Raw genomic sequence first — 101,403 nt, 5'->3', positions numbered from 1 at the left:
TAAGAAGTAAGAAGTAAGAAGTAAGAAGTAAGAAGTAAGAAGTAAGAAGTAAGAAGTAAGAAGTAAGAAGTAAGAAGTAAGAAGTAAGAAGTAAGAAGTAAGAAGTAAGAAGTAAGAAGTAAGAAGTAAGAAGTGTTGTCGCTCCGAGCTGAATGTCCAGAGATATTCAATCAGTTGACCCAAGTAATCAAGGTAAGGCCAGCTATCACGCCAGCCTTACATTTTACTATTTCTAGTAGATGCACTCGGGTTACGGGCACCAAAATACGGTCAAATTAATATCAGGGTGATTTAATACAGCGCGCAGTGGTACTTCATACTCTGAGCCGGGTTGTTTTGCCGCTTCATACACCGCCTTTTTTTCATCACCAGAGATCAATAAAACAGCCGCCTTAGAGTTAGCTATTCCCGCCAAAGACAAACTCATGCGCTCGGTGATCTCACCTGTCACTTCGCTTTGATGAGCATTAATTGCGCATACGGTGTTTGTGGTCGTTAACGCGTGCTCTAGGCCCTTTGCATTTGGAAATAAACTGGCGGTATGACCATCCGGCCCCATTCCCAAAATAGTAACATCGAACGGTTTTTTCAACGCTGCATAAGCTGACTCACATAAATCAGCGCCCTCTTCAGCTGACACTGCCGCATTCTTCATTGTTACAAATCGAGCATTTGCCGCTTTGTCTTGCAGCAATGTCGACTTAATAAATGCTTCGTTAGATTTTTCGTGATCTGGTTCGACCCAACGTTCATCAACCATAGCAACCGTAATTTTGTCCCATCCTAGTTCAACACCAGAAAGGTAACGATACGCAGGAGCCGGTGATGAACCACCAGACACTAGCAACACCGCTTCACCGTCTTGCTCAATACCTTGACTGAGCCCAGTTTGAAGTAGCTCTGCAAGCGCCGCTGTCATCTCGTCTTTGGAGCTGAAATTTCTTTCTGTTAACTGTGCCATTACGCTTGCTCTCCCGCGTTGAACCAAACATGTTTGTTTTCTTCTAGCAGTTCATCGGCGTCTTCAGGACCCCAAGAGCCAGCACGATAAAGTGACGGAGCCCCTTTACTCTGCCAACGCTCAATGATTGGATCAACCCACTGCCACGCTTGACGCACTTCGTCACGGTGAATAAATAAAGCAGGGTTATTTGCAGCAGCGTCTAGCATTAAGCGCTTATATGCGTCTGAATGATAGCCATTGTTATACTTTTCACTCAATGAGATATTTAGCGTCACTGGCTCTAGTTGCATTTCAAGGTTATCTAGACGCTTAGACATTAGCGTTAACTGAATACTTTCTTCAGGCTGTAATCTTATCACCAAACGGTTTGGCTGAATTGGACCCGCCGCATCACCATAAACATTGTGAGAAACAGGCTTGTACTCAACCACAATTTCAGCACAACGCTTCTTCATACGCTTACCTGTTCTTAAATAGAAAGGCACGCCAGACCACCGCCAGTTATCAATGTGCGCACGAATAGCAACAAATGTTTCTGTTTTACTTGACCCTTCACCCAGCTCTTCTAGGTAGCCAGGTACCAGCTTGCCTTCAAGGTCGCCTGGCACATATTGGCCACGCACAACATTATTATCTACATCTGTGTCAATTAGCGGCCTAAGCGCTTCTAATACTTTAAGCTTTTCAGTGCGAATGCTGTTGGCATTAAGTTTATGTGGTGACTCCATCGCAACCAAGCAAAGTAGTTGCAATAAGTGATTTTGCACCATATCACGAAGCGCACCTGCTTTGTCGTAAAAGCCTGCACGGCTTTCAAGACCGACTGTTTCAGAGATACTGATCTGAATATTATCTATGGCTTTAGCATCCCATAAATTCTCGAACAGTGCGTTTGAGAATCTAAGTGCCATCAGGTTTTGAACCGTTTCTTTACCTAGATAATGATCGATACGGAATACTTGCTCTTCCGAGAAGAACTCACCGATTTTGGCATTAATTTCTTCTGCAGATTTACCGCAATAACCAATAGGCTTTTCAACAACTACACGTGATTGCTCAGTGATCAGCCCTTTAATTGACAATAGCTCACAACAACGGCCATAAACCGCTGGAGGAAGTGACAAGTAGAATACACGAGATTTATCTTCCCCATCAGCCAACATATTCTTTAGCGTATCCCAATGTTCGTCTTCTTCAGTAACGTTGACTACCACAGGCACTAAAAACTGTTCAAATGCGGACCAATCTTTCTTGTTGTATTCGCCTTTGCCAAGGTGAGTTTGCAATGCGATATGTGCCGTTTCGATAAATTCTTGTTGTTTGTTTTGTTCACGAACGGTCGGTAAGATGCGAGTGCCTTCAGGTAAGTTACCTTCTTGATATGCACGATACAAGGCAGGTAGGAGTTTGCGAAGTGCTAAATCGCCTCCCCCACCAAAAATTACGATGTCAAAAGGATTAAGCATAATTCACTCTCATTAGGTTAGGCGTGCACTACAAGCACGCAGTGTTTATTCGATTTGGAGCCACTCCAAAGCCTACCAAACTCATTGTGTAACGGGTGATGATTTCGATTGCAATGCGCTAGTAATATCAATTTGACTTAAGACCTGCTCAATTTGAGGGATTAAGTAAGTTGGTATAAATGAGTCTTAGAAACCTGTATTTCCTCTCACAAAAATACAGGTTCTAAGTACTCCAGCGCTACCCGTTCAAAGGTATTCTGTTTACTTCAAGTTCCACTCGAAGTATTAATTTGTTCTCTTTTGCTTGTAATAAGCGATTAGACCCGCCGTTGAGCTATCATGAGGGTTAGAAACGCCTTCTTGTGTTAACTCGGCTTCAATATTTGATGCCAGTCCTTTACCAAGCTCAACACCCCACTGGTCAAATGAACACACATCCAAAATGATGCCTTGGCAGAAAATTTTGTGTTCATACAAGGCAATTAGTCGGCCCACAGCTTTTGCATCTACCTTATCTAAGATAAATGAAGAGGTTGGACGGTTACCTTGGTGTATTTTATGCGGGATCAACTTATCAATTTCCGCATCCGACTTACCTTTAGCCGTTAAATCTTCACGTACCTGCTGTGCATCTACACCCGTCATCATTGCTTCCGTTTGCGCGAAGAAGTTAGACAGTAAAATATCGTGATGCTGGCCTACTTTGTTTTGCGGTTCAATCGAAGCGATGAAATCGGCCGGTACAATCACATTACCTTGGTGTAAACACTGATAAAAAGCGTGCTGGCCATTTATCCCTGTCATGCCCCAAATAATTGGCACTGTCGTATAGTTTACCTGCTCTCCTGCAAAAGTAACATGCTTACCATTACTTTCCATTTCACCTTGTTGTAAATACGCAGGCAGCATATGAAGCGCCTGATCATAAGGCAAAATCGCTTGTGCTTGATACCCTAAGAAGCTGGTATTCCAAACGCTGAGTAACGCCATCAACAGTGGAATATTGTCTTCGTTGTTTGCCGTTTTAAAGTGCTCATCAATTTCAAACGCACCTTCCAGCACTTCGACAAACTTATCGAAGCCTAAATAAAGTGCGATTGGTAATCCTATCGCGCTCCAAAGCGAGAAACGACCGCCAACCCAGTCCCACATCGTAAACACGTTGTCATCGCTAATACCAAATGCTCTGGTCTTCTCAAGGTTGGTGCTCACCGCAACAAAATGCTTGGCGATTGCCGCTCTATCATTTGCAGCATTCAAAAACCACTCAACGGCAGTCTTTGCATTGGTCATGGTTTCAGAGGTTGTGAAGGTTTTTGATGACACAACAAACAGCGTGGTTTCTGCGTCCAAACCTTTTAGTACTGAAGCAATCTGTACACCATCAACATTCGAAACATAATGCACGTTTAGCGTGTTATCTGCATACGCAGCAAGCGCATCAGTCACCATTTGCGGGCCTAAGTTAGACCCGCCAACGCCAATGGCAACCACATCTTTTACGGCTTTGCCTGTATACCCTTGCCACTCACCTGAACGAACTCGGTTACTAAATGCTTGTAGTTTTTCTAATTCTGCATTGACTTGTTCAGTAACGTTCACCCCATCCACATAAATAGGTGTATTAGCTCGGTTACGCAGCGCTGTATGTAAAACCGCTCGGTCCTCAGTGATATTTATTTTTTCACCTGAGAACATCTTTTCTCGCCAACGCGCAATATCGCTCTCTTTTGCGAGCTGCATCATCTCAGAGAATGTTTGGTCATCAATGCGTTGCTTGGAAAAGTCGAACAATACACCTGAGATTTGACGAGAGAACTTTTCAAACCTATGTGCATCGTTTGCAAACATCGTTTTTAAATGCTGTTGCTCTACTCGCTGCGCAGAACTACTGAGCTTTTGCCAACTATCCAAATCTACACGACCACCCATTACATATTCCCCTAAGACGTAAGTGATTGTTAGTTACCTTACTTTTCAGGTAGTAACAACAAAGAAACATTATTAAACAAGCACATTATGCCAAAATGACAACGCTGTCAAATTGCTTCTTTTCAATTTTACATTGCGAATAATAACCTAAAATAAAATTTTTGACACCGGTATCATTCATTTATTTCTGCGAATTGTAGTGCTAAATTCTGTACTTATTAGATAGACTAAGAAAAACAGATGATCCTTTTATTAAGCCGATGCTCGTCTTAACGGCTTAATATCACAGAAATTGGGCGCTAGCTTCTGCATACATAAAGCGCTACTATTCCTCTGTGCTTAATAATGATCGATACAGACCTGTAAATAGAAGAACAACTACATGAAAGTCACTATTAATGATGTTGCCAAGCTAGCTGGCGTATCTATGAAAACCGTATCGCGGGTAATCAATAAAGAACCTTCGGTTAGAAAAAAAACCTACGATCAAGTAATGCAGGCTGTAAAAGAGCTTAATTATCAGCCTAATATCGCTGCGAGAAACTTAGCTGGTACTTCTTCATTTGCAATTGGCTTGGTCTACGACAATCCCAATGCGTATTATGTAATTGATATGCAAAACGGGGTGTTATCTCGCTGTAGAGATGAAGGATATGAGCTCGTCATCCACCCCTGTGAATCCAATTCGGAAAATATGGCCGAAGAATTCGTCACTATGATCAAACGCTCACGTCTTGCAGGTTTGGTCTTGACTCCTCCTCTATCCGAGCAACAAACCATTATTGATATGCTAGATGAGCTGGGCATTCATTACGTTCGTCTACTTTCAGGTCGAGCGCAAGAAGCGGAAAATAGCGCAAATAACTGTATCTTTGTTGACGACTACGCTGCAGCCTATGAAATTACTGAGCATTTGATCCAACTTGGACATAAAAAAATTGCGTTTGTACTTGGCGATGAAGAGCACAAATCAACGACGGAACGGTTAGCCGGATATCGCGATGCCCTGAAAGCACACGATATAAAACAAGACGATACACTGCTCTATCACGGTACTTACTCATTTGAATCAGGGGTAAAAGGCGCTAAAGCGCTGCTGGCCGATGGCAATCCAAACCAAATCACTGCAATTTTAGGTGGTAACGATGAGGTAGCCGCTGGAGCTTTATTTGCTGCGCGGCTGATGAATATAGAGATCCCGGGTCAATTGTCTATCAGTGGCTTCGAAGACTCTCCATTCTCCCGCCAAACTTGGCCAAAGCTTACGACTGCACATCAGGCTAACAACATTATTTCTGAACATGCTGCGCGTTTATTGTTTTCTAAAACACGGGGACATCGAAAAAATGATAAAGAAGTCTCACATGTTTTCACACCGAGTATGGTGGTTCGTGAAAGCACGGGTAGGATCACACAATAGCTATTTATTTAGTCGGCTCTTGAGCCGACTAACATCAAAAACTCTCACTATTTCGCCAACAGTTCTTCACTCTTACTCGACCATGCATTGATCAGCGCCTTGACCAGAGATGCAAGTGGAATCGCAAAGAATACCCCCCAAAATCCCCATAAACCACCAAAAAATAACACTGCAACAATGATATAAACAGGGTTGAGATCCACAGCTTCTGAAAACAATAACGGCACTAAAACATTACCATCTAATGCTTGAATAATGCCGTACGCGATGAGAATAGTCCAAAATTCTGGCGCTAGCCCAAATTGAAACAAAGCAACTGCGGCAACGGGTAAGGTAACGAGTGCAGCACCAATAAATGGGATAAGTACAGAGAGCCCAACCAACGTCCCCAGTAGTGCAGCATAACGTAAATCCAAAATAGAAAAGGTCACAAAGCTCACTACACCAACGATGACAATCTCAAAAACTTTACCACGAATATAATTCATGATTTGTTGGTCCATCTCGTGCCACACTTGTGAAATGAGCTTTCTGTCCTTGGGTATAATTTTTGAAATTCCAGATGTAAGCTCTGATTTGTCTTTCAACATGAAAAAAGCAAGCAGCGGCACTAAGACTAAATAAATCATCCAAGCGACAACGTCTTTTAATGAAGTTAATGAGGCTGACACAATGACTTCGCCAAGCTCTAACAGTTTGCTTTCCACAGAACTCACAATTGCCTGTACCTGAGTTGTAGAGATCAGCGTCGGATAGTATTCAGGTAAATGTAAAAGGAAGTCCTTACCCTCTTCGACCATGGTTGGACTTTCTTGGAGCAGGTTACTTAACTGTTGCCACAAAACGGGAACGATACCAAATACCAGCCCCAAAGCGACCCCCACAAATACCGCCATTACCACTACTGCTGATAACATCCTACTGCCAGTCACTCGGGTAAGCTTGTTCACTGGCCATTCTAGTAAATAAGCTATGACAATTGCGACCAGTACCGGCATGACATAACTGCCAAAAAAGTACAGCAAAGCAACCGTAGCAACTAGCATCAGCAATAGAGTAACGGAATGTGGATCTGAAAACTTTTTGATATACCACGCTTTTACTAACTCAAACATCCATGATCTCCAAACACACTTCACCGCTTTCAATTTCAATAATTTGGTAACTCACCGAGTTACCATCCAAATATTTTTTTATGTCTAACAAGCTTTGATCCTGACTCATCAGCAACTTTAGTTTGCCTAGAGTATAGTCATGGCGCTTTAACCGCCACTTAAACTGAACAAATAATGCGGGACAGGTAAATTCTCGCAAATCATGCACAAATTTTGTTGTCTTGTCTCCACACAAATCACTCAATGCGGTAGCCCTCAAGGCGTTGATGGTTTATTCTTAATAGCATACTCTACTTCTTGGGAATCTTAATGCCAGGCGTTAATAATAAGGCCCGATTGCCAGCCAATCCAACACTAAAAGAAATAAATTGGTACAAAAAACAAATTAATTGGGGTGAACTTCCGCCTTTTTATCACCTTGTCGCCTCAGCGGTGAGTGAATGTGAGGGTCTGCTCCATCACGGCTTTGATAATGCAGTAAAGCGTTTGCTAGATAAGCGAAATTGGAATATCGAACTATTAGGTGGTTATGAGGATGACAGTGGCATAATTCACTGTGACAATAAACCTCAAATAGCATTACATCAAGCATTTACTGATAGAGGCTTTGAGCTTTGGGCTTACCCAATAGCCAAAGGCACCAAGATTGATGCCTATGTTAAAGATAATCGTTTTTTAGAATTCCGAGTGTGGGATCCGCACACGATGAAAAACTTACTGCGCATCAACCAGCTCCATAAATTCATTGCGTTTTACTTTGAACGTGGTGATATAGCCGACAAAGCTCTGATACTTCATGCGCACAAAGTGCTACATATGACAGTGACGTTTTTGCAAAAAGAATTGAACATCACAGGTGTTGATGGGGTCTCAATAAAAGATTTTTACCAACTTTGCGAAAAAGATGCTCGAGCATGCAATGATGAAGTCGACTTAGCTAGGATCATGCTCGGAGAAGACCTTAAAAGGGATTAAAATGCGGTTAAAACCCCTATTAAATTCAATCGTTTTAACATTTGCGCTCGCTGCATCCAGCAGCGCTATTGCACAAACAGAGCTGAAACTACCAGATTTAGGCACTTCAGCTCTCCAAGTACTACCTATTGAAAAAGAGCAAGCGATCGGCGAAGTCATGATGATGCAGTTACGCTCGCGCTCCCCTGTGGTTGGCGATCCGGTACTTGAAGAGTACTTAACTAGCCTGGGCAATCGCCTCGTCGCCAATGCTAATGACGTACGCTTTCCATTTACCTTTTTTTGGATAAATAACAAAGATATTAATGCCTTCGCTTTTTACGGGGGCCACGTTGGTGTACATACGGGACTCATTGCGCAATCCGATAACGAGAGTCAGTTAGCATCCGTTATTGGCCACGAAATTGCGCACGTTACCCAACGCCATTTAGCACGCCGCGTACAAAACGCAAAAGACAACAGTGCCTTGACCATCGCGGGGCTTATTACTGGTATTTTGGCAACCGTTGTTGCCCCAGATGCAGGTATCGCCATTTTATCCGCAAGCCAAACGCAATCATCGTTGAACCAATTAACGCATAGCCGAAAAGCGGAGCAAGAAGCCGACCGATTTGGTATGAATACCCTACATAAAGCAGGCTTTGACCCCTATGCGGCCAGTGAATTTTTAACTAAGCTCTCGGATCAAATTCGCTTTAAAAATAAGCCACCCGCATTTTTGCTTACGCACCCGTTACCCGACAGTCGAGTATCGGACGTTAGGCTTAGAGCACAACAATTCGAGAAAAAGCATTACCCCTCAAGCCTTTCCTACGCGTTAGCTAAAAGCCGTGTGCTTGCACGATACTATTATTCAGAAGATGCTGGAGAAGCGTTTTTCAGAAACGCGCTAAAACACTCAGCAGAGCTCGACAAGCGCGCCCTACAATACGGATTAGCAATTACGTTACTCGATCAAAAAAAGTACGAAGAAGCTGGCAAACTATTGGATGAGTTGTTAGAAAAAGATCCAAATAACTTGTTTTATCTTGATGTATATACCGATTATTTAATTGCGACAGAGCACTCTGGCAAAGCCGTTGAGATGCTTCAGGCCCAACATCAACTTAGGCCCAATAACCAAGTTATCACGCTGAATTATGCTAATGCCGCCATAAAAGCAAAACAGTATGAAGTTGCAGAGCAATTGCTCAAGATCTTTTTGCTTGAGAAACCGGATCATATTCTCGCCCGCGATTTACTCACACAAGCCTATGAAGCCCAAGAAAACAAGGCGGCTTACCATGAGTCAAAAGCGAGTGTCTATGCCCAGTACGGTGCATTTAATAAGGCAGCAGATGAAGTCCAGCGTGCACTCAATCATGTCGAAGATAACGAAGATATCAAACGTACCAGATTAAAGGCGCTACTTAGCCAATACCGTAATATGCAAAAAGAAATCGCTAAGCTGTAGGCTTAGCGATTGCTTACAGCAATAGTAAAAACGTATTTAAGCCAATTTTCTTGCACATCGCTTTTCGTCATCTCAACATTAAGCTATGATCCGTTTACATTACGACTTAGAGCAAAATAGAGCGAAATCATGTCAGTAGAAATCTATCACAACCCGCGCTGTTCAAAATCACGTGAAACCCTAGCTTTACTAGAGTCCAATGACGTTAATCCTACCGTTATTGAATACCTAAAGACGCCAATCGATAGTGACACTTTGGCTAATTTACTTTCTAAACTTGGATTTAGTTCTGCTCACCAGCTCGTCCGCAGCAAAGAAACGCTCTACAAAGAGCTTGGACTATCGAAAAACTCGGACGAAGCGACACTGCGCACAGCCATGCTTGAAAACCCTAAACTGATTGAACGTCCTATAGTTGTCAATGGTGACAAGGCAGCGATTGGTAGACCCCCAGAGTCAGTGCTTGATATCCTGTAATGAGTAAAATTCTTATTTTATACCACTCTAGCCATGGCTCTGTGGCGAATATGGCGCACGAATTTGCAGACACCATAGTGTCACAAGGCGGTGAATCCATAGTACGCGTTTTTGAGAAACGTCAAGACCATGATGTGGTCGTAACAAAGCAAGATTTAGTAGCGTGCGACGGTTTGGCGTTTGGCACTCCTACACGCTTTGGTATGATGGCAGCTCAAGCGAAAGCGTTTTGGGAAACCACCAGCGATTTGTGGCTTAAAGGCGCGCTTATCGATAAACCAGCCTGCGTATTTTCGTCTTCAAGCAGTATGCACGGTGGCAATGAGGCTACCCTACTTAACCTCTCGTTACCGTTATTACACCACGGCATGATGTTGTTAGGTATCCCCTATGATGTTCCAGAGCTTTTGGCGACCGAAATGGGCGGGACCCCCTACGGTGCAACACACGTTGCAGGCAGCCAAAACAATACTTCACTCACTCAAACAGAAATCAAAATTTGTCGTGCAGCAGCGAGTCGACTGCTACGCGTCGCGGAAAAGTTAACATGAATGAAATTGCAAAAAAGCCCATCACTAGACGCTTTCAACTCTTTGCGCTAGTTGGTTATTTTGGTCTGTTGATCCTGATGCCACTGTGGCTCTTTGTGCTTGCACCAAGAGAAGGTTACAGCTTGGGCTTTGTCTTTGTGGTGTACGTTTTACCTTTATTACTCCCGCTTAAAGGTATTTTGCAAGATAAGCCATACACTTATGCGTGGGCAAACTTTGTCGTGATGTTTTATTTTATCCACGGCTTTACCCTGTTGTGGACATCTCCTGACGAGCTAGTGTTAGTCCTGCTTGAGATTGGCTTTGCAACCTCCATGTTTATTGGTTGCACTTACTATGCAAGACACAGAGGCCAAGAGTTAGGATTGAAGATCCGCAAGTTAAAAGAAGACCTTGCTGACGAAAAGGCTGCTCACGAACATAAAGAGTCATAATCTCGCTTGCGTAACTCCATTAAAAAAGCGCAGTCTTCAATGAAGTAACTGCGCTTTTTTCGTATTCATGCCTTGGTATTATTTGATATGGTAAGCTACTGCAACGAGAGTACGGCTATCAACACCAATACTGAAAACAATACCTGCACACCAATACTAAGCCAAGCTAACGCATTTACCCCGATAAGTGACCAAGGTGTTGAGCTATTCGGGTATAGAGGGTTACTGCGTTTTCGTCTCGCAAAAACAAAAATTGCGATAGAAGCAGCCGTAGTGACAAGTGTTGCAATGGTTTTTTCATCAACCTCATCAGTAAAAAATAAAAATAACTGAAGTGGTAGCAAAATAGCAGCAAAGGCATAAAGAATATGGACGGTTTTTATTTTTTGATACTTTGCTTCGTTAGAAAGCTCGATAATACCGTGCTGTTCAAATGTTTGCTTAGAAGTAAGCGCCTGATTTTTCATAGCCACACGGTAAGGGGTGTCGCCATGAATATCCGCAAGCGTCGGGTCATCACCATGTTCAATAATCATTTCGATCATAGCAGCAGAGTTCGATGCCGCCGCATAATGCATTAAGTTCCTGCCCTCTTCGTCCAATTCATTTACTTTATGGTACGGCAACATGGTTTCAACCGCGCTCACAAAGCCATTTTCAACCGCCAACATAATGGCAGAGCGCCCGTTGCTATCTCTTGCCGTTCCTTTCGCGCCCTGCGTTACTAGCGTAATAATCGCTGATTGCTTCACCTGTTGCTGGGTTAGCTGGAACAATAGCGCTTGTTCCAAAAGACCCGTCACTTCATCTTTGTCACACATAGCGCAAAGGAGCTCAAAAGTCTGCTGTCCATCCAGCAAACTATCCGTTGCTAGTTTAGCAGTTGCTGCTCGGTCAAGCAGACAAGTATCAATATGCGTCAATAGTGCCGTATGTGTTGCCTCCGAGCTGTTGCACCACAGAGCAACAATTTCTTTCGCGCTAAATTTAAGCCCTTTCTCCAATAGCCATATCAGCGTTTTTTCATAATGTTTGTCACAGAGCAGCTCTACAAACGATAAACTTTGCTCTTGTGCCTGAGCTTGAATGTTAGAGTACTGACCAAGACGCTGAATAAGTGTTTTTATTAGCTCATCCTGATCAGTATCATTTTCCTCAATGTGTTGAATTACGCTATTAACGTATTGACGCTGTTTATCGTCATAGTCATCAATATGCTGAAAATAACAGGCTTCGAACGGCTCTAGCGGTCGTAACCAAGCGAGATAAAATAAAGGAGGTAGAACAGTGGTCGTTACGCCCTGCTCATCTTTCATTTGTTGGCAATTCGGCCATGCCTCTATGGCATCTAGAATGTAAGCACCGTTTTGTTCGATTAACCCCTTTAACAGCATGGGATACTGGGCAGGCCAAATTAACACTTGTTCCATGAATGCGCTATTATCCTCAGAATGTAAATATATGCAGCATAATTATCGCGAAATGACTAGGTGGTGAATAATATCAACAGTCGCGCTAAAATGCTCACCTATTTCAGGACAAATTTAAAAAATAGGGCTTTTTTAAGGAGCTAGAATGGGCAATCAATTAGAGACATGGCAAGTGATCTTGATCATTGTTGGCGTGTTAGGGGTGATTTGGAGCAATATTGCGTTGTTAAAGTATTCCGCCAAATTTGAAATGAAAAAGAAAATCGACGAGCAGACGGCGCCTTTTGACAAAGATAAGGCAACGTCCAAAAACAACACGCCTCAAAACAATCCAAAAAAGGATGAAGATTGAAGCATGTTGCGACGTTAAACGTGCTGACTAAGCATTCATCCACATTTGAAGTTTAATCGCACATCATATGGCTTACCGAGCGCACCATCGGCTATTCCTCCACCTATGGTCATTGCGGCCCCTGCATCATCGACACTATTTCGACCAAAAATCCACATCGCCATACCGGCAGCCTCAACGGCGTTAGCTACGCCTTTTTGCGTGATATAAGTACTCTCAGGCGTATCACTGTTATAAATGATATCTAGATTCACAACATACGCGACCATATCAGCTTGTTTGCAATAGTGTCTGGCCTGCTTTAATGCCTCTTTACTCCCCGCATCACGACTGTCGGAAAATAACATAATATTATGCACACCATCAGACGATGGACGCACATCATCATGATGAGCACACCCGGATAACCAAACCGCTAAACCAACACTTAATAGAATTCTTTTCATCACACTCTCCTATTCATTAAGCGCAAGCTTAAGGGTTATTTCGGTTTAGTTCCGTTAGTCATTGTTTAAATTTGTAATAAGCGACACAATTGACCAATCGTTGAGGTCACTTAACTTCCACGTCTACCCAAACTAAACGGTGATCGGAGCTGGCATGACGACTTTCCACTAAACGGAATAATTCGTCTTCTTTGCTTGGCCAGAAAACCCCGCTGCTAAGTACCTGAAAGCCGAACTTGGATGGCAATACGTAATCTACACGCGCTCCCCAATGGGCGGTATAACTACGACTCTCACTTTCCTTGCTATGTTCACTTCCCCCTTTGCTTTTTGGCGTAAAGCTCGAGAATACTTTAGGGTTATCTAATAATTGTTCTATCACACCGGGTCTATATTTATCCCCTGTATCGGCAGCATTTAAATCACCGACAATGACAAATCGTGTATCATTTTTAAGGCCACCTTTAACGCCATTATCATCATAAATGTACTGGCTACGTTTAGGGTCAATATAATCGGCCATTAAGCGGATCTCATCGTGATTTCTGTTACCATTCCTATCCTCTTCACCATCAAAGACAGGGGGCGTTGGGTGCATCGCCAACAGGTGAAACAATTTACCATTCACTTCAATTGGCAGATCCCAGTGAGATTTTGAGCTTAGTCTCAAGTTTTGCCACTCTTGCTCACTATACCAAGGCTGCTTCGTCGTCGGATCTATTGTCACCATATGGTTTGGCATATCTTTCCAAAGAAATGTCTGCATAGTTCGGGCCTGTTCTTTTTTAATCGGGTACTTTGACAGTACAACCATCCCATATTGCCCCTCATATAAACCAAACCCTTGGGCATCACCGCCATAGTTAGATTGCTTACCGTCATTATCTAAATCATACGGTGTTGGTAATCCAGTATTGACTGGCGCAATATAAAAATAAGGGTACGATATCGGCTGCTGATCCGCTTGAGGTTCCGCTAGATAGTTATTTACGAATGCCAGTACACCTTTATTTGGTTCAGCGATGTAATCAAATTCATTGAGTAGAATCACATCTGGACGAACACGCTGAATGATTTCTGCAATATTTTTGATTTGTTGATGTTGACCATTCTGTAGTAATTTACTGAGCTTTTGAGAGTCCAGCGCTTGCCCTTTTTGTTGATAGTTCGTTGCTTCCATACTGACATTAAAGGTAGCAACACGTAGTGTTTGTGCACTTACAACCGTTGTCATTAATAAAAAAAGTAGACCTAGGTATTTCATAGACTTGCCTTAAAAACATTGTGATAATTCCCGCGATGACTATTTTATTCATAATCCTTTGAAAAACGGAAATTATCTCGACAGACTCAAACGATTTAATGTTGGCAAGTTAGCAAAGAGCGGTTAAAGTTAAATGATTAACTGCCTTGTACTGCCAATGTGAAATTTGTGAGTATATTAAAACGATTACATCTCATCACCACAAACCAAGACACCACATTTGAAGAAAAAGTGACGGCGCTGCTGACTCTTGGCCTCGATGTCTTTGAGCTTGACATTGCAATCGTCAGTGAAATTCAAGCTGATATATACACAGTAAAGCATGTGATCACTCCAGATAATTCTTTGTTAGCAGGTACGGATTTTGAACTGGCAAACACCTATTGCTGGCACACTTTACAAGCTGACAGCGCACTGTCTTTTCATCACGCTGGTACCAGCGAAATTGCCACTCACCCTTGCTACGCAAACTTTGGCCTAGAGAGCTACATTGGTGCGCCGATTATTGTTGATGGTAAACGCTATGGTACCGTCAACTTTTCCGCATCCAGCGCCAAAGCCCAAGCGTTCAGTCAAGAACACTTAGATTATGTGAGTTTATTAGGTCAATGGATTGGTGTTGAAATTTCTCGGCAAAAGGCGTTAAAAAAAATACAACACCGATCACAAGCATTAGCAGCGATGAGCCGTCTTGCTGATATTGGCTCATGGGAAGTCGATTTTAAAAAGAACAAAGTGTATTGGAGCCAACAAACGCGATTCATTCATGGTGTTGATGATAACTTTACACCAACACTCGACAATGCCATCAGCTTCTACAAACCCGGCATTCACCAAGGAAACATTAAACAGGCTATAGACGACGCCATCACCTCTAAAACCAAATGGGACATAGAATCCATTATTATTGATGCCAACGGCAACGAAAAGTGGGTCGCCTCTCACGGTCAAGGTGAATATGAAAATGGCGAATGCGTTCGGGTTTTTGGAGCAATTCAAGATATTGATGAACAAGTCAAAATGCGTATTGCATTAGAGCAAAAGCGCGAAGAAGCGGAGCAACTTCTTAAGACCCGAAGTGAATTTATCGCCAAAATCAGCCATGAATTAAGAACCCCGCTGAATGGCTTAGTCGGCATGCTGCAAGCGTGCCGAAAAGAAACCGACATAAAAGAAATCAAGAGTAACCTGAGCGTCGCAGTCAACAGTGCAGATATGTTGATCACATTGATAAACGACGTATTAGACTTCAGTAAGTTAAATAGTAACAACCTGAAGCTAGACAATACCGCGTTTGATCTTCATCAACTAGTCGAACAAGTTGTAGGCCTGTACAGCCCAGCCTGTCGCGAAAAAGGGCTTTCAATCAATTTCCATATTCATAACCAAGGCACAAATTGGCTCTATTCAGATCCGACTCGAGTTAAACAAATTATTGCAAACCTCGTGAGTAACGCCATCAAATTTACACCAACGGGTAGTATCGATATTTATGCCGACGTACTGGGTAGTGAAACTTCACCAGTTCTACAATTAAGCGTCTCAGACACAGGCATTGGGATTGCCAAGACCAATCAAGTACATCTTTTTCAGCCATTTAGCCAAGGCGATGCCAGTGTAAGTCGGCATTTTGGTGGTACTGGTCTTGGCCTTTCAATCGTATTTGAGCTTTGTAATTTGTTGCAAGGCGAAGTACAGGTAGAAAGTGAGTTGGGTAAAGGAAGTACCTTTATCGTTACCTTCCCTATAGAGTTTGCAGACGAAGCCGACGACGTACAAGAGCAAAAGACTGAAGAGCAGCATATTTCCTTATCAGAATGTAAAATCCTGCTTGTAGATGATAATCAAATCAACGTACTGGTGATGGAAAAGTTACTAAATCAGTTTGGTGCAACGCACATTGACAAAGTTTATAACGGTGAGCAAGCCGTAAAATCATGCCAAGACAAAACCTTTGATATTGTGTTTATGGATTGCGTCATGCCGATTATGGATGGCTTTGAAGCCACTCGCAGTATTCGTAGGCTTGCAAAAGATAAACGCCAAGGGCCGCATATTATTGCGTTGACTGCCAATACTTCTGAGTCCGATAAGGCAGCCTGTTATGAAGCCGGCATGAATAACTTTCTGTCTAAGCCAATTCAGCTTGACGCACTAAGAGGCGCGCTTGAGCCCTTCACGCAATAAAAAAGGAGCTTGACCTCGCTCCTTTCGTGTTGTGACGTAGCGGTATTATTCCGCTGCTTTTTCTTTGCTCGCTTTAGTGCCGTTACTGCTCTTCTTCGATTGACCAGTGCGGTTAAAGATCCCTAAGCGAATTCGAATAAAGTGTAAAATCTCTCTCGCCACATCAATGTCTACAGCCTGTTCAAGCCCTTCAAAACCTGGACTTGAGTTTGCTTCACAAATTTTAAAATGCTCTTCATCGAATAATAAGTCGATGCCAGCAACATCTAGATTCAGGATATTAGCGGTTTGTGTTGCTAGCCATTCGATTTCAGGGGTGATCGGGTGTGGGCTACCTTTTGCACCTAAACTGACGTTGGCCTTAAAGTTCTTACCGCCAGAATTGCGCTCCATACAAGCGACAGCACGGCCACCGATGGTCAATACACGTAAGTCTCGACCATGACTCGACTTCACAAAACGCTGCAAAATGATATTCGCTTTTGGATTTGTCGCTTCAATGAGTTGCATCAAATCATCAAATTCACCGCGTGATTTAGACAAAAATACGCCGCTGCCCTGCGAGCCTGATAGCGTTTTAATCACGACCGGGAAGCCTATTTGCTTCTCTACCAGTTCAATATTTACAGGGAACTTAACCAACATAGTTTTTGGTGTTGGTAAATTTTGCTCTGCAAGGATCTGCTGAGCATACAGCTTATCTTTTACGGTTTCGATAGACTGTGAAGAGTTAAAACAATGTACGCCTAAACGTTCAAGGTGACGGATAATCGCAAGCGTAAAGTAAGTCGTGCCTGCACCCATACGCGGCAGTACAAAGTCAGGTAACGCAACCGGCTGACCATCAATCAGAATACTTTCTTCATCTTCTCTGGTTACCAATAGATCGAATTGATCAGGTGAGTAAACTTGAAGATCAATACCTTCTTCCTTTGCCACCGCCATCAATCTATCTATTTCATAAATTTCAGGTTTTAACAAACTGGCAGAGTCTTTGTAAATGATCCAACCGCGCATACGAATTGCCCCTTGAGTAGCGGAATAAAAGGGTCGCTGTCGACACGAATCGTTAAGTGAAAACACCCAAGCAGGTTCGTGTATCACCGGCCCCTAAACAAAAGCGCGATTATGTGGACTCACTCAAAAACAGTACAGCAAAAAAAATTTATCGACACAATCTAAAAAACTACTCACGATTTTCAAAGTAAGATTGTGTCCCGTGAGCTTCCAAGGCGCTCTCAATACGTTTTAACGCCAGTTTGTATACAGCATCTCGCATCTCAAGGCCTTCATCACTTCGCAGCTGCCACGCCGCTTCAAACGCACTCGATAAATATTGCGCCAATTTATCTTGCACAGTTTGCTCGTCCCAAGCCTCTCCTTGGCGATTCTGACACCACTCAAAATAGCTTACGATGACTCCGCCAGCATTAGCTAAAATATCAGGGATCACTATCACGCCCTGCTGATGCAAGATTTCGTCGGCGTCCGCCTCAATGGGTCCATTGGCAATTTCGACAATATACTTTGCCGATACTGCTTTGGCGTTATCTCGGGTGATTGCGCCGGATAGCGCTGCGGGCACCAAAATGTCTACCTCCAGCGCGAGCAGCTCTTCATTACTCAGCACTTTATGTTCAACGCTTTCACAGACCGAATCATCACAGTACACGGCTTTAAGCGCTTTGTTGCGTTGCTTTTCTTGATAAATGCTTTCTATATCTAAGCCATCTTTACAGTAAATCCCGCCTTTTGAATCGCTTACTGCAACGACTTTATAGCCCGCTTGCTGCAACAGCCTTGCACAGTGATAGCCACCATTACCAAAGCCTTGAATAGCTACTGTTTGTTCTGCTTTATTCCAATTATTTTTTTCACTAAGCCGCTCTATCATTAAAAATGCACTGCGACCCGTGGCGGACTCTCGCCCTTCACTCCCTCCGAAAATAAGCGGTTTACCAGTGATCACGGCTGGACTTTTTTTACGGACGATTTTCTCGTATTCATCCATCATCCAACCCATGATCCTGGCATTGGTGTACACATCCGGTGCGGGAATATCTTGATCGGGTCCAATAAAATCAGCATTAGCTCTAATATATGCTCGAGCAAGGCGCTCAAGCTCCATCGGACTCAGTGATTTAGGGTCAACGGTTACGGCACCTTTACCACCGCCAAATGGCACTCCAACCGCCGCACACTTTAGTGTCATCCAAAGGGCTAAAGCTTGCACCTCACTCATATCAGATTCTTGGTGAAAGCGTATTCCGCCTTTTGTTGGACCTAGCAAATCATTGTATTGACAACGATATGCCTTAAAATAGTCAAGCTTACCGTCATCACGACGAATTGAGATATTGCTCGACAGCGTTCTTTGAGGCTGGGCTAACGCTTGATAGGTAGACTCGTTAATTCCTGTTTTTTCGACTATATGATTTAATCTTTTCAACGCGTCTTTTAGTAGATCCGTACTCATCCTTTCCTCGCTTATTTTTTAATTCAACAAGTAATTGTATGAGTGCATGGCGCAAAAAGATCAAGTCCATCAACAGGGATTAATAATTATGCGATTTCCTCTAAAAAGTAGGAAGGTGCATCGTTTGGCGCTAGTAAAAAGCATTGTTTCTTCGCTCTGGTTAATGCCACGTAGAATAAGCGCCGCTCTTCTGCGTCAGGAAATGCCCCTTGTGCTGGTAAAAGCGCATCGACAAATGCTGGCGTTTTTACCTGTGACGGAAAGTTTCTATGCTTGAGACCAAATACTATCGTAAAGTCTGCTTCAGTCCCTTTAGCACCGTGAAAGGTGTTATGTGAAATAATAAGCTCGGGATAGAGCTGCTGCCACTGCTCAATCTTTGATTTATCAGGTAATGCTCTGTGATTTCTCGCCAGTAGGGCAACGGAAGCTTTTCCTTCGTTGCGCTGCTCGATAAGATTGAGCAGTTGTTGCGCCTGTGACAATTCGTCATCCACCATAACTTTCACCACGCCCTGCCCTGCCACGCCGGTGGTATGAGAAGTGATATGCTTGGTTATTTGTTCTGGATTGCGGCAAATAAACTCACTCGCCGTGTCTAAAATGGTTTGAGGATAACGGAATGTTTTATCCAAATATGTGGTCGTCGACTTACCAAAATATCGAGTAAATTCGGTGGTTAGGCGCATATCGCCACCACTAAAGCGATAAATAGCCTGCCAATCATCACCAACGGCGAACAATTGCGAGCCAGCTTTTTTATCTAGCAGCACCTGGATGAGCTTTGCCCGCACACGGGAGATGTCTTGAAATTCGTCGACCAAGATGAATTTCCATGGTGAAACAAACTGACCAGATTCGACGTAATAAATAGCCCGCTCCAGCATGTCATCGAAATCGATGCTAGATTCATTGCTAAGATACAGCTGATATTCCGCAAGAACAGGCATGACCACACTCATTTGATTGCTAAATTGCGTCAGCAGTTGCTCAACCTCCCCCATGATTTGAGCATGCTTCATCAATGGTAATACCTGACTTATCAGGTCTATCGCCTGTGACGCTTGCTGTGTACTCGAACTTTTCAGAAATAGCGCAAAGTCTCGCTCAAAGTGGCTTTCTTGTCGCAACGACTGCACTGTGTCTGCAATAAATTGTTTAAATAGTTTTTTATCCGTTGCTAGATTTGAAATTGTCGGCTTTGCCCCGGTAACCGCTTCGATGATCTGCATGCCAAGCGAATGAAAGGTAGAGCAATTTAAAGTATTACAGAGAGGCTGACAGCGCTGACGCATCTCCGTCGCAGCATCATTACCATACGCAAGCAATAACAGCTCATTCGCCTGAGCTAATTTGCGATGCAAGAGATACCCAACTTTGGCCTTGATAACGCTTGTCTTACCCGTACCTGCGCCAGCAAGCAGTAATTGCCTGTCATCCTGGATCACACAAGCCTTACGCTGAGCTATTGTAAGGGGATTTGATTCAATGCTGTCAAAATAGTTAGCGTCTTTTGCCAAGTAGTATTCGACAAAAGCAGACTGAAACTCCGAAACCTCACGCTCATTCCAAAGTGCAATTTCTCGCACTGTTGCTAATTGAGGCTTTAACGAACTTGGCACGATATTGTCATCTAGGTGCTGCCAGCTGGACCATAAGGCACTGCAAACATGACACACTAGACTTTGATTATGATGACTAAGATATCGACGCGTTAATAACTGCTCAATTTTACGAGCTTTGACTTGCAAGTGCTTGCCATGGTGTAAAATCCACAGTCGTTGCAATTGTTGCACTAACTCATCTGCACCTTGATTTTTAACACTTAACACATAGGTCTCGTGACCCTGTTTAAACAGGACTTTTTGAGCAAGCCAACCACGCAGAGGTGCTGGCGGGACTGTCATAGCGCTAAAGGGAATGAAACTGTCAGCTGTTTTCGACTTAAGGTGAAGGCCTTCTTTCGTACACTTGGCACCACGTACCCCATAAAACAGTCGACTAAAGAGATGTAATGCTATCAATTGGTAAATCAGACAAAGTAATTCCGTTGCGACCATGCTAGCACGAAACCCAAAAACGCGCTTAATGAAATTTTGTCATCGCTATTTATTTTTTATTAATTTCAATGAACTAATCTAATACCTAGCTAACAGATTGTGCGACTCAATATTTGAGAAGGCAGGCGAATGAAGCCTGCACATTAACATATCACGCAGCTGTTATTGTAGTTAGCTTTGTTTTAGCCGCTAACGTTGCTTTACCAACCAGCACGAGCACCACTGCACCAATAATCACAGGCGTAAATAAAAAGCTCCATCCCTCTAGTGCCAACATGATCAGTATTGGATTCGCGCCAGCCGGTGGGTGGGTGGTTTTTGTTACTAACATACTAAATACGCCAAGCCCCGTTGCTAATGCCAAAGTGAATTCGTTAACACCGATATACTGCGCAAAAATAATCCCGATTGTAGCGGTAATGATATGTCCAAAGATGACATTTTTAGGCTGCGCAAGTGGACTTTCAGGCACACCAAATACCAGCACTGCCGTTGCGCCCAAAGGTGCCATTAAAAAAATATGCTCAGCACTTATCGTTTGACTAAACGCCAATATTGCAATTGCGATAAACGCCCCCGCTCCAGCAATTAAAGCAAGTTGTATTTCTCTCATTGTATTCTTTCCCTTTCCAAAAAGTAGACCAACCTGTCTACCCCGCAAATGGTAGACAAACTGGTCTACTTCTGTCAACCTATAATCACGCTAATAAACATGGCTGGCTGATGAGTACAAAAAGACAACAACTGATCGATTGCGCAATGAGACTGTTCTATCAACATGGCATTCATGCCATTGGTATTAATGAAGTATTAAAGTCATCTGGTATTGCTAAAAAAACCCTGTACAACCATTTTGAGAGTAAAGAGGCGCTGGTGCTTGCAACACTTGAGCAGCGCCATCACCTATTTATATCTTGGTTATCTCGTTGCCTCGAAAATGCTCAAACGAATGAACAGCTCACAGAGCAGCTATTTTCAGCACTAGATCAGTGGATTAGTAATAAAGTGGAGGTGCTAGGCGATTTCCGTGGTTGTTACTTTATCAACACGGCGGCAGAATTTGGTGAGCTCACCAGTCCAATTAATCAACTATGCCAGAGGCACAAACTTGCGGTAAAAGCGTTACTTAAACAATCGCTCAACGACGCTGATGATGCCGCTGTCGAGCGCCTGTTTCTATTGAGCGAAGGGATTATTTCAACGGCCTATACCTGTCACGATACGGGCGTGGCCAAGCGGGCACTCAAGAATTAAGATATTTTTCCACCTCTGTAAAGCAAGATGCAAACTTGCTTGGCACAAACTCGATAATGTCATACCGAGCCACTTCGGCGACATAAAAGGGATCTTGACGAACAATGTCAAGTAGCTCAGCTTCACTACTCGCCTTTGCCAAAATAACCCCACCAGTTCGTGGGATTTTTCTGCCAGAGGCGATAAAAGTGCCATTGGCATAAAAACGTTCTAAAAACGCAATGTGAGGGGCAAGCAGCGGCTCTACCTGTTCAATTTCGGTAACATAAGTAAGATTAACAATAAATATTGAAGCTGACATTAAGCTATTTTCCTGTGTGATCATGGTTCTGATTTGGGTGCTTTTTTACGTTGTTCTTGTTTGGCTTTCGCGACATTTTTAAAAACGGGTGGTGGAATAGGAAAAAGAGAAATGAGCGGCATTAAAGCCAAAAATAGATAGGCGCCTTTTGGCATTTTTTTGGCCCATAGCACGACCTTAAAAAGTAAAAAGGACGCGATAAAAATCGCCGCAAATAACAACAATACTTCTGTGACCCCTATATCCATTATTATCTTCTCATCTATTTAACCTGAGGTTTGGATAACGAATGTTCTAACTCATTGCTGCTAAAACACAACTTAGTTTTTCTCCTTGTCTAGCCAGAGAGTTTTAGGGGAAACACCGCTTCCGCGTCCTGCTCTCGCTAAGGTACCTACATCCTGTAGGCAAGGCGAATCCACTTCCAATAGCTGGCTATTGGAAGTGAATTCAACGCAGTTAGCGCTAAAACTGGCTGCTAGAAAGGCATTGATTATCCACAGCTCAGGTTATTCAATAAGCTGGATATGGAGATAAGATGGGTAAAAAGCAAGCGATGTAAAACAAATAAGATACGAACGAAAAAAGGCCCTCTGGGCCTTTGGATTTTAGTTACTTTGGGATAATCTGCGATCAGTACAGCATCGCAGAAACTGTGCTGTGATTATCAATCGCCATCGCGATACTTAGGACTGTGATATTGACTATTGAGAATGCAAATACTTGCCTCGCCCAACCATGTAAATCTAAGTCTCTTTGGTATCCTTTTAGCGCCATCAATAACCACCAAAAACTGGTTGTACAGGCCACCGCCATAAATGCTATGCCGGTATAACCGCTAAGCGGCAGTAACATCACCACGAGTGCATAAATGGCAATATACAAAACAATATGATGCTTAGCCTTTTCAACACCTTGCGCAACTGGCAACACTGGAATATTCGCGACCCGGTAATCTTCAAAACGGAAAATCGCAATGGCGTAAGAATGTGGCATTTGCCAAAGACAAAACATCAATAATAAAATGGCAGCGCCAGAGTCAAACACCCCGCTTACCGCGCAGTAACCAACCACAGGAGGCACTGCCCCTGACAGGCTACCAACCACCGTGCCATACACTGAGTTTCGTTTCATGTATAAGCTGTAAACACCGACATAAATAAAAAAACCAAATGCGGCAAAACTCAGCGCAATCCAATTGGTGAAATAGGCTAAGAGCCCAAAGCCAGATAATCCGAGTACCAGACTATGTGACAGTGCAGCAACTGAGGAAATTTCCCCAGTTACTGTCACGCGAGTTTTAGTGCGAGCCATTGCCGCATCGATATCCCTGTCGATGACATTGTTAACTACACAACCTGACGCAACGACCAAAGATAGCCCTAGTAGAGTCAAAGCAAATAGCAGCCAATCAACTTCACCTCGAGAGGCCAATAAAAAGCCTCCTGCGACTGAAATCAAGTTTCCCATAATGATCCCAGGTTTTGTCACCTGAAAATAACGACGCAGCATGACTACTCTCCTGTTAATACATCATCATGGCGTTCGATTCGTAGATGATCCAGACCGACAGCCCCACTACCATCACAATAATCAACGCACTAAAGATAAAGGAAAGCGTGCTTGCCTTGCCTTCTTCCGTAACAAAATTCAGGTGTAAAAAGTACTTTAGGTGCACCCAAATTTGCACTAACGCCGCTGTCACTAACGTCCAGAATGTCGTGCTAGATGACAAGCTGCCACTCATCACGGCAGCAAAAGGAATGGCTGTCAAAATGACGGATAACACAAAACCAATTAGATACGACTTCACACTACCGTGGCAGTCGTGTTCATGCTCATGAACATCCATCTGTGCTAACGCTTGAGATTCACTATGGCTCATTACATTGCCCCCATTAAATAAACAACGGTAAATACACAGATCCACACGATATCTAAAAAGTGCCAGAACAAGCTTAAGCAGCTCAAACGCGTTACCGTTTGTGGCTTAAGACCACGACGTGTCACTTCAATCATCATCACTGTCATCCAAATCAAGCCTGCCGTCACGTGCATGCCGTGCAGACCCACCAATGAGAAGAAAGAAGTCAGAAAAGCACTATGCTGCGGTCCATGACCATGTACTATTAAGTGATGGAATTCATACACTTCCATACCAATAAACACCGCACCAAAAGCAAATGTCACCGCAAGCCAAGATAAGGTTTGCGACTTTTTCTGTTTGTTTGCCGCTATCATGGCAAACCCAAAGGTAATACTACTTAACAGTAGGGCCGCGGTTTCAACCGCAACAAAACCCAGCTCGAATATGTCTTTGCCAGACACCCCACCTGCCGTGTTCATGTACAACACAGCATAAGTGGCAAAGAAAGAGGCAAACAACAAACAGTCCGTCATCAGATATAGCCAAAAACCGAATACGGTATTTGAACCTGTGTCATGATCTGCATGCTCGTGAGCATCTTCTAACGCATGTAGCGTAGCGGGAGTAATTGCACTCATGAATTAACCCTCCTGTAATGCGCGAGAAAGGTGGGCAGACTCAATCTGCTCAATCTCGTCAACCTGAACATAATAATCAACGTCTCGGGTGTAACAACGCTTAATAAATACCGCGATAGCACTGACAAAACCCACCGCTGCTAACCACCAAATATGCCAAATCATGGCAAAGCAAAACACGGTCAATGACGCGCTGATAAGCACTCCAGCCGGGGTATTTTTTGGCATGTGAATAGGCTGATACTGTGCAGGCTTTTGATATGCCTGTCCCTGCTCTTTCATTTCTGTCCAAGCGTCAATATCGTCAACCACAGGGGTTTTCGCGAAGTTGTAGTACTGCGGTGGAGAGTCCGTTGACCATTCTAACGTATGCCCATTCCACGGATCGCCTGTGGTATCTTGCAATTGCTCGCGGTTTTTGTAACTCACCACTAGCTGTACCACTTGGAAGATGATCCCAAACATAATGATAAAGGCACCAATACACGCGATGTATAGCCAAATGTTCCACTCTGGCGTGTTGGTATGATTTAGGCGACGTGTCATGCCTAAGAAGCCAAGCATATAAAGCGGCATAAAGGCCACAAAAAAACCAACTAGCCAGCACCAGAACGAGGCTTTACCCCAACGCTCATCAAGCTTGTAACCCATTACTTTAGGGAACCAGTAAGCAAAACCCGCTAGATAACCAAACACTGCCCCACCGATAATGGTGTTATGAAAGTGTGCGATCAGAAAAAGACTGTTGTGCAGCACATAGTCCGCGCCAGGAATTGCAAGCAATACGCCGGTCATCCCACCAACGGTAAAGGTCACCATAAACCCTAATGTCCAAAGGACCGGCACCGTGATCCGCAAACGACCGCGATACATGGTAAATAACCAGTTGAAGAGTTTTACTCCCGTCGGCACCGCAATGACCATCGTCATGACCCCAAAGAAAGCATTAACATTGGCGCTTGAACCCATAGTAAAGAAGTGATGTAGCCAAACAATAAAGCCCAAAATAGAAATCGCACCGCTGGCGTACACCATCGACTTATAGCCAAACAGGCGTTTGCCTGTAAAGGTTGAAATAATTTCTGAGAAAATCCCAAACGCAGGCAAGATCAAAATATAAACTTCAGGGTGACCCCATGCCCAGAACAGATTGATATACATCATGGCATTACCACCGGCTTCATTGGTGAAGAAGTGGAAGTCCATATAACGGTCAAGCGTTAGCATCGCTAGCACCGCAGTAAGAATCGGGAAAGACGCCGCAACTAGGATATTTGCCCAAGTACAAGTCCAAGTAAAAATAGGCATTTTCATTAGCGTCATGCCAGGTGCACGCATCTTAAATACGGTTACCAAGAAATTCACGGCGGTGAGCAATGTCCCAAGTCCGGATATTTGCAGCGCCCAAATATAGTAATCAACCCCGACACCTGGACTAAACGACAACTCAGACAATGGCGGGTACGCCACCCAACCAGTTTTTGCAAACTCACCAAATGCCAAGGATAAATTGATCAGAATTGCCCCGCCCGCCGTCAGCCAAAAACTGAGGTTATTCAAAAACGGAAAAGCAACATCTCTAGCACCAATTTGCAGTGGCAAGATGATATTCATCAAACCAATCATAAATGGCATCGCCATAAAGATGATCATGATCACCCCGTGTGCGGTGAAGATCTGGTCATAGTGCTCAGGAGGTAAGTAACCAGCAGCGCCGCTTGTAGCCATCGCCAACTGTGTACGCATCATGACGGCGTCGGCAAAACCACGCATTAACATAATTAATGCCAAGATAATGTACATCACGCCTAGGCGTTTATGATCGATTGAAGTGATCCAATCGTGCCACAGCACGCCCCATTTTTTGTGTTTTGTGACCATTGCCGCCACAATTAGACCGACAATCGCCACCACAGCTAACGTCACCATAATGATGGGTTCGTGATAGGGGATTGCCTCGATGGATAATTTACCAAACAACGACATAATTACTCCTCAGCCTTGCCGTGATGTGGATGCGCAGCATGCTCTGGTTTAGCGTAATAACTCATTTCGCCATGGCCCTGCATGTACTTCATAACTATGGTGTGGAATAAGCCCTGCTCTACCGAGCCAAAATATTCAATGGGGTGATATTCCGAAGGCTCAGCCAGTTTCGCATAACGACCTGCGGTTAAGGCTTCGCCGTTTGCTTTGATGTCGGCAACCCAGTTATCAAAACTTGCTTTGTCTTTGGTCGCAATGGCATCGAACTTCATACCCGTAAAGCCCGCTCCACTGTAGTTAGCAGAAAAGCCTTTGAACGTCCCCGGCTCGTTGGCAATCAGGTGAAGCTGTGTTTCCATCCCTGCCATCGAGTAGATTTGGCTACCAAGCTGTGGAATAAAGAAAGAGTTCATGGTGCTTTCGGAAGTGATTTTGTACTCCACTGGTACATTCGCTGGAAACACCAGCTCATTCACTGTGGCAATGCCTTGCTCTGGATAGATAAATAACCACTTCCAGTTTAGCGATACCACCTGAACAGTGAGGTGTTCACCCTTACCTTCCAACGGCTTGTACGGATCAAGTGATTGTGTAGAGCGCCAAGTGATCACCCCGAGTACAATAATAATCACAATCGGAATGGTCCAAACCACGGCTTCTATTTTGTTAGAGTGAGCCCATTTAGGTGCATAGATCTCGTGGTCACGACCGTCTCGGTACTTCCACGCAAAATATAAGGTAAGAATAATAACTGGTACTACAACGAGTAACATCAGTACAGTGGCAATGATGATCAAGGACTTCTCATCCATGCCAATTTGCCCCTTGGGATCTAAAATGCCACCACTACAGCCGGTGAGCATAAACCCCAATGAAGCGAACGCATAATTCACAACACTACGTTTATTCAATTGATTACCCTTCAACGATAAGCTGCGGCTTATTTATCAAGCACGCTGAGTATCTATTTGTGCAAGCTATGCTGCACAAGTTCGAATTGCACTGTATCCACCAGGGAAAATGCATTAGTGAAGGGAAACGCTCCTTTGATACCAGTCACTAACCATTTACCAAATAATCGATACAGTAAACGGACAATCACATTTGCTAAGCTTACAATTCGCCCTAAAAGGACTGTAAGTAGCCGATTAATGTAATTGAAACTGAATTGCTGACTGCTGATCCAAATCGCGTAAATCAAACGCACTGGACTCAAATATTGCGATTACGCAAACAGACAGCGGTACCCAAAAGGAGGAGCACGACAACCATGTGCGCTAGGCACCGGTTGAGGTTGAATAGCCTCAGTAGAGGCGAATGCCGTTTTACGCAGCACGATGCCCGCGCGTGTAGGCAAAATAGTATGGAAAACTAACCAATAAAGACCTATCAATAATTGTAATGACAAGATAGGCTGAGCCCAAAACTCTCCGAGCATCACCAAAACAGAGTCAGGTAGTGAATTATCTGCAAAAAGTGCTTCTAATTCAGCTACATCACCTAGCATGCCAGTGAATAATAATGCCGCGTTAAACATCATCAATGCGCTTAGCACACTGAAAATACGACCGAATAACTGCGCACGCGTCATCGCACAACCTTGATAGGTTGTGTCGTTAGTAGTAGCGGTTTGTCGAGCATAGCTTAACAGTGGCACAGATTATCCTGATGTTTTTATCTTAATAGAATTGATTAGTTCAGAACTTTCAGTCTAAACTGAAAATTCGCAGCGAGTATAACAAAGTCGTTATTCGATTCAAGCGATATCTGCAATGATCTATATCAAATTTTCTTGATCTATCCCTAACCTCCATTCTTCCCTAAGACAAAACCCTTACACTTACTTATTAACAATAGTTCTCATTCACAATCATTTACAAAACGTGAATATTAACATTTCTATTAACTATCAATCAGATAGCCGTCTGCACAGCTTAACACCTTATTCATCTCTTGTTCATGCTATTTATTTTTGGTTCGTTCTAAGTATGATCCCCGCCAATTGACATCGCTGTCATTTTAACTAATTCTTTGTTACTAGAGGAACTCATGAAGCAGCTGAATAAACTCCTAGGTTTGATGAAAGTGCCCAATAAACTCAGACTCAGTCTGCTTTTGTCTGTCGTGATCATTGCCCTTGTGCAGCTCTCATCAGCGCTCGTTTTACGAGACAGCTTAACGTACGAAAGGCGCATTAATGCAAAAAATCTAATGGAAACCACAGTTGCACAACTTAATATGGTTGCCACCGAGACCTCGCTCACTCCACAACAAAGACAAGAAAAAATAAAAAAGCTCATTGATGCTGCACGCTATGGTGATGCAGGCTACTTCTTCTTATTTGACTTAAACGGGAATATGGTAACGCATCCCATTAAGCCACTACTCAACGGCACCTCAATGACTCACCATCATGAACGCTTTATTCGCGAGGCATTCAGCCAGTTCGTCGTCATTGCCAATCAAAATCAACAGGGCTTTGCCCAATATCAATGGCCAAAACCGGGGACAAAGGAGCTTGAGAGCAAGCTCTCTTATATTGTTAACTTAGGGCACTATAACTGGGCAATTGGGACAGGCATTTACCTGCAAGACGTTGAAGAACAGTTTTATGACCGACTCATGTTGATGACTGCTGAAACGCTCGGCTATGCGATCTTACTTATTTTCCTCTCGAGCTTGATCAGCAAAAATATTACCAAGCCACTGGATAAGCTCACCCGCACTATGGGACTCATTTCAGCGCAAAAAGACCTCACCATTGCACTGAAAAGCCACGGTAAAGACGAGCTTGCCCAAATGGCTATCGCATTTAATAAAATGAACTCGCATTTTCGTGATGTACTGCATGATATCAACGAAAACACCCATTCTTTGGCTTCCCAAGCAGAGGAGTTATCCTGTATTACCGAGCAGATCCAAGCTGGTATTGGACAACAAAACAGTGAAACAGAATCAGTGCAAAACCGCATGCAATCGCTTAATCAAGTGGCACAAGCTGTCAATAATGAGTCAAAGCGTGCGCTTGATAAAGTGACAGAGACAACCACACTGACGACCCAAGGGCTGACGCATGTAGACGAAAATGTAGCAGTCATAGCGCATGCCTCTCGTAGCGTCGACTCAGCGCAACAAGCTGTGCTCGAACTACAACGCTCATCAACCGAGATTGGTGCAGTGCTTGATGTCATTAAAAAAGTGGCAGATCAAACTAACTTATTAGCATTGAATGCGGCCATCGAGGCTGCCAGAGCAGGAGAACAAGGTCGCGGTTTTGCCGTGGTGGCCGATGAGGTAAGAACACTAGCTCAGCGTACGCAACAATCTACCGATGACATTCAAGCGATCATTGATAAACTGCACAATGGTGTTGCCACAACCGTTGAAGAAATGGAGAGCTGCCGTGCAGCATCCGAGCAAAGCCTCAAAGTGAGCCAAGAATGTAAGCATGCACTGGAGCAAATCAACCTCTCCATCGCAACTGTGCATGATATTAACGTTAATATCGCCACCTGGAGTGAAAAGCAATCCGAAGATCTTAATGAGATGACTGACAACATCAGTGGTATCGCAACAGTGGCAAACCAAACCGCTCTTGGCGCTGAACACACCAAAGCGTCGAGTCAGCAATTAAGCGAAATGTCACAACGACTCTCACAAATGGTAAATGAATTTAAGGTGTGACCTTGCACCTATTCGCACAGGCGGAAGTGCGTACTTCCGCTGAGAGATGTTGGGTAGCAAATGGATTTAGCGCGCCAGTCACAACCTGCTCGGCGGGTAAACCACCGTTATATCAGACTGGTTTTACTCCAGAGTAGGAGCTGCTTCATGCAGCGATCTTTAAAGCCCTTTCCCACCTCTAAATACACACCAGTTACAAAGCTTCTCAGCGGATAAACCACCCACCAAACTGATTTTACTTCAGAGTAGGAGCTGCTTTACGCAGCGATCTTTAAAAGCCATCGTCACACAACCCCACCCAACAAAATCCACAGCGATTAATCAGCATAAGGATAATGGACGTGACGCTGCTCTTGTAATTTCATACCCAAATATTCAAAGGTCCCCACCAGCATCTCAGTAAATGGTGCCGGTGCTTTTTCTTGGCATGAGGTCGACAAGATAGAAAACTGCTTTTCACGTAGTGTTCTAAGCTCAGGCTTTAACGCTTCGATGTCCATAAAGTCGGTTATTCTGTCGATAAATGCCTTCATTCTTGGTGTCACTGCATACCAATAAACGGGGGATGCAAAAATGATGTGCTCAAAACCAAGTACCCATCTAAAAAGGTTAACAAAGTCATCATCACTGTGAGAGTGTTTGTAGCAATACTCACCAATTTTATAACGGTCTAAATAGATGAGCTCAGCTCTTTTTTCTTCTGCTAGTGCCTTTGCAGATTGGTAGGTATTTCCATTGGGGTTTGAGCTTGAGTAAATAACGACTGTTTTCATAATCTTCAATTCCAGTTGCACTAATAATAAATTGGGTGCTACCTTAAAACCTCACCTTAAGTTAAGGTAAAGTACTAATTTATGAAAACTGAAAAATTATTAAGAGACGAGCCAAACCTCAGCGTCGGTAAGGTTGCCCAAAGAGCTGACGTTGCGGTGTCTGCACTGCATTTCTATGAGAACAAAGGGCTTATTCGCAGTTGGCGTAATAACGGTAATCAGCGCCGTTATAAAAAGGATGTGTTGCGCCGAATTGCCATTATTAAAGCTGGTCAAAAAATGGGGATAACCCTAGGGGAGATAAAAGAAACCCTTGATACCCTACCCGATTCAAGAACACCAACCAAAGCGGACTGGGCCAAACTTTCTACAGCCTGGCAAGCAAAGCTGGACGAAAAAATCGCTTACATGCAGCGCTTAAGAGACTATGTCGATGGTTGCATTGGCTGTGGCTGTTTGTCGATGAAATCATGCCCTATCTACAACCCCGATGACATCGTTGCCAAAGAGGCTAACGGTGCAGTGTGGTTGGATGAGCCAGACAAAGCAAATAAAGCAAAATCTTGTTATGATAGCGAAAACCATTAAATAGGACACAATAATGAAAAAGACTGCCTTGTGCATGGCGCTAGCCATGGCAATGGGCCTAACTGGCTGCTCACTTTCTCCTTCGTCTGTCGAGACGACGCCTTCAGCTTCACAGCAAACAGTAGCAACAAATGCACAATTCGCTGACTTTTCTCAGCAATTTATCAATGACTTATGGAAACAGTACCCAGAAGCGTCGCTCTGGGCAGGCTTTGGCAAGTACGACGATATTATCACGGTACCAACCCAAGCGACTCGTGATGCAAGTGTTGCCTTCTCTCAGGCGCAACTGGCTAAGTTACAACAGTTCGACCTTGCTAACTTAAGCAATAGTCAAAAAATCGATTATCACTTGATTGAAAATCGCCTAAAACGCGATATCTGGCATATTGAAACCTTTAAAAGCTGGCAGTGGAATCCGTCAAACTACAATGTTTCTTATGGCTTTGCGACGATACTCAACAGCCGCTTTAAAACGGATGACGAAAAGCTCAAGCTCGTTTTAGCACGTCTTCAATATGTGCCAGCGTATTATGAAGCAGCACAAAACAATATTAACAATCCAACGCTTGAATATACTCAGCTTGCGATTGCACAAAACCAAGGCGCATTTAGTGTATTAAACGACGAGTTGCTTGATAAACTCGCGACTTCATTATTAACAGCCGAGGAAAAAGCCCTATTCAAGCAGCGCTTCGCTGCCGCGAAATCTGCCATCAATGGATATGTATCTTACCTTAGCAACCTTGAAAAAGAGTTAAGCGAAAACGGTAATGCGCGCTCATTTAGAATTGGTGAGAAGCTGTACGAAGAAAAATTTGCCTTTGATATTCAGTCTGGCTACACCGCCAAGCAAATGTATGAAAAGGCAATGGCCGACAAAGCCCGTGTTACTAATGAAATGGTTAAGATTGTTGATCAACTCTGGCCAAAGTATTTTGCTGACAAGCCACGCCCAAAATCTGACATTGATGCGATTGCCACGCTTATCAAGCATCTTTCGGTCAAACACGTAAAGCGTGAAAACTTTGTGAGCGAAATCAAGGCGCAAATTCCAGAGCTTGAAAAATTTGTGATGGAAAAGGATCTCATCACGCTAGACCCTGAAAAGCCGCTAGTTGTTCGCGAAACGCCTGAATATATGCGCGGCTTTGCTGGCGCTTCAATCAGTGCTCCGGGCCCATACGACAAAAAGGAGAACACCTATTATAACGTGTCTCCGCTGGACTCAATGAGCGACGAGCAAGCTGAATCGTATCTACGTGAATACAACCATTGGATCCTGCAGATCCTAAATATTCATGAAGCCGTGCCAGGCCATTACACTCAGTTGGTTTACTCTAACGAATCTCCGTCTTTGGTGAAGAGTATCTTAAGCAATGGCGCGATGATTGAAGGGTGGGCAGTATACACTGAGCGCATGATGCTAGAAGAAGGCTATGGTAACTTTGAGCCTGAAATGTGGTTAATGTACTACAAGTGGAATCTACGTGTGATCTGTAACACTATCCTAGATTACGGTATCCAAGTAAAAGGAATAAGCAAAGAAGAAGGCTTAGATCTGTTGATGAATGGGGCTTTCCAAGAGCGTGCAGAAGCCGAAGGTAAATGGCGCCGTGCAACCTTGAGCCAAGTACAATTAACCAGCTATTACTCTGGTTATCGCGAAATTTACGACTTCCGTGAAACGCAAAAACAAATGCTTGGAAAGGAATTTGACTTAAAAGCATTCCATGAAGAATTCTTAAGCTTTGGTAGTGCTCCGGTGAAATATATCCGCCAGTTAATGGCGAAGTAACACAATAATGCCAGCCTCATGGCCGACATTGTTTTTCGAAAAATTGATATCTCCCGTAGGTCGGCCTTTAGGCCGACTAACGTTTAAACCCAAAGTCTACCCTTTAAACGTTGGGGGATTGTCGACCTAAAGGTCGACCTACTTTACTATCTTCATTTCATCTAACAGGTTTTGCGCATTATCAACCTTATCCATTACCCATAACATGTAACGCGAATCAACATGGATTGAGCGGTTTAGGTTTTTATCGTAATCCCAGTCACCAATAATGCTTTCATATACACCATCAAACAGTAAACCTACTAACTCCGCTTTCCCATTTAAGGTTGGCGAGCCCGAGTTACCACCTGTGGTATCCACGTTAGAAAGGAAATTCACCGGTACGGTATTCATGCCCCCTGTATATTGACCATATACTTTTTCGCGGATCAATTGCTGTTGCTTTTTCGGCGCGTTAAATGGTTCAACATCGGTATTTTTAGCCAGTAACCCTTCAAGCGAAGTAAATGGCGTTGCCACTAAGCCATCTTGCGGTGAGTAGCCACCTACCGTACCGTAAGTGACACGGAGTGTGCTGTTAGCATCTGCGTAAACTGGCTTATTTTGCGACTTGTTGTAAGCAATAATGGCTTCCATCAAAGCAGGACGTGCAGATTGCTGCTTACCAGCCAATTCTTTTTCTTCATCTTCGATTTGCTTCATCACTGCAAAAATCGCTTTTGCATATTGAATGAATGGATCAGAACTTTGATTTAACTGCTCAAGCTCTAAATCTAACATCCAAAGACGGGCTTTTTCATCAGCAAGCTTAGAGTTGGCATACATCTCATCAAGCAGCGCTTGGTGCTTTGCTTTATTGAAGCCGTTTTCAAGTTGAAGCTGCTTATCGACTTCAGCTAAACGCGCTTCTTTTGGCAAGGCTGCATAAAGCTCCATGAAGTAAAGCATAATCGCTTTATCAACTGTTCCATCATAGCGGCGTGTCATACGCTGAAGCCCCGCTTTGATTTTTGGCATATCACGTTCTTGATAACCACTCTCACGTTCAGCATCAGGCTTTTGTTTTTCAACCGCCAAGCGGTAAAGTTGACGCGCAGTAGACATCATTTGCGAACGGTGGATATAGCCAACCATCATATCACGCTCATAATGGGCTTGAGATTGAGCAACCAACTCGCTCAATTCGTTTAGCACAGCACCATACTTTGCTTTACGGTCTGCATCGGCATTGATCCAAGTGCTAAGATCGCGCTCAAATTGCTGCTTGCGGCTGTACATACTGCCTTTTTTGAAGCTCTCAATCATAGAGCCAAAGTTTTTGATGTAGTTGTTGTAACCTGCAATGGTGCTTTCATAAGCGATACGAGCTTGTGAACCTTCTGGTGCATTTTCTTCAATCAGTGCCACATACTTTGAGTTATGTTTACGTACCATGGGGTAAACCGTGTTAAACACATAATCTACTTCAGAAGCAATACGATAACGGTTGGTACGACCCGGATAACCCGTCACCATTACAAAGTCGCCCTCTTGCACGCCTTTTGCACTCACACTCAAGAATGACTCTGGGTTGTAGGGTACGTTATCTTTAGAAAACTCAGCGGGTTTACCATCTTTACCCACATATGCACGGTAAAAAGCAAAGTCGCCGGTGTGACGAGGCCACATCCAGTTATCTATATCGCCGCCATATTTGCCCACGCCCATCGCTGGTGTGTATGCCAGACGGACATCTTTTATCTCAAGCGATTTAATGAGGTAATATTCCAATCCACCATGAAAGGTATAAACATTACAGCGATAGCTTTCATCTTGCTCACACTCGGCAACAAGTTGTTTGCGCTTACTGTCAATGGCATCAAAACGTGCTTTACCGGTCAGTGAGTCCGTCCCAGCATTAACTTTATCCGTTACGTTCGACACTTCTTTTGTCACATAAACGCGTGAGCCCGGTGCCGCTGGTAAGTCTTCACTTGGCTGTTTTGCTAAAAAACCATTCTCAAGAATATTGTTATCTGTTGTTGAATTGTATTGAATAGAGCCGTATGCACAGTGATGGTTTGTCACCACCAGACCTTTAGGAGAGACAAATGACGCCGTACAACCACCTAAGCTAATCACCGCATTCATCGGGAACTCAGTGAGTTTTGAAATTGACTTAGCATCTATCTCTAGCCCTTTAGACTTTAAAATAGATTCAAGTTCAGGTAGCTGATGTGGTTGCCACATACCTTCATCGGCAGCAACGTACTGAGAAAAGGCCAACACCATGGCCGCGGAGATAGCTTTAATACGCATATTCCAATCCTAAATGTTATATTATTTTAATTGCGGTCAGTAATGTGACCCAAGATAGCGCCAAATAGCAATTTATTTCGGTGGAATTCGATAAACCGATGTAAACAACCATGCAGAAAATACCAAGATAAAACGCCTAGTTTTCACTTTTTTAACGAAACATCTCATCGGTTAATTCAAAGGCCTCCCAAGTCGCCTGTGCTGAACCAATTTCTTCTAAAATGCGCCCTTTAACTCCTGCAAATGCTGAATTAGAAATCCACATTTTTACCTCACCTCCTTCACCAAACCCAAAAATGATGAATGGATTCACAGCATCATCAACACGTCCTGATGCAAATGTAACAGGAGTCAATTCGTCAATTATATGGTAGGCTTTCTTCCGCTGAACTTTGAATGAAGCTCTGTAGAGTTTTGCTTGCTTGTAGTCTCGCCATTCAACATCCACTTTATGTGGGATTTCAGCAACCCAAAACGATCCTTTTTTCTGAGCATTTCCCCAACAACAGCCTATCGCTCCTGCAGGTGGATAAAATTTATCATCAAACACTATTTTGACCATCAAGTCACTATTTTCATAAGCTGAAATACCTATATCCAACTGTGCTAGCTCGGTATGTGAAGAGCAACTGCAAAGCAGTATTAATGCCAGTAAAACGGTAGAGAGCTTATTGAACATCCTTTTCTCCAATTCGAACATCCCAGTCTCATTCGTTTTAGATATTAACTTTGGATTGTGGGCACTTATCTAATTAAACATTTCATCGGTTAATTCAAAGGGTTCCCAAGTCGCTTGTGCCGAACCAATTTCTTCTAAAATTCGTCCTTCGACGCCATCAAACGGTGCATTAGAAATCCACATTTTTACTTCTCCCTTTTCACCAAACCCAAAGATGATATAAGGATTAACATCGGTCTCCGTTTTGCCTGTGTAATAAGTCACACTCGGTAAATTACCCGCGATTTCGTATGCCTTGTCTCGCTGTACTATAAACACAGCACGATAATGCCTACCTTGCTTATAATCCCACCATTCTGCTTGAACTTTATGTGGGATCTCAGCTCCCCAAAATACTCCAACTTTCTGAGCATTTCCCCAACAGCAACCTATTGCACCTGCGGGAGGGGAAAATCTATCGTCAAATATAAGCTTTACCATCAGGTCACTTTTTTCATAAGCGGAAATACCTATATGTAATTTTTCGAGCTCTGTGCGTGAAGAACAACTGCAAAGCAGTATTACTAGCAACAAAATGATGTAGAGTTTATTTGTCATCCTTTTCTCCAAGTCGAACATCCCTAGTCTTATTTGCTTTTGACTTTAACTTTGGATTGTGGGCGCTTATCTAATTAAACATCTCATCGGTTAATTCAAAATGTTCCCAAGTCGCTTGCGCCGAGCCAATTTCCTCTAAAATTCGTCCTTCGACGCCATCAAACGGTGCATTAGAAATCCACATTTTTACTTCACCCTTTTCACCAAAACCAAAGATAATATAGGGCTCAAGATCGGTTTCTGTTTCACCTGTGTAATGGGTAATGCTAGGTAAATTACCCGCGATTTTGTATGCCTTGTCACGCTGCACAGATAGCGTTGCACGATAGTGTTTTCCCTGCTTGTAGTCCCACCACTGCGCTTCTACTTTATGTGGAATCTCAGCTCCCCAAAACGTACTATTTGCATTAGCATTTCCCCAACAACAACCTATTGAGCCAGCTGGGGGTGAAAACCTATCATCAAATATCAGTTTCACCATCAAATCGCTTTTTTCATACGCAGATATAGCTATATTTAATTTTTCTAGCTCGGTATGTGAAGAGCAACTGCACAGCAGTATTACTGCCACTAAAACGGTATAGAGCCTATTAATCATCCTTTTCTCCAAATTGATTTATTTCCATTTTTATACGCTTTCCACACTCGCACCTGCGGTAGCGCTTTTGCATTATTGTAAAACATTTCCCTTTGTCCATTTTCAGTCACGTCCTTTGCTTTTGTTTCCTCACCGTGAGCCAGTTTATCCATAGTTCCCGTAAACCGAGAACTAATATGAATATAATGCTCATATAACTTCTGCCAAGCTTGGCTTGTTGGCCCAGCTTTAAGCGCTTTTGGCACCAAAGTTGCGACCTCGTTGCTAAGTTCATAGGGATAGATACTTTGAAGACGCGCCATTTCGTTTAGTGGAACGCCATGTTGCACCGCCTCGTTATACATTTGGTGCAGTCCAAAATGGGCAAGGGTATTATCTATTTTACGTCTCCAAACAGGTCGGTATGTGGTGTAAAAATCCCTGTCTCTTCCCGAGCGACTAGCACCGTATCTTAGTCTTTTAAAGCGATAGGCCATATCTACGTTAATACCTGGCCACTGATATTTATGTTCAATTGCTAACTTTGCCTGTTGTACTTTTGCTTCATGCTCTGGATTTCCGGGAATACCACGAATGCGCTTTAAAGGATATTCAATATCAATACTGATAGGGGCATACCCGCCCCCAATATCAGAATGAACGCCTGGCAGATAATCTTCTTTATGGTTAACAAACAAGCTACCATCTTTATTTTTTAACGAGCTTAGTGGGAACTTATCACGCCGCTCATCCCAAGCCGTTAAGTGATACACAGCCCCTGCGCTGGCCTGATTGAGATCGAGTCTAGCTGCCTTCTCTAACTCATCTCTAGCATACAGCTCACTATGATCATTATCTCCATCCCCCCCTATCGAAGCGACAGTATCGAAAATTCCAACAAAGCGAAATACCACCTCTTTATTCGCTAATTTAGTATCTTGCTTTTCTCTCATTTCATTGATCAGATTAACAAATGCTCTTGCTGCCGCTGCGCCACGGCTAAAACCAAAACAGTCGAGTAACACAGTGCTACATAACTCAATATATTTACCTTTTAAGAAAAAGCTAAATTTAACAAGAGTGTTTACCAATCTCTCATCAAAAGAGTAGGCAACGGCTAAATCAATTGTACTATTACCTTCTCCTGCCTTAGTGCCTACGCCTTCGACATAGTGTTTAAAATGAAATTTATCATCCATTTCATACAACTCATGGAGCTTAGCGATATTCGTCGGCTCTTTATCATCAAAGGGGTCCAAAATATCGTTGTACTTGTTGTTGCCTGTACCATCAAAGAAGATCCCGATACTCGGTGGCTCGCTAATAAAATATAGGTGTATATTACCCTCACCTGACACTCTGTGTTTAATCAGCTGCACTCCACCATCAGCGCCAATCTTAAGTGCTTTTACTTTTTCTATATCAAGTAGGTCTGCATATGGCACATTGTTAAAAAGCACCTGCTCCGGCACACCTAAGATTTTTGCTTTTAGGCTATAGCGACCATCTTCATTCAACTTGCCGAATATCAGAGGCGTTTGTGTTGCCCCTTCAGAGGCTCTGGACAATGTGGGAGTATTAGCACCTTGGATCACAAAACTCACCGCCAACTCCCCTTCCAGCGACACCAATATGCGCTTTTCAGCCACTTCAGGTGATTTATCGACGTTAATCGAGGCCAATACCTGTTCAACCGGTGTTAACGGGTCTAATTGGCTTGCGCCAATGGGCTGATTAGGATCAACCCCACCACTGCTTGTAAAGGCATTGTTTCTAATCTCTGCTTTGAAATAAGACTTGCGTTTAACGATGATTAGCTGCTCTCTAGAACCGGCAGCACTGCCAGACCTTACACTTTGTAAGCCCTTTTTGGTCTTTATAAAAACACGAGTAAATTCGTCACGCTTAACATGGCGCCAATTATGTCTTTGTTGCAATACTATCCAATCACTGGCATGAGGCTTTAGTTGCGTTCTAATTTCTAACGGTAAATGAGCGGTTGTGGTATGGGGTGGTAAGACTTCCAGCTCATCGATTTGTTGGTCAATCAACCAATTATGTTTTTCTTCAACTATTTTCATCCTTGTTCACCAGAGTTAGTTTTTTATACCATCCTTTCGTATTAAAAAAGACTAACATTTAACCACCTAATTGGTAAATAAAATTTAATAAAATCGTAAATAAAACGTCTTATGGCGGTAAGTTTTCAACACCTAGGTCTTTGCTATATCAGCCGCAAAAGTAATGTGTGAGTTAGCCAAACTTTTTACATCATTTGTCACCCATAAATGATAGGATCGCCGCAATTGTCAGTAATGAGTCAAATTTATGCTTTCGTGTAACAACATCACTATGCAGTTTGGTGCAAAACCACTGTTTGAGAATATTTCCGTTAAGTTTGGTGACGGCAACCGCTACGGCCTAATAGGCGCTAACGGCTGCGGTAAATCCACCTTTATGAAAATCCTAAGCAAAGAGCTAGAGCCAAGTGCAGGTAACGTAAACTACGATCCAAACGAGCGTATCGCTAAGCTAAATCAGGATCAATTTGCCTACGAGCAATATACGGTTGTAGACACAGTGATCATGGGTCATAAAGAGCTGTGGGAAATCAAGCAGGAGCGCGATCGCATTTACTCATTACCTGAAATGAGCGAAGAAGACGGCATGCGTGTTGCCGACCTTGAAACGCAATTTGCTGAAATGGATGGCTATTCCGCAGAAGCAAAAGCGGGTGAATTACTCCTCGGTGTGGGTATTCCAACCGAGCAACATTATGGCTTGATGTCAGAAGTTGCTCCGGGCTGGAAACTGCGTGTACTACTTGCACAGGTATTATTTGCAGAGCCAGATATCATGCTCTTAGACGAACCAACCAACAACTTGGATATCTATACTATCAAGTGGTTGGAAGACGTATTGAATCAGCGTGATTGTACTATGATCATCATCTCGCACGACCGCCACTTCTTAAACTCAGTGTGTACACACATGGCGGATATCGACTATGGCGATCTGCGTATTTACTCAGGTAATTACGATGAATACATGTTTGCTGCGACGCAAGCTCGCGAGCGCCTGTTGTCAGACAATGCCAAGAAAAAGGCGCAAATCGCTGAGCTACAGCAGTTCGTTTCGCGCTTCTCTGCAAACGCCTCAAAAGCGAAGCAAGCGACATCTCGTGCTAAGCAAATTGACAAGATCCAACTGGAAGAAGTTAAAGCATCAAGTCGTCAAAATCCATTTATTCGCTTTGAGCAGGAAAAGCCGCTATTCCGTAACGCACTTGAGCTTATCTCGCTATCACAAGGTTATGACGACACCCTATTCTCTGATCTAAATGGCCTTGTTGAAGTCGGCGAGAAAGTTGCCATCATCGGTGAAAATGGTGCCGGTAAAACGACACTACTCAACACCTTAGCAGGCCGTAAAGCGCCACAATCAGGTGAGTATAAATGGTCAGAAAACGCCAATATTGGTTACTATGCGCAAGACCATGCTGACGAATTTGAAAAAGATCTGGATCTTTTCCAATGGATGGAACAGTGGCAACAGCCTGGCGATGATGAGCAAGTCGTACGCGGCTTCCTTGGCCGTATGCTGTTCTCTCAAAACGACATCAAAAAGTCAGTTAAGGTGATCTCAGGTGGTGAACAAGGCCGTATGCTATTTGGTAAAATCATGATGCATAAGCCAAATATCCTACTAATGGACGAACCAACGAACCACATGGATATGGAATCAATTGAGTCTCTCAACTTGGCACTTGAACAATACGAAGGCACGTTATTCTTCGTATCGCACGACCGTCAGTTTGTCTCATCACTTGCAACGCGCATTTGGGAAATTAAAGACGGTAAGATCACCGACTTCCATGGTACGTACGACGAGTACCTCGCGAAGAAAGCCGCTGAAGCCGTATAGGATTAGACTGTTAAGGGCCAATGATTGGCCCTTTTTATTTTCTTAAAAACAGCAGATCATTCCCCCCTCACTCACCAGCACAAAAAATAGACAAACCTGCAATTTTGCTGTTAGGATTGTTCTCGCAAAAATTGGAATAATAAAAGGGTCGGCTATGGAACGTTTACAGAATATGTATTCAATAATGTTGCTGTCTAAGCTGAAAGCAAGCTTTCCAGAATCGTGCGATATCAATCACCACACTTTTTCACTCCCACACGCAGATCAACAACTACTTGAAGATGTTGTGACTACTCACCTCAATGAAGGGCTTATCCAAGCGGATGGCCGTGATCAGTATAGTTTGACGACAAAAGCAATTGCACTGTTTGGCGAAGACAAATAACGAAAAAAATAACTTAATAACAAAGAAATAAGCGCACCGAAGTGCGCTTCCAAGTTATTAACCTGAGATCAGGTTAACTAGGGACTGTGATGCTATCGTTAGCATCTGTAACCAAAGTGACTTGGTTACCTATGAAATCTACGTCTAAATCCGACAATACCAGCCAACAACATAAGGCCGGCAAACATTGAACCGCCAGATGAATCAGAGTCAGTTGAAGGCTTATCAGGCACTTGATCAATCAAGGTATTTGCTTTTGGACTTAAGCCTTGAGCTGATTTGGGGTCATCATCCAGCACAGTAATTGCGTTTATGGTCACAAAGTTAGCTGCCCCCGGCTCACTATTGCTATCTTTACACTGTTCATCAGTGAAGTTAACTAATGGCACATTACCACAACGAGGAATTTTTGCTATCGCTGCTAATATTTCCATGCCATCACCAGTCACTTGACCAAAAACTGTGAAGCCACCGTTGTCAACGTCCAAATTTTTACTGTTGTCAACCAAATTAAAGAACCATTGGCTTGTCGCACTGTCAGGTCTATTTGCTACCTTTGCCATTGCAATGGTGCCTTTTACGTTAGACCACTTTGGTTCATTTTTTACAGCATCGTAAGTAGCGATGGCGTCAAGAGGCACGTCTCCTTCATATTTGAAGCCGCCGCCTTGCACAACAAAATCTGGAATAACGCGGTGAATAACCGTATCAGAATAACGCCCGTTATCTACGTATTTCAAAAAGTTTTCCACGGTTTTAGGCGTGCTTTCATCAAATAGATTGACCTGAAAGCTACCATGAGAAGTTTGAAATTCGACAATCGTTGCATTAGCAGCGAAGCTTCCCAACAAAGTTGAAGCGAGCAATAGAGAGTTTAGCTTGAACATACTTTTCCACTTGGTTATTTTAATTCTCTTTGCAAACTAGAATAAAAATTTATTTATAAGTCGGCTAGCAATTCATTGCCAGTGGTAACAATTAAGAACATTTGCAGACTTAGATTTACAAAAGCTGGTTAGGAACCCACCACACCTTGAGCAAGTTTTAGTCAAAAAAACGAATTTCACCGCATAACTCCTCGGAGTAGACGGTTTATACATGCAACACTTCGTCATTTTTTATATGATGCGCCCGATTATAATTCTAAATCCAGGACAACAAGTATATGAGTAATTCCTCTGAAGCGACGATGGAGATAAATACCATCAGCGATGGGCGCTGGACCCAACACGACACCCATTGGGTGTTAAGTTTATTTGGCACTGCGGTCGGCGCAGGTATTTTATTCTTGCCAATTAACATTGGTATTGGTGGTTTTTGGCCACTACTAATCATGACCGTGCTTGCCTTCCCTATGACCTTTTTAGCACACCGAGGATTGGCCCGGTTCGTCCTTTCATCAAAGCAAAAAGATGCCGACTTTACGGATGTAGTAGAAGAGCACTTCGGCGCAGGTGCTGGCCGTTTAATTTCCTTACTTTACTTTTTCTCTATTTTTCCTATTTTACTTATTTATGGTGTTGGCCTAACCAATACCGTCGACAGCTTTATCGTCAATCAGCTTGGCTTTGAGTCGCCATCTCGTATTTTGCTCTCTGGTTTGCTCGTTGCTGGCATGATTGCCATCATGCTTGGCGGCGAAAAGCTGCTACTGCGAGCTTTTGCTATTTTGGTTTACCCACTGGTTGGGGTATTACTGTTTTTGTCACTCTATTTAGTACCTAACTGGCAAATGCCAGTGGTAAGCACGCCTGATGTTGCGAGCTTAACCGAATTGCTTTGGCTATCCGTTCCTATCGTAGTATTTTCATTTAGCCATGCAGCCGCCATTTCTAGCTTTGCTAACGTGCAGCGTCGTCACTACAAAAGTGAGGCAGTTCAAAAATCAGAAGCGATCCTTCGTACGACCTCCATTATGTTGATAGTGTTTGTTTTGCTATTCGTATTCTCCTGCGTATTCTCTTTAACACCAGAACAAATGGAAGAAGCAAAATCGGCGAACGTGTCTGTTTTATCCTATTTAGCTAACGTGTATAACAATCCATTTATTGAAATGCTTGGCCCTCTTGTGGCATTTATCGCGATTACTTCGTCTTTCCTAGGTCACTTCCTTGGTGCACGTGAAAGCTTTAACGGCCTTGCAACCAAGCAAACAAGCATGAGCTACAAGCTTGCTGATAAGCTAGGCGTGGTATTTATGTTTATTGCTATTTGGGTTTGCGCCGTATTAAACCCAAGTATTTTGGACATGATGGGAGCTATCTCAGGCCCGATCATTGCGATGATCTTGTTTATCATGCCAACCATTGCCGTGTTTAAAGTACCGGCACTACAAAAATACAAAAGCCACATTGGCACTTATTTTGTGCTATTCGTCGGCTTGCTGGCGGTTTCTGCATTACTGTATAACATGCTAGGCTAACCAAAAGGGAGGCATCGCCTCCCTCACCTCTCTTGTTACTTATCTTCATAGCAGTTCAGACTAAATATAGTACTAGTTTTCAGTGTATTGAATGAACCACCATAACCGAAGAATGAACTTTGACTTTGTTTATCTTCATGGCAGTTCAGACTAAATTATGGTAGTTTTCAGTGTCTTAAATTGAATACTACAACCAAACGATGAATTTTGACTTTCCACCAGCAATGAACGAAGAAATCACAGCCCTAATCAATCAAGTGCATAACCTACCTGTGCATGAGCAAACGCTGTTGAGTGTGCTGGCGGTCGTCTATAAACCAGTTTCAGCAATCAAACTCAAACGCCTAGTTCAAGCGCTCGTGGCAAAAGAGATCATCCCCGAAAATGACTTTGAACAAGGTGTGAGTCATAGCCAAATTATGAAGTGGCGCTCAGACGGGTTAGTGACTTTTAACGAAGATGGAGTGCAAATAAATCTAAAACTCGCGACCAGTTTAAGCCATCGAGTCATGGCTGACGGCCAGTTTTTAGCAATCCTTAACGTCGCAGAAGAGTTTATCCCTGTACTGAATGCTTATGAATGGGAGCGCCAATTTGCCGATGAACAGCGACTCATTCGAGACTTTTTATTTATCAATCAACTACCAAAAGCCCGCAATCATTTAGGACTGGCGAAAGACCCACAGGCGGTGTGTCATAAGACCAACCAAGTGTTATTACCATTGTATTTTTATCCTTTTTCAGTTGAAGGATTTTCGGCGCTTGCTGATGACTTGCAATATCAAGCTTTTGCAACTTTGCTCTATACCTTACTACAAGGTGGTCACAGCATTCGCTATGCACTTGAAATACTCACCCAGGTTCAAGCCAAGACACAAAGCCCGCTACTGACCTGCTTATTAGCAGAATACCAAATCTATACCATGCAATTGGATAAGGCTCAGACGTTGGTAGCCAATATCCAAACCGCTTATAGTGCACAAATTATGGCAAGCATTGCTTTTTTACATCAACACGACGACCTTATCGTTTGTTTTGAACAAGCACTAAAAGCCAAAGACAAAATCACCAAACGTAAAAAGCAGTACCTAGGTAGAACACTGGGTTTGTTTCATAAGTTGGCGTTATTGCAGCAAGCCAATAGCCATGATGCCGCATTATTTGACACCCTCTCGCAACAGCTTGAGTTTGAAAGCCAAGACAGCAAAGCACCTTATAACAACTTCTTTGCCAATAACGTGCTGTTATACTGCGCAGAGAGCTTGTCGCAAAACAGTACCTACAGCAGCGCCCACTTAAATTATTCAAGCTTGAAGAAATCTCATGTTTTTGACTATTACTTAGGTCGCTTGCTCGACTGCTTTGCACACTTCTGGTGTAATCAGAGCTTAGATGCCAAAGCGCTTGCCAATCTCGACGACTGCATCGCAACGTTTGAGCGCCTCTCTTTACCTCTTTTTGCTGGGCTTGCAAAGCAGTTGATGCTGGCAATGCACGGTGAGCAATATCCGCTCGCGTTTAATCCCGAGCTTAATGTTAGTCATCTCGTTGCCAAAAAGACGGCATGGGATCTGGCACTGGACAAGCTTATTGCGCTCAACCCGAACGCAAATACCAGCCAAGAAGTTGACGAACAATTTCGCCTTATTTGGCAAATTAGGCAAGGTCGCTTTGATATTGAGTTTTTAGCACGCGAGCAAAAGCGGGGTAAAACAGGCTGGGGAAAAGGTAAGCCAATTTCCTGCAAACAACTGAAACAGCACCCCGAGCAATTTAGTTATATTAGCCAGTCTGATAAAAAGCTGATCGATGCCATCGCACCACAGTCAGGTTATGGCTACAATGGTCGTGCGGACTACGCCCTTGCTGGAATTCCCGCGTTAAAAGCCGCAGTCGGCGCCACCAACCTATACCATGAAGAAGACTTAAAACAAGCCATTACCATTGCCGAGAAATCTCCCGAGTTACACATCCGTCAACATGGCGACGATCTGCTGCTCTCTATTCCTAATTTACCCAGCTATTTTGGTCAACCGCAAACCTACTCATTTATTCAGCAAGCTGAGCATCACTACGAGTTTATTGTGTTTAACCAATCACATATACAGGTCGCTGAGATTATTGGTGAATCTGGATTAACCGTGCCTGCCAGTGCAAAACAAAAAGTGCTGTCGAGTATTAAAGCCATCGCACCTTATCTTAATGTACAGTCTGATTTAGCTGATATAGATACTGGGCTGGATAGCATCGAGGCGCAATCAGCGCTTGTTATTAATATTCAACCTTATCATCAAGGCCTCGATTTTCACTGTGTGGTCATGCCCTTTGGCGAAAAAGGGCCGATTTTTCATCCCGGGCACGGTATTGCTACTGTCAGCGCCGAAATTGATGGTAAACGCTTATCCACCACCCGAAACTTGTTACTTGAGCAGCAAAGATTGGATGAGTTAGATACGCACTGTCCGCTATTTTTGGAGATGACGGATAATCGCTTAAGTCTAGCCGAAATGGATGAAGCGTTGGAGGTGTTGCAAGAACTTGAGCTGGTGATTAATCAAGAGCCTTGCCCTATGGCGCTCAAGCTCAGATGGCCCAAAGGAAAAAAGGTTAAGCTCAGTGGCAAGCTCGAAAGCCAACATTTACAACTTGCCATGAGCAAGAAAAATGAATGGTTCGACATGACCGGCGAGCTACAAGTAAGTAATGACCAAGTTATCGAACTTAAACAGCTTCTCAAAATGGTTGCCACCAGCAATGGCCGCTTTATTGCGCTTGACGGTGAGCAAGTACTCGCCCTTTCAAGTGACTTAAAAGCGCAACTTGACCAGCTCAACAACGCGACCGAAGGCGGAAAGTTTCACCCGCTAGCCACGCCTTTAATTGCTGAAGCCACTACCGGAATGCGGATGAAAACCTTGCCGGCCTGGGAAGAGCAAAACGAAAAAATGCAGCAAGCCGTCGGATTGACTCCAACGCTTCCTTCAACATTACAAGCCGAGCTTCGCGACTACCAGCAGGCGGGATTTGACTGGGCTATGCGACTTGCCCATTGGGGGGCAGGTGCGTGCCTTGCCGATGATATGGGATTGGGTAAAACCATCCAAGCGCTGGCGATGATATTGGCCCGTGCCAATGTCGGCCCGACGCTTGTCATCGCGCCAACATCGGTCTGCTTCAACTGGCAACAAGAAATCCAAAAATTCGCTCCAACCTTGTCGGTGAAACTCTTTTCTGACTATCCACATTCTGATGCTAGAGCTGAGATGCTGAGCAGCTTGCAACCACTGGATTGTGTGATATTAAGTTATGGTCTACTCCAGCGCGAAGTTGATATCTTAAAGCCTATCGCTTTTGAAACCATTGTCGCCGATGAAGCCCAAGCGCTAAAAAATCCTTTAGCAAAACGTACTCAGGCCGCCTGCGCGCTCAAAGGCAAGTTTAAGCTGATCACCACAGGGACACCAATAGAAAACAACCTCACAGAGCTTTGGTCACTCTTTCGTTTTGTAAACCCAGGATTGCTCGGTAACCTCAAGCGCTTTAGCGAGAAGTTTTCCGCTCCCATTGAAAACGCCAATGAAGATAAACTAGCAGCACACCGTGCCCGTAAAGGCCTCAAACACCTGATCCAGCCTTTTATTCTGCGCCGTATGAAGCATCAGGTATTAACCGAATTGCCACCACGCACTGAGATCAATGTACCAATTCAATTGAGCCAAGAAGAACAAACCTTTTACGAAGCGCTGCGCCAAAATGCCATTGACGAAATTTCACAGTCAACACAGCAAGACAGTGCCAACGAACAACGCTTTAAAATGCTGGCAGCACTAACCCGCTTGCGCCAAGCCTGTTGTCATCCAAAACTGTTAATGGCAGAAAGTCAGATAACCAGCTCGAAATTAGCGGCATTGGATGAGCTTCTGACCGAGCTGCAAGAGAACAATCACAAGGCGCTTATATTCAGTCAGTTTGTAGGCCACTTGCAACTCATTAAAGCTCGCTTGGAAAAACGCGGGATCAGGTTTCAATATTTAGATGGCAGCACCCCAAGCAAAGCACGTCAGCAGGCTGTGAATGCGTTTCAAAAAGGTGAAGGCGAGGTATTTTTAATTAGCCTCAAAGCCGGCGGCTCTGGTTTAAACCTTACCGCGGCAGATTATGTTATTCACATGGATCCTTGGTGGAATCCTGCGGTTGAAGAGCAAGCGTCAGACCGAGCACATAGAATGGGGCAAACACGCCCCGTTACTATTTATCGCTTAATTGCCAAAGGCACGATTGAAGAACAAATTGTCGAGCTCCATCATCATAAAAAAGACCTCGCGGATCAATTGCTCGCGAACACCGATAAGGTGATGAAACTAGACGTAAACGATGTACTATCCATGCTCAAGGAGACGCTTTAATACCAATTGAATTAATTCTCCAATCAATTTGAAGGGTGAAATAGCATATTAGCTTCGTTAAAAATTTCTCATTTAGAACAACTAAATAGCAAAATTTTTGCCTAGCTACTAAAGCTATTTCCCCGCTTCAAAATAGCTCATTTACTTAATACAATTGGTATAATACAGATCTCTGGCGCGCGATAAGGTAAATCTAAAAGCGAAAAATAGTTTTGACCTAAGGCGATCCGACGAAAGGCATTGTCGTCAAGTTCGGCGAGAATTCGACTATTGATATCGACTTCTTCTAAGTAATCGAAAAAGCGTTTATTTTTACTGGCGACGAAATCACTGCCTGGCAAAAAGCGCTCAGCATGGGCATTAATAAATTCAACATACTGCGCCTGAATTTTCGGGTCGCTAAAGTAATAGTCGTACAAAATCCGCCATGACAGATCGGCCTTTAGGTTTTTATATTGGGAGAATAACCGCTCCATGGTGTTTATGTGCAGCTCTGGATCAATTTGGTTTAACTCTTTTGAGACTCCCATGTGCATCCAAATGATATCGTTTTCTGGGTAGCGCTTTAGCACTTCCTCAAGCAAAGGCAAGTATTTGAGTGGCGCGGCGTTATCGCCTAAGTCAGCGTGCAGAGCAAGCGGAATACGCTTTTCTTTTAGCACAGCCATAAATGGCTGCCATTTTGCGATAGTCTCTTTATCTACCGCTTGATGGCCATTACCAAAGTGCGCCGCTTTGACTAAATTCACTTCTCCCATCCAACGAAATAAGTCACCAAACTCGTCTTCGAGAAGTGCCATTTTTGGCAAAATAGTCTCTGGTTTATGCAAGTCAGCAAAGGTCATAGACAAAGTAATATGCACGTTATCTGCGCCATATTTAAGATAATTGCTTGCATTTTTAAAGTCATTTTGAATGCTGGGTGAAATCAACTGGCTGTAGCAACCACGCTCACCAAAGCAGTCAGGCCTTCGCTCGTAAGTTTGACCAATGCCATAAACATTGATAAACACCACTCCCGCACGTTCTGCCCAAGTAACGAGCTTATCAAACGGGACCGCATCTCCCCTAAATGGCTGAAAATGGTGATGAGAATCAACGGCAAAATAACTAGGCTGCGTCTTGCGGTCGTAACATTGGGTATTATCTACACTAAAAGTTGCCAGCGTGCGTGTGCTAGTGGCCGAGACACTTTGGCAACCAGCCAATAAAACGGCACAACTCATGGCTATAACACTTTGTTTTACATTCATTTTTATTATCTACTGAGTCTCCTTTACCAAGGTACTTTACCACGGATAATATCCTTGTACATGACCCAGTCACCCATCAAGCTATACAGCGGATATTGAAATGTCGCAGGCTTATTTTTTTCAAAAAAGAAATGCCCCACCCAAGCAAAACCATAACCCGCGATTGGCAACAACCACAGTAAAGACCAATGTGTCGTGACAAGCGCAAAGAGCAAAATCAAGAGCACTAAGGTTGAGCCGATAAAATGCAAGCGACGGCAGGTTTTGTTTTTATGCTCCGCGAGGTAATAGGGGTAAAACGATGCAAAAGAATTGAACTCTTTGTTATTATTTTTGGTCATGAGAGTATGCGATTCGTTATTCGACTGTAATACTCAGCATAGTGCAAAGTATTTACGTTGAAAATAAAAAAGGAATGAGCGTGGCAACAGGCTCAGAAACAGTATGTTGAAACCCCTAATGATGATCACCGCTGCGATGCTGCTTCAAGCTTGCAACGACACCGCCCCAACCACCAAATCAGAGGCAACGATGAATGCACAAAGTAACATTCAATGCAGTGTGAGTAAGGGTTCCGACTCAGGTATGACCTACCCCGTTAATTTCACTTTTACCAACGCAGGCCATAATGATGAAAAGTTTCTAATTTGGCATACCCCTTTTGAAGGCTGGTGGAGCCAATTTTTAGAGGTAACACAAAATGGCAAGCCACTTAATTATCAAGGACCCATGGCGAAACGACTCGCGCCGACAGCCAATGAATTTATGACCCTAAATGCAGGGCAAAGTAAAAGCGTAGAATTAGATTTAGCACTGGCTTATGAGATAAACACCACACAGCCCATTACCATCACCTATCACAATCAGCTCAGTCATGCCAATGCATTAAAAGCGTCATGTAGTACGGTATTAGAATAGAACCGATATCAGCACCGTGTCTCAGCTCGTAGGTCGGCTTTTAAGCCGACAACTTAACCCCACAACCAACAACCAACAACCAACAACCAACAACCAACAACCAACAACCAACAACCAACAACCAACAACCAACTACAAAACCAAAACCCCAACATCAAGGTCTTGAAATTTGGATCACGACTCGACGGTTCTTACCGCGACCAATAGCATTGTCGTTGGTATCAATATGGCGCTTTTCGCCAAAGCCATCGGTCATAATCTTATTCTCTTCAACCCCTAAGCTCGCCATATATGATTTAATCGCCTCGGCACGTTTCTTTGACAACCTCAGGTTGGTATCACGGCCGCCATAACTATCGCTATAGGCCGAAATATAAATTTGCTCAATTTTCGGGTCATTTTTAAGATATTCGCCGATCATATCCAAGCGTTTACGTGACGATTTTGTCAGTTCGCTGGAGTTTTTCTTGTAATTCATCACCGTAAAAGCAATGTCTTCAAAGCTATATGGCAACAAGTTATCGCGACATTGTAAGAACGCCCAATATGCCTGTTTAAAGTTCACTGACGACAAAGAAACCGAGATTTTATCTACGTCGTTGTGCCAATCTTTATAATAAAAAGTAGGAAAGTAGCCCTTTTCAAGCTCAGTCAGCAACTGCCACGCGACGTCATTTTCAAGTTCACCGTCAAATTTTTTCAGTAATTTCATTTGCCCGATACTTCTTGCCGGTTTGCCGGCTCGCCAAAGCGGTGGCACCGATTCAAGTCCTGCAAAATCGTAACTTTCAGGACGTACCATCATATCTAGGTTAAAGGTTAAGTCTTTATTTTTACTGGCATTACTTGAAAATATAGCTTCACCGTAATACGGGACTTCATGATTAAGCGCACAACTCAAACGATTGTTTTGGTCAACATTCCAATGTGATGAATCAGCTTCGGCAGCGTATTGCCGCATTGCAGCCTCGCTATTAAAGGTGATGGCGCATAACGATATACCAACCCAACCTACTGATTTATATAACTTGATCACCCCACACCTCACAACATCAACCATTAATCTACACTCGCTCAGCACGCCAAAAACTAGAGATTGTCTCTACCAATTCGCGCTATTTAGAGTTAAGCAATAAATGTACCATACTAAGCGCTCTCAAGCTGCTCGCTTCTTGTCTAGGTATCAGTATAATAGGCCGCTAAATTTCACAAACCAAGAAGATTATGTCTGATACCGAGCAAACGCTATTTTCAAAACGCTTTCGCGGCTTCTTTCCTGTAGTTATCGACGTGGAAACCGCTGGCTTTAATAAAGATACTGACGCCCTACTAGAAATTGCCGTCAGTATGTTAAAAATGGACGATGACGGGGTATTAAGCTTAGATCAGACAGTACACTTTCATGTTGCGCCTTTTGAAGGCGCAAATATTGAGCAAGCTGCGATTGACTTTAATGGCATTGATCCATTTTCACCACTCAGAGGTGCAGTTGCAGAAGATGAAGTGCTGAAAGAAATTTGCAAAGCCGTGCGTAAAGCCCAAAAAGCCGCAGGCTGTCAGCGCTCCGTTGTCGTCGCCCATAATGCCGCTTTTGATCACGGCTTTTTAAATGCAGCGATTGAGCGTAACAAGATAAAGCGCACGCCTTTTCACCCGTTTGTCAGTTTTGATACCACATCACTTGCTGGGCTTGCTCTAGGCCAAACGGTGCTTGCAAAGGCGTGTCGTGCAGCGGGTATCGAGTTCGATAACAGTCAAGCACACAGCGCACTTTACGACACAGAACGCACCGCAGAGCTCTTTTGCTACATAGTCAACAAGTGGCAAGCATTAGGTGGCTGGCCATTACCAGAGCCTGAAGCCGAGTCAGAACCTGAGTCAACAACCGACACCGAATAATAAAAATGCCAGCAAATCCAGCTGGCATTTTTATAAGTGCTCGTTTTTACGCTATTTCTGCGGTTTTGGCAGTCGTAAACTGTTGCATGATCTTACCTTCATGCAATTTAACGAAATTAGGCGGGTAAATTCGCGAAAACAGCTTAGTGTCTTTCGCTATTTTTACTTCAGTTCCGGGGTGCATTAGCTCATTGACTGTGATTCGACTCAATCGTGCTAATCGATGTATTTTTTGCTGTATTAAACTGATGTTACGCTGATTACGGCGATAATGCTTGTTTATCTGCGCTTCGCTGTGCTGCAACTTGGCAAGATATGCATCTCGTTTTTGCGATTGCGGCGACGCCTGTGCTTTATTCATAGCTTGTTTAATATCGATGACTTTGGACGCCAGCACCTTTTCCAGCTCCACTAATTCTCGGTGCTTATCGTGCAAACTATCCCAGTCTTGGGCTAGTGAAATACGTGTTCTTGTGCCTGAAGGTGCCCCAAGTTCACCCGTTTCTATACGCATGGCATCCAATACATTTCCGCCAATCAGTTTGCCTCTGGGGGTTTCACCTTTACCTACTTTGATTAAACGCTTGGAAGCCAGGTCACAATGCAAAGCTTGACGTTCAATGAGAATATCTTGTTCACTTTCAATTCGACAGTACTGCGCATAACCTAACGAAACACTGCGCTTTGCTTTAATTGAACATGAAAAAGGTTCACCTTCAGTGCGCTTGCGGCCTATCGTGCCAAGCATTATCGTGACCGCGCTACCACTTTCAAGAATAGCCGACTCCACAAAACCAATAACAGTAATATCGCCCGAAGCCTTAACCCGCATTCCATCTTTAATATCACCGCTCACAATCACGCTGCCATCAAACTCAACATGCCCAGTCGTCACATCAATGTTTTCATAGCACAGCACATCGTCAACGCGCATGCCTCGAGGAATGGCTACAGGCACCCCCTTTGAATCGGCAATAAGCAGGTTTTTATCGTTGGGGTCGAGCTTGGTGCCTTCTGACACCTCAAGTGGTGCATCTTTGCCTGGTTTTGGATCAATCACATCACCAAACACGGTATAACCCGGCTCGCCTTCAGTTGGCGGGACTTTTTTCATTAATGGGCTGCCCGGCTTTACGGTGATAATAGCACCTAAGTTGCGCATATCGACCTTACCGCCGCTCGATTCTTGCGGGCTGAGTACTCTGTCCTGCGCTGTCATACACAGGCGCACAAACCGTGCGTCGTTGCCATCTTTGGCTCGTTGACCATGCGCAACAATACCATTGTAAGTGTGTCCAGGAGGGAGTTCTAACTGCTGACCGAGAAGGTTATCGAGGGCTTTGCCACTGACGCCTTTTTTAATACCCGCTTGTTTTAACGCTTGTTTGGCCTTGTTCATACAAACCAGCTTACCACCACGGGCTGTGATCACTCTCGCTTCAGCAAGCATGTTGCCTTCTTCAATACGCACAGAAATAGACGCATCGATGGCACGAGCCACAATCAGCGAGTCCTGCTCGGGCGCCTCACTTGCGGTAAATAATTGGCCGATATTGGCATGAATGATTTCAAAATCCGCATATGGCGACCCCTCTATCATCTCAACTAGCTGAGACGAGCTCGCCGGAAATCCGGATTCCACAGGATGAGAGAGTAAGTAGACATAGCCCTCATCCTCATCAAAACGAAATAATGACATTCATCAACCCTGAAAAGTATGCACGATCTTATTGTTATGTTGTTATTTTTAATGCAGCGAACTCATTTGAGCATAACTTCGCCAAATTGTTAAGCTTAACATTACCTGAACTGCTACAAATTATAAATGAATGTAAATCATTCTGTGCATTAAAAATACAACTTATTATTTTCCTTGGATTTATCGACTTTACGGTGCAAAACTTTAGATAAACTTTAGGGTTTCGAGCCAAATGGCGGCAAATTCATAACTAAGTATTACTCTGTTTTACACTTGCCGCTTTATAGGGTAATTTCATCTTTCATGAAGGACATAACTTTTAGGGACAGTCATGACAAAGCACGTACATCTTAGTTTTATCGACACCAACTTTATTAACACGCTTACGCCTGTACTCGACCACAATATCGACTCAGATGAAATACTCTATTTAATAGAATCTCAACAACAACAAAATCTTGAAGATATTAAAAGAGTGCTGGGGCCAAGAGGGGTGAAAGTACATCATGCCCTTATTCCTACCAGCCGAGATAGTGACACCTTAATCGACAGCTTCCACCAACTCATTGACACCCTCATTAGCGAACAACCAGATACCCAGTTTGTGTTTAATGCCAGTTGCGGCGACCGCCAACACTTACTTGCAATGTATGAGGTGATCCGCGCCTATCCAATTGAATGTTTTATCATTGAGCCCGAGCGCGACGAACTCCACTGGCTTGTACCAACAGAGCGAACTAACACCATCCTTGCCGATAAACTAAAAATACGCGACTTTTTTAACCTCATCGACGGCGATATCACCGAAATTGCCAATGAGGGGGTGGTTGATATTCGCTATCGCCAGCTCGGTGCCAAATGGGCAACCAGTCAAACGGATTTTAGCCATGCCCTAGCCCAGCTCAACTACCTCGCTGCCAGCAGTGAAGATCATGCACTTATTAGTGAGCCTTTGAGTCGCAGCCAAATGAATAGCCCAAGTTTACAAACACTCATTGACGATTTAGAAGATGCTAACATCGCCACAAGGCAAGACGACAAATTAAAGTTTGCTAATGAAGGCGCTCGCTTTTTTGCCAACGGTGGCTGGCTAGAAGAATATGTTTACGCCACGCTCCTCAGCCTAAAAAAAGAACTCACCATTTTACAAGATGTCGCCCAAGGCGTTGCGATTAAACGTCGCGTGGGGCAAGGCTATGTCAATAACGAGCTAGATATTGTAGCGCTCGCCAACAATAAGCTTCACCTCATTGAATGCAAAACCAAAAAGTTTAGTAAAGGGGAAGGCAACCAAGTGATTTATAAACTTGATTCCCTCAGCGAACTGTTTGGCGGCGTACAAGCAAGAGGCCTACTAGTGAGCTATCAAGGTATTAGAACTTCAGAAAGACTACGCGCCAAAGCGCTAGAAATTGGCCTGATCTGCGAAGACGACCTTGGCCAACTCAAAGATAGACTACGCAACTGGTTGCGCGGAGCGTAAACACAAAAGGCAACATATCCAGCGTTTGTTGGCGCTGCGTTTATCGCCCCTACAAACACATAAAATACAAAGAAATGTGCCTTGTTTGTATGATTGAGCAATTTTTTAAGTTGTTTTTGTAATCGAGTAACCGCTCTCCAATTTTATGCCGTGCACCTTGATTCGTCCATGAAGCGCTAACCGCTTCGGCCGTCCAATTCGTAGCAGATATCTGATTTAAGAGAGTCGCGACGTAAAGTCATAACCACGCCAGCCCCGTAGCAGCGGGTTTATCCCGCGATAGGAACTGTAAAACCAATTAAAGATATCTAATCTAAAAGATTCGCGACGTAAAGTCGCTGCTACGGGCTATGTGCCCAACTGCTCCCTCTACGTACATAGATTTAAACCCATAATATTAAACCAAACCAATACCCTAGGTTTATTGAGCCACTTTTGGGCATAAACTTTGCTAAAGTTGTTATACATATTTCAGAAGGATTTGCTAAATGAAAGTTCAACACCAGGCAATGCTATATAATCAGGCTCAGGTGCGACGCGCGCAATCAATCGAAAATGAAGCGAAGGGAAGCGTTTTGCCAGCATCAGAGGCAACAGATAGCCATACCAAAGAAGTGCAATTCGACTTTACCCATATCACCAAAAAAGAGCTTTCTCAAGCATCCAAAGCGCTGTATGACGAAGGAATATTGGATTTAGGGCAGCATGCTTCGCTTTCTTTACATTATTTTGCTGTTGAGCAAGGTCTAAGTCAGAGGAGTGGACTCCCCTCTCCTGCCGACATTTCACAAGCCGAGAATGAAAAAATCGACGTTATCGCCATACAAAAGGCCAGATTAAGAGAGGCCCGTCGGAGTGGCCGCTCAGAAACAGAAATTCAATTCTCTGAAAAGCTGCTCAAGACTTTAGAGAACTATCAATATGGTGGTAAAGGACGATTCTTTGCAAGTGCCTAGTCGCACAAATCAAAAGCCAACCCATTATACATATATTAAACGCTTACGGTCTTGTTCAGCAATCGGCGAGTAATTAATCAAACACGCCTCTGCTTCGTTAAATCATCAGCAAATGGCATGATAAGCCATTGTAATGACATTAATCCTATGTATAATGCGAGACATAGTTAGTTGTTAGATGTATAGACACTAACAGTACTGAATTTATTCAGGGGCTGATTAGGATTCGACGGGATTCAAGAAGCCTAAGGTGCATGTCGAGGTGCGGCTGGCCTCGTAAAAAAGCCGTATTTAAAGTAATCGCAAACGACGATAACTACGCTCTAGCGGCATAATAGCCCGCTAGCACTCCTCCATGATATTCTTGTGGATCTGGTTCTGGAGTGTCACCCTACACAAGATCGCTACGGAAACCCTGGCCGGGGTTGAAGGGCTAAAATTAAGCGGCCTCGCCTTTACTTATCGTGTTCGTCCGAGATTTAAAGGTTAACCAAAAGACGATACTAAACATGTAGGACCGAAGGTCGACGCTTTCCGGACGGGGGTTCAAATCCCCCCAGCTCCACCAAATTTTAGCGTTTTAAAACAGCCAGTTAGAGCAGCATGCTTTGACTGGCTTTTTTTTTCAGGGGCAAATATCCTAAAAAGTGTCCACATCGTGACCACATTTATATAAAGCCCAAACTCCGCATATTTATTTTAGCTTTTAAGGCTACGGGAATTAGCTAGCCTTAATCTACAATTTATCCAAATAGCAATTCAAAATATGTCTTTCATGAGCTAATTTAGATATAAATTCAGCGTTGTCACTTCGCCGCAATCACTATCAATTCTATGCTATCTGGACTAACATATTGGTTAGATTTAAAGCGTAAGGAATATAGCGTGTCGTTAGCGAATGCTCACACAGTTCGCCAGAGCCGATTTTTGCCACTTGTTGCTGCACTACTCGTGTTAGTTGGCAGTATGCTTTATGGGCTGGTGTTATATGAGCAAGAAAAGGAGCATCATGCTGAAAAGGTAACAGCGGCACTTGCCTCACGACTTGATCATGTAACTGAGGGGGTAAACGAGCGCGTTACGCTGTATTGGTACGGTATTTTGGGGCTTCGCACTGCAATTTATGCGAATCAACAACACAGCTTTGACTATCAGGCGATGCAGCGTTATATAAGTTCGTTTGACTTCCAAGCGGAATATTCTGGGGCTCGTGGCGTGGGGATCATCAAATATGTCCCCGTCGATGACGTAAGTAGCTTTGTGCAACAAGCACAAGCTGAGCGTACTGACAGAGCGTTCTCCATAAAAACGCTAAACCCACATAACACCAGCAAATTTGTTATTCAGTATATCGAGCCCGAAGTAAACAATGATAAAGCCGTGGGCTTGGATATAGGCTCCGAAGCTAGTCGCAGAACGGCAGCAATAGAAGCAGCAACTACCAATGAACCAAGGCTTACCGCTCCAATTACCTTAGTACAAGCCGACAATAAAATTAAATATGGCTTTTTGATCCTCGCCCCAATTTATACCTCTATTGGTATGGCAGCAAATGAAGAAAATCGCTTAGACAACTTAGTTGGTTGGACTTATTCCCCGTTACTTATCGATGAAATCCTGTCAACTTTGTTGTCTTTTCGACAAGATGTTTCGATTCAAATTTCCGATGTAACCAATAACGATGAAAACACGCCATTTTATCAGGTGCTAAAAGAAGATGTTAAAGAGTTGGATAACTCAGTGGCTAAACAGGTCAACTTGTTCGGTCGTGCTTGGGAAGTAAAAATTTGGCCAACTCCGCAGTTTATCCGTTCACTCAATCTCGTCTCTCCTGATACCATTTTACAGGTCGCGTTGCTGGTCTCTGCGCTATTGGCAATCATCACTTATATTTTACTTTTAAGCTTTACGCGTCAGCGTCTAGCAGAAAAGGAAAAGCTAGCAGCCGAAGAAGAAAGAGCACAATCTCTTGCTAAACTGAACTCGTCATTAGAACAGGAAGTAAAAGCACGAACTAAAGAAATCGTAAAATACAGCCAACTTCACACCAGCATTGTTGAAGGTTCGGGTTATGCCATTGTTGCCACCGATCCTGACGGTATCATTACTCAGTTTAACCCTGCAGCCGAGCGTTTACTGGGGTACAAAAAAGATGAACTCATTGGTAAATCATCCCCTGCCATTTTCCATCTTGAGGAAGAGGTCGTAGAAAGAGCAAAAGCGTTAACTGAAGAGCTTGGCAGTGTCATTGAACCTGGATTTGAAGTCTTTGTCGCCAAAGCTAAGCAAGGTGTGGTAGATACTAGCCGATGGACTTACGTCACTAAGCAAAACCAATACGTGCAAATTAAGCTGAATGTAACGACATTGACCGACGAACGTGGCAATGTTGATGGCTTTTTAGGTATAGCATTAGATCTCACCGAGCAGCTTAAGCACGAACGAGAACTCTCGCACGCCAAAGAAGCAGCTGAGCAAGCAGCTAAGGCAAAAGCCGTCTTTTTGGCGAATATGAGTCATGAAATACGAACCCCCATGAACGGCTTATACGGTACATTACAACTCTTAAAGTCGGAACCACTCAACAGCACCGCCTCTAACCTGCTTGAGAAAGCCACCTACTCAGTTAAGGCACTTAACACCATCATCAACGATATTTTGGATTTCTCTAAAATTGAAGCCGGTAGAATTGAGCTTGAAGAACGGCCATTTAATATTGAGGTGTTGGTTGAACATCTACGCTCAGACTTCTTAGTGTTGGCAAAAAATAAAGGGTTAAAGCTTAAGATCCACGTTGAACTTGAGCATAAGTTTTGGCTTGGAGATGAGGTCAGAGTCAGGCAAGTGTTGCTTAACCTCTTGTCAAACTCCATTAAGTTTACTGAAACTGGCAGTATTATTACCCATATAAAACCGCTTCAAAATGATTCAGGTATGCTTATTACCGTAGCCGACACTGGCATTGGGATGACAGAAGCCACAATCAACAAACTCTTTTCACGATTTGAGCAGGCAGATAAGTCCACCACTAGAAAATTTGGTGGTACGGGACTTGGTCTTTCTATCACTCGCTCTCTAATTGACCTGATGGGCGGTACGATTAAAGTAGAGAGTACCGTTGGAAAAGGCAGTCTATTTAGCATCGAGTTGCCTATGCAAAAGTCTGAGATAACCTCAGAGCAACCAACAACCGACCAGCTGACCGCAGCTGACTTGAGCGGCACATCCATATTGCTGGCTGAGGATAACCCAGTAAATCAGCTAGTAGTGCGCTCTATGATCAGTAAAGCCAATGGTGATATTGCGATTGCGAATAATGGCAAAGAGTCTATTGAACAATTTGAGCTAAACAAACCCGACTTAATACTTATGGACATCCAAATGCCAGAGATGGATGGCGTTGAGGCTTGCAAACGTCTTAAGAGTAAAGATCCTAATATCCCCATCATCGCATTAACTGCAAATGCTTTTCCGGAAGACAAAGCCTTGTATGAGCGCGTCGGATTTGATGGTTATGTTGCCAAACCCATAGAGCAGCTTGAGCTTATCAATACCATCGCGACCGTACTCGCACATAGCCGAAATATGCAGTAATTTTTACAGATATGAGAACATTCTGCGGTTAGCGGTTAGCGGTTACAAACTTAATCGTTTAACAAAGCTCGTGTACCTTTTTTGATTTACTGATAAAATAATCACCTCTACTCATCTGCAAGGATCGATCACCATGAAATACGCTAGATCGTTTTTACTCAGTTTATTCATCGCGTTTTTAGCGTTCGAAGCGTCGGCCAAATGCGATAAAACTTTGCGTGTAGGAATGAACGAAACGCAGTGGCCTCCCTATATTTCTCGCAGCGGAGGTAATGTCTCTGGTATAGAAATTAATGCGCTAAATACCTTGTTTAACGATTCATCTTATTGCTTGAAATATGTATTTTATCCCACCTCATCAAGAATGCTAACGGAGCTAAAAACAGGCAAAGTAGATTTAGTGGTGGCCGCGACCAAAACCGCAACGAGAGCTAAGTTTGCGTACTTTACTACACCTTACCGCCAAGAAGTCATGGCATTATTCCAACATAAAGACAAACCAAAAATTGGCGGCGAAGTCGAGTCGTTGATACTTGCAGGAAACACATTTGCACTGAATGCTGGCAGCTACTACGGTATGGCCTTTGAAAAACTGATCCAAGACCTTTATAACGATCAGCTGGTTCACCTGCCCAATGCCGCTCGTCGCTTTAAAATGTTGAGTAAACAGCGAGTTGACTATGTTGTTGAAGATAAGCTCGCGGGCGAACACTTTATTCAAACCAAAGAGTATACCGATGTTATCTATTCAGGTATCGACGCGAATAAAACACCTGTTAGCTATATGCTTAGCAAAGTCAGTTTAACTACTGAAGATCTTGAAAACATCAATCGGCTAATTGACTTGCACCAAAGCGAACTCAGCAATTTGTTTTCTTTTCATCAAGTTCCCGCTCCCTATTCATAACTAAAGAGGCGACCTCTACATTGTTGCTTATCTTTGTATAATGCTGTTTATCGTAATTGATTTGGAACTATTTGTTACTGCCGACTACAGTTAATAGATGCGCCAAAATGTGGTTGGGGTTTGCTTGGTTCGGTTTTTACTCTTTGTAACTTGTACATTTTATTTTTGCCAACACGCGTTGGCGAAAGACTTTTCATATTTTGAAAGTAAGCTAGACGAGGCCAGCGACTATTTAACGGTTAACCCTGCACAATCACTGATTATTCTCGACGGTTTAGAGCAATTGCAAGATGTACCTGTACCTTTATTTATTCAGTGGCACTTGCTGAGCGCTCGTGCCTCTGTACCAACAAATAAAGTAGATAGGCTCTATACCTCAATAAACGCGACCTTTTTTTATCCAGATGACATGTTTTTTAAAGCAAACCTCCCTACCATTTTAAGCGCACTTGGGATTTGGTTACGCCGACAGGAGTACCTTGATGATGCTGATACTAGCCTCAAGTGTGCCTACAAATATGCAGAAAATGACCGCCAACGGCTTACGCTAACTAACAGTATGGCGCTAGTTGCCCGCAACCAAGATGACTATCAAAAAGCGAGAACATTGTATGCCAAGGCACGCAAATTGGCTGAGGAGTTAAAACAAACCCCAGTACTTGCGATGATCGAAAGCAACTTAGGTAGCCTCGCGCTTGATCAAGGCCGAATATTTGAAGCCGAGCAGTATTTTCGTCATGCCCTGTTGGGTTATCAAGCTGTTGATAAACGCTCGGGTCAAATCTCAGCGGGCATTAACTTGATGTTTGTCTTTCTTATTCAAAAGCAAATCGTCAACTACGAACGTTTACAAGGGCCCACATCTACCCTAACTACAGCTTTTCCAAACGAATCAAAACAAGCTTGGCTACAATGGCTTGAGGCGCGTTATAAACAACTCGAAGGAGAAATGCCCAACCAAAACACTAAGCAAGCGTTACAACTGGCATATACCCAGTTAGAAAGCGATAAAGTAAAACTGCTAGTACATAGATATTTAGCAAAAGAATTAGGCGTCGAAGTCACTGCCCCCCTCCCCATCACAGCCAAGTCTTTTTCCAGTCCTTGGTTTGATAAAGTGAAACAGTGTAGTTGGTAAGCGCATACACTCGTTACTAAACGCAAAAAGCCGCTCAATGAGCGGCTTTTTCAAATTGGATTTGCTTATTCAGCGGCCTTAGACACCATCACCATTGCAGGGCGCAATAGACGGCCGTTTAAGGTATAACCTTTTTGCATCACAGCAAGCACTGTATTTGGTGATACATCATTGCTCGGCTGAATTGACATTGCTTGGTGTAGCTCTGGGTTAAATGTTTCACCCTGTGGATTTACCGCTTCAACACCGAATTTAGCTAAGGCATCGGCAAATGTCTTGATAGTCATATCGATACCTTCAAGCACAGGCTTTAGCGTTTCGTTTTCTTTGTCAGAAAACTCAATCGCACGCTCTAGGTTATCAATTACAGGTAGTAATTCGTTTGAGAACTTTTCTAGTGCGAATTTGTGTGCTTTTTCAACGTCCTGCGCGGCACGGCGACGAACATTTTCAAGCTCAGCAGCGGCGCGAACAACGCTATCTTTTTGTGAGTCGATAGTTTGCTTAGCGGTTTCAAGCTCAGCATACAGACCAGCGATTTCTTCTTCTGGGCTCAACTCACCCGCATTTTCTGCCTGCTCTTCCTGCGTTTGTTGTTCTGCTTGCGCTTCTACAACTTCTGCTTCCGCTTGTGTTTGTTCAAGCTCTTGCTCTGGGGCTTTTGTCTGCTCAGACATGTGATGATTCTCCGATTCTTTACAACTGCGGTAATTATGGGGATTGAAATGAGAGTTTCAACCCTTTATTGCGGCAATTTTTTGAATTCTGACAAGATGGCTTCGATCTTTGAATCCGCAGGACAAATGACGCAAAAGCGACTTTGATATTCTCCTTTGGAGAAATACGGCACACTGAGCACCACTACGCGATGTAAACCGAGCATACTTAGCTCTTCGCCAAGTAACACGGATACGCCGTCTTTAAACGCTAAGCGGTCTTCAACTTGGTCTAAAAATCCGACGCCAAGATTAATCTCTCTATCCAACTCTAAGCGGTTATATAAGTAGCGCTCACCGACCACAATTGCATTATCTGAGCCTAATTGCTGACTTAACTGCTTAGTCCACTGGGCCAAAATATGATGACAACTCGGCGGTGCACTGTGTGCCATGGCGCGCATTCGGTGCAACCCTTCAACTAAAGTTTGTTGACTGAATACAGTATTCATCCAAGCCGCGAACTGGTAACGCAACGCGTCGGAGTCATCTACGGGTTTATCAATACAAATATTGTGTGATTGCCCCGCTCTGTCTAACAGTAGGACCAGCCAATTTTTACGATCAAAATCGAGTACTTCCACACGGAACATTTGTTTGCTGCTAACTTGTGGTAATCCCACGCAGCAACAGACCTGAAAGTTTTGGCTCAATAAATGGGCAAAAGAGACTATTGCGGATTGATCTGGTTGCCAATGAACGGCAACATCAGCCAGAGGAAAAAACTCCTGTAGCCAGAATTTTACACCTTGGTCGGTGGGCACGCGGCCAGCTGACGTGTGCGGCGAATACAATAAGCCTTGATTTTCAAGTCTTGCCATTGCATTGCGTACGGTTGCAGAACAAATAGCAAGGCCGTCCTGCTTTGCTATTTTGCTGGATGCAACAGGCTGCCCTTCACCATTACAATAATGGCGCATGACCGCACACAGAATTTGTTCATCTCTGGGATTTAGTTTCATAATTATTTTAATATGGGTGTCAATTGCCAGTTTCAAGCACTACGCTTTTAATATAATCTTGCAACAAAGATACCAAGGACAAATGACTGAATGACGACCACGTTTAACACCATCGGCTTAATTGGCAAACCCAACCACGAAGGCGCGGGGACGACCTTACAACGACTCTACACATTTTTGCAAGCATTAGGATATGAAGTACTCGTAGAAGATCGCGTTGCGGAGCAAATAAAGTCGTTAGACGAAGACGCTGTTGTCGAGTTAGTTGAACTAGGTAAACGTTGCGACCTTGCTATTGTTGTTGGTGGTGACGGTAACATGCTTGGTGCAGCAAGAGTACTTGCTCGTTTTGATGTCGCCGTGATTGGAGTTAACCGCGGTAACTTAGGCTTTTTGACAGATTTGAACCCCGAAGGCTTTGAAGCGCAGCTAGAAGCGGTGTTGAGTGGCCAATTTATTGAAGAATCGAGATTTCTGTTGGAGGTGGCAGTATACCGACATCACCAACTTAAAAGCGCAAATTTAGCAATGAACGAAGCCGTATTACACGCTGATAAAGTTGCACATATGATTGAATTTGAGGCTTTTATCGATGACGACTTTGTATTTTCTCAGCGCTCAGACGGTTTAATTGTCTCGACGCCAACGGGGTCAACCGCTTACTCGCTTTCGGGTGGTGGGCCTATTTTAACCCCCGAACTCGACGCTATTTCACTGGTGCCTATGTTTCCGCATACTTTATCTAGCAGACCTTTAGTGGTGGATGCAGAAAAAGAAGTAAAACTTAAGTTAAGTCTAGAAAACACCGACAGCTTACAAGTGAGTTGTGACAGTCATGTTGTACTGGCAGTGCTACCCGGTGACGAAGTTATCATCAAAAAAGCGGAGAAAAGACTAAGATTGATACATCCCAAATGCTACTCCTACTACAATGTTCTTAGACAGAAATTAAATTGGGGCAGTAGGCTTTACTAAGTCCACAAAGTTACGCAAAATAACCTTGGTTAAATTTTCTAATTTAGGTAAATAACAATAAAATGGCTTACGTTGTATTTTTCACATTGGCGCTGCTTATCACTATACTTTCTGTGTATTTAGTGATTGAAAACAATAGAAGAAAAGCCCGTGAAGCGGAAAAAAAAGCCTTTAACGATCGTTTAAAAGTGATTAGTAGCAACTTTAAGCTTAAAGTTGCTGAATTCGTTGAAGCGAAGATTTTAAGGCCAAAATACGCACCGCAGATCAATGCAATTGTTGGCAACTTTTTTGTTGTTCAAGCGCACTCGGAAGAGAACTTGGCGCAACTGGAAAAAGTGTCTGAGTTATTTATCTATTCAGTGACAAACGAGCTTAATAAGTGTCGCTCAAATGGCAATATGGATTTGCTTGCTGAGCAATTACAATATTTTGTTGCTGAATTACCCACGGCGGGCATTGCCTATAATCGTGACTTCTATCGCGAGATGCTTCCTGCTCTCATTGCACGCATTCAAACACCTGATACGCCAGCAATACAACAAGATGAAGATGCATTAGACTCACCAGAACTAAGTAGCTCAGAGCCATCCAACCAACAAATGCAAGCAGCAGCCTTAGTAAAAGAGCATGCTGTTGGTTAACCTTGCTATTATTTTTAGTAAAATTTTTTGATTTGAGTTGCTAAACAACAAAATACTGTATAAATTAACAGTAACTCTCTGTTAGGGTGTACAGTATGCTTTTAGCTTTAAATGTTCAAAATTTTGCTATTGTTAGTGCGCTAAATATTGACTGGCATTGCGGCATGACCGCAATTACAGGTGAAACAGGCGCGGGTAAGTCCATTGCAATTGATGCGCTTTCTTTATGTCTCGGTGAGCGTGCTGATCCCTCTGCTATTCGTCCAGGTACCGATAAGGCGGATATCTCTGCTCAGTTTGATGTTTCAAATCTCCCTGCTGCCAAACGCTTTCTAACAGAGCATATGCTAGATAACGAAGAGAATGAATGTATTCTTCGTCGTGTTATTAGTAAAAGTGGGCGTAGTAAAAGCTACATCAATGGCTCCCCTGTTACTGCAGGCCAGCAAAAGGAGCTTGGGCAACATCTTATTGCAATTCATGGGCAGCATGCCCATCAGCTACTGCTAAAGCCAGAGTATCAACTGCACTTGCTTGATGCCTACGCTAGCCACACGACTTTGTTACAAGCAGTTAAGGGACAATACAATCACTACCATAAACTGCAAAAAGAATATGCCGAACTTCAAAAGTCACAACAGGCACAAGCCGCAAAAAAACAACTTCTTGAGTACCAAGTAGCGGAGCTTGACGAGTTTGCCTTACAGGAAGGCGAATATGAAGATATTGAGACCGAACATTCGCGCCTAAGCCATAGTCAAACCATTTTAGAACAATGCCACCGTGAGCTCTCTCGCCTTTATGAAAATGACGAGCAGACTGTGCTATCGCAACTACAACAAAGTGCGCAAGTGTTCTCTGAACTCACCAGTTTTGACAAAACTCTCGAGAATATTGCGCAAGTGCTAGAAGAGGCAGCAGTACAAGTGGAAGAAGCAAGTAGAGAGATCCGCAGTTATTCCGATTCGGTCGAACAAGATCCTATGCGATTACAAGAGTTGGAAGATAGACTCTCTCAAGCTCTAGATTTAGCTAGAAAGCATCAAGTTCAGCCTGAATTGCTATATCAGCACCATCAAGCACTGCAACACGAGCTTGAGTCTATTAGCTCTGATTCTGCACGACTGGATGCACTAGAGGAAGAAATTGCTGAAGCCATCAACGCTTATAACCAAGCTGCACTAGGATTAAGTCAAAGTCGCCAGCAAGCCAGTGCATCTCTTAACGAACGTATTTCGGCAAGTATGAAAGAGCTTGCGATGGGTGATGGTCAATTTGAGATCCAGTTAACGCCTAATCTTGGCGCTAAACCGAGCCCTCTTGGATATGACCACATTGAATTTTACGTCTCTACTAACCCAGGACAACCTTTACAGCCTATGGGCAAAGTTGCCTCGGGTGGTGAGCTATCTCGGATAAGCTTAGCCATTCAAGTGATTATCGCAACACGTGTTACGACACCCACTTTGATTTTCGATGAGGTTGATGTAGGGATATCAGGTCCAACGGCTGCAACCGTAGGTAAATTGCTACGTCAGCTTGGTCAGTCCACGCAAGTTATTTGTGTTACCCATTTACCGCAAGTGGCATGCAGTGGTCACAACCAGTTCTTTGTCGCAAAACGGGTAGAACATGGCGAAACCTTTACCAAAATGACCCCAATGGCAGAAAGCCAACGCATTGATGAAATAGCAAGGTTAATTGGTGGAGATAAAATAAGTGACACGACAAGAGCGAGTGCAAAAGAGTTATTACAAGTACAAAGTGCTTAGCCGTTATCAGGCGGATTGCACCTGTTGATTAACGCGCAGCGTTATACCGAATTGCTGCGCGGATCAATGAACAAAAATGGGCTTCATTGATGGTGTCCTGCTGTTTTATATCAATCGCCCGTCTAGTGTTACCAGCAAAGCCACTATTGAATAACTCGTGTTCATCTTCAAACTTTGCGCCATATGCAAAAGTAAGTTTGACCTTATCTTTGTAAACTTCGCCCGTGCAGATCATGCCAGCTTTTGACCAGACGGGCACACCTGTTGGGTTGCTTGGCTTACGCCATTTGATATCTTCTTCTACATCTTCATCAACACTTAGGATCAGACTTCTGATCTGCTGCAATACCACTGCACGCCAATCGTTTACACTCGCTATCTTTGCAGTGACCGCATCAGCGCCTGAGTTTATCGTTTCATTCATGATCTTTCCTTAATACTATTGATAAATATATGTTGAGTGAAATTAAGTTAGCGGCTAACAAGGGTCTGTTGACCTTTGCTGTTTGATTTTTGTTCTTCTGAGTGCGTTTTGGTCGCGACGCTCGACTTGCCGCCTAGTAATCTAGGTAAAAGTTGAGCAACAATGAACAAAGCACACTCAGGTGAACCCAAAGGGCAGCGCTTGATTGGCATTTCTACTGTGTTCTCGCCTGACTCACATAGAACAACTATGCTACGCAGACTCTGCCTTGTATAAACACCAATCAAACTGCTGCAAAAACAAACTTAAAAGATAAACAGTCCCTACGCAAAATTCAAATAAAAAACCCCAGCTACAACGAATGTAGTTGGGGTTTGTGAACGACAAAAGCGTTAAACTTCTAAATAGTCCAAAATGCCTTCAGCTGCGTTGCGGCCTTCAAAAATCGCCGTTACCACTAAATCAGAACCTCGTACGGCGTCACCACCGGCAAAGATTTTCGGATTACTTGTTTGATGTGTAAATGCGCCTTTTTCTGGTGCAACAATACCGCCCCAGTGATTTATTGCGACATCGTATTGTGCTAACCAGTCAAGGTTGTGAGGCTTAAAACCAAATGCCATGATCACCGCGTCGGCTTCTAGTGTATGCTCAGAGCCTTCCACGGTTTCAGCACTACGGCGACCATTTTTGTCGGGTTCACCTAATTGTGTTTTCACCATTTTAACGCCCGTGACTTTGCCTGAGCTGTCGACTTCAATACCAACTGGCTGTAAATTGAATCTAAATTCAACCCCTTCTTCTTTGGCATTTTTAACTTCTCGAACGGAACCTGGCATGTTTTCTTCATCACGACGATAAGCACAGGTCACGGATTGCGCATTTTGTCTGACTGACGTTCTAACACAGTCCATCGCTGTGTCCCCACCACCTAGTACCACTACGCGCTTACCAGCCATGTTCACATAGCTATGTTGGCTTTCGTCATAACCCATGACTCGGTTGGTGTTACCAATCAAAAATGGTAGCGCATCATAAACACCATCGGCATCTTCATTTTCAAGATTGCCTTTCATGCTTTGGTACGTCCCCACACCTAAGAATACGGCGTCGTATTGCGACAATAACTCATCCATTGAAACATCACGACCAACCTCGGTATTGAGTTTAAACTCAACGCCCATTTCGGTGAAAATCTCGCGACGGTTTTCCATTACCGATTTTTCTAACTTGAATGACGGGATCCCAAAGGTCAGCAAACCGCCAATTTCAGGGTTGCGATCATACACCACTGGGCGCACGCCATTTCGCACTAGAATATCCGCACAGCCAAGTCCTGCCGGACCCGCGCCTATGATTGCGACTTTCTTATCGGTCCAAGTAACGTAAGAAAGATCAGGCTTCCAGCCCTGTGCAAACGCCGTATCAGTAATATATTTTTCAATATTTCCTATAGTCACTGCACCAAACTCTTCGTTCAGCGTACACGACCCCTCACAAAGCCTATCTTGCGGACAAACTCGGCCACACACTTCAGGCAAACTATTGGTACGGTGAGACAGCTCCGCTGCCTCAATGATTCTGCCCGTACGAATAAGTTTGAGCCATTGCGGAATATAGTTGTGAACTGGACACTTCCATTCACAATACGGGTTACCACAATCTAAACAACGATCAGATTGCGAATGAACCTGCTGCTCAGAAAATGGCTCATAAATTTCAACAAAAGATTGCTTACGCGCAGAAATAGGCTTTTTGCGCGGATCTACACGTTGTACATCGATAAATTGGTAAACGTTCTCGCTCATTGCTCTCTCCTACTGCGCCTGAATTCTTAGCTCAGCGCTACTACGCGCTCGGTGGCCAAGTAAACTGTTTAAATCGCTCGACTTTGGCTTTACCAATTTAAACATTGGCAAATACAACTCAAAGTTAGCTAAGATCTGCTCAGCTCGGGTTGAGCTCGTTAAATCTAGATGCTCCGCAATTAAACCGCGTAAATGTTCTTGGTGCGATGCTAGCGCTTTGAGATCTACCAGCTCGACCAACTCAGGGTTGATCCGCTTATCAAAATCACTCTCTTCATCAAGTACATAGGCAAAACCACCGGTCATGCCTGCGCCAAAGTTAACGCCAACTTGACCAAGCACACACACCACGCCTCCCGTCATGTATTCGCAACCATTATCACCAAGCCCTTCAACAACCGCTTGTACACCCGAGTTACGCACAGCAAAGCGCTCGCCAGCTCGACCTGCAGCAAACAACTTACCGCCGGTCGCGCCATATAAACAGGTGTTACCGATGATAGCCGCCTGATGAGAGGCAAAGCTTGAACCGATAGGAGGACGCACGACTAGCTTTCCACCAGCCATCCCTTTACCAACGTAGTCGTTAGCATCACCGACTAATGTCATTTCAAGACCACCCGCGTTCCACACTCCAAACGATTGCCCTGCAGTACCATGTAACTCGAGTGCAATTGGATCTGCTGCCATACCTTGGTTACCATGCTTGCTCGCGATATAACCAGACAACATTGCGCCGATAGAGCGATCCGTATTGGCAATACGACTCACCAACGAGATACCCGTCATTTCATCAATTGCCGTCTTAGCTTTCGCTAGTAAGCTTTCGTTCAACGCACCACTGTAGTGTGATGGATTAGTATGGGTGCAATACAGCGCTTCATTTGACGGATTGTTCGGCTTCGCTAGAAGCGGACTTAAGTCGAGCTTTTTCTGCTTCGCAGTATTACCTTCAATGGCTTCAAGTAAATCCGTTCTACCAATTAAATCGGTGAGTTTTGTAACTCCCAAAGCAGCCATTAATTCACGAGCCTCTTGCGCAATAAACTTAAAGTAGTTCATCGCCATTTCTGGCAGTCCGTGATAATGCTTTTGACGCAGCGTATCGTCTTGTGTCGCAACACCGGTTGCACAGTTATTAAGGTGACAGATCCGCAGGTATTTACAGCCAAGCGCAACCATAGGGCCTGTGCCAAAGCCAAAGCTCTCAGCACCCAAAATTGCAGCTTTAATAATATCTAATCCTGTTTTTAAGCCGCCATCTGTTTGCAACCTAATGCGGTGGCGTAGACCATTTTCAACCAGCGCCTGTTGCGTTTCAGCAAGGCCAAGCTCCCACGGACTACCTGCATACTTTACCGATGTCAGCGGACTCGCCCCTGTACCACCGTCATAACCGGCAATGGTAATGAGATCGGCATACGCTTTAGCAACACCAGTCGCAATCGTGCCGACACCGGGTTCTGAAACCAGCTTGACCGAGATCATCGCTTCAGGGTTGACCTGTTTGAGGTCAAAAATAAGCTGAGCTAAGTCTTCAATCGAATAAATATCGTGATGCGGCGGAGGCGAAATCAAAGTAACACCAGGAACCGAATAGCGTAACTTCGCGATATAAGGGGTGACTTTTTCACCCGGCAGCTGACCACCCTCGCCCGGCTTTGCCCCTTGCGCAACTTTGATTTGAATAACGTCAGCTGAACGCAAATAATGTGGTGTCACACCGAATCGGCCAGAAGCAACTTGCTTAATACGCGAATTCTTTTCTGTACCAAAACGTAGCTTATCCTCACCACCCTCACCAGAGTTAGAGCAACCGCCGAGGCGATTCATCGCAATTGCTAACGCTTCATGTGCCTCCGGTGATAAAGCCCCGATACTCATCGCGGCTGAGTCAAAACGTTTGTATAGCTCAGTCGCAGGCTCAACATCGTTGATGTCGATTGCTTGTTGCGCCGTGTTAAGCTTAAGCATGTCTCGCAGATTGGTAATTGGACGGTTATTTACCAGCTCCGCATATTTAACGTAGTCTTGATAGTTACCCGAACGAACTGCGGTCTGCAAAGTTTGCACGACATCTGGGTTATAGGCATGGTATTCACCACCATGCACATACTTTAATAATCCACCGTGTGATAGCAGTTTACGCTTGCTAAATGCCAATTTATTGAGTTGTTGTTGCTCCAAGGCAAAGTCGTCAAAACACGCACCTTTAATACGGTTTGCAACTCCTTTGAAGCACAATTCAACCACCTCATCGGATAAACCGACGGCTTCAAACAACATCGAACAACGATAGGAAGCAATGGTGCTGATCCCCATCTTCGACATGATCTTGTATAAACCTTTGTTAATCGCGCCGCGATAAGACAGAGTCACCTCGCGGTAAGACTTTTTAATGATCTTCTTATCACACATTGCCACAAGGGTTTCGTAGGCTAGATAAGGATAAATCGCTGTTGCGCCAAAACCTAACATAACAGCAAACTGGTGCGGATCTCTTACGCTACCTGTTTCAACCAAAATATTGGTATCGCAACGCAGGTTGCCATCCACCAGTCGCCTTTGTACCGCCCCCACGGCCATCGCCGCTGGGATAACTTGCTTGCCTGCAGCAATTTCTCGGTCACTGAGCACTAACATCACGCACCCGGAGCCTGCTTTTGCAACAGCCTCATCACAAATACGCTTGATTGCATCTTGCAAAGACTCTTCAATCTCGTAAATCAATGAAATTTTACACGCACAGTAATGGTCATCATCGGCGGTTAATAGCTGCTGCATATCAGAATAAGTCAGTACCGGCGAGGCAAACTGCAAACGTTTAGCATGACCTGTGGTTTCGTTAAAAACGTTTTGCTCGCGACCAATACAAGTCGCCAGTGACATTACATGATTTTCCCGTAACGGATCGATTGGCGGGTTAGTGACCTGAGCAAACTTCTGGCGGAAGTAGTCAAATATCGAGCGGTGTCCTTCAGATAGCACTGCAAATGGCGTATCGTCCCCCATTGAACCAGTTGCTTCTTGGCCATTTTCACCCATCACGCGAATAACTTGGTCGAGCTCTTCGTTGGTATAACCAAACTGCTTCTGATAGGTCAACAAGGTTTCATCGTCAAGATCGCGCTTGCCAGCCGCTTTTTCATCTAGTGCTTCAAATGGCGTTAAACGCTTAACGTTTTGCTCAAGCCAAGTTTTGTATGGATGTCTGGATTTCAAATCTTGATCGATTTCATCGGACTGCCAAATCTTGCCATGTAAAGTATCAACCACCAGTAATTCACCTGGACCCACGCGACCTTTTTCAATAACTTCATCTGGCGCGTAATCCCAAATGCCCACTTCCGAGGCAAGCGTAATAAAGCCGTCTTGTGTGATCACATAACGGGCAGGACGAAGACCGTTACGGTCCAAATTACAGGCAGCAAAGCGCCCATCAGACATTACGATGCCAGCTGGTCCATCCCACGGTTCCATATGCATGGAGTTAAAGTCATAGAATGCGCGTAAGTCTTCATCCATAGCGCGATTTTTCTGCCATGCAGGTGGTACTAACATACGCATAGCACGGAATAAGTCCATGCCACCAGCTAAAAATAGCTCTAGCATGTTATCTAAACTAGACGAGTCAGAACCCGTTTCATTGACAAACGGTGCCGCATTTTGCAAATCTGGTAATAAAGGTGACGCGAACTTGTAAGCACGTGCCCTCGCCCACTGACGGTTACCTTCAATGGTATTGATCTCACCATTGTGAGCTAAATAGCGGAATGGTTGCGCCAACGGCCATCGAGGCTGTGTATTGGTTGAAAAGCGTTGATGGAATACGCAAATCGCACTGGTCATCCGCATATCAGCAAGATCCGTATAAAAATTCGGTAGATCCGCCGGCATCATTAAGCCTTTGTAGATAGTCACTAAACCGGACAAACTACAAATATAAAACTGCTCATCTTGTTCTAAACGCTTTTCTATGCGTCGTCTTGCTATATATAGACGACGCTCTAAATCTTTAGGACGCCACCCTTCTGGAGCACCGACAAAAACCTGTTTAAACTGCGGTAATTGTGCTTTAGCAATAGGACCAAGCATAGATGGATCGGTGGGTACTTCACGCCAACCTATGAGCGTCAGTGTTTCTTTTTCTAATTCTTCACTGATCACTTTTTCAGCCGCAGCTGCAAGCTCATAGTCCTGATTTAAAAATAGCATACCTACCGCATAGTTTTTGCCTACATGCCAATCGTTTTCAGCTGCGACGGCGCGGAAAAAACTATCCGGCTTTTGTAATAACAGACCGCAACCATCACCGGTTTTACCATCTGCAGAAATACCACCTCGGTGCTGCATGCGGTCCAAACCTGTGATTGCTGTACGGATCAGTTTGTGACTCGGCTGACCGCTTACATGCGCAATCAAGCCAAATCCACAGTTATCTTTTTCTAATTTTGAGTCGTATAACATAGACTCCTCCCCTTGCTACAACGGCCAGCCCATGACGGTACGACGAAATGCTGGCAGATATTCAAAATTAGCCTTGATTGAAAGTAGAGTCAACACAAATATGAATACATATTCATAAACTTGAATATTTCTCATTGGTAAGACAAGTTAGCCAAAATCGTAATAAATTTGCCACTTTGAAAATAGTGAATATAAATTTGCAAAATGACACCGGTATCACACCAATAAAAATGCAACGAGACACAACCAAAAGCAAACGTTTACGTAAACGTAAACCAAGGTAAAAATGAATAATTATTCACTTTTTGGATTTTATAGAACTCAATATCGAAGCACGTTCGATTACACTGTTTATATAGGTATGCAAAACAGAGAGCGTTTTTAGCTTGACGCTAACGTCAACTTGAGTTGATAAAAATAAGCGAGTAGCTCTAAGTTAGATAAACGCGAATAGCGTTAATGAAAGTGTCGATACCTTAAATTCAATGAACTTCTGGTTTTCAACCAAACATCAGACAAAAAGACTTGCTAAGAAAAGTAGGTAGGAAGATATTAGAAGATTTTTAAAAAATAAAGCATGGCAGAGTATCGACTCTGCCATAAGCGGTTAGCTTATTCCGCTGCTGCTTCGTCTTTCTTATATTTAGCTGCTGTTTCAGCAATAAGAGGTTGAAGCTCACCCTTTTGGAACATCTCAATGATGATGTCACAACCACCGATTAACTCACCTTCGACCCAAAGCTGTGGGAAAGTTGGCCAGTTCGCATAATGCGGTAGTTCAGCACGAATGTCTGGATTTAATAAAATGTCAACATAAGCAAACTGCTCACCACACGCCATCAAAGCCTGAGATGCCTGCGAAGAGAAACCACAGTTAGGGAGTTTTGGCGACCCTTTCATATATAGAATGATTGGGTTTTCTTCGATCTGCTGTTTAATCTTGTCAATAGTTTCCATTAGTTACCTCAAAATGACGTTTCGTCCAATGCTTATCAATATTTAGTTTAGCATCGGCGTTTTAGCTTGCTACTCACTTTAACAACACCTGTTGCATTCATAATGCCAAGCTTTAAGCAGCGATAGAATCTTGGGATACATGGCTAAAATAAGCATGACCGCCTGTCATGATGTTCTACACTTTGACTGCTATTAGGCATATGTTCACAAAGAATGTGTATTATAAGTCATTAAGTCACTGGCACGCATTGCTGTTTGCCAAAACTTGAGTAAAATAGTCAGGAATTATAGTATCACTATATAGGCCAATGGTATAGAAAAGTGGGCTGATGTTAGCTACCTTTCGTATGCGTTATTGGCAAATCAACCAAAAAATGGAGATTAATATGGCATTTGAACTACCGTCACTACCTTATGCACTAAATGCTCTTGAGCCGCACGTTTCTCAAGAGACGCTAGAATTCCACCACGGTAAGCACCACAACACATACGTTGTAAAGCTTAACGGTCTTATCGAAGGTACTGACTTTGAAGGTAAATCACTAGAAGAGATCGTATGTAGCTCTGAAGGTGGTGTTTTCAACAATGCTGCTCAAATCTGGAACCACACCTTCTACTGGCACAGCCTTGCGCCAAATGCAGGTGGCGAACCAACAGGTAAAGTTGCTGAACTAATTAATGCAAAATGGGGCTCATTCGCAGCATTCCAAGAAGCTTTCAACGACAAAGCAGTTAACAACTTTGGTTCAAGCTGGACTTGGTTAGTACAACTAGCTGACGGCTCTCTAGATATCGTTAACACTTCAAATGCAGCGACTCCGCTGACTGAAGAAGGTGTTACCCCTATCATCACAGTTGACCTGTGGGAACACGCTTACTACATCGATTACCGTAATGTTCGTCCTGATTACCTTAAAGGTTTCTGGGCACTTGTTAACTGGGATTTCGCTAACAGCAACCTAGCTTAACATCAACTATCAGTATTGATGCAACAATGGGGCGCACAAGCGCCCTTTTTTCATGCCTGTAACTCAACATTAATACATAAAAAATCTAGTTTTTTTTGGGTATTCTTCATATCACGACTAAGCTTTAAGTAACCTTTCCAAATCTGTGATCCGCAAACCACACCAAGTAGCTTATTGGAGGTCGTTATGACAATATTTGAACATTATCAGGCCAGATATGAAGCCGCGCAAGAAGAAGAGTACACCATCGCGGAATTTCTTGAAATTTGTAAAAATGACAAATCAGCCTATGCCAGCGCACCTGAGCGACTTCTGATGGCAATAGGCGAACCAGAAATGATCGATACGTCGAAAGATGCCAGACTTAGTCGGCTGTTTTCGAATAGAGTAATAGCTCGATACCCTGCCTTCAATGAGTTTTACGGTATGGAGGATGCCATTGAACAAATAGTATCGTATCTCAAACATGCCGCACAGGGGCTTGAAGAGTGCAAACAAGTGCTCTATTTACTCGGCCCGGTTGGTGGTGGTAAATCGTCTATCGCAGAAAAGCTCAAGTATTTGATGCAAAAGGTGCCGGTTTATTCTTTAAAAGGCTCACCCGTTAATGACCACCCGCTTTGCTTGTTTAGCCCACAAGAAGATGCCGACCTACTTGAAAAAGAGTACGGCATTCCTGGGCGCTATATTAAAACGATAATGTCTCCATGGGCAACTAAACGCTTACATGAGTACAATGGAGATATTACACAATTTAAGGTCGTAAAACGTTACCCTTCCATTCTTGATCAAATTGCTATCGCGAAAACAGAGCCAGGGGATGAGAACAACCAAGATATCTCAGCGCTGGTGGGTAAAGTTGATATTCGTAAACTTGAGCATTTCGCTCAAAATGACCCTGATGCTTATGCGTATTCTGGCGCGCTATGTCTTGCGAACCAAGGTTTGATGGAATTTGTCGAGATGTTTAAAGCACCCATTAAGGTGCTACACCCGCTGCTAACTGCAACCCAAGAAGGCAACTACAATGGTACCGAGGGTATTTCCGCCCTACCATTTAGCGGCCTAATACTCGCTCACTCTAACGAGTCTGAATGGCAAACCTTTAAGAACAATAAAAACAACGAGGCATTTTTAGACCGTGTTTACATCGTCAAAGTGCCTTATTGTTTACGCGTGTCTGAAGAGGTCAAAATTTACGAGAAGCTTATTGAAAATAGTGAACTCAGGGAAGCCCCCTGTGCGCCTGGCACTTTAGAAACTTTAGCGAAGTTTTCAGCACTGTCTCGAATCAAAGAACCAGAGAACTCCAGTATCTATTCAAAAATGCGGGTTTACGATGGTGAAAGCTTAAAAGACACAGATCCAAAAGCTAAATCCTATCAAGAATACAGAGATTATGCAGGCGTTGACGAAGGCATGAACGGCCTTTCAACTCGCTTTGCCTTTAAGATCCTCTCCCGTGTGTTTAACTTTGACCATAGTGAAGTCGCAGCAAACCCTGTTCATTTGTTCTATGTACTTGAGCAGCAAATTGAGCGCGAACAATTTAACGCTGAAGTACAAGAGCGCTACCTAAGCCATCTAAAAGGGTATCTAATCCCACAATATGTCGAATTTATCGGTAAAGAACTACAAACAGCTTACCTTGAGTCGTACTCTGAGTACGGCCAAAATATTTTCGACCGCTATGTTACCTATGCAGACTTTTGGATCCAAGATCAGGAATATCGTGACCCAGATACAGGTCAACTGTTTGATAGAGCCGCGCTTAACGGCGAGCTGGAAAAGATTGAAAAGCCAGCCGGTATTTCCAATCCAAAAGATTTCCGTAACGAGATAGTCAACTTTGTTTTAAGAGCAAGAGCCCATCACAATGGTGACAATCCAGTATGGACCAGCTATGAAAAACTAAGAACGGTTATCGAGAAGAAAATGTTCTCTAATACCGAAGACTTACTCCCTGTAATTTCATTTAATGCAAAAACCTCTGCCGAAGATCAGAAGAAGCACGAGGACTTTGTCAATCGTATGGTTGATAAAGGCTATACCCAAAAACAAGTTCGCCTACTTTCAGAATGGTATTTAAGAGTTAGAAAGTCACAGTAACTTGTTAGTATGAAGAGGGTGTTATATGGCGCATTTTATTGACCGCCGTCTTAACGGCAAAAATAAGAGCACTCTGAACCGCCAACGTTTTATCCGCCGCTACAAGAAGCAGATAAAGAAAGCGGTTTCAGAGGCCATCAACAAACGTAGTGTGACTGATATCTCCAGTGGCGAAAGCATTTCTATCCCACAACGAGATATCAGCGAGCCCACTTTCCACCAGGGAAAAGGGGGGGACAGAGAGCTCATTCACCCAGGTAACGATCAATTTTCAACGGGCGATCGGATCCAGCGCCCTCCTTCAGGGCAAGGTGGTGGGTCAGGTGATGGCGAGGCAAGTAACCAAGGTGAAGGGCAAGACGATTTTGTATTCTCTATTTCAAAAGACGAATACTTAGACCTATTGTTTGAAGACTTGGAGTTACCCAACTTACAACAAAGCCAGTTAGATAAATTAATGCAAATGAAAACGCATCGAGCTGGCTTTTGTAATGATGGTATGCCTAGCAACTTAGATATCGTACGCAGTTTAAAAGGCTCAATGGCACGCCGTATTGCGATGACCTCAAGTAAACGCCGAGAGTTAAGGGAATTAGAGGAAGAACTGGCGAGTATGCTTGCTGAACCGGTTCCTCCTCAACAGAAAATCAATGATATAGAGCTGCGGATCCAAGTGCTAAAAGAGCAAATAGCCGCAGTGCCTTTCATCGACAATTACGACTTACGCTTTCGTAATTACGAAAGGCGTCCGCACCCCACCAGCAAAGCTGTTATGTTTTGCTTGATGGATGTGTCTGGCTCAATGGATCAAGCTACAAAAGACATGGCAAAACGTTTTTATATTTTGCTCTATCAGTTCTTGACCCGTACTTATAAAGATATTGAGGTAGTCTATATCCGCCACCATACCCAAGCAAAAGAAGTAGACGAGCAAGAGTTTTTCTACTCCCAAGAGACGGGTGGCACAATTGTCTCAAGTGCACTGAAATTAATGGATGAAATCATTCAAGAGCGTTATGCCCAAGGCGATTGGAATATTTACGCCGCACAAGCCTCTGACGGCGATAACTGGGCAGATGATTCTCCACAATGCACCCAGATACTTTCTAACAAACTACTTAAAATTGTCCGCTACTATGCGTATATAGAGATAACGACCCGTGCACACCAAAGTCTGTGGCGGGAGTATCAAGGAGTAGCCAACTCATTTGACAACTTTGCTATGCAGCACATTCGAGGCGTAGAAGATATTTATCCTATCTTTAGAGAATTGTTCAAGAAGAACAAAAATAAGCAAAGTGCGGCATAATTTTTGGGAGGTTGCGCGATGACATATCAGCCAATTGACGATGGTCCAGATTGGACCTTTGATTTACTTGATACTTATCATCAGGAAATTGCTCGTGTAGCCGAGCATTACAGACTTGACACTTACCCAAATCAAATTGAGGTGATCACAGCAGAGCAGATGATGGATGCCTACTCCAGTGTAGGCATGCCAATTGGTTATGCACATTGGTCGTACGGGAAAAAGTTTATCCAGACTGAGCAAACCTACAAACGTGGTCAAATGGGTCTTGCCTACGAGATTGTGATTAACTCCAATCCTTGTATTGCGTACTTAATGGAAGAAAATACCATGCCTATGCAGGCACTGGTAATGGCGCATGCGTGCTATGGTCATAATTCTTTCTTCAAGGGTAACTATCTATTTAAAACCTGGACAGACGCATCATCCATCATTGATTACTTGGTATTTGCTAAAAATTATGTCGCCAAATGTGAAGAAAAGTACGGTATTGATGAGGTAGAAAACCTGATTGACTCTTGTCATGCGTTAATGAATTACGGGGTTGATCGATATAAAAGGCCGCAACGTATCTCTATGTTTGAAGAGCAAAAACGGCAAAAAGAACGGGAAGATTATTTGCAGTCCCAAGTTAATGAATTATGGCGAACCATTCCTAAAGGTGAAGATGAAGAAACCGACAACCGTGCTCGTTTCCCATCAGAACCTCAGGAAAACATACTGTATTTCATCGAGAAAAATGCGCCATTGCTGGAGTCTTGGCAACGCGAGATTATTCGTATTGTGCGTAAAGTATCACAGTACTTCTACCCGCAAAGACAAACTCAAGTCATGAATGAAGGCTGGGCTACATTTTGGCATTACACTATTTTGAACCACTTATATGACGAGGGAAAACTAAGTGATTCCTTTATGTTGGAGTTTTTACAAAGCCATACCAATGTTGTGTATCAACCGCCATACAATAGTAAATTTTATTCAGGGATAAACCCCTATGCGCTCGGCTTTAATATGATGGTCGATATTCGCCGTATATGCGAAAACCCAACGGAAGAAGACAAACAGTGGTTCCCGGAATTTGCGGGGAGCAACTGGCTAGATACACTGCATTTTGCGATGCAAAATTTTAAAGACGAGAGCTTTATCAGCCAATTTTTATCTCCAAAGCTCATGCGCGACTTTAAGCTTTTTACGATTGTCGACAAACAAAAATCTCCGCATTTGGAAGTTGGGCCTATTCACGACGAAATGGGTTATCAACAACTTCGCAGTGCCCTTTCAGCGCAGTACAACTTGAGTAACCATGAGCCTAATATTCAAGTTTATGACGTCGATGTACGGGGAGATCGTTCACTTACGCTAAGGTATGTACCGCAAGGCGGGATCCCACTTGCCGCTTCAAAGCAAGAAGTGATAAAGCACCTCTATCGCTTATGGGGATTTAAAGTGAAACTTGAACAAGTAGATGAAAATGGCAATCTCGAGCAGATAGCTCAATGCCCTGAAGAGGAAAGTGAATCGTAACTCTGTTGGTTTGACTTAGGAGCCGGCAAACAGGTTGTATTTGCCGTGACTCCTTGCTAATGCTTAGACTCTTTAGCTGCAACTACTCTACAGTGAGGTGTGTTATTAAATTCTAGACTGCACGTAAACACTTCCAACTGCAGAGCTTCGCTATTCAAAGTGCCGGTTACTTAAAAAAATTGAAGCTAAGTGGATAAATCCATACTTCCCCATTATTGGCTTTCATCGCAGCAATGATGGCAAATATAATATTAAGAATAGCTAACACAACGAACCCTAAAATACCAACCGCAACAAAAACTAAAATACCGCAAATTATGGAATAGATAATTAAGCTAATTAACCAGTTAATAGTAGCTTTTCCGTGTTGATCGATCGTTTCGCTTTTATCCTTATTGGTTGCCCACATAACTACTGGTAGTACAAGCCCTAGTCCCGGAGCAACAAAGCTCGCCAGTTGGCTCAAATGTAATAACATACAGTATGTATTTAGCGGCATGCCCCAGTATTCATCATTATCGTTCATTTTTTCATTCCCTTTTATTGTTGCAAGTGATTACGCATTTCAAGCAGGTGCTTCATATTGACTGAAGTCTATAGGGGTATTTCTAATAAATCTCAGGTTAATGAATAAAAGTCATTTTTAGGCAGTACTCATAGGCTAAAGACCTCTAATGAGAACTCAACTCCCCACACCTCCATTAAAGCTAGATAAGCCATGATTTACAAGCCTTTTAATATCGAGAGCATAAGCGTAGGCATAACAGCTCTGGTTAACCGCTATAGTTTAAAGACAAGGGTTATTCAATTTTCACCAAGTAAATAATGTCTATTTAGACTAAGGCTTTACCAATTTTGGGTATAGATTTAAGATGAACCAAAGGACGCTAATCCAGACATAAAACCAATGGACCAATACAAAACCAAATTTGTTGTTGTTTATCTAATTGCTGCAATAATTACTGCGGCATGTCTTTTAATGAATGGACCGATGCGTCCAGGCTTGCCTCTTGATAACACGGTAATAATGCGTATGGAGTTTATTGCCGAAAACTTAGTATTGTGGCAGTGGTCTTGGATAGCTTGGATGTTCTCTGCACTAGGTCTTTTAGTATTTAGTGTTATTTTAGCAGATGAGCTCAAAGCAGACTTTAGAAAGCATGTTGGCCTGCTATTAGTCGCATTGGGTGTGGCCCCAGATCTCATTGCAGAAGTGATTTATGCCTTTGTTTTACCAAAAGTAGTTCATTTAGCCATGGGCGAATCTGTATTTTTACTGTTTGAGCATATTGCAACCCATCTTACCGGTTACTTAGGTAATGGTCTTTATAATTTAGGAGGGCTTACGTTAACCTGTTTTGCCATTAAGCAAGGTATATTTAAAACATGGGTATCAGTGTGGGGGATCACCGCTTGGGTTTTAGGTTTATTGCTGTCTGTATCTATCGCTGCTGGTCAACTTAAAGCTGCTGAGATATTTACTGCATCAAGCATGACTCTTAGTACACTTTGGATGATTATCTTTGCACATCAAGTTTTGAGGCCTAGATGGAATACGCAATCTTAAAATTAGTACACCTAGGCGCCTTGATTTTTTGGCTCGGCCCAGCTCTTGGTGCTTGGCTCGTATTAAAAGCAATAGAAAATGAAAATATAGGATCGGTAACCGCGAAGGTGAGCCATGTATTCTTTCTCATGGTCACACTGGAACATGTGGCGTTTATAGTTCTCTTATTAACAGGCTTTTCTATGGCTTTTTTAGCTGGATGGTTTACATCTCCATGGCTCCAGCAAAAGCTACTGGTGGTCGGTCTCGTGATTATCCCATTAGAAATTGTCGATATTTTCTTGGGAAACTGGTTAGCAGCAAAGGCATCTAAAAGTGTCCACTTGGGTATTGCAAGCGCTCAGCAACGGCGTTGGTTGGCGCTCTATCACGGCCCTTTTACTAAACTTGCACTCTTAACCATACCGGTTTCAGTCGTTATTGTGATGTATTTAGCGGTAAGTAAGACGCCACTTTTATCACTTTAATTCGCAGAAATAACAGAACAAGACAGTTGATTTTTCTAACAGACCGCTGTTCATTCCACACTGATACTAAAAAGTTAGTGGGGTAAAAATTATAAAGTGGCAATATGAATAGAACCGCGCCCCGCTAAAGCCACTATATAAAGATAAATTTACTCGCTGGCCATGTCTTCAGAGTATACAGTTACCCGATTTCTTCCGCCCTCTTTAGAAACATACAACGCGCTGTCTGCCGCCTCAATCCATTGCTCATGTTTTTCAAAAGACTCTTCGTACACGGCAACACCAAGACTAACCGTAATCTTTATTTGTTGCTCATCGTAGTAAATCGAAGAATTTTCTATTAATGATCGCAGCCTCTCAGCGAAAGTGATTGCACCTTTTACGTCTGTGTCGAGCAAAGTCACCGCAAACTCTTCACCGCCGTAGCGGCCTGCAGTATCTGTTTCTCGCAGTGTTTTGCGTAGTAAGTCTGAGATATGGCGTATAGCCTCATCTCCACCACTATGACCGTATTCATCATTAATTCGCTTAAAGTGGTCAATATCAAACATAAGAAGTGCACTTTGGCCCTGATTACGTTTCAAGCGCTTAAACTCTTGCTTTAGGCTCTCTTCCCAAAAACCGCGATTATGCAACTGCGTTAAACTGTCTGTGCGGCTAATTTTTTCTAATTGTTTATTCAACGACTCAAGTTCTAACTTATTGATTGCTTCGTCGGTTACATCGTATATGATCACACAAATATGCCCAACATCCCCCGTCACTGTGGTCAACGGGATAAAGGTCGCATTCTGATACATGTAATCAGCCTTGCCTGTGATAGGCCGATAATTTTTGAATCGGAAAATATACGGCTGCTGCTCCCAAATAGTAAACGATCGATTTTTTAGCACGAATACAGGCTCAGCTTTTGATCTAAACCATTGCTCATCAATACTTGGGAACAAGTCAAAAATGTCTTTATCTTTAACCGCACTCGGTAATAAACCGGAATGATTTTCCATAAAACCATTCCATATACATACCTTGTAGTCGCGATCAAGCACCACCAAGCCAACATCTACGGTGTTAAACATATCCATTAACCAATGGATTTCATTCATATCAAAATCGGCTGCAGGCATAGTTAATCATCCAATAAATAGGCTACTTTGTATTTTAATGTTTTAAGTGAGTCTTCTGTGAATAACAGCATAAGGTCACAGTTAATGTTGTGATGCTCAATGCCATAGCTAATCTCTATAGCGAGCGTTCTTTGCCATCTCGCTTTGTTGGCTTTCACAAGTTCAGCAACATCACAATGTTGACCAAGCACCACTGGGTGTCCTTGACTGAAAGACATATCGAGCTGCTTAGATAGTCCCGTTAAAATTGCGCCAATCAAGATATTGCTAATATCCATTAAAAGCTCAAGCTCAACTTTGGTATTAAGATCGCCATGATAATTCATCAAAGACGCGATCTCTTTGAAACTAGAATCATTGAGCAGTAGCAGCGCTTCTCCGGAAACTCCACCGCCAATAAAACCTTGGCAAACGCCCGACGTAGTCGCGCTCGCATCAATCGCTTGCAGTGCCATATGCAGCTCGTTGACTTCGAGTACGTTGACGTTGGGAATAGGTAGTTCGACGAATACGTTTAGCAATCGCGCCAACAAATCACCCGCCTGCCCCATAGCAACGTTTGTAAGCTCTTGATAGATATCACGGATCTCAGGGTCTAGCTGCTCACCAAGTTTATGAACCAAGCTTTCTCTGATTGCTTTGTCTTTTATTCCATGATGCTCAATAATTTCAGCAAGTTTAGCTGCATCGCAGGGCTTACGGATAAAATCAATAGCGCCGAGTTCTATCACACGTTGGTGCGCATTAGGTTGAATGTCGCCAGAAACAACGACAGTAAGCACAGATAAATCTTGCTCGCTAATAGCCTGTAGTACTTCATAGCCATCCATCTGCGGCATATTTAGATCAAGGAATAGAATCTCAGGAGAGAGTGCTTTGATTTGTTTAATACAGTCGAGTCCATTCTCTGCAAATTCTACTTTAATGTCCCAGTCGTCTGGCAATGAACGCGCCAGCTGCCGACGGGCAAGTTTTGAATCGTCACAAATTAGGACTAGTGTTGACATACAAGCTCTCTTTCTGTTTCCCATGCGTATCGGCACGATGTCGGGAAGTTTTAGTTATAATTATGAGATTAAAGCTTAAAATTGCGACATATGTTAATAAAACGACGCCATCTTGACAATCTAAATGTCACTTAAGCTTGGTTAGTTACTGTCAGTATAATACACTCAAATCAATTAAGTTAACTTCAAAAGGAATACTTTATGCTGAAAGCGTTAGTTTTAGCGAGTGGTCTGTTTAGTGCGATATCATTGGCTTATGATTTACCTGAAAACTCGGTAGATATGGGCAAGGTAAAAGCGCAAGGTAAAGCGGTGGTATTGCTTGGTAATGGTGTAAAGCAAGGTCAGGCTGCACCGGATTTTAAGGTTGCCGATGCTGACTTCAGCCCTGTTACTCTGAAAGATTTTGAAAGTCGTGCAATTTTAATTAGTGTCGTACCGAGCCTAGACACAGGTACTTGTAGCCTACAAACAAAACATTTTAATGAGAAAGTAGCAAGCCAATTTCCTGATGTTGCCATGTTGACGATTAGTGCGGACTTGCCGTTTGCGCAAAAGCGCTTCTGTAAAGCGGAAAATATCGATAAGGTTAAAACATTATCAGACGCCGTATGGCATTCTTTTGGTGAAAATTATGGTTTGTTGATTAAAGATATGGGCCTGCTCAGTCGCGCGATTTTTGTGTTAGATAAGGAACACAAAATTGTTTACAAGCAGCTGGTAGAAAATTTAGCAAAAGAGCCAAACTACGAAGAAGTCGTTGGCGCACTGAAGAGTCTATAGCCTCACTATATACTCTCATCAATAAACACAAAAAAGCCGGTCACTTAACAATGACCGGCTTTTTCAATTCGTTATACTAATTTATTACTTAATTAATTTTACTTTTGTAGATCTAGCATTAGCTTATTAAGACGGCTTACAAAGCCCGCTGGGTCTTTCAGGCTACCACGCTCTGCAAGCATTGCTTGGTCTAGTAGTACTTCTGCCCATTGTCCAAACTTGTCTTCGTCTTGTTCGTTATTCAAATGCTTAACCAATTGGTGCTCTGGGTTAAGTTCAAATACCGGCTTAGACTCAGGCACGGCTTGACCCACCTGCTCCATTAGCTTTTGCATTTGTGAGCTCATGTCATGATCGTCTGCAACCACACACGCTGGAGAGTCTGTTAAGCGGTGCGTAAAGCGTACTTCTTTCACTTTCTCACCAAGCGCTGTTTTCACGCGCTCAACTAGGCCTTCAACTTCCTTCTCACTTTCTTCGTGTGCTTTTTTCGTTTCTTCGTCATCCATATCACCTAAGTCAAGATCACCACGCGTGATTGACTGAAGTGGCTTCTCGTTGAATTCAGTGAGATGACTCATCATCCACTCGTCAACACGGTCTGACAATAGTAAAACTTCAATACCTTTCTTACGGAAAATTTCAAGATGCGGTGAGCTTTTCGCAGCTTCGAAGCTATCAGCCACAACATAGTAAATCTTATCTTGGCCTTCTTTCATGCGCTCAATGTACTGCTCAAGAGAAACATTTTGCGTTTTCTCATCAGTATGTGTAGAGCTAAAGCGCAATAGTTTTGCAATAGCATCTTTGTTTGCAAAATCTTCAGCAGGACCTTCTTTGATCACATTACCAAACTCATTCCAGAATGCTTGGTAATCTTCTGGTTTGTTTTTGCCCATGCGCTCTAGCATTTTAAGTACACGAGATGTACAGCCTTTACGAATAGCTTGAGTGATCTTGTTGTCTTGTAGGATCTCACGAGATACGTTAAGCGGTAAATCGTTAGAATCTAGTAAGCCTTTAACAAAGCGCAGGTAGCTTGGCATAAACTGCTCAGCGTCATCCATGATGAACACGCGTTGTACATAAAGCTTAAGGCCTGCTTGACGCTCACGATTATACAAATCGAAAGGTGCCTTTTTAGGGATATAAAGTAGGCTGGTGTATTCAGTTTTACCTTCTACTTTATTGTGTGCCCAAGTGAGTGGCTCTTCCCAATCATGACCAACATGCTTATAAAACTCTTTATATTCTTCGTCGCTGATCTCTGATTTATCGCGAGTCCAAAGCGCTGTAGCTTTGTTGATCGCTTCCCACTCGCCAGGTTGCGCTTCAATTTTCTCGCCATCTGGGCCTTCAGACTCAGGAACTGGGTCTTTGTAAAGTTCAACAGGAATTGAAATGTGATCTGAATATTTAGTCACAATACCGCGAAGGCGATAAGTTTCAAGGAACTCAATTTCTTCTTCACGAAGATGTAGTGTGATCTCTGTACCACGCTCAGCTTTTTCGATTTCAGCAATCGTGAAGTCGCCTTCACCTTGCGATTCCCATTCAACCGCTTCTGACTCTCCGGCTTTACGCGTACGAACCGTTACTTTATCAGCAACAATGAATGCAGAATAGAAACCAACACCGAATTGACCAATCAGCTGCGAGTCTTTTGCTTGGTCGCCTGTTAGGTTTTTAAAGAAATCAGCTGTACCAGATTTTGCGATGGTACCTAATGAGCTGATCACTTCGTCACGCGTCATACCAATACCATTGTCAGAAATGGTAATGGTTTTTGCATCTTTGTTTACGCTTAAGCGAACACGTAGCTCTGCGTCACCTTCGTAAAGGTCACCATTTTGCAAAGCTAAATAACGTAGTTTGTCAGCCGCGTCTGAAGCGTTAGATACTAATTCGCGTAAAAAGATCTCTTTGTTTGAGTACAAAGAGTGGATCATTAGGTTTAATAATTGTTTGACTTCTGTTTGAAAGCCTAATGTTTCTTTTTGAGCTGCGGACATTGTTCTCTCCAATATAAGCAATTAATGCAGTGTTCTTTATCAATATGCTAGGTATATGGGGGAAGAGAGAAAACTTTCAAGAGACTGAACAAAATTTTTAACAAATCGCCCTATTTTTTAGATTCAATTGCTCCAAAAACAGGGCTTTTAGCAAGAAGCGTTAAGATTTGAGCTTCTTACGACCGCTAAACGCATGCATTAATGTCATTCCGTCTACAAGGTCAAGCTCACCACCAACAGGCATGCCGTGAGCAATACGCGACGCTTCAACCTGATATTTATGACATAACTCAGAAATATAGTGTGCCGTTGCCTCGCCTTCTACCGTTGGGTTTGTCGCTAAGATAACTTCATTAATATTGCCAGCACTTAGCTTACGCTCAAGAACATCAAGGCCGATTTCATTGGGGCCAATTCCATCCAGAGGCGATAAATGCCCCATCAGCACAAAATACAGGCCATTAAATTGGCCCGTTTGTTCTATCGCCAATACATCCGTTGGTGATTCAACCACACAAAGCAGCCCTGTGTCTTGGCGCTTGATACTTTGGCAAATATCACACACCTCAACCTCACTAAATGTTCGGCAGCTTGAGCAATGACCAATGGCTTGCATAGCATGCGTCAGGCTTTGTCCCAGCTGGCTGCCACCCTTTCTGTCTCGCTCTAATAAATGAAAGGCAATACGTTGCGCAGACTTAGGCCCAATGCCAGGTAAACAACGCAGCGCTTCAATAAGCGCCGTTAAACTTGGTGATAATTGCATAAATTCGTTTCTTGTGGCCCATGCAGTGCAAAAACACTGATAACAATGCCGAAATGATAAGGGATATTGTTGTTGATTTAAAGCTTGATCCTATTTCATTCCCTTCCACTCCTTTTACAGTTTAAAAAAACATTCATCGCGAATTTCCCAACAATTCGACTCAAATGCTTGCAGCAAAAGCGTATTCGCTCGACAATGGCTACATTCCCGATAGTAAGTACAATAACACAGCTGTCGGGCCTACTTCTCGAACCAAATAGAGACTACATAATGAATAAAACGATAATAGCGAGTGCGCTTACAGCCATCATGCTGACGGCTTGCTCTGAGCCACAAGTCACAACAAGTGAAGCCCAAAAAACAGAAAACGCAGCTGTAGCAACTGGTAAGGCTGAACTTGGCAGCTTTGGTGTTGACCTTAGTGCACGCGATGAAAGTGTAAAACCAGGTGATGATTTCTTTATGTACGCCAGCGGCACTTGGTACAAAAACTACGAAATGCCAGCAGACAAAACGCGTTTTGGTGCATTCTCAGCACTTGCTGAACGCAGTGAAGAACAAGTAAAAACCATTATCGAAGAAATTGCTAACGGTAAAAACCTTAATGCCGAAGAGCAGCTGATTGCCGATTTTTACAATGCTTATATGGATGTGGAAACCCTAAATAAGCTTGGCATTAAACCTATTCAACCACTACTTGCTGACATTGACGCCATTAGTAACACTGACGGCCTCACCAAAGCATTTGGACAATCTTGGCTAACTGGCGTCAATGCGCCGATAGGCGGTGGTATGTGGTTTAACCGTCTAGACCCAAATAAATATGAGATGTCGATGGGCGCTGGCGGACTTGGACTACCAGACCGCTCTTACTATTTAGAAGAAGCTGAGCGTTTTGTTAAAACTCGCGAAGCATACGTTGCACATATTGCAGATATGCTTAAATTTGCGGGTAAAGACAAGCCAACTGAGCGCGCAGAAGCCATTCTTGCACTTGAAACTAAAATTGCAGAGGGCCACTGGCCACGTGAAAAACGCAGAAATCGCGACCTCACGTTAAATCAAGTCAAACGTGACGAGCTAGCAACACAGTACCCAGGCTTTAATTGGGATTTATATTTTGCTGAAACAGGCTACAAAGTGCCTCAGCTAAATATGTCTCAGCCAGAGCCGATCAAAGCAATGATTGCGCTTATCAACTCTGAAGACTTGGCCGTTTGGAAAGACTATCTAACTTATCATGCAATTAGCGGCAATGCGTCGCTGTTGTCTGAAGATATCTTCAATACTAACTTTGAATTTTATGGCAAACATTTAAGTGGTCAACAAGAACCACGTGCTCGTTGGAAACGCGCTATCAGCGAAATGTCTGGTACTACTTCGCTTGGCTTTGCAATTGGTAAAGTTTACGTTGCCCGTTACTTCCCAGAGTCTTCTAAAAAACAAATGTCAGAATTGGTTGAAAACCTACGCACCGCGCTCGGTGAAAGGATTGAAGGCCTAGACTGGATGGGTGAAGAAACAAAAGTAAATGCTCAAGCAAAACTTGCCGCATTTACTCCTAAGATTGGCTACCCTGACAAATGGCAATCATTTGATGGGTTAACCCTAACCCGTGATAACTTAATGACAAATGTGAAAAACCTACGTGAGTTTTTCCGCAATGACAGCATCGCCAAAGAGCTTGAAAAAACCGATCGTAACCGCTGGGGAATGACTCCACAACGCGTTAACGCCTATTACAACAGCTCGTTTAATGAAATCGTTTTCCCAGCGGCAATTCTACAACCGCCATTCTTCGACCCAAATGCAGATCCTGCAGTAAACTACGGCGGTATTGGCGCGGTGATAGGGCACGAAATGGGCCACGGCTTTGACGACCAAGGTTCTAAATCAGATGCCAACGGTATTCAACGTAACTGGTGGACCGATTCAGATCGCGCTGCTTTCGAAGAAAAAGCAGACAAGCTCGCGGCACAGTACAACCAATATGAGCCTATTGAGGGTAACTTTGTGAATGGTCGTAACAGCCTTGGCGAAAACATCGGTGACGTAGGCGGCCTTGCAATGGCTTATCATGCATATAAACTGAGCCTAAACGGCAAAGAAGCACCGGTGATTGATGGCTTGACTGGCGATCAACGTTTCTTCCTTGCTTGGGCACAAGTATGGAAAGAAAAGCGTACAGAGCAAAGCATGCTAAACCAGCTACGCGCAGGTACACACGCACCGGGTCAATTTAGAGCGCTTGCACCTCGCAACCATGATGCATGGTATAAAGCGTTTGACGTTAAACCGGGTGACAAACTGTACCTAGCACCTGAAGAGCGCGTGCGTATTTGGTAATAAATTAAATCCCAAAGCATAACCTGCCGTCACTGGTAGGTTATGCTGCTTTAACGCCGAGCAATACGCTTTTGCTTGGTTAAGTATGCCCCGCATAATCCGCTTAAAAACCCAAAAATATGGCTTGAACTACTCGTCTGCGCCGAAAAATCAAATAACGTCGCTAAAAAACTAATATTGGCATAATAAGTCAATACCAGCAGAGCTATAAAACTAACAATGCCAAGCACATCGCGATTGAATAGCGCAGCTCCCAGCAGTAAGCCAAAGTAACCCATTACAATGCCTGATGCACCAATGTGATTAGCATGCCCAGCAAACAGCCAAACCAACAGCCCTGTAGCAACCACAATAAAAAAAGTAGCTCGCTTAAACCTTGGTAATCTTGCAGCCAAATAGCCGCTAATACTTAAGCCGAGCAAGTTACTCAGCAAATGCCCCCAACTACCATGCACAAAAGGCGCGGTTAACACACCACTCAAATGATGCACATTATGCGGTACAATCCCAAAACGATAGACGGATAAGCCAAAAATCCCCCCCAACACCTGTACGAGGCACATCACCGCCATAGCGTACAAAACCAACTTAAAATTGGGCGGAAAAACCAGTGCACGTTTACTCATCTTACTTCCGTATACAGACAAAAATAGCGCCTTATTAAGCGCTATTTCGAATAGATTTGCAAACTCAACCCAAGTGAACTTTACATACTTAGTGTTGTAGTTACGATCCGTCCGCTTTCATAAGATTAAGACGCGACCTTTGGGAGAAATGAAATATCCACATGGTATTTGCTCGGGTTTCCTTCTTCAATTAACACCGTTATCTCTTCTCGGTCTATGTGATTGGTTGGATCAAACCATATATTATCACTATTAAAAATATGCAATTGCGATGTTGATGGGTTTCTCCATTGTGCACAAATTTGGTAAGGGTTTTTGCCGTTAAACTCTATTCTACGGTTAACTTCAACACTCTGAAACTTAGCCACCACTGGTGTCCCTTTTTCCTTTAGATACTTCACCTTCTTATTTTTTGACACACCAAACAAGATAATTGAAAGTCCAATTAGAAAAAATACGGAGCCTATTCCAGCTAAGATCATAACCCCGCCCCAAAGCGAGAAAGTATCGTTAATTTCAGCTTTTTCGATTGAATCTTCTAGATAAACGACGCTTACAACCTCTCCTATTGAATATCTGTTAGGACCGCCCCCGGTAGAGGACACAAACTCCGCTATTTCGCCATTTTTGGTGTGGAATTTAACGAAAGGAGTATAGGTATCCGAGTCTTCAGACTGGGAATAAATAAGGTCTACCACTGTGCCTTCGGTAATGATTGCACGGTTTAGGAAGTCTTGGGTACTGTTGTACATAAAAAGAGACCCAATTAACAGTGCGGACCCAATCAGAGTGAAAATGTATTTAACTATCACGAGCAACTCCTTTTTGCTGGAATGATTTTATAAATTATTTATGCGTAGTATGCATAACGCGTTGTTAGATCAGACTAAACTAGTTCGACCTAGAATGTAGACGTTATTTAAGCGGCGAGAGAAAATTAAGGCGAGCGACTTCACTTGCATTGATTTACAAGCTATATCGTTACAGCGGCGCTCATTCCCTGACCTAACATCGTATCCTTTATAGCCTATTAGACCGTTTTTCATCATCTATTTCAACTTTCTTGATGCTCAGTTCAATCATACTCGTGAACTTCACTTCGATATCTGTAACTGATCCCGCCATGTTATGCAGCTCGCTAGTAAAATTATGCGGTCTCAAGATAACCCAAAATATTTAGGTTAAAGGGAGCCTGCTTAACACCTGTCACTTGTTCAGGGCTTATTTTTGCGGTCTAAATGTAGCTACTCAACATTGCTGTAATAGCGCGTAACTTAGTGTAATTACCACCTTGCAAAATCAACTATAAAATTACATTTAATTTCTGACTGTATGAGAGTGCTAGCCAGAACTTGTAGCTACTTAATAGCGTTATCTAGATAATTTTCAAAGGAAACTTTATGAAAAAGCGTAATATAATCCCATGTTTCGCAGCTGCCCTATTGATTTCGGCGTGCTCGAGTTCAACAAATAACAGCGATGATAAACCACAAGACGATGATGTTAGCGCTAAAGTCAGTCTTTTTTTCGGTGGCAATATTATCACTGTTGCTAGCAAAAAACCCTTCTCTTTAGGAGCAGATGATAATCCTGCGGTGTTGGTCGAAAATGGTGTGATTACATTCGTCGGTTCAGTCGACGACGCAAAGGAGAAGCTAGCAACAATTAGAAACCATGCTCCAAAAACCAAGATATCTTACTTCAATTTAAATGGCAGAACCTTAATGCCAGGATTCATAGAACCTCATGCCCATTTACAATCAACGGCGCAAATGAGTGGAGTAAAAAATTTAATGCCTTGTCTGCCAGACAAATATCAAGAAAAGCTCTCTAAAGATTACGGCTGGATTTACTATCCGAATATGCAGGCTTCAAGTGCGAAAGATGAACAGGGGCACTGCTTTATATACCTAGATGAAGCAATAGCAAAAGTAACAACAAGCCCGCCATTTGTAATCGACCATGTCAATAAAGTTGGATGGTACATTGGAAATGGGCTTGATCCGTCACGAATGGTACAAGAAGAATATGCCAAGAGGCCTTTCGATCAGCGTATAAACAAAAATCGAGAATTTTTTGCATACCCAATGAAAGCTATTGACGAAATTGGCAACCAAAAATTAAAAACGGCACAAAGTAACAAAGCTGTTTTTATGACTGACCAATCAGGGCATTTAGCGTACGCAAATATGCACGCATTTGAGCAAGTGGGCTTGTGTAATACAGAGGTCAAAAAAGCACAGATAGACATGATTTCACAAGCAAAAGTCGATGAGTTTGAAAAAAAGAACCCTGAATTTAAACTCCCCATCGAGGATTACACATTGACTTGTGAAGGTACAGAACAAGACGTAAAAACCAGTCAGTTTATCGTGAAAAACTTATGCTTCAGTGATGGCGGCTTAGGTATAGTGAATAACGCTGACTATAAAGAGGTTGACTCGCAAAAGTGGCAGTACTCTGGCCTCATCAAAGAACCAAGTGCGTACATGCTGTTTATTAATTCCATTATGAGAGTTCAAGGCACAAGTAGCAAAGACATTTCAGCACTAGTTCACCATGCGCCAAATACGCCCCCTGTAATCAGCTGCCCGCTAAATACAGCGCAACCGGAGCTAGCTAAATATGATAAAGATGAAAATGAAGAGGTTTTGATGAAAATGAAGTACTTGCTCAATACTTCATCGCAACAGGGGGTAACCATGTTAGTAGACGGTGGTTCAACAACAGAAATGAAAGACGATTTCATCAATCTAGTTCTCATGGAGCAACTGCAACCGGCCGCAAGAGTTCGCTCTGTGTACGATTGGCGCAACTATCAAGACGAGGCAACAGCCGCTCGCGCTCAATGTGTGTATGATCCTAAAAACCCCAGTGAATGTGATTATATTCCTTTTGAAAGTAAAGCTTTTAACGGTATGTACTCAGCGCAAGGCATTAAGCTACTCTCAGATGGCTCTACCCAAGGCTGTAGCGCAAATTTAAGTACTGATTACTCTGAAGCAGGACTTTGTGACACGTTTGGCAAGGGTCATGTTGATTATACCAAAAACGAAATTGTCCAAAATCTCTCTAGATTTTTACCCACCTGTGACAGCAGCGTACATCAGCCTTGGTACTTTAATCTTCACGCAAATGGTGATCAAGCTATATCAGATTCACTTAATGCGCTAACTCAAATGGCAGGTGATGCAAAACGTCACACCTCAACATGTAAAGAGAAACAGGTCGCTCAGACGTTTACTGATCTAGCTCACACAATTATTCATTCCACAGTGAATGATATAGATGAAAGTACAAAAGAAAATAAAACAATTTATAAATACCTCAAAGCTCGCGAAACGTTTCCGAATTTGACACCCAGTCATTTAATCGCCCATGTGGCCTACTGGGGAGCATCAATGAGAAATGAATTAGGAGATCTACGAGGCAATAGGATCGACCCTATGGAAGAAGAGCTCGCCGCAGGGATCCCCTTCTCGTTACATAGCGATTTGAGTATCAGCCCGTTATTCCCACTATGGTTTATTGAACAAGCCATGACTCGCCACACTTGGGAATATCCATTCTTAGCATCCAGAGGAAAGTATTTAGGTACAAATACAGATGGAAAAAGTAACTTATCAATACAAGACGCCATAAAGGCCGTCACTATTGTTCCTGCAATGCAACATAACCTCTCCCATAAGCTAGGTTCAATTGAAGTTGGCAAAATAGCTGACTTGATAGTTTTAGATAAAAACTTAATGGATTTTCAAACCACGCCTGAGAGCATCCACTCCATCAATGTGGAATGTGCATTTATAAATGGTGACGAGGTGACATGGGTCGATCTCGAAGATTTAGGCAAAGCTAAAAACCTTACAGACTACACGCCTAAAACCTTAGCTTCTAAATGTCGCAATAGCAGCACATTGAATTAAAAAGGGCTTTACGCTGCCATTCAGTAATCAATAGGGTCAGCCTCACTGACCCTATTCAAAGATTGATATCTGTAAATTTCAAACAAAAAAATAGCGCCAAAAGGCGCTATTTTCGTGGGATTCTAATTAGAACGGCATTTTGAAGCCTAATGACCATAGACTGCTTATAAGTGCTGATGTGTTATGAAAGCTTTATTCTTTCGTTTCATTTGCAACTTTCATAACTGCTTAGCACACCTTATTTCTAATTTTTTGGTATCTATTTGGTATCCTGTTTCTAGTCATAGTAACTTCGAACACTTGCATTAATATCCTCAAGTGTTGGACTACCCAATCCTCTTAGTCCTATAACTGGGCGGTAGGTGTAAGTAAAGCTTACGTCGATTGTATCGCCACAGAAACCTTTATCTTCATCACTTTCACCATTTATAACGGCAGAAAAATTAGCTTTATATATGTTATTTTTGTAGTCTATCTTCAGTGATATAAACTCTAGATCATCGACACTATCGAAAAATGCATTTGTTTCCGCGAAAGCCGCGCTTACATCATCTTCATGGATTAAGTCATAACAATTGTGCTCTGCAAAGTCTCTCGCTTCATCCTCAATTAAGTCAACTGATATAAATCTAAACAAATCGAGATTGCTCAGGGTATCCTCAATATGGTCAAACAATTCCGATGCTTCGATGTCTGTAATTTTTACTCGATCTAATATTTTTTGAAGACCATGAAGATATGAACTGTTGTCGTAAACGACAAAAGCTAGTTGTGAAATAGTCTCATTATTAAACCGTTCATCACTTAGTAGCTCATTTAAATCTTGGTAACCGAAAATACCTGGTATTACTTCTATAATTTGTCTAGGTAAGTAGTTATAGCCCTGCTCTTGTAGGCTCTCTATAAGTTTGTCTAGAAACATAAAAACTGTTGGGAATCTCAAGTTTGAAACCTGTTGTTTATGATTAAGCTTAGCTAACTCATGCGCCGCATTTTCTCTTTCCTCACGCCTTTTCGCGTCTTCTAGTTTTAATTGCTCTGTTTCTAATTCTGCTTCTAGTTTTTTCTGTTCAGCTTCAGCCGACTTTTTATGAGCCTCAGCTTCCGCTAATTTGATTTTCGCTTCGTTAGCTTCAGTGCGAGCTTTTTCAGCGTCAGCATCTTTTTGTTTCAGCTCAGCTTCTAGCTTTCTACCCAAGTAAGAATTAGCAGGATCACCTTTATACAGCTCTTCATTTAATTCTGCCTTTTTCTTAGCTTTTATGATATCAATCCCTACAACTTCATCGTGCCGCCACTCTTCAGCTTGCTTCAATATCTTGTGACTCAGTACATTCAAATAGGGTAAGCCAAAGGCATAAACTAATGCGACCAGCAACGGCCACAACCACATACTGCAATTTGACCACGTAACCACTTTCTCAAATGCTGTTAGCCTTACTTCTAGGTCACCTTTACCCCAAAACAACAATAGGAAGTGTTTCCAGTTGAAAAGTACCCACGCTCCCATGAAGGCACCGAGCACTGGGCTTGTGATCTTCACTTTGTTGTCGCTAAACCAGCTTTTCACTAAATCCTGAACCATTACAACTCCTGACTACCTTGCTAGCCTTTAAATCCATTCAACATATCAAACACTACTCGTGCAAACTGAGCCGTTTTCGATGGGTCTGACAACAACTGCATCATTTGTTCTTGATGTGCTGCACTGCTGTCTAAGATCGCATCATCAATAGCTTGTGGAAAGTCACCGAGCATTGCTTGTTCACGGGTGTTGTTGGCTATCTGCATCATTACCGCATCGTTTTCAGTGAGTTTGTCACGCACGGTGAACGCATAGTTGATCATGTCTTTGTCAGTGAGATTGTCGGTGATGAATACCTCATTTAGGCGAGCCAATATGTTAGACATAAACTCTTCTTTCTTGTCTTTCGCCTTTGCACTGCCGACATCACTACTAGGCTCAAGCTGGTATTCGGGAGTGTCTTCTTTAAGCTGAATATCTTGCTGGCGAATTTTAGACAAGCGGTAATGGCTCATGACTACGTTATCAAGGTCGATATCATCTTCTTCAATCACCTTTTCACGCAATAAAGGGCGTAGGTGTCTTGCATAGAGGCTCAGCTTCTCTAGCTCTTTGTCGTCATAGTCCACTATCTGCGACATAAACTCATAAAAGCGGGTAAAACTGCCTAAATCCTTTTTAAATATCTCTAAGCGGTCTTTCTCTTGCTTACACTCTTTAAAGCTATTCTCAGCATTAGCGATGAGCACTGCGTCACCTGTTTTTTTTGTACGCTCAAACATTTCTTTAGCTTGAATGTAGGCTTCTACCGCTAAGCTATAGCGTTTTTGCCAACGGTCTACCGCAGGCTTACAAATATTACTGATAGCCGCGTTAGATTTGTTCTTAGTAAAGAAAGCTTCACAAAACTGTTCAACTTCATTCCATAGGAATATGCCGCTGGTGCGTAGCTTTTCATATAACTCAAACACCACATCAGGGTTTGTCACATCAACGAGTTCTGCTGTTTGATAGTAAGGTTGAAATGCATCAAGAATATCTTGAGGATCATTGAAGAAGTCGAGTACAAACGTACCGCACTCTGCTTTACCAGGGTAAGTACGGTTTAAACGCGATAACGTTTGAACACACTCAACACCACCCAGTTTTTTATCCACATACATGGCGCAAAGCTTCGGTTGGTCAAATCCTGTTTGAAACTTATTAGCCACTAGCATGAGTTGATAACTATCAGTATCAAACGCCTTGCGCATATCTTGTTTAAGATCTGGGTTCATACTTTTTTCAGTGAACTTTTGATCAAGCAAGGCAATCGCATCAGGATCATTTTGATTAAATTCAACTTCACCAGAAAACGCCACCAATGCACGAATAGACTGATAACCGTTTTCTGTTACATATTTATCAAAGGCTAATTTATAGCGCACCGCTTCTTTACGTGAACTAGTAACGACCATCGCTTTTGCTTGGCCGCCTAATAAACCCATCACATTATCTTTAAAGTGCTCAACAATCACCTTCACCTTTTGTGAGATGTTGTATTCATGCAAGCGCACCCATTGGTTTAATTTAACCTTAGCTTTTTTACTATCAACCTCTTTATCCGCCGCTTCAATTTTTTGCGCTAATTGATAGGCAACTTGGTAATTGGTGTAGTTTTTTAGTACATCTAAAATAAAACCTTCTTCAATCGCTTGGCGCATTGAATATACGTGAAACGCTTCTGGCTTATTCTGCTTAGATGCAGGCAACTCAGGGTTTGGTAAACGACCAAACAGCTCTAGCGTTTTAGCCTTTGGTGTTGCCGTAAACGCATAGTAGTTTAAGTTGGGGCTACCACGACGAGCCGCAATCGTTGCATCCAGAATATCTTCAGAGGTTAACTCTGTGTCATCATCTGCTTCATCAGTCATCAACACTTCTTTTAACTGACGCGCCGTAGAACCACTTTGTGATGAGTGTGCTTCATCGGCAATTACCGCATAGTTACGCTCTTTTAAACTGGTACTGTTTTCAATAGCACGTAATACAAACGGGAAGGTTTGAATGGTGACTATGATAATTGGCTGTGAACTTTCTAATGCTGACGCTAGCTTTTCAGATTTAGAGCCATCACCTTCTTTGTTATTAATGCGGCCAACTACGCCATCGGCATGTTCAAATTGGTAAATAGTATCTTGTAGCTGATCATCTAATACAGTTCTGTCTGTTACTACGATAACAGAATGGAATTGCTTGTTGCCCTTTGCATCATATAAGGTTGAAAGCTGATGTGCTGTCCAAGCAATCGAGTTTGATTTACCCGACCCAGCACTGTGTTGAATAAGGTACTTATTGCCTGTGCCTTCATCGATGGCAGCACCAATGAGCTTAGTCACTACATTCCATTGGTGATAACGCGGGAATATCAGGGTTTCTTTCTTGGTTTTACGCCCTTCCCAGTCTTCTTTGTCTTCAATCTGTAAATGAATATAGCGGCCAATAATATTGAGTAGGTTATCTGGCGTTAACACCTCATTCCACAGGTAATCTGTGGCATAGCGGTTTTCATCTGCTGGAATATCGTTGCCCGCACCGCCTTCATTAGTACCTTTGTTAAATGGTAAGAAGAAGGTATCATCACCTGCTAATTTAGTTGCCATGTACACTTCATATTGGCTTACAGCAAAGTGCACTAAGGCACCGCGTTTAAAGGTCAATAGTGGTTCTGGCTTTTTGGTAGTAGGATCTTTTGGTAAGCGCGTACGTTTATATTGCTTAATAGCATTTTCAACGGCCTGCTTAAATTCAGATTTAAGCTCTAAAGTTGATACGGGCAAACCATTCACAAACAACACCAAATCAATACGCCATGCCTTAGCTTTTTTGCCTGTAGCCGTTAAATGTTCTTTTGTGGCATATGGACTATAAGCTAACTCAGGTACAATACGGCAAATATTTTGCTGATAACGGGCAAGCGTCTCAGGGTTTAAATCATGCTCTGGCTTAAACTGACATAATGAAAAACGCGCATTACGAATTTTTAAACCGTGGCGCAATATACCCAAAGTGCCATAGGTTCGCGATGCTTGGTCGGTAGCGTTAATATCCGCCTTTTTAAGCTTAGCAACCAATGCTTCTATAAAGTGTCGTTCAGAATCAATCGGGTAAACCTTACAGAACTTTTGCCACTCTTTGGGTTGTGTTTCCTTTACAAAAGTGAGTACATCTTGTTCATATAAGGCTGATTCACGATTATAGTGCTCAGGTTGGCCTTGCACCCAACCATTTACCACCATTTGGGTGATAATATCGTTTTGAAAAATTCGTTCTTGGGTTGCGTCATTCATAACTGCTTCTTATTATTCCGTTTCTATCGCTTCAACTGCTTGTTCTTTTTTGTGTGTAAGTTGCAAGCGCTCTCTGCCAACTTTATTTGCTAATTTGTCATACGTTTCTTGTAACGATTCAAAGCGCGCCTTTCTGTCATTGTAGTGGCATAGTTAATTTGGCCACCCATTAAGAAAGAAATGTTATGCTATTTGCATACAAATTTGGGTGAAAAAATGACGAAATTAAAACGCGCAACCTATTCTGCGGCAATCAAATTAGAAACA

The 101,403-nt window shown here is 43.1% G+C and carries 80 protein-coding genes and 1 other RNA gene; 36 read left to right on the top strand and 45 right to left on the bottom strand.

Going from position 1 to position 101,403, the window contains the following annotated elements:
* Nucleotides 1-250 precede the first annotated feature (250 nt).
* From pgl to pgi, 3 genes are all read right to left on the bottom strand, one after another.
* Nucleotides 251-961, bottom strand: coding sequence for a 6-phosphogluconolactonase (pgl, locus tag NH462_RS18140; RefSeq protein WP_253107028.1), 711 nt, complete (start codon nt 959-961; stop codon nt 251-253).
* The gene (zwf, locus tag NH462_RS18135) at nt 961-2,430 is read right to left on the bottom strand and encodes a glucose-6-phosphate dehydrogenase (protein ID WP_253107026.1); all 1,470 of its coding nucleotides are present in this window, start codon (nt 2,428-2,430) and stop codon (nt 961-963) included. The genes pgl and zwf overlap by 1 nt, the downstream gene beginning before the upstream one ends.
* A 285-nt stretch (nt 2,431-2,715) precedes the next feature.
* The gene (gene pgi, locus NH462_RS18130; protein WP_010375521.1) at nt 2,716-4,362 is read right to left on the bottom strand and encodes a glucose-6-phosphate isomerase; all 1,647 of its coding nucleotides are present in this window, start codon (nt 4,360-4,362) and stop codon (nt 2,716-2,718) included.
* Between the two features lie 382 nt (nt 4,363-4,744).
* Here pgi and NH462_RS18125 point away from each other — a divergent pair, with 382 nt between their 5' ends.
* Nucleotides 4,745-5,782: a LacI family DNA-binding transcriptional regulator gene (locus NH462_RS18125; protein ID WP_010375519.1), complete on the top strand. Its 1,038-nt coding sequence runs from the start codon at nt 4,745-4,747 to the stop codon at nt 5,780-5,782.
* A 47-nt stretch (nt 5,783-5,829) separates the two neighbouring features.
* Here the strand turns inward: NH462_RS18125 and NH462_RS18120 are convergent, their stop codons facing one another.
* On the bottom strand, nt 5,830-6,897 hold the full coding sequence (locus NH462_RS18120; RefSeq protein WP_253107024.1) for an AI-2E family transporter: 1,068 nt from the start codon (nt 6,895-6,897) through the stop codon (nt 5,830-5,832).
* 309 nt (nt 6,898-7,206) lie between these two features.
* Here NH462_RS18120 and NH462_RS18115 point away from each other — a divergent pair, with 309 nt between their 5' ends.
* The 5 genes from NH462_RS18115 (at nt 7,207) to NH462_RS18095 (ending at nt 10,787) form a co-directional block, all read left to right on the top strand.
* Nucleotides 7,207-7,872, top strand: coding sequence for a hypothetical protein (locus tag NH462_RS18115; protein ID WP_045989077.1), 666 nt, complete (start codon nt 7,207-7,209; stop codon nt 7,870-7,872).
* Between the two features lies 1 nt (nt 7,873).
* The gene (locus tag NH462_RS18110; protein ID WP_069019734.1) at nt 7,874-9,325 is read left to right on the top strand and encodes a M48 family metalloprotease; all 1,452 of its coding nucleotides are present in this window, start codon (nt 7,874-7,876) and stop codon (nt 9,323-9,325) included.
* 129 nt (nt 9,326-9,454) lie between these two features.
* Nucleotides 9,455-9,802, top strand: coding sequence for an arsenate reductase (glutaredoxin) (gene arsC, locus NH462_RS18105; protein ID WP_069019737.1), 348 nt, complete (start codon nt 9,455-9,457; stop codon nt 9,800-9,802).
* Nucleotides 9,802-10,353 carry an NAD(P)H:quinone oxidoreductase gene (wrbA, locus tag NH462_RS18100; protein WP_253107021.1) on the top strand — a complete coding sequence of 184 codons (552 nt, stop codon included), beginning with the start codon at nt 9,802-9,804 and terminating at the stop codon, nt 10,351-10,353. The genes arsC and wrbA overlap by 1 nt, the downstream gene beginning before the upstream one ends.
* Nucleotides 10,350-10,787, top strand: coding sequence for a DUF2069 domain-containing protein (locus NH462_RS18095; protein ID WP_017218876.1), 438 nt, complete (start codon nt 10,350-10,352; stop codon nt 10,785-10,787). The genes wrbA and NH462_RS18095 overlap by 4 nt, the downstream gene beginning before the upstream one ends.
* A gap of 95 nt (nt 10,788-10,882) precedes the next feature.
* Here the strand turns inward: NH462_RS18095 and NH462_RS18090 are convergent, their stop codons facing one another.
* Nucleotides 10,883-12,217 carry an ankyrin repeat domain-containing protein gene (locus tag NH462_RS18090; protein ID WP_253107019.1) on the bottom strand — a complete coding sequence of 445 codons (1,335 nt, stop codon included), beginning with the start codon at nt 12,215-12,217 and terminating at the stop codon, nt 10,883-10,885.
* 145 nt (nt 12,218-12,362) lie between these two features.
* Between NH462_RS18090 and NH462_RS18085 the strand changes: the two genes are divergently transcribed.
* A complete protein-coding gene (locus NH462_RS18085) occupies nt 12,363-12,569 on the top strand; it encodes a DUF2897 family protein (protein ID WP_010375503.1) in 207 nt (68 codons plus the stop codon).
* Nucleotides 12,570-12,604: 35 nt separating this feature from the next.
* Here NH462_RS18085 and NH462_RS18080 read toward each other — a convergent pair whose 3' ends face one another.
* Together NH462_RS18080 and NH462_RS18075 are read right to left on the bottom strand one after the other, a co-directional pair.
* The gene (locus NH462_RS18080) at nt 12,605-13,015 is read right to left on the bottom strand and encodes a hypothetical protein (protein WP_017218873.1); all 411 of its coding nucleotides are present in this window, start codon (nt 13,013-13,015) and stop codon (nt 12,605-12,607) included.
* Nucleotides 13,016-13,121: 106 nt separating this feature from the next.
* A complete protein-coding gene (locus NH462_RS18075; RefSeq protein WP_253107017.1) occupies nt 13,122-14,279 on the bottom strand; it encodes an endonuclease/exonuclease/phosphatase family protein in 1,158 nt (385 codons plus the stop codon).
* 168 nt (nt 14,280-14,447) lie between these two features.
* On the opposite strand from NH462_RS18075, the gene NH462_RS18070 reads away from it, so the two are divergent.
* Nucleotides 14,448-16,466, top strand: a complete 2,019-nt coding sequence (locus NH462_RS18070; RefSeq protein ID WP_010375497.1) for an ATP-binding protein — start codon at nt 14,448-14,450, stop codon at nt 16,464-16,466.
* A 45-nt stretch (nt 16,467-16,511) separates the two neighbouring features.
* Here the strand turns inward: NH462_RS18070 and NH462_RS18065 are convergent, their stop codons facing one another.
* The 4 genes from NH462_RS18065 to NH462_RS18050 form a co-directional block, all read right to left on the bottom strand.
* The gene (locus tag NH462_RS18065; RefSeq protein ID WP_010375495.1) at nt 16,512-17,483 is read right to left on the bottom strand and encodes a RimK family alpha-L-glutamate ligase; all 972 of its coding nucleotides are present in this window, start codon (nt 17,481-17,483) and stop codon (nt 16,512-16,514) included.
* Between the two features lie 169 nt (nt 17,484-17,652).
* Nucleotides 17,653-18,942, bottom strand: a complete 1,290-nt coding sequence (locus NH462_RS18060) for a Glu/Leu/Phe/Val dehydrogenase (protein ID WP_253107015.1) — start codon at nt 18,940-18,942, stop codon at nt 17,653-17,655.
* Nucleotides 18,943-19,028: 86 nt separating this feature from the next.
* Nucleotides 19,029-21,002, bottom strand: coding sequence for a UvrD-helicase domain-containing protein (locus tag NH462_RS18055; protein ID WP_253107013.1), 1,974 nt, complete (start codon nt 21,000-21,002; stop codon nt 19,029-19,031).
* A 151-nt stretch (nt 21,003-21,153) separates the two neighbouring features.
* On the bottom strand, nt 21,154-21,615 hold the full coding sequence (locus NH462_RS18050; protein ID WP_010375489.1) for an HPP family protein: 462 nt from the start codon (nt 21,613-21,615) through the stop codon (nt 21,154-21,156).
* A gap of 110 nt (nt 21,616-21,725) precedes the next feature.
* On the opposite strand from NH462_RS18050, the gene NH462_RS18045 reads away from it, so the two are divergent.
* Nucleotides 21,726-22,256: a TetR/AcrR family transcriptional regulator gene (locus NH462_RS18045; RefSeq protein WP_253107011.1), complete on the top strand. Its 531-nt coding sequence runs from the start codon at nt 21,726-21,728 to the stop codon at nt 22,254-22,256.
* Here the strand turns inward: NH462_RS18045 and NH462_RS18040 are convergent.
* The 8 genes from NH462_RS18040 to NH462_RS18005 all read right to left on the bottom strand — a co-directional run bounded on the left by NH462_RS18040 (nt 22,246) and on the right by NH462_RS18005 (nt 28,705).
* Nucleotides 22,246-22,557: a YciI family protein gene (locus NH462_RS18040; RefSeq protein WP_017218864.1), complete on the bottom strand. Its 312-nt coding sequence runs from the start codon at nt 22,555-22,557 to the stop codon at nt 22,246-22,248. The genes NH462_RS18045 and NH462_RS18040 overlap by 11 nt on opposite strands.
* A 20-nt stretch (nt 22,558-22,577) precedes the next feature.
* A complete protein-coding gene (locus tag NH462_RS18035; protein WP_253107009.1) occupies nt 22,578-22,805 on the bottom strand; it encodes a hypothetical protein in 228 nt (75 codons plus the stop codon).
* A gap of 385 nt (nt 22,806-23,190) precedes the next feature.
* The gene (gene cyoE, locus NH462_RS18030; protein ID WP_045965423.1) at nt 23,191-24,069 is read right to left on the bottom strand and encodes a heme o synthase; all 879 of its coding nucleotides are present in this window, start codon (nt 24,067-24,069) and stop codon (nt 23,191-23,193) included.
* 13 nt (nt 24,070-24,082) lie between these two features.
* A complete protein-coding gene (gene cyoD / locus NH462_RS18025; protein ID WP_253107007.1) occupies nt 24,083-24,442 on the bottom strand; it encodes a cytochrome o ubiquinol oxidase subunit IV in 360 nt (119 codons plus the stop codon).
* A complete protein-coding gene (gene cyoC / locus NH462_RS18020) occupies nt 24,442-25,062 on the bottom strand; it encodes a cytochrome o ubiquinol oxidase subunit III (RefSeq protein ID WP_010606488.1) in 621 nt (206 codons plus the stop codon). Before cyoC ends, cyoD begins: the two co-directional genes overlap by 1 nt.
* 3 nt (nt 25,063-25,065) lie before the next feature.
* Complete coding sequence (gene cyoB, locus NH462_RS18015; protein WP_253107005.1) at nt 25,066-27,048, bottom strand: cytochrome o ubiquinol oxidase subunit I; 1,983 nt, start codon at nt 27,046-27,048, stop codon at nt 25,066-25,068.
* 2 nt (nt 27,049-27,050) lie between these two features.
* On the bottom strand, nt 27,051-27,911 hold the full coding sequence (cyoA, locus tag NH462_RS18010) for a ubiquinol oxidase subunit II (RefSeq protein ID WP_253107029.1): 861 nt from the start codon (nt 27,909-27,911) through the stop codon (nt 27,051-27,053).
* 362 nt (nt 27,912-28,273) lie between these two features.
* On the bottom strand, nt 28,274-28,705 hold the full coding sequence (locus tag NH462_RS18005; RefSeq protein ID WP_253107004.1) for a hypothetical protein: 432 nt from the start codon (nt 28,703-28,705) through the stop codon (nt 28,274-28,276).
* 392 nt (nt 28,706-29,097) lie between these two features.
* On the opposite strand from NH462_RS18005, the gene NH462_RS18000 reads away from it, so the two are divergent.
* Nucleotides 29,098-30,732: a methyl-accepting chemotaxis protein gene (locus tag NH462_RS18000; RefSeq protein WP_010375470.1), complete on the top strand. Its 1,635-nt coding sequence runs from the start codon at nt 29,098-29,100 to the stop codon at nt 30,730-30,732.
* A gap of 317 nt (nt 30,733-31,049) precedes the next feature.
* Here the strand turns inward: NH462_RS18000 and NH462_RS17995 are convergent, their stop codons facing one another.
* A complete protein-coding gene (locus NH462_RS17995) occupies nt 31,050-31,505 on the bottom strand; it encodes an NAD(P)H-dependent oxidoreductase (protein ID WP_010375468.1) in 456 nt (151 codons plus the stop codon).
* Nucleotides 31,506-31,586: 81 nt separating this feature from the next.
* Here NH462_RS17995 and soxR point away from each other — a divergent pair, with 81 nt between their 5' ends.
* Nucleotides 31,587-32,093 carry a redox-sensitive transcriptional activator SoxR gene (gene soxR / locus NH462_RS17990; protein WP_010375466.1) on the top strand — a complete coding sequence of 169 codons (507 nt, stop codon included), beginning with the start codon at nt 31,587-31,589 and terminating at the stop codon, nt 32,091-32,093.
* A 13-nt stretch (nt 32,094-32,106) separates the two neighbouring features.
* A complete protein-coding gene (locus NH462_RS17985; RefSeq protein WP_010375464.1) occupies nt 32,107-33,891 on the top strand; it encodes a DUF885 domain-containing protein in 1,785 nt (594 codons plus the stop codon).
* A gap of 138 nt (nt 33,892-34,029) precedes the next feature.
* Here NH462_RS17985 and NH462_RS17980 read toward each other — a convergent pair whose 3' ends face one another.
* The 5 genes from NH462_RS17980 to NH462_RS17960 all read right to left on the bottom strand — a co-directional run bounded on the left by NH462_RS17980 (nt 34,030) and on the right by NH462_RS17960 (nt 40,123).
* On the bottom strand, nt 34,030-36,189 hold the full coding sequence (locus tag NH462_RS17980; protein WP_253107002.1) for a S46 family peptidase: 2,160 nt from the start codon (nt 36,187-36,189) through the stop codon (nt 34,030-34,032).
* A 151-nt stretch (nt 36,190-36,340) separates the two neighbouring features.
* A complete protein-coding gene (locus tag NH462_RS17975) occupies nt 36,341-36,868 on the bottom strand; it encodes a hypothetical protein (protein ID WP_253107000.1) in 528 nt (175 codons plus the stop codon).
* A 69-nt stretch (nt 36,869-36,937) separates the two neighbouring features.
* Entirely contained in the window at nt 36,938-37,465 is a 528-nt protein-coding gene (locus tag NH462_RS17970) for a hypothetical protein (RefSeq protein WP_253106998.1), read from the bottom strand.
* A 70-nt stretch (nt 37,466-37,535) separates the two neighbouring features.
* Nucleotides 37,536-38,063 (bottom strand): hypothetical protein, encoded by a 528-nt coding sequence (locus NH462_RS17965; protein WP_253106996.1) that lies wholly within the window; start codon nt 38,061-38,063, stop codon nt 37,536-37,538.
* Nucleotides 38,060-40,123 (bottom strand): DUF2235 domain-containing protein, encoded by a 2,064-nt coding sequence (locus NH462_RS17960; RefSeq protein WP_253106994.1) that lies wholly within the window; start codon nt 40,121-40,123, stop codon nt 38,060-38,062. Before NH462_RS17960 ends, NH462_RS17965 begins: the two co-directional genes overlap by 4 nt.
* A 247-nt stretch (nt 40,124-40,370) precedes the next feature.
* On the opposite strand from NH462_RS17960, the gene NH462_RS17955 reads away from it, so the two are divergent.
* Complete coding sequence (locus NH462_RS17955) at nt 40,371-41,966, top strand: ABC-F family ATPase (protein WP_222243002.1); 1,596 nt, start codon at nt 40,371-40,373, stop codon at nt 41,964-41,966.
* Between the two features lie 154 nt (nt 41,967-42,120).
* Nucleotides 42,121-42,351, top strand: coding sequence for a hypothetical protein (locus NH462_RS17950; protein WP_010375451.1), 231 nt, complete (start codon nt 42,121-42,123; stop codon nt 42,349-42,351).
* 125 nt (nt 42,352-42,476) lie between these two features.
* Here NH462_RS17950 and NH462_RS17945 read toward each other — a convergent pair whose 3' ends face one another.
* Nucleotides 42,477-43,238 (bottom strand): peptidylprolyl isomerase, encoded by a 762-nt coding sequence (locus NH462_RS17945; protein WP_010375449.1) that lies wholly within the window; start codon nt 43,236-43,238, stop codon nt 42,477-42,479.
* Between the two features lie 278 nt (nt 43,239-43,516).
* Between NH462_RS17945 and NH462_RS17940 the strand changes: the two genes are divergently transcribed.
* Together NH462_RS17940 and NH462_RS17935 are read left to right on the top strand one after the other, a co-directional pair.
* Nucleotides 43,517-44,773 (top strand): aromatic amino acid transport family protein, encoded by a 1,257-nt coding sequence (locus tag NH462_RS17940; RefSeq protein WP_253106993.1) that lies wholly within the window; start codon nt 43,517-43,519, stop codon nt 44,771-44,773.
* Nucleotides 44,774-44,973: 200 nt separating this feature from the next.
* The gene (locus tag NH462_RS17935) at nt 44,974-49,179 is read left to right on the top strand and encodes a DEAD/DEAH box helicase (RefSeq protein ID WP_253106991.1); all 4,206 of its coding nucleotides are present in this window, start codon (nt 44,974-44,976) and stop codon (nt 49,177-49,179) included.
* 137 nt (nt 49,180-49,316) lie between these two features.
* On the opposite strand, the gene NH462_RS17930 is transcribed toward NH462_RS17935, so the two are convergent.
* Together NH462_RS17930 and NH462_RS17925 are read right to left on the bottom strand one after the other, a co-directional pair.
* Complete coding sequence (locus tag NH462_RS17930; protein ID WP_010375442.1) at nt 49,317-50,432, bottom strand: amidohydrolase family protein; 1,116 nt, start codon at nt 50,430-50,432, stop codon at nt 49,317-49,319.
* A gap of 23 nt (nt 50,433-50,455) precedes the next feature.
* The gene (locus tag NH462_RS17925; protein WP_010375440.1) at nt 50,456-50,773 is read right to left on the bottom strand and encodes a DUF962 domain-containing protein; all 318 of its coding nucleotides are present in this window, start codon (nt 50,771-50,773) and stop codon (nt 50,456-50,458) included.
* Between the two features lie 103 nt (nt 50,774-50,876).
* On the opposite strand from NH462_RS17925, the gene NH462_RS17920 reads away from it, so the two are divergent.
* Nucleotides 50,877-51,350: a hypothetical protein gene (locus NH462_RS17920; RefSeq protein WP_019647456.1), complete on the top strand. Its 474-nt coding sequence runs from the start codon at nt 50,877-50,879 to the stop codon at nt 51,348-51,350.
* 154 nt (nt 51,351-51,504) lie between these two features.
* Here NH462_RS17920 and NH462_RS17915 read toward each other — a convergent pair whose 3' ends face one another.
* Entirely contained in the window at nt 51,505-52,410 is a 906-nt protein-coding gene (locus NH462_RS17915; RefSeq protein ID WP_010375438.1) for an OmpA family protein, read from the bottom strand.
* A gap of 164 nt (nt 52,411-52,574) precedes the next feature.
* Between NH462_RS17915 and rnt the strand changes: the two genes are divergently transcribed.
* On the top strand, nt 52,575-53,249 hold the full coding sequence (gene rnt, locus NH462_RS17910; RefSeq protein ID WP_010375437.1) for a ribonuclease T: 675 nt from the start codon (nt 52,575-52,577) through the stop codon (nt 53,247-53,249).
* 46 nt (nt 53,250-53,295) lie between these two features.
* Here the strand turns inward: rnt and NH462_RS17905 are convergent, their stop codons facing one another.
* Nucleotides 53,296-54,948, bottom strand: a complete 1,653-nt coding sequence (locus tag NH462_RS17905; RefSeq protein WP_253106989.1) for a FapA family protein — start codon at nt 54,946-54,948, stop codon at nt 53,296-53,298.
* 331 nt (nt 54,949-55,279) lie between these two features.
* Here NH462_RS17905 and NH462_RS17900 point away from each other — a divergent pair, with 331 nt between their 5' ends.
* The 6 genes from NH462_RS17900 (at nt 55,280) to NH462_RS17875 (ending at nt 63,026) form a co-directional block, all read left to right on the top strand.
* Nucleotides 55,280-56,431 (top strand): DUF1887 family CARF protein, encoded by a 1,152-nt coding sequence (locus tag NH462_RS17900; protein WP_253106987.1) that lies wholly within the window; start codon nt 55,280-55,282, stop codon nt 56,429-56,431.
* 488 nt (nt 56,432-56,919) lie between these two features.
* Complete coding sequence (locus tag NH462_RS17895) at nt 56,920-57,387, top strand: hypothetical protein (protein WP_253106985.1); 468 nt, start codon at nt 56,920-56,922, stop codon at nt 57,385-57,387.
* 211 nt (nt 57,388-57,598) lie between these two features.
* Nucleotides 57,599-57,955, top strand: a transfer-messenger RNA (tmRNA) gene (gene ssrA / locus NH462_RS17890).
* A gap of 317 nt (nt 57,956-58,272) precedes the next feature.
* The gene (locus NH462_RS17885) at nt 58,273-60,981 is read left to right on the top strand and encodes a CHASE domain-containing protein (RefSeq protein ID WP_253106983.1); all 2,709 of its coding nucleotides are present in this window, start codon (nt 58,273-58,275) and stop codon (nt 60,979-60,981) included.
* 133 nt (nt 60,982-61,114) lie between these two features.
* A complete protein-coding gene (locus NH462_RS17880) occupies nt 61,115-61,888 on the top strand; it encodes a transporter substrate-binding domain-containing protein (protein WP_253106981.1) in 774 nt (257 codons plus the stop codon).
* Between the two features lie 97 nt (nt 61,889-61,985).
* Entirely contained in the window at nt 61,986-63,026 is a 1,041-nt protein-coding gene (locus tag NH462_RS17875) for a tetratricopeptide repeat protein (protein WP_253106980.1), read from the top strand.
* A gap of 65 nt (nt 63,027-63,091) precedes the next feature.
* Here the strand turns inward: NH462_RS17875 and grpE are convergent, their stop codons facing one another.
* On the bottom strand, nt 63,092-63,703 hold the full coding sequence (gene grpE / locus NH462_RS17870; RefSeq protein ID WP_010375425.1) for a nucleotide exchange factor GrpE: 612 nt from the start codon (nt 63,701-63,703) through the stop codon (nt 63,092-63,094).
* A gap of 65 nt (nt 63,704-63,768) precedes the next feature.
* Nucleotides 63,769-64,704, bottom strand: a complete 936-nt coding sequence (locus NH462_RS17865) for an HrcA family transcriptional regulator (RefSeq protein WP_171039494.1) — start codon at nt 64,702-64,704, stop codon at nt 63,769-63,771.
* A 90-nt stretch (nt 64,705-64,794) separates the two neighbouring features.
* Between NH462_RS17865 and nadK the strand changes: the two genes are divergently transcribed.
* The 3 genes from nadK to recN all read left to right on the top strand — a co-directional run bounded on the left by nadK (nt 64,795) and on the right by recN (nt 68,095).
* Nucleotides 64,795-65,679 carry an NAD(+) kinase gene (gene nadK, locus NH462_RS17860; protein WP_017217984.1) on the top strand — a complete coding sequence of 295 codons (885 nt, stop codon included), beginning with the start codon at nt 64,795-64,797 and terminating at the stop codon, nt 65,677-65,679.
* Between the two features lie 62 nt (nt 65,680-65,741).
* Nucleotides 65,742-66,323, top strand: a complete 582-nt coding sequence (locus NH462_RS17855) for a hypothetical protein (protein WP_253106978.1) — start codon at nt 65,742-65,744, stop codon at nt 66,321-66,323.
* Between the two features lie 95 nt (nt 66,324-66,418).
* A complete protein-coding gene (gene recN / locus NH462_RS17850; protein ID WP_010375416.1) occupies nt 66,419-68,095 on the top strand; it encodes a DNA repair protein RecN in 1,677 nt (558 codons plus the stop codon).
* Nucleotides 68,096-68,123: 28 nt separating this feature from the next.
* On the opposite strand, the gene NH462_RS17845 is transcribed toward recN, so the two are convergent.
* The 4 genes from NH462_RS17845 to NH462_RS17830 all read right to left on the bottom strand — a co-directional run bounded on the left by NH462_RS17845 (nt 68,124) and on the right by NH462_RS17830 (nt 75,751).
* Nucleotides 68,124-68,519, bottom strand: coding sequence for a DUF1801 domain-containing protein (locus tag NH462_RS17845; protein WP_017217986.1), 396 nt, complete (start codon nt 68,517-68,519; stop codon nt 68,124-68,126).
* A gap of 392 nt (nt 68,520-68,911) precedes the next feature.
* The gene (locus NH462_RS17840; RefSeq protein WP_253106976.1) at nt 68,912-70,327 is read right to left on the bottom strand and encodes an FAD-dependent oxidoreductase; all 1,416 of its coding nucleotides are present in this window, start codon (nt 70,325-70,327) and stop codon (nt 68,912-68,914) included.
* A 9-nt stretch (nt 70,328-70,336) separates the two neighbouring features.
* Nucleotides 70,337-74,794, bottom strand: a complete 4,458-nt coding sequence (gene gltB, locus NH462_RS17835; protein WP_253106973.1) for a glutamate synthase large subunit — start codon at nt 74,792-74,794, stop codon at nt 70,337-70,339.
* Between the two features lie 612 nt (nt 74,795-75,406).
* Nucleotides 75,407-75,751: a Grx4 family monothiol glutaredoxin gene (locus NH462_RS17830; RefSeq protein ID WP_010375406.1), complete on the bottom strand. Its 345-nt coding sequence runs from the start codon at nt 75,749-75,751 to the stop codon at nt 75,407-75,409.
* Nucleotides 75,752-76,137: 386 nt separating this feature from the next.
* On the opposite strand from NH462_RS17830, the gene NH462_RS17825 reads away from it, so the two are divergent.
* The 4 genes from NH462_RS17825 to NH462_RS17810 all read left to right on the top strand — a co-directional run bounded on the left by NH462_RS17825 (nt 76,138) and on the right by NH462_RS17810 (nt 81,661).
* Nucleotides 76,138-76,719 carry a Fe-Mn family superoxide dismutase gene (locus NH462_RS17825; protein ID WP_010375405.1) on the top strand — a complete coding sequence of 194 codons (582 nt, stop codon included), beginning with the start codon at nt 76,138-76,140 and terminating at the stop codon, nt 76,717-76,719.
* 186 nt (nt 76,720-76,905) lie between these two features.
* Nucleotides 76,906-78,828 carry a PrkA family serine protein kinase gene (locus tag NH462_RS17820; RefSeq protein ID WP_017217990.1) on the top strand — a complete coding sequence of 641 codons (1,923 nt, stop codon included), beginning with the start codon at nt 76,906-76,908 and terminating at the stop codon, nt 78,826-78,828.
* A gap of 25 nt (nt 78,829-78,853) precedes the next feature.
* On the top strand, nt 78,854-80,137 hold the full coding sequence (locus NH462_RS17815; RefSeq protein ID WP_253106971.1) for a YeaH/YhbH family protein: 1,284 nt from the start codon (nt 78,854-78,856) through the stop codon (nt 80,135-80,137).
* 18 nt (nt 80,138-80,155) lie between these two features.
* Complete coding sequence (locus NH462_RS17810) at nt 80,156-81,661, top strand: SpoVR family protein (RefSeq protein ID WP_253106969.1); 1,506 nt, start codon at nt 80,156-80,158, stop codon at nt 81,659-81,661.
* A 166-nt stretch (nt 81,662-81,827) separates the two neighbouring features.
* On the opposite strand, the gene NH462_RS17805 is transcribed toward NH462_RS17810, so the two are convergent.
* Entirely contained in the window at nt 81,828-82,187 is a 360-nt protein-coding gene (locus NH462_RS17805; RefSeq protein WP_039492452.1) for a DUF4870 domain-containing protein, read from the bottom strand.
* Between the two features lie 381 nt (nt 82,188-82,568).
* Between NH462_RS17805 and NH462_RS17800 the strand changes: the two genes are divergently transcribed.
* Together NH462_RS17800 and NH462_RS17795 are read left to right on the top strand one after the other, a co-directional pair.
* On the top strand, nt 82,569-83,228 hold the full coding sequence (locus NH462_RS17800) for a hypothetical protein (RefSeq protein ID WP_253106967.1): 660 nt from the start codon (nt 82,569-82,571) through the stop codon (nt 83,226-83,228).
* Nucleotides 83,210-83,695 (top strand): DUF2269 domain-containing protein, encoded by a 486-nt coding sequence (locus NH462_RS17795; protein WP_253106965.1) that lies wholly within the window; start codon nt 83,210-83,212, stop codon nt 83,693-83,695. Before NH462_RS17800 ends, NH462_RS17795 begins: the two co-directional genes overlap by 19 nt.
* 149 nt (nt 83,696-83,844) lie before the next feature.
* On the opposite strand, the gene NH462_RS17790 is transcribed toward NH462_RS17795, so the two are convergent.
* Both NH462_RS17790 and NH462_RS17785 read right to left on the bottom strand, forming a co-directional pair.
* On the bottom strand, nt 83,845-84,819 hold the full coding sequence (locus NH462_RS17790) for a diguanylate cyclase (protein WP_010375394.1): 975 nt from the start codon (nt 84,817-84,819) through the stop codon (nt 83,845-83,847).
* Nucleotides 84,820-84,821: 2 nt separating this feature from the next.
* Complete coding sequence (locus NH462_RS17785; protein ID WP_010375391.1) at nt 84,822-85,826, bottom strand: response regulator; 1,005 nt, start codon at nt 85,824-85,826, stop codon at nt 84,822-84,824.
* Nucleotides 85,827-86,027: 201 nt separating this feature from the next.
* Between NH462_RS17785 and tpx the strand changes: the two genes are divergently transcribed.
* A complete protein-coding gene (gene tpx / locus NH462_RS17780; RefSeq protein ID WP_017217995.1) occupies nt 86,028-86,609 on the top strand; it encodes a thiol peroxidase in 582 nt (193 codons plus the stop codon).
* Nucleotides 86,610-86,707: 98 nt separating this feature from the next.
* On the opposite strand, the gene htpG is transcribed toward tpx, so the two are convergent.
* Nucleotides 86,708-88,621 (bottom strand): molecular chaperone HtpG, encoded by a 1,914-nt coding sequence (gene htpG / locus NH462_RS17775; RefSeq protein ID WP_253106963.1) that lies wholly within the window; start codon nt 88,619-88,621, stop codon nt 86,708-86,710.
* A 160-nt stretch (nt 88,622-88,781) separates the two neighbouring features.
* Nucleotides 88,782-89,387 carry a recombination mediator RecR gene (gene recR, locus NH462_RS17770; RefSeq protein ID WP_253106961.1) on the bottom strand — a complete coding sequence of 202 codons (606 nt, stop codon included), beginning with the start codon at nt 89,385-89,387 and terminating at the stop codon, nt 88,782-88,784.
* Between the two features lie 270 nt (nt 89,388-89,657).
* Between recR and NH462_RS17765 the strand changes: the two genes are divergently transcribed.
* Entirely contained in the window at nt 89,658-91,733 is a 2,076-nt protein-coding gene (locus NH462_RS17765; RefSeq protein WP_253106960.1) for a M13 family metallopeptidase, read from the top strand.
* A 50-nt stretch (nt 91,734-91,783) separates the two neighbouring features.
* On the opposite strand, the gene NH462_RS17760 is transcribed toward NH462_RS17765, so the two are convergent.
* Complete coding sequence (locus NH462_RS17760; protein WP_010375382.1) at nt 91,784-92,359, bottom strand: rhomboid family intramembrane serine protease; 576 nt, start codon at nt 92,357-92,359, stop codon at nt 91,784-91,786.
* Between the two features lie 125 nt (nt 92,360-92,484).
* Complete coding sequence (locus NH462_RS17755; RefSeq protein WP_366034037.1) at nt 92,485-93,171, bottom strand: DUF3592 domain-containing protein; 687 nt, start codon at nt 93,169-93,171, stop codon at nt 92,485-92,487.
* Nucleotides 93,172-93,759: 588 nt separating this feature from the next.
* Between NH462_RS17755 and NH462_RS17750 the strand changes: the two genes are divergently transcribed.
* Nucleotides 93,760-96,282 (top strand): amidohydrolase family protein, encoded by a 2,523-nt coding sequence (locus NH462_RS17750; protein ID WP_253106956.1) that lies wholly within the window; start codon nt 93,760-93,762, stop codon nt 96,280-96,282.
* 277 nt (nt 96,283-96,559) lie between these two features.
* On the opposite strand, the gene NH462_RS17745 is transcribed toward NH462_RS17750, so the two are convergent.
* Together NH462_RS17745 and NH462_RS17740 are read right to left on the bottom strand one after the other, a co-directional pair.
* Entirely contained in the window at nt 96,560-97,867 is a 1,308-nt protein-coding gene (locus NH462_RS17745) for a hypothetical protein (protein ID WP_253106954.1), read from the bottom strand.
* A 20-nt stretch (nt 97,868-97,887) separates the two neighbouring features.
* Complete coding sequence (locus NH462_RS17740) at nt 97,888-101,136, bottom strand: DEAD/DEAH box helicase family protein (protein WP_253106952.1); 3,249 nt, start codon at nt 101,134-101,136, stop codon at nt 97,888-97,890.
* Between the last annotated feature and the right edge of the window lie 267 nt (nt 101,137-101,403).

It is taken from the genome of Pseudoalteromonas sp. OANN1, from assembly GCF_024124685.1.
GTDB classification, from domain to species: Bacteria; Pseudomonadota; Gammaproteobacteria; order Enterobacterales; family Alteromonadaceae; genus Pseudoalteromonas; species Pseudoalteromonas piscicida.
Note: the sequence above shows the minus strand (reverse complement) of the source record. Positions and strands in the feature narration are given on the sequence as shown.

What these genes read in the sequence shown, in the direction of transcription:
- NH462_RS17875 (WP_253106980.1), top strand. Translation starts at nt 61,986, where the DNA reads ATGCGCCAAAATGTGGTTGGGGTTTGCTTGGTTCGGTTTTTACTCTTT.
- NH462_RS18120 (WP_253107024.1), bottom strand. Translation starts at nt 6,897, where the DNA reads ATGTTTGAGTTAGTAAAAGCGTGGTATATCAAAAAGTTTTCAGATCCA.
- tpx (WP_017217995.1), top strand. Translation starts at nt 86,028, where the DNA reads ATGCTGAAAGCGTTAGTTTTAGCGAGTGGTCTGTTTAGTGCGATATCA.
- nadK (WP_017217984.1), top strand. Translation starts at nt 64,795, where the DNA reads ATGACGACCACGTTTAACACCATCGGCTTAATTGGCAAACCCAACCAC.
- NH462_RS18000 (WP_010375470.1), top strand. Translation starts at nt 29,098, where the DNA reads ATGAAGCAGCTGAATAAACTCCTAGGTTTGATGAAAGTGCCCAATAAA.
- NH462_RS17925 (WP_010375440.1), bottom strand. Translation starts at nt 50,773, where the DNA reads ATGACCAAAAATAATAACAAAGAGTTCAATTCTTTTGCATCGTTTTAC.
- NH462_RS18035 (WP_253107009.1), bottom strand. Translation starts at nt 22,805, where the DNA reads ATGGATATAGGGGTCACAGAAGTATTGTTGTTATTTGCGGCGATTTTT.
- gltB (WP_253106973.1), bottom strand. Translation starts at nt 74,794, where the DNA reads ATGTTATACGACTCAAAATTAGAAAAAGATAACTGTGGATTTGGCTTG.
- NH462_RS18050 (WP_010375489.1), bottom strand. Translation starts at nt 21,615, where the DNA reads ATGAGAGAAATACAACTTGCTTTAATTGCTGGAGCGGGGGCGTTTATC.
- cyoB (WP_253107005.1), bottom strand. Translation starts at nt 27,048, where the DNA reads ATGTCGTTGTTTGGTAAATTATCCATCGAGGCAATCCCCTATCACGAA.
- NH462_RS17905 (WP_253106989.1), bottom strand. Translation starts at nt 54,948, where the DNA reads ATGTCATTATTTCGTTTTGATGAGGATGAGGGCTATGTCTACTTACTC.
- NH462_RS17895 (WP_253106985.1), top strand. Translation starts at nt 56,920, where the DNA reads ATGAAAGTTCAACACCAGGCAATGCTATATAATCAGGCTCAGGTGCGA.
- NH462_RS17785 (WP_010375391.1), bottom strand. Translation starts at nt 85,826, where the DNA reads ATGTCAACACTAGTCCTAATTTGTGACGATTCAAAACTTGCCCGTCGG.
- htpG (WP_253106963.1), bottom strand. Translation starts at nt 88,621, where the DNA reads ATGTCCGCAGCTCAAAAAGAAACATTAGGCTTTCAAACAGAAGTCAAA.
- NH462_RS17845 (WP_017217986.1), bottom strand. Translation starts at nt 68,519, where the DNA reads ATGAATGAAACGATAAACTCAGGCGCTGATGCGGTCACTGCAAAGATA.
- NH462_RS17930 (WP_010375442.1), bottom strand. Translation starts at nt 50,432, where the DNA reads ATGAATGTAAAACAAAGTGTTATAGCCATGAGTTGTGCCGTTTTATTG.
- NH462_RS17855 (WP_253106978.1), top strand. Translation starts at nt 65,742, where the DNA reads ATGGCTTACGTTGTATTTTTCACATTGGCGCTGCTTATCACTATACTT.
- NH462_RS17920 (WP_019647456.1), top strand. Translation starts at nt 50,877, where the DNA reads ATGTTGAAACCCCTAATGATGATCACCGCTGCGATGCTGCTTCAAGCT.
- NH462_RS17825 (WP_010375405.1), top strand. Translation starts at nt 76,138, where the DNA reads ATGGCATTTGAACTACCGTCACTACCTTATGCACTAAATGCTCTTGAG.
- NH462_RS17865 (WP_171039494.1), bottom strand. Translation starts at nt 64,704, where the DNA reads ATGAAACTAAATCCCAGAGATGAACAAATTCTGTGTGCGGTCATGCGC.
- NH462_RS17960 (WP_253106994.1), bottom strand. Translation starts at nt 40,123, where the DNA reads ATGAAAATAGTTGAAGAAAAACATAATTGGTTGATTGACCAACAAATC.
- NH462_RS17760 (WP_010375382.1), bottom strand. Translation starts at nt 92,359, where the DNA reads ATGAGTAAACGTGCACTGGTTTTTCCGCCCAATTTTAAGTTGGTTTTG.
- NH462_RS18125 (WP_010375519.1), top strand. Translation starts at nt 4,745, where the DNA reads ATGAAAGTCACTATTAATGATGTTGCCAAGCTAGCTGGCGTATCTATG.
- NH462_RS17975 (WP_253107000.1), bottom strand. Translation starts at nt 36,868, where the DNA reads ATGTTCAATAAGCTCTCTACCGTTTTACTGGCATTAATACTGCTTTGC.
- arsC (WP_069019737.1), top strand. Translation starts at nt 9,455, where the DNA reads ATGTCAGTAGAAATCTATCACAACCCGCGCTGTTCAAAATCACGTGAA.
- NH462_RS17935 (WP_253106991.1), top strand. Translation starts at nt 44,974, where the DNA reads ATGAATTTTGACTTTCCACCAGCAATGAACGAAGAAATCACAGCCCTA.
- NH462_RS17945 (WP_010375449.1), bottom strand. Translation starts at nt 43,238, where the DNA reads ATGTTCAAGCTAAACTCTCTATTGCTCGCTTCAACTTTGTTGGGAAGC.
- NH462_RS18090 (WP_253107019.1), bottom strand. Translation starts at nt 12,217, where the DNA reads ATGGAACAAGTGTTAATTTGGCCTGCCCAGTATCCCATGCTGTTAAAG.
- NH462_RS18055 (WP_253107013.1), bottom strand. Translation starts at nt 21,002, where the DNA reads ATGGTCGCAACGGAATTACTTTGTCTGATTTACCAATTGATAGCATTA.
- NH462_RS17820 (WP_017217990.1), top strand. Translation starts at nt 76,906, where the DNA reads ATGACAATATTTGAACATTATCAGGCCAGATATGAAGCCGCGCAAGAA.
- NH462_RS17790 (WP_010375394.1), bottom strand. Translation starts at nt 84,819, where the DNA reads ATGCCTGCAGCCGATTTTGATATGAATGAAATCCATTGGTTAATGGAT.
- zwf (WP_253107026.1), bottom strand. Translation starts at nt 2,430, where the DNA reads ATGCTTAATCCTTTTGACATCGTAATTTTTGGTGGGGGAGGCGATTTA.
- rnt (WP_010375437.1), top strand. Translation starts at nt 52,575, where the DNA reads ATGTCTGATACCGAGCAAACGCTATTTTCAAAACGCTTTCGCGGCTTC.
- NH462_RS18075 (WP_253107017.1), bottom strand. Translation starts at nt 14,279, where the DNA reads ATGAAATACCTAGGTCTACTTTTTTTATTAATGACAACGGTTGTAAGT.
- NH462_RS17985 (WP_010375464.1), top strand. Translation starts at nt 32,107, where the DNA reads ATGAAAAAGACTGCCTTGTGCATGGCGCTAGCCATGGCAATGGGCCTA.
- NH462_RS17840 (WP_253106976.1), bottom strand. Translation starts at nt 70,327, where the DNA reads ATGAGCGAGAACGTTTACCAATTTATCGATGTACAACGTGTAGATCCG.
- cyoA (WP_253107029.1), bottom strand. Translation starts at nt 27,911, where the DNA reads ATGCTCACCGGCTGTAGTGGTGGCATTTTAGATCCCAAGGGGCAAATT.
- cyoD (WP_253107007.1), bottom strand. Translation starts at nt 24,442, where the DNA reads ATGAGCCATAGTGAATCTCAAGCGTTAGCACAGATGGATGTTCATGAG.
- NH462_RS17970 (WP_253106998.1), bottom strand. Translation starts at nt 37,465, where the DNA reads ATGACAAATAAACTCTACATCATTTTGTTGCTAGTAATACTGCTTTGC.
- NH462_RS18095 (WP_017218876.1), top strand. Translation starts at nt 10,350, where the DNA reads ATGAATGAAATTGCAAAAAAGCCCATCACTAGACGCTTTCAACTCTTT.
- NH462_RS17800 (WP_253106967.1), top strand. Translation starts at nt 82,569, where the DNA reads ATGGACCAATACAAAACCAAATTTGTTGTTGTTTATCTAATTGCTGCA.
- NH462_RS17765 (WP_253106960.1), top strand. Translation starts at nt 89,658, where the DNA reads ATGAATAAAACGATAATAGCGAGTGCGCTTACAGCCATCATGCTGACG.
- NH462_RS17795 (WP_253106965.1), top strand. Translation starts at nt 83,210, where the DNA reads ATGGAATACGCAATCTTAAAATTAGTACACCTAGGCGCCTTGATTTTT.
- recR (WP_253106961.1), bottom strand. Translation starts at nt 89,387, where the DNA reads ATGCAATTATCACCAAGTTTAACGGCGCTTATTGAAGCGCTGCGTTGT.
- NH462_RS18045 (WP_253107011.1), top strand. Translation starts at nt 21,726, where the DNA reads ATGAGTACAAAAAGACAACAACTGATCGATTGCGCAATGAGACTGTTC.
- NH462_RS17950 (WP_010375451.1), top strand. Translation starts at nt 42,121, where the DNA reads ATGGAACGTTTACAGAATATGTATTCAATAATGTTGCTGTCTAAGCTG.
- cyoE (WP_045965423.1), bottom strand. Translation starts at nt 24,069, where the DNA reads ATGCTGCGTCGTTATTTTCAGGTGACAAAACCTGGGATCATTATGGGA.
- NH462_RS17965 (WP_253106996.1), bottom strand. Translation starts at nt 38,063, where the DNA reads ATGATTAATAGGCTCTATACCGTTTTAGTGGCAGTAATACTGCTGTGC.
- recN (WP_010375416.1), top strand. Translation starts at nt 66,419, where the DNA reads ATGCTTTTAGCTTTAAATGTTCAAAATTTTGCTATTGTTAGTGCGCTA.
- NH462_RS17805 (WP_039492452.1), bottom strand. Translation starts at nt 82,187, where the DNA reads ATGAACGATAATGATGAATACTGGGGCATGCCGCTAAATACATACTGT.
- NH462_RS17750 (WP_253106956.1), top strand. Translation starts at nt 93,760, where the DNA reads ATGAAAAAGCGTAATATAATCCCATGTTTCGCAGCTGCCCTATTGATT.
- NH462_RS17980 (WP_253107002.1), bottom strand. Translation starts at nt 36,189, where the DNA reads ATGCGTATTAAAGCTATCTCCGCGGCCATGGTGTTGGCCTTTTCTCAG.
- pgl (WP_253107028.1), bottom strand. Translation starts at nt 961, where the DNA reads ATGGCACAGTTAACAGAAAGAAATTTCAGCTCCAAAGACGAGATGACA.
- NH462_RS18065 (WP_010375495.1), bottom strand. Translation starts at nt 17,483, where the DNA reads ATGCGCGGTTGGATCATTTACAAAGACTCTGCCAGTTTGTTAAAACCT.
- NH462_RS17955 (WP_222243002.1), top strand. Translation starts at nt 40,371, where the DNA reads ATGCTTTCGTGTAACAACATCACTATGCAGTTTGGTGCAAAACCACTG.
- NH462_RS17740 (WP_253106952.1), bottom strand. Translation starts at nt 101,136, where the DNA reads ATGAATGACGCAACCCAAGAACGAATTTTTCAAAACGATATTATCACC.
- NH462_RS18060 (WP_253107015.1), bottom strand. Translation starts at nt 18,942, where the DNA reads ATGAGTACGGATCTACTAAAAGACGCGTTGAAAAGATTAAATCATATA.
- cyoC (WP_010606488.1), bottom strand. Translation starts at nt 25,062, where the DNA reads ATGAGTGCAATTACTCCCGCTACGCTACATGCGTTAGAAGATGCTCAC.
- NH462_RS18110 (WP_069019734.1), top strand. Translation starts at nt 7,874, where the DNA reads ATGCGGTTAAAACCCCTATTAAATTCAATCGTTTTAACATTTGCGCTC.
- NH462_RS18115 (WP_045989077.1), top strand. Translation starts at nt 7,207, where the DNA reads ATGCCAGGCGTTAATAATAAGGCCCGATTGCCAGCCAATCCAACACTA.
- NH462_RS17880 (WP_253106981.1), top strand. Translation starts at nt 61,115, where the DNA reads ATGAAATACGCTAGATCGTTTTTACTCAGTTTATTCATCGCGTTTTTA.
- NH462_RS17830 (WP_010375406.1), bottom strand. Translation starts at nt 75,751, where the DNA reads ATGGAAACTATTGACAAGATTAAACAGCAGATCGAAGAAAACCCAATC.
- NH462_RS17940 (WP_253106993.1), top strand. Translation starts at nt 43,517, where the DNA reads ATGAGTAATTCCTCTGAAGCGACGATGGAGATAAATACCATCAGCGAT.
- NH462_RS17810 (WP_253106969.1), top strand. Translation starts at nt 80,156, where the DNA reads ATGACATATCAGCCAATTGACGATGGTCCAGATTGGACCTTTGATTTA.
- NH462_RS18040 (WP_017218864.1), bottom strand. Translation starts at nt 22,557, where the DNA reads ATGTCAGCTTCAATATTTATTGTTAATCTTACTTATGTTACCGAAATT.
- NH462_RS17915 (WP_010375438.1), bottom strand. Translation starts at nt 52,410, where the DNA reads ATGGTTGATGTTGTGAGGTGTGGGGTGATCAAGTTATATAAATCAGTA.
- NH462_RS18085 (WP_010375503.1), top strand. Translation starts at nt 12,363, where the DNA reads ATGGGCAATCAATTAGAGACATGGCAAGTGATCTTGATCATTGTTGGC.
- NH462_RS18080 (WP_017218873.1), bottom strand. Translation starts at nt 13,015, where the DNA reads ATGAAAAGAATTCTATTAAGTGTTGGTTTAGCGGTTTGGTTATCCGGG.
- NH462_RS17745 (WP_253106954.1), bottom strand. Translation starts at nt 97,867, where the DNA reads ATGGTTCAGGATTTAGTGAAAAGCTGGTTTAGCGACAACAAAGTGAAG.
- grpE (WP_010375425.1), bottom strand. Translation starts at nt 63,703, where the DNA reads ATGTCTGAGCAGACAAAAGCCCCAGAGCAAGAGCTTGAACAAACACAA.
- NH462_RS17815 (WP_253106971.1), top strand. Translation starts at nt 78,854, where the DNA reads ATGGCGCATTTTATTGACCGCCGTCTTAACGGCAAAAATAAGAGCACT.
- NH462_RS17995 (WP_010375468.1), bottom strand. Translation starts at nt 31,505, where the DNA reads ATGAAAACAGTCGTTATTTACTCAAGCTCAAACCCCAATGGAAATACC.
- soxR (WP_010375466.1), top strand. Translation starts at nt 31,587, where the DNA reads ATGAAAACTGAAAAATTATTAAGAGACGAGCCAAACCTCAGCGTCGGT.
- wrbA (WP_253107021.1), top strand. Translation starts at nt 9,802, where the DNA reads ATGAGTAAAATTCTTATTTTATACCACTCTAGCCATGGCTCTGTGGCG.
- NH462_RS17900 (WP_253106987.1), top strand. Translation starts at nt 55,280, where the DNA reads ATGACAAAGCACGTACATCTTAGTTTTATCGACACCAACTTTATTAAC.
- pgi (WP_010375521.1), bottom strand. Translation starts at nt 4,362, where the DNA reads ATGGGTGGTCGTGTAGATTTGGATAGTTGGCAAAAGCTCAGTAGTTCT.